Raw genomic sequence first — 115,343 nt, 5'->3', positions numbered from 1 at the left:
CTAAAAAATGTTAAAAGATTAGCAGGGAAAGACAGATATCAAACTTCAGTAGAAGTGTACAAATACTTAAATCCCAACGGAAAAGTTGCACTCGCAAGTGGATTAACATTTGCAGATGCATTGTGTGCAACACCACTTTCCACAAAAGAAAACTTGCCAATTATTTTGACAGATGGACACAATTTACCGAAAGGAATCACAAAGGACAAGGTCTCCTTAATTTTCGGCGGAGAAAAATCTGTTAATATAAAAGGATTAGAAAACACAAGAAGATTAGCAGGAGCTGACCGTTATGAAACAGCTTTGATAATCGCAAAAGAATTCGGAAATTTAGAAAAGTTTGTGTTGGCAGACGGAAGAAACTATCCTGATGCATTGTCAGTAGCCCCATTGGCCCATAAAAATAATCAACCAATACTACTTACAGACCCTAGTCACACAGAATTTATCAAACAAATTGTTAAAGATAACAAAACAAAAGAAATCACAGTAGTAGGTGGAAAGTTATCAGTATCTTCAAAACAAATTGAAGAAATTGCTAGTGTGGAAATAACTGAAGACAATAAACCAGATACACCTTCAGTAACACCAACACCAGACAATCCTTCAACACCAGATAAACCGGAAGAAAAGCCAGAAGAAAAACCGGAAGAAAAGCCAGATGATAGTGCAAAAGAAAAAGCCTTAAAAGAAGCCAAAGAAAAAGCGATTGAAGAATTAAAAGAAAATGGAATAACATCACCAGTGTACATTGACCAAATTAACAAAGCTAAAACAGTAGAAGGCGTTAATGCATTAAAAGAAGAAATCATCAAAGCACACAAGAAGAGTGAAGAAGAAAAACCGGAAGAAAAACCAGATGATAGTGCAAAAGAAAAAGCCTTAAAAGAAGCCAAAGAAAAAGCGATTGAAGAATTAAAAGAAAATGGAATAACATCACCAGTGTACATTGACCAAATTAACAAAGCTAAAACAGTAGAAGGCGTTAATGCATTAAAAGAAGAAATCATCAAAGCACACAAAAAGAGTGAAGAAGAAAAACCATATGAAAAACCAGAAGACAAAGTTGTAGAATTTGGTGATGCAAAATTAAAAGAAAAACTTCTAAATTTCTTCAAGAACTACGATGGAAAAGATGTAGTTGAAGAAGATATAAATGAATATAACTTTAAATTGCTTGACAAAAACTACAGAATCGACCCAAATGCAACAGATTTGACAGTAAAAGATATGGAACAACTTCAATCTTTTGGTCATAGATCATTTGATGAAAACTATAATGTATTAGAATTTAATAGCATCAAAGGTATGGAAGCTGCGAAAAACTTGGAAACACTTACTATTAGTGGAAATCCAGATGATTCTTCTAAGTCATTTGATGATTTAGCACCATTGAAAGATTTGAAGAAGCTAAAATTATTGAGATTATCACACAATGCAATCAAAGATTTAACGCCATTAAAAGATTTAACTGGACTTGAAAAACTATACATTTCTCACAATCAAATTGAAGATGTATCCATTCTTAATAATTTGAAAAATCTTAAAAGTTTAGATATTTCAGTAAACAAAGTTAACAACATATCAGTATTAAAAGAATTAATAAATGTTGAAAATCTTGATATTAGAAATAATGAAATTTCCGATATTTCCGTTACTAAAAATTACAAGAACTTGAATTGGTTAATGGCCAATAATAACAAAGTAAAAGATATATCTTCATTACAAAACAATACAAAATTGAATTACTTGAACTTAGAAAATAACCAAATAGAAGATGTGTCACCAATTGCAGATTTATCAAAACTACAAACGTTGAATCTAAATAATAATAAAATTACAAAAATAGACGCATCTAAGCTTACTGATTTAACAGAATTATACATTGCTCAAAACGGATTAGAATCTATAGATTCTATTTCTACGTTAACGAAATTAAATGATGTAAACTTGTCTGGTAATAAACTTACATCAGTAGAAGCGTTGAAAGATTTAACGGGATTAGGAATGTTAGATTTATCCAAAAATCAAATAAAAGATATAGCATCGCTTAAAAATTTAGCAAAATTGTACAATTTAGATGTACATTCCAATCCTATTAAAGACATTTCAGTAGCAAAAGATTTGAAGCAATTGGGAGATATCAATGTAAGCGAAACACAAATTACTGACTTGACACCACTTAAAGCAGAAAGTATTTACTCATTAGAAGCTGACAAATTATCTACAACAGTATCAGATGTCAAATTAAACGGAAATATTGTAGAATTCGATAATCCATTTAAGTTAATAGACAAAATATTCACTAAATTCAAAGAAATCAAATCAGATAATCCTAAAGTTAAAGCAGAAGTAACTGAAAACAACAAAATCAAACTTACATTGGAAGATGGTATGACGCTAAAAGATATCGAAGGCTTGAAATTGGAATATTCATTCGATAGTAAATCATACTCCGATCCAGTGTACAGTTATAGTATTGAACTTGTAAACTTGAAAGATTCAGAAGCAGAAAAGCCAGAATATGTAGACATTGAAGATGCGAAGTTATTAAAGGTTTTGAATAAAAACTTGGATGTGAATAGAAAAGATAATCAACGCATTACAAAACAAGAAATGGAATCTTTGAAGGAAGTATCCATATTTTTAGACAAGAAGACTAATAAGCCAATATTTACAGAAGAATCCAAAAACACATTTTCAATCCTAGGAAAAGCCCAAGATTTATCCAATACAAAAGATTTCAAATTCATGGTAACAAGAGGCATGAAGAGCTTAAAAGGAATTGAATACGCTACTAATTTGGAAAAATTAAAAGTAAATGAAAATGAGATTTCAGATATTAGTCCATTGAAAGACTTGAAAAACTTGAAATATTTGGAACTTCAAAGAAACAGAATTGTAGATGTATCACCTTTAGCGAACCTTAAAAATTTAGAGTTCTTAAAATTGTACAACAATATAATTGAAAATGTTGAACCACTTAAAGATTTGACAAACTTAACTGGATTGGATCTTCACAATAATGTTAAGGTTAAAAAAGAAGGAGAAAAGAGGATAAACTACGATGGAATTACAGATATTTCTTCTCTAAAGAACTTAACTAAGTTGACATTTTTTGACGTGTCTGCAAACAGAATCGAAAATGTAGATATAATTCTTGGAATGGAAAAAATAAATCATCTAGATTTTTCGGATAATAAAATCAAGGATTATTCGAAATTAGCTGATTATATTTTACCAAGATATATGGAACAAGAAGAAGGAGCAGGAAGCATTGGATTCCATGGTCAAAATGTAACTCAAACTCAATCAGTTACAGTTGATAACAACAAAGTTTCATTTGAAACAGAATATAAGGGACTAGGAAATTTATTTAATGAATTTGCCAAAGCTTTTGAAATGGAAGATGCATCTGAACTTGTAAATGTAACAACTAATGTAGAAGGAGTAAAAGCTACTTTTGATGTAAAAAATGACAAAATAAATTTAGAAGTTACAGATGAATTCTTAAAAGCAAATGACGAAAAAACTGTGAATGTTAATTTGGAAGTTGAATTTGCAGAAGTTTACAAATGGAACTTGAATGACGTAAAATTACAAGTGAAAAAACCAGAAGAAAAGCCAGAAACACCTGCATCAGAAGGTGTACAAATGATTAGGCTAATTTCTGAAAAAAACATAACAGAAAAAGCAACAGATGTTGATGTAAGAATAATGGGAGATTTAAAAGGAGTAGAACCTGGTAAATTTATTGTAAAATTAGTAGATTCAAACAACAACGAAATATATCCTGAAATAGTTGTAGATGATACTAGAGATAGCACAAGTAGAAAAGTAACAATAAAAGTTCCGGAAAACAAAGAACCAGAAGAAAGACAACTAAAAGTATATGCAACATCAACAGGTAAAAAAGACAAGTTCGTTGAATCTAATGTAGTAATCATTCAACAAGCTGGAAAAGAAGAAACTCCAACACCAGAAACACCTGAAGAAGAAAAAATAGCGATTATTCAAGAAGTCACAACTTCGAATCTTCCAGTAAAAGATGCTATTGCTAAGATTAGGGTTGGTGGTCAAATCAACAATATTCCAAGTGACAAATTCATAGTGAAATTAGTTGATGAAGATGGAAAAGAAACTTATCCTGAAATTGAAGTTACTGGTAAGGTATCAAGTGCTGTTAGAGTTATAGATATCAAAGTTCCAGAAAATACTACTGACAAGGAAAAAACATACGAGATTTACGTGTCATCAACTGGAAAGAAGGAAAACTTCAAAAAAGCAGAATTTACTTTAGCTCAAGAAAAAGCTTCGAGAACACAAGAAGTTGAAAAAACATTCAAGATTAATTCGAGCAATCAGGATGTTGTGATAACTGTAAATGGAGAAGAAAAATCACAAGCTAAAAAGGGAGACACTGTTGTAGTAAAAGCAAAGTCTGGAAAAGAAATATCACAGTTTTCTATAAGTGGATTGAATGAAGGTGGAGATCCGATGATTGTCAACTTCAAACAAGTAGGAGATTCTTACCAATTTACAATGCCTGAAAGCGACTGTACGTTGTATGTCAAAACAAAAGACAAAAAAGTTGCAGAGGAAAATATTCAAGCACTTATATTACAAACTTCAAGCAAAGTATCAAAGGATTCTTCTACTGCGACAGTTAAAGTAATGGGTATATTGAAAGGAATTACGAATGACAAATTTGTTGTAAAACTTATCGACAACGATGGCAACGAAACATTCCCTAAGGTAGATGTTTCAGGTGATGTAAATAAGAATATGAGAACTGTTTCATTCGAAATTCCTAAAAATACAACAACAAAGGAAAAAGAATACACAGTTTACGTATCATCCACAGGATCTAAAACTGATTATGCAAAAGCAACTGTAAAAATAACACAAGAAAAATCAGATACAGAAGAACAAATTCCTGAAGGAATAATGGATTTATCACTAGAAAATATAGAAAATTTGGATGCAGAAGGTGGAAAAGTTACATTAACAGCAATGGGTAGTTTTAAAAATGTTTCCGATGACAAATTCGTAGTCAAAATGGTTGATGATAAAGGAAACGAAACTTTCCCACAAATTACAGTTAGTGGAAATGGTGCAAGGAGAACTTTGGAATTTGAAGCACCTAAGAATGAAGAAGCAACAGAAAAAACTTACAAAATTTATGCCACTTCAACTGGATCTAAGAATAACTTCTATGAAAAATCGGTTGAAATAAAACAAAATGCATCTGAAAACACAAAATCAACTATTGAAAAAATCAATGTTCTCACACCAATTCTAAAAAATGAACAAGAAAAGTTAAAAGCTAATATAATTGGTGAGAATGTAAATCCAGATAATTTGAGGGTTTCATTCTATAGACTTGAAAACGGAAAATTTGTAAAAGACGATAGTATAAGACCAACGTTTGAAAATTCAGGAAAATTCGTGCAAATTGTTGCAGATAATCCGATTTTAACAAAAGGCAATGAAGAAGATGTATACAAAATCTTGGTAAGAGATAATACAGACATTTCCAAATCCTACGAAGCATATTTCAGAGTAAAATACACTGAAGATGAAGCGTCGTATGAAGAAATAATGCCAAGTTATGTTCACGCATCAAAAGACGGCAAGATAATTGAAGTTGGTTTTGATGAAGAAATTGAAGAAGTATTTGATGGAAGCTTAAAAGCTGGAAGTAGCATTGATAAAAACGCTGATGGAAATTATGAAAAATTAAAAGACAAAGATACTATTGAGTTGTCAGATAAGAAATTCGTAGTTACACTTGAAAAGCCACTAGAGGTAAAAAGTCTTGGCACTAAAAAAGCCAAAATTAAAATAGATCAAGGAGTATTTAGAAAAAAAGGAACTGAAAGCTTGAACAAAGATGTTGATTATTTTATCAATATTGGAAAGCCAATCGTTCGTCAAGCTACAATCGAAGGTGACAAGGTCATCACTAACAATAACAAAAAAGTCACTGTCAAAGTTAATGGAATGAATTTGTCACAAGATGCAAAAGTAAAAGCTGTAATGCAAACAAAACTTTCAAAAGAAGGAAAACAACCAGAAGTTGAAGGAACAATTTCTGGAACTGGTGATGAACAAACTATAACATTCGACCTTCCAGAAAATAAAACAGATAGAACTGTTTCGTACGAAATTTTGTACAAACCAGAAATAAATGGAAAATTCGAAAAATTACCTGGAAATAATCCAAGATCCAGAGCGAATTCAATCGTAATTTCATTGGTTGCAGACGGCGAGGATGTAAATGCCTCTACACTTGCATTTATGAAAATTCAAACTTATGGAGCAACTTCTACAGATAAAGGAGAAATTCCAGATATAACTTACGGTGAAACACCAACAAATCAAGAATCTAAGAAGACATTTACTCACGTTTATGGAACAAACTTAGAAGCAAAGAAAACTAGAGTTAGAATTTTCGATGAAAAAGGGGTTGAATGGTACATCGTAAACCAACCTTCACTAGGAGCTGCAGCATTTAAGATGGTAGTTCCAGCATTGATTGGAATTGATGGCGATGGAAATTATCAAACAATGGAAATAATTGGACCGGGAAGTTTGATTGGAGATCACACATTCACATACAAAGTTGCAGTTGATGGCAAAAACTACGATGAAAATGTAGTAGTTCGTGCAAATATATTGGCTTCTGGAAAAACTAATGATGGAAAATTCGATTTGGAAAACCAAGAGACAAAGTTGAAAATAAACTACGTCGATGTGAATGGTAGCACAATCAAAAATTCTGTAGAAAAGAAATCGTACAGCTTCTTTGGAGAATGCGCAGCGGGAATTTATCCAGATGCGATTGAAAACTACAGACCTGTTAAAATAGTTCGTAATTCAGATAAAACAGAAATAAAATTAACTGACGGCGTGGACTATACAGATTACAGAAATCTTCAAACATTACTAGGAGTAAATAAAATTGGTGAAAATCCTGAATACACTATAGTTTACGAAAAAACTAAATAAAATTTCACAAAAGCTTCCTTACCGAAGGGGGCTTTTGTTTTGTAAAAAGATTTGTAAAACCCTCAAAAATTAGTCAACGATAAATGGATATGATATAATACTTTATATATAAATAAGAAAAACGAATGACTGATGGAGGTTATTTTGGAAGTTATACAAGTAAAAAAAAGTTTAAATTTGAAAGGCGAGGTCAAGATTGACGGAGCCAAAAACTCAGCGCTTCCTATTATAGCAGCATCTCTTTTAGGAACTGAACCGATAATTTTAGAAGATGTTCCAAAGTTAAAGGATGTTTCAATTATATTAAAAGTTTTAGAAGAATTGGGATCAAAAGTAACTTATTTGGATAAGAATAAGGTTGAGATAGATAGTAGCAATGTCAATAATTCTGTGACTCCACACGAATTAATGAACAAGATGAGGGCATCATTTTTGGTGATGGGACCTTTGTTGACTAGACTTGGTGAAACTAAGACGTATTTGCCAGGAGGATGTGCGATTGGTTCGAGACCTGTGGATTTGCATTTAAAAGGATTTAAGGCATTGGGTGCTGAGATTGAATCGACAGATGAAAAGATAGAAGCTGTCGCAAAGGATGGTTTGATTGGTGGGGAAATTTATTTGGATTTTCCTAGTGTTGGTGCGACTCAAAATATTATGATGGCAGCGACGATGGCAAAGGGAGAAACAGTTATCGAAAATGCTGCGAAGGAACCAGAAATCGTAGATTTGGCAAGTTTCTTGAATAAATTGGGAGCGAAGGTTCGTGGCGCTGGTACTTCTACAATTAGAATTGTCGGCGTTGACAAATTAGGTGGAGCAAAACACACTATCATTCCAGATAGAATCGAAGCTGCGACTTTTATGGTGGCAAGTGCGATTACACGTGGAGATGTTACTGTGAAAAATTGTATTTCATCTCATATTATGCCGATTATTGCAAAGCTTCGTGAAGTTGGTTGCGAGGTTATCGAAAACGAGGACGAAGATTCTATCAGAGTTATTTCCACTGGCAGATTAAAAGGAACGAAGATTAAAACTTTGCCATATCCTGGTTTTCCTACAGATGTGCAAGCGCAATTTATGGCGTTGATGACTGTATGCAAGGGTCAAAGTAGTGTAGAAGAAACTGTTTTTGAAAATAGATTTATGCATGTGGAACAACTTCAAAAAATGGGCGCTGCTATTGCAACTGAAGGAAATGAAGCGAGCATTGCTGGAGTCGATTCTCTTCAAGGTGCTACTGTTAAATCTACAGATTTGAGAGCTGGAGCGGCTTTGATTTTGGCTGGACTTGTGGCAGATGGCACTACAAATGTAACAGACATTTATCATATTGACAGAGGATATGACGATATTGTTTCGAAATTCAAGAAATTAGGAGCAAATATCGAAAGAATTGAAATCGAAGATTAATAAATTATATAAACAGAGGGATTGTTATTTGAATGAACAACCCTCTTTTTTGTAGGTGAGTGTATGAAATTTTCAGCAACTGTCAAAAATATAATATTTGAAAACGAGTCCAATGGTTTCAGGATTTTTTCTGTAGACAAAGACGGTGAAGAGAGAATTATCAAGGGAAATAGTTTCAAGGTTATGCCGGGAGATTTCTTGGATATTGAGGCAAATAAAGTTCAAGATCCGAAATATGGCGAACAATACAACATAATTTTCGTCGAAAGATCCAGTAAGCCTAGCATGTACAATATTATAAATTATCTTCAAAGTGGTTTGATTAAAGGAATTGGAGAAACAACTGCAAGAAGAATCGTAGAAGAATTTGGCGAAGATACAATGGAAATTTTGAAAAATTCTCCATCCAAATTATTACAAGTCAAAGGAATTGGGAAGAAAAACTACAAAAAAATAAAAGAATCGCTCGACGAGAAAAAAGAATACGCAGAGATTTTTTTGTATTTGCAATCATTGGGACTAAGTCTTCATCAAGCAAATATTATTTCTGATTTTTACAAGGAAGATACTAAAAAGATTATCATGCAAAATCCATACACTTTGATTGACGATATTAGGGGAATTGGATTTAGAACGGCGGACATCATTGCGCAGAGGATTGACATTGAACCAGATTCTCCATTTAGGATTAAGGCTGCGTTCAAATATTTTATGGAGAAGGAAGCAAATTCCAATGGGAATTGCTACGTTTTGGAAGACGATTTGATAGATGGAGTAGAAAAACTTCTTGACATTGAAATTAAAAACAGACAAGAAACGTTGGAATCTTTGATTGTAAATGGAATTATTGCAATCGATGATACTGGTGATGATAACAGAGTCTACCTTCCACAAATCGAAAAATCAGAGATGAGATGTGCGAGGAATATTGCGAATATTTTGAACAGCGAAATAGAAGACGAGTTCGATGTGGAATACGAGCTTTCAAAACTAGAAAAAGAACACTTGGATGAATTACAAATCGAAGCCATCAAGAAATCTATGACCGAAAAAATGCTGATAATTACGGGTGGACCTGGTACAGGAAAGACTACGATTATCAACAATATTACGAAAATTTTCAAGAATAATGACAAGGAAATAATTCTTGCAGCGCCTACTGGTCGTGCAGCTAAGAGGCTTTCTGAAAGCTGCAACGAAGAAGCGAAGACTATTCACAGAATTTTGGGATACATTCCAGTTGAAAACGGAACGATTTTTGACCACGACGAAGATAATCCTATAGATTGTGATTTGATAATCATAGATGAAGCTAGTATGATGGATATTTTCATAGCGGATAGTTTATTGAGAGCGTTGGATTCCAATACGAGAGTAGTTTTTGTGGGAGACTGTGACCAGCTTCCAAGTGTACAAGCTGGAAACGTGCTTAACGATTTGATAGAATGTGGAGAAATCACTACGATAAAACTTACTAAAATTTTCCGTCAAGCTCAAAACTCCAATATTATTGTGAATGCGCACAGGATTAACAACGGAGAGTTTCCTATTTTGAATGAAAAGGGCAAGGATTTTTTCTTTATAGAAGAAAATGATCCAGAAAAAGCCAAGCAGACGATTCTCGATTTGTGCGCACAGAGACTACCAAATTTCTACAAAAAAGATGAGTTTGACGATATAATTGTTCTAACTCCGATGAAAAAATCTAGCTGTGGAACGAAGGAATTAAATGCTTCTTTGCAAGAAGTTTTGAATCCCAAAACTCAGATGACAGAAGAAATCGAACAAAGAGACAGGATTTTCAGGCTCAACGACAAAGTTATGCAAATCAAAAATGAGTACACTAAGGAATTTATTGACGATGATTCGATGGGCGTTTTCAATGGAGATATCGGAAGAGTAACATACGTCGATCCGATTGATGAGACGATTGATGTGTTGTTTGACGATAAAACTGCAAGTTTCACGAAAAAAGAATGCGACGGTTTGACGTTGTCTTATGCGATTACTATTCACAAATCACAAGGAAGTGAGTTTCCGATTGTTGTAATTCCAGTCACACAAGCTCCTTTTATGTTGTTGACGAGAAATTTGCTCTATACAGCAATCACAAGAGCGAGAGAAATAGTCGTTTTGGTTGGAAGCCTTAAAATTTTGAGACAAATGATATCCAATAATAAAATAATGAAAAGAAATTCTGGATTGGACAGGAGAATCAAACAATACATGGACTTTGACATAGACGATGACGAACAAGAAATGATGAGAGAGATGTTCGAAGATGAGGGATTTTAGTTTATTATTTCAAAAGCGTTGTATAATTTGTCACGAGAAAAAACAGTACAAATATTTGTTGTGCGAAGATTGCTTTGACAAATTGGTTTTTGTGGATGGCTACAGGGATATCGACGGTACGGATTGCTATTTCCCATTACTTCATCAGGGTTTGACGAAGAAACTCATCTACGATTACAAGCTCAGCCGCAAACAAGTTGTGAAATATTTCTTGGCAGATGCAGTGGCTGATAAAATAAAGCAAAAAAATTTACAAGACTATACTTTGCTTAAAGTTCCTTCGACAAAATCTACGATAAATAGACGTGGGTTTGATCACATTCACGAGATTGCAAAGGAAGTGGCAAAGATTCTGGACATGGAGTATTTGCCAGATGCGATTGTAAAAGTGAAGGAAACCAAAATTCAGCATAATTTATCGCAGCTTCAAAGAATTGAAAACCTACGAGGAGCGTTTGAAGTGAACGCTGATTTATCAAATAAGAAAATTCTGGTTTTGGACGATATTGTGACTACGAAGAACACTTTAAGAGAAATCAAGAAAACTTTGAATGAGAATTATGTGGATTTAAAATTTGTCGCAGTGTCTAGCAGGTCTAATGAAAAATATTAAAAATGGGTATAAATAAATTAACGAAAAATTAATATATTGGGGGCAAAATATGAAATGGCAAGGTAGAGAAGGAAGTTCAAATGTTGGCAGAGGTTCATCCGGAGGTGGACCGGTTAAAATCGGTGGTGTCGGACTGCTTTTGCTTGTGATTGTATATTCTTTGTTTGGAGGAAATCCACGAGATATTATCAATGAACAAAACAGAACACAGCAGGAACAACAAGTTAACAATTCTGAAAAAGCTAGCAGCAAGGAAGTTGCAGAAGCCGAAAAGATGCTAAGCGTTGTGTTGAAAGACACAGAAGATGTGTGGCACGAAAAATTTTCTGAAATAAACAAAAATTACGAAGAACCAAAGCTTCATTTCTTTGAAGGAGCAGTGTCAACAGGTTGCGGAAATGCTGATAAAAACGTAGGACCGTTTTATTGTTCACTGGATCAAACAATCTACATGGATGTAACTTTTTATAATATGTTGACTCAAAAGCTTGGAGCTGACGGTGGAGATTATGCGATGGCTTATGTACTGGCGCATGAAGTTGGCCACCACGTCCAAAAAGAACTAGGAATTTTGGATAGAGTTCACAATATTCAACGTAGACTGAACGAAAAAGATGCCAATAAATATTCAGTAGCTTTGGAAACACAAGCAGATTATTTTGCAGGAGTGTTCAGTTATTATATTAAAGAGAAAGGCTACTTGGAAGAAGGAGATATTGAAGAAGCGATAAGTGCAGTTCAAAGTGTCGGTGACGATCACATTCAAAAAATGGGACAAGGATATGTCCAACCAGAAAAATTCACTCACGGATCATCTGAACTTAGAAACGAATGGTTCCAACGAGGATTTAAATACCACGATTTTGACCACGCAGATACATTCGGTGAAATGGGACTTAGAATACAATAACAAAAGACGCCAGAATTAATTTTCTGGCGTCTTTTTGGTTTCGTTGTATTCTTTTTCGTGTTTGTCGATATCATTCAAAAGCATTTTGAAAATCTGATTAAATGATTGGTTGTATTTTTGAAATGTGGATTTTTGTAATACTTCTCGTGCTTTTTGGAATTGATGATCTTCCACATAGGCAATCGCCAAGTTAAAATAATACAAGCTTTTTGCATAATCTGTTTTTGGTTTGTCTTTTATTTTTTTGAAATTTTGAAATAATTTGTCCAAATTTCCATTTTGTTCGTAATCAAGCATGTATTTTCTGATTTCACCGGCGATTTTTCTGTCCATTATCATATTGTGAAGCACTTGAATCAAGATATAACTTAGAAAAAGTGCGAACGTTGTGATTAAAGTAAATGAAATTATAATGAAAATTCTATTAATTCCTGTGAGATTTTGCGTCGCAACAACGGCGATGGTTTCTATCACAAATGTTAGAATTGCAAGAATTATTAGTTTACTGTTAGATATTTTTATTCTCATAAAACCCTCCGTATTTAAAATATATCCTATTTTTTACTTATTTACAAGCAATATTGAAATATTGTAAGATTTCTATGATAAAAATTATCACGGAGTGATTATAATCACAGTATTTAAAATTGCCTTAACATATACTTAATATAACGTTAAGAATAAGAAAAGGAGATATGTATGAGCAATTTATTCGATAATGAACAATTCAAAAAAGCTTGGGAAGGTTTCAATGATGGAGACTGGGCAGATGAAATCAATGTGAGAGATTTTATTCAACAAAACTACACTCCATACGAAGGAGACGATTCTTTCCTAGTAGGTCCAACACAAAAAACTAAAACTTTGTGGAACGAAGTAAACGATATGATCGCTGAAGAAGTAAAATCTAAGAAAATCAAGGTTGACCTTGAAAGATTCAGCGGAATTAATAATTTCAATGCAGGATATATCGACAAGGACAATGAAGTTGTTTTTGGATTACAAACAGATGAACCTATGAAAAGAATTATGAATCCATATGGTGGTTTCAGAATGGTTGAAAATTCTTTGAAGGCTTATGATTTGGAAATGGATCCAGTTATAAAAGAGAAATTCAACGAATACAGAAAAACACACAACCAAGGAACATTTGACGCTTACACGAAAGAAATGAGAACTTTCAGATCAGTTGGTTTGTTGACAGGACTTCCTGATGCGTACGGAAGAGGAAGAATTATCGGCGATTACAGAAGAATTGCTTTGTACGGTATCGATTATTTGAAAGCTATGAGAATTAGAGACAAGGAAAATTTGACAGGAGATGCTACTGAAGAAATCATTCGTAGACGTGAAGAATTTTCTGAACAAATCAGAGCTTTCGATGAAATAAAAGACATGGCGATGAGTTATGGATTTGATATATCAAGACCAGCGATGAATGCAACTGAAGCTGTTCAATGGTTGTATTTTGGATATTTGGCAGCTGTAAAAGAAAACAACGGAGCTGCGATGTCAATCGGAAGAAACACAGCATTCTTAGATATTTATATCAAAAGAGATATGGACAAGGGGATTTTGGATGAAGACCACGCACAAGAATTGGTGGATCAATTAGTTATCAAACTTAGAATGGTTAGACATCTTCGTACTCCTGAATACGATGAATTATTCGCTGGAGATCCTACTTGGGTTACAGAATCAATCGGTGGAATGGGCGTTGACGGAAGAACTTTGGTTACGAAAACTTCATTCAGATTTTTGCACACTTTAATCAACATCGACACATCACCAGAACCAAACATGACAGTTTTGTGGTCAGATAATTTGCCACGCGCTTTCAAGGATTTCTGTTCAATGATGAGTATCAAAACAGCATCCATTCAATACGAAAACGACGATGTAATGCGTGATGTCTACGGCGACGACTACGCAATAGCATGTTGTGTATCTGCAATGCAAGTTGGAAAACAAATGCAATATTTCGGAGCTAGAGCAAACCTTGCAAAAGCACTTTTGTATTCAATCAACGGTGGTGTAGACGAAGTTTACAGAGACAAGAAAACAGGCGATATCGTAACTGTTATCGATGGAATTGAAAAAGACGATTCAGAAATTTTGGATTACGATAAAGTTCTTGAAAATTACAAAAAAGTAATCGATAAACTTGCGAAAGTTTATGTGAATACAATGAACACAATTCACTTCATGCACGATAAATACGCTTATGAAAAAGGACAAATGGCTCTTCACGATCCAGAAGTTCACAGATTCATAGCATTTGGTATCGCAGGAATTGCTATTGCAGCAGATTCATTGTCAGCCATAAAATATGCTAAAGTAAAACCAATCAGAGACGAAAACGGATTGGCTGTTGATTTTGAAGTTGAAGGAGATTTCCCAAGATACGGAAATGACGATGACAGAGCAGATGATTTGGCAATAGCTATAAGCAAATACTTCATAGAATCTTTGAGAAAAACAAAAGCTTACAGAAATGCAGAACACACTTTGAGTTTGTTGACAATCACATCAAATGTAACTTACGGTAAGAAAACTGGAAGCACACCAGACGGACGTAAAAAAGGCGAACCATTTGCACCAGGAGCAAACCCAATGAATGGCGCAGACAAATCAGGAGCACTTGCTTCATTGAACTCCGTAGCAAAAATGCCTTACAAAAACGTAAATCAAGACGGTATTTCAAATACTTTCTCAATCATTCCAAATGCGCTTGGCAAAAACGAAGAAGAAAGAATAACAAACTTGACAAACATCATGAATGGATATTTCAACCAAGACGCTTTCCATTTGAACGTTAACGTAATGGATCGTGAATTGTTGGAAGACGCGATGGAAAACCCAGAAAAATATCCAAACTTAACTATAAGAGTTTCGGGATATGCTGTAAGATTTAACCAATTGGACCACGAACATCAACTAGATGTAATTAACAGAACATTCCATGAGTTTGTATAAATACATTTTATTAAGGGCATATTCGTATGCCCTTTTTGACGATGGGAGAAAATTATGGACAATGAAATAAAAGGTTACGTGCATTCTATAGAAACTATGGGACTTGTCGATGGACCGGGAAACAGAACTATATTTTTCTTGCAAGGTTGTCCATTGAAATGCGTTTACTGTCACAATCCAGATTCTCAAAGCATACATGGTGGAAAAGAATACACTGTAGATGAAATCATAAAAATAGCGAAAAGATACAAGCCGTATCACGGACAAGAAGGTGGAGTCACGATTTCTGGAGGAGAACCTCTGTTGCAGGGAGAATTCTTAAAAGAATTGGTGAAAAGACTCAAACAAGAAGGCTTTAACACTTGCTTGGATACATCAGGTGTTGGCGATAAAAAATACTACTCAGAAATTCTTCCTTATATCGACACAATGCTACTTGATTTCAAAGCTTTCGACTCCAAATTGTACAAACAAATTACATTTATGGAAGACAAAAATTTCCTAGAATTTGTAAATGATTTAGAATCTAATGGATTTTGCGGAAATATTTGGGCTAGACATGTCATGGTTCCTGGATTTACTGATAACTACGAAGAAATGGATAAGTTTGTAGAATCTTTAGATAAAATAAAAAATATGGTTGAAAGAATTGAAATTTTACCATATCATTTAGGTGGAGTATACAAATACGAAAATTTGGGTAGAAAATACTTCCTTGAAAATGTCGAAGCAATGGATAAAAAAACAGCCGAAAAATTTGAAAAATACGTTAATGCACAATTTGCGAAGACCGTAAGCGACAGCAGACGTGATGAGGCTTTGAATTTTCAAGCTAAGAAAATAACAGAGGAGCAATTTAATATGGAAGATGATAAAAAATACTTGTTGGAAGCTATAAAAGATGTGGAGCTTTTCAAGGGAATTGACGATGTGGATTACGATGAGGTAATCGACAAGTTGAAGTTTTTGAAATTAAAAGCAGAAGACTACATCTTTAAGCCTGGAGATTCTGCCGAAAACATGTATGTAATCCACAAAGGTACGATAAAAGTTTTTCACAATACGATTGATGGAAGAGAACAAATTTTGTATTTGTATCACGAAAATGATTTTGTGGGTGGTCATAATATTTTGGAAGATGTGGAATACATCTACATGGGTCAAGCATTGACAGACTGTGAAGTTATAATGATTCCTAGGGATATTTTCAATAAATATTTGATAAATTCACCACTTGCTCTTACTAAAATTTTGAAGAAAAGTTTCGAAAGAATTAGACTTGCAGAAGATTTGGTGCAAAGATTATCCACTAGCAATGCTACTATGAAAACAGCGGCGCTTTTATTACGATTAAAAGATACAATGGGCGTGGAAACTAAGGATGGAATAAAGCTAGAACTTGCGATGAACAGGGAAGAACTTGGAAATTATTCTGGGCTAACAAGAGAAACTATTACTAGAAAACTAGGTGAGTTCAAAAAGCTTGGATATATCAATTTGATAGGAAGCAAGGTCATTGTGATTAAAAATGTCAAAATATTAGAAGAATTGGTGTTGTAGTTTATTGTAAAAAACTTGCTGTTGTGGTATATTATTATCAGAAATTTTGAAATATATGGAGGATTTTTTATTATGGATTTACCCGGTGAGCCGAGCTCATTAATTATTTTTTCGGTAATTGCAATTGTTGCAGTGGTATACTTTATGTATATGAATGGAGTTGGATATTTTAGGAGCATGTCTGCCTTGTGGTTTTATCAGACACATGGGATTTTGGAGGACAATATTCACGCAAGTTTGAAAAAAACTAGCGGGAAAGCTACAAAAGTGTTCAAAGTCAAAAAAAGCGGATTTTACGATTTTAAATTGGACAATGAATTGGAAAGCGGCAACGTTACAGTTAGCCTCATAGATTCATTGGGCAACAAAGTGTTCGAATTAAACAAGATGAATGGATATTCTTCTGATTATTTGAACGAATCCGAGAAATACCGCTTGGTTTTTAACTACAACAAAGCATGTGGTAAGTTTGAACTTTCATGGAAATAGATGTGGGGAATGAAGTGCTCCCTTGTTATTAACTAAAACGCAAAAATTTTGCTGATGACTTCTGTTTTTTACAGATCTCATCAGCTTTTTTATTATATAAATGGAGGAATTATGTTAAAAAGTATAGCAATTATAATTATTTTGTCGTTGATATTGGGGAAATTTTTCAAAAAAATAAAATTGCCACCTATATTGGCATTCTTAATCGTGGGAATAACTCTCGGACCGTTCGCCATGAATCTGATTGACAAGAAAATTTTGGATATTTCATCTGAAATTAGAACTATTGCACTTGTGATTATATTGACTCGTGCGGGGTTGTCACTGGACATTGACGATTTGAAAAAAATCGGACGACCTGCGGTGTTAATGTGTTTCGTGCCGGCAGTTTTTGAAATGTGCGCTGTGGGAATATTAGCACCGATATTTTTGAAGGTGGATGTGTTGGATGCATTTATAATCGGATCGATTATCGCTGCGGTGTCTCCTGCAGTTGTCGTTCCACGAATGATAAAATTAATTGAACAAGGCTACGGAGATGAACACAAAATTCCACAACTTATCTTGGCAGGAAGTAGCTGCGACGATGTTTTCTGCATTGTTGTGTTCACATCTCTGACATCTCTCGCACAAACAGGAGACATCAATATGTTCAAATTCATCGCCATTCCTTTTTCTATTTTGATAGGAAGTGTCGTAGGAGCTGGAATAGGATTTTTATTGGTGAAATTTTTCAAAACATTTCATATGCGTGACACTGTGAAAGTGTTGATTGTGTTGAGCATTTCGTTCTTGCTTTTAGAATTGGAAAAAATTACTCCGATTCCATTTTCTGGACTTATCGCAATAATGGCGATGTCCATGGTTGTAAAGAAGATTTACGAAGATTTGGCAGAAAGATTATCAGAAAAGTACAATAAATTGTGGGTTGGTGCAGAAATATTCTTGTTCGTTTTAGTAGGGGCGACTGTGAATGTAAAATACGCGATAAATTCTGGAATCATGGTGGTCGTTTTGGTAATTTGCGCATTGATTTTTAGAATGATTGGAGTGTACGCATCTGTTTTGAAAACAAAATTAACACCAAAAGAAAGATTATTCTGCATGATAGCCTACACTCCAAAGGCGACAGTACAAGCAGCAATCGGTGCAATTCCTCTATCGATGGGATTGAAAGTGGGGGATATGGCATTGACTGTAGCGGTTATTTCTATTTTGATTACTGCACCATTTGGAGCGATAATGGTGGATAATTTGTATAAGAAATTGTTAACAAGATAAAAAATTAAAAAAACTAGAATAACTGGCAGTTGTAGCCAATTTATTCTAGTTTTTGTTTAACAATTCGATTTGTTTTACTTTCAAAAATTTATTATTGTTTTGTAGTTCTTTTTCATCTACATTTATTTTAATCCTGTCAGATTGTTTTAAATCATCAAATTTTATAATCTTTGGTTGGTTTGAGGAATTAAATTCCACTATTTTACCATCTTTTTCTAAATCTTTGCAGTCAATTTTTGACTCTTGTTGAATAATTTCCCTGCCACCTTCAGCGCCTATAATTGTAAGTATTTTGTCAGAGGTATTAATATCTGTTATGTCACATTCTACTCCCAATAGTACTACGTTTTCTTCTTTTTTAGTTGTATGAAAGAAATATATTAATAGGAAAATTATCAATACGAATATCATTACGAATATCATTATTTTTTTCATTAAAACACCTCCTATATATAATTAATTAACTAAATCATTTATTTACCTAAATCATATCAAAATAAAAAATAATGTCAAGATAAAAATGTTAAGATATGTCAAATGAGATTTATAAGCAACGATTAGTGGTATAATTGAAATGAACAAACGGGGTGAATTATGAAAAAGAAACTTGAGATAGCAGGGATTACTCTGTTGATTGTCGTTGGAGTGTTCTTCATTTTTGAATTTGCAAACGAGAATAAATTTGACAAGCTTAGCTTTAATGCAGATTGCATTTACGTTTACTCAATTGATGATGATAAGGAAATTTTCTCCAAAAATCCAGACAAGAAAGAGTATCCTGCGTCTTTGACCAAGATGATGACGGTGTATACAGCTATAGGAAAAATTGAAGATTTTGATAAAAAAGCTCCGATAGATAAGAAAAGCTACCAAAAACTTGTTGCACAAAACGCTTCAATGGCAGGTTTTTATGGAAATGAACCCACTACTTTTGAGGATTTGCTATATGGAACAATGCTTGCCTCTGCCGGAGAATGTGCAGACAGTTTGGCTATTAATGCAAGTGGTTCCAAGGAAAAATTTGTGGATTTGATGAACGAAAACGCAAAGAATATGGAATTAACTAATACGAATTTCAAAAATCCTGAGGGAATGGATGAGGATGATCACTATTCAAGTGCAAAAGACATGGCTTTTTTGTTGAAAAATTCATTGAAAAATGAAAAATTCTACAAGATTTTCACGACTGATAAGTACACTTCTACTAAAACTTTGGATCATCCAAAAGGAATTGAAATCGAAAGTACAGTTCTTGGGAGATTGAAAGATTACGATCAAGATGGCTTCAAAATTATTGGTGGCAAAAGTGGTACTACGGAAAAAGCAGGGCTTTGTTGGGCAACTTTGTCCGAAAAAAATGGCAAGAAATACATCATTATTGTGATGGGTGTTGATTTTGACGATATTAAAAATCCTGGAGATGGACAAATCCAAGATACGATTAAGATTTTGAAGAATTTATAAAATTTAAAAGGAGATTACAATGGCTATTTTAGAATTAACATTAGTTCCAATAGGAACACAAACTACAAGTTTATCACAATACGTTGCGAAAGCTTACGATAATGTGAGAAATAAAGAAAATATAAAAGTTGAATTAAATCCAATGGGAACTGTGATGCAAGGAGACATCGACGAATTGTTGAAGGCTGTTCGCGATATGCAAGAAGCGGTGTTTACAGAAGGTGTGGACAGAGTGTATTCTGTGATTAAAATTGACGACAGAAGAGATAAGGATGCATCATTTGAGCAAAAATTAGACTCTGTAAATAAGAAGTTAAAATAATGAACAATAAATCTGTAAAACTGTATAATTTGATATTTCCAGTCTGGATTGTGTGGCTTTATCCAGTAACTTGGATTGCGATTGTACCGTTGAATATTTTGGTGGATTTCTTGGTAACTTTGTTGGCTTTAAAATTAATTAAAATAGAAAAACCAATGGAGGTTATAAAAAAATCGATCGCAAAGACTGTAGCACTAGGATTTGTCGCAGATATAATCGCTACGGCTGTTTTGATGATTTTATCATTCGGGATTAATGGAACAAGAAATAATATTGCAAAATGGTTCTACGATAATATTGCAGTTCCAATAATGAACGATTACTACTCAACGCCTTGGGGAATTTTGGTCATGGTTTTAGCAGTAGTGTTCGCTGGATATTTGGTGTATATATTCAACCGCAAATTTTCGTTCAGAAATACTGATTTGTCAGAATCTCAAATCAAAAAAGTTTCTTTGACATTGGCAATAATAACAGCACCGTATCTGTTTTTGATACCGACGAATGTGTTTTATAATTTGTTCAGCTGATGAAATTTATTGCAAGAATAGGTGTAAATAAAAAAATGCATCATTGTAGCTTCTACTACTAATGATGCATTTTTTAGTTGTGACTTGTTGTGTCAGATGATTTAAAACCCATGACAATAAATACAAGTCCAAGTAATGCCAATACGATTGTTGCGATATTGTTACCTCTTCTGTAAGAAAAAACAGCGACTAATATCCATATTAAACCAACGATAATTCTCAAAATTTTCTTATTCATTTTCATCCTTTCGTAAGTCAAAAAATTTAACAAAAACATTTTTTTAAAGACAATTTTTATGTTTAGATTATCCTAATATGATTATATCAATTGATTATTTTTTATATGTAAAATATTATTTAATTTTAGGTTAAATTGAATCAAAAAAACTGTGTGAATTTGACTTCACACAGTTTTGCTTTTATAGATTATTTTTGTGTTCCAGTTTCAACAGGAGTTGTTGCGTTTGGCTTGTCAGTAGAATTGTTTTTAACTTTTTCTACGATGATTGTACCACCGTCGATAACTTTTTCTCCGTTTTCACCTACAGTATAATAAGAGTTTTCCAAATCTTTTAATACTTTTGATCCAATAGCGTTAACTCCACCAAATACTTTGATGTTTGCTAATTCTTTGTTGTCTCTTAAGTAAGAAACGATAGAACTTTCTACTGAATTTTTGGATGCAAGTAAGATTGGAGCGTCCAATTTTTGACTTACTGGTGCAGCTACTAATGCGTCTGCGAAGTTTTCTCCACTAGCTACTAATGCAGTTTGAAGCTTATCTCCGTAAACTTCCTTAGCTACCTTCAATGAACCTTCGTATCTGTTTGATCCAGCGATTCTGTCTACTACAGCTATTTCTGATAATTCTTTTTCTAATTTAGGAGTGATAGTTTTTTCTCCACCGATGATTGTAATTCTAGTTACATTCATAGATTTTAAAACTTTCAAAGTTTCTGCTGGGATGTTGTTCTTTTGAACTAACATTACTGGTGCGTTAACTTTGTTTGCATAGCTTACTCCGTATAATGCGTCAACGTAGATTTCGCCACTTGCGATTACAACTTCTGAAGTTTGTTTTACGTTGTCTTTGATTGTTTGAGCGTTTGTTTTGTATCTGTCAGCTCCGTTAATTCTAACAACTTTAGCGTTAGTAGCTGATTTTACAGAATTCACAACTGCGTTTGATACTGATTTTTCTCCACCTAAAACATAAACATTTTCAACGCCCATTGATTTTAATTGGTTCAATGTATCAGCGCTGATGTTATTTGCTTCAGAGAATAATACTGGCATAGTTCCTTTGCTTAGAACTGTTGCACTTAAAGCATCAGGGAATGCTAATTGGTTAACTAAAATAGCTGATTTTGCTGATGAGAATTGGTCCTTACTAACGTTAACTGCAGTTTCAACACGGCTACTTCCTGAGTATCTTTGAACGTTTAATTTTGAAGCCATAGATACTGTTGGGAAAACCATAGCTGTAGCAAGAGCTGCTACTAATAATTTCTTTTTTAAATTCATAACAAATCTCCTTTATTTATTCTATATCTTAATTATATCATACTTTTATTTTGAAAGAACGCAAGTTTTAAAATTGTAGAGATTCAAATTTCATACTATAAATATTTGTTGTGAATAATATTTGTGATATAATTTAGACAAATACAAAAGGAGGGAAGTATGAGAAATAACTCAACTAAGAAAATGGTTTTTGCTGCAGTTGGAATTGCAATTAATATCATTTTAGGAATTTTCGTAGGCGGATTGAAAATACCGCTATTATTTATGGACACTGTCGGCACAGTATTTACAGCAGTGGTTTTGGGACCTTTCTGGGGAGCTTGTACAGGAGCGTTGACTAATGTTATCCTGGGAGTTTTGAAAGATCCAAGAGAAATTCCGTTTCTGTTAGTAAATTTGGCAGTAGGTTTGATAGTAGGATTCATAGCTAAAAAGAGAAAATTCGATCTTAAAACAGCAGTCGTGACAGGAATAATTTTATCTATCGTTGCTCCGTTAATCGGTACACCAATCGCAGTATTTGTGTACGGTGGAATAACTGGTGATTTCAACGATGTATTCTTCACTGCACTCAAAAACTCTGGCCAAACTATTTTCTCAGCAGCTTTTTTACCAAGAGTTGCCAGTAATTTAGTGGACAAAATAATAACTTGCTCGATAGTTTCGCTGCTTTACAAAAGAGTCAAAGCTATGTTGTAAATGAGCACAAAAATAACGCATCTAGTATGCGTTATTTTTTTATAGATTGTTCGATTTTTTCTGTTATTTCATCTACGTTTCTGTCATTATAGCCGTAAAATTTTGACTCGATATTTTTGCTTTGGAATAATTTTTCTAATTCTTCCATGAAGACTCCCTTGTCATCTGTCATTTCTACGGAATTTACACAATGGGCAATGTCTTTTATAGCGGAGATTTCTCCTTTGAATTCTTCTGATTTGCAAGTAAGCCCGATTCCGCAACTTGGAGAACCGTCTATTCCTATAACTCCCAAAAAATTTACTCCGTCCTTGATATAATCGGAGATTTCGTTGACAATTGGGCTTAATAAATCACGGCTTGTTTGTCTGTAAAAATTATTGTCGAATTGTTCGTACACGCTTCCCCAGCGATTGGGCCCGTACATTCTGTTTTCTGGGCAAGGTAATTGGAATATTCCAACGTTCATTTTCATTAAATTTTTGATCAAACTCAAATTATCTTTTCTGCCAGCATCGTTTTTTACAACAGCAAGTTCGTTCAATAAACAATGTGACACTAAAATTATATTCTTATATTCTTGCATACGCACCTCTGTAAGATAATTATAGCATATTTTTCAAACACTACAATGTATGGTATAATTAATACATTAGTAAACAGGAGGAGAAAATGAAATTAGTAATCAAAAATTTGACTAAAAAATACGACGACAAATTGGTACTAGACGAAGTAAATTACGAATTCAAAGAAGGAGTTATCACTTCTGTTTTGGGTAGAAATGGAGCCGGAAAAACAACTTTGTTCAACGTCTTATACGATGAGATAGATTTTGATTCTGGAGAATTCTACTTGGAAAATGAAGGTTCAACTGAAAAACTTGATAAAGAAGACATAGGAATGCTTTTTTCTGAAAATTTTCTTCCTGAATTTCTAACAGGTTACGAATACATCAAATTTTATCGTGACATCAATTCTCCTAACGATATAAAAACGGTTGAAGATTACATGGAAATGATGGAATTTTCCAAGAAAGATCAAAATAGACTCATCAAAGATTATTCGCACGGAATGAAAAGTAAAATATCTTTGATAACACTGTTCATCTCAAGACCGAAAGTCTTGCTTTTAGATGAGCCATTGACAAGCTTGGATGTTGTAATCAGTACGCAAATCAAAAAATTGTTGATGGAATTGAAATCACAAGGAAGAATTATTGTTTTGTCTACGCACATGTTGGATTTGGCAAAACAAATGAGTGAAGAAATTGTACTGCTTCATCACAAAAAGTTACAAAAATTGGATTTGGACAAAAACGATGAGAAATTCGATGCAGATCTTTACGACATTTTAAAGGATGAGTCTGATGAGTAATTATCTTAACACTTATTTGAGATTAGTTATGAAGATGAAGCTCAATCAGACAGTGTATCAACTTCGTAAACTTTCAATTTTCAAGAAGATTATTCCTTCGGATATTTATGGAAATGACGTGTTGAGCTTTGGATATTCTGCAATTTTCTATATTTCATACGTAATCAAAACATTGTTTTTAAAAATCTTGTACTGTGCAGCAGTTTATGGAATAGCAGTTATAGGAGCTGCGAAGATTTTCAAAGGAACGATCCAAGAAAATATACTTATATCTCTGTTTTATTTGTCTGTTGTAATCGGAAGTATGATTTCTCAATTTATGTACGTAAGCTTTGATAATAGCGATTCGATTTGTGTCAAAGCACTCAAGCTTGACGCTAAAAAATACACGGTATTGCAGGATTATTTATCGGACATTAGTTTTGCAATCTCTGGAATAATATTTGCGATATTTTTCGCTATCTTTGACATCAACCCAATGAATGCAATGAATATCACTGTATTCTGCCTTGGATTTAGAAAACTAATCAAATACATCAACATTTGTGCGTATTCGACTAAAAGTCACAAACATTTAACTAAAAATTACATTTGCATGTGGATAATTTTATTATCTGGAATGGGACTTTTGGTGTTGTACAGTATGAAATCCAAAATCTTCGTACAAATATTTTATTCAACTTACGCGCTTATTTTCGGGATTATTGCATACATTGTTGGTGCGATTTTCATTCATAAAACAGAAAAAATCAGACACATCGCTAGAATTGAAATCACAAACAAATCTATAATCGATCGTGATAACACATTTAAAGACATCAACACAGTCGCATACCAAATCGACGACGAAAAAATAGCACAAGAAAACGTGAGAATTTACGATAATTACAACGGGATTGAATACATCAACAAATTATTCCGTTACAGATTCAAACACAAATACAAAAAAATGATTCTAATTCGTTCGGGAATAATTTTGGCTGTTGGTGTAATTGGATTTATCGTACTAAGAGGACTCACAATCAATCCGAAACCAAGTGAGTTGAAAATATTAGTGTCAGTATTTCCGATAATCTTGTTGTATTTCGGAATACAAATAGCAGTTCCAGAATCATTTAACAGATTTATGTTCTTGAATATGGATAGATATTTGATGAAACAAATGATTTACGCCAATAAACAAACCATAAAAGACACGTTAAATTTTAGAATAAAACAAAATTTAAAAGACAATGCACCTACATTTGGATTAGTGTTATTATTGATAATAAGTTGGATATTCGCCGCAAAATTAAATACAACAGATTTGATAATAAAAGCCGCAGTCGCAGTCATCATAATCTACTTGTATCAATCGGTAAAACAACTCTACATGTACATGTTACTTCAACCATTCACAGTTGGACTAAAAAGCAAAAACGTAGTCTACTCAATACTCAACACATTTGAATCATTACTTTTCTGGGGAATAATAATCCTTCAAATAAAATTGAATTTCAATATAGGAATAGTAGCCTTGGCAATTTGCGTGATTTATACAGTTATAGGATATTTCTTGGTGTTGGCTAAGGGAGATAGAACATTTAATTTGAAGAAAAGTTAGAAATGAAAAAAAGACTGTGAGTTTTGATGCTCACAGCCTTTATTTTTCGTGTTGTTTGATTATATTTTCCAATCTATTGTATTCTTTTTTGAATCTCGGGTTTGTGGATTTGCTTTTCAAATCGTTTAAGTTTTTTCTTGCCAATACGAAATCATCATCAAATATGTTTTTCATTATATACAATTGTTTGATGTTCTCGCTGTAATTTGGACTATTTTCAAATTGTTTTAAAAGCTTTCCATGCGTTGTGAATAGCTCATTAAACTTATTTTGCTCGTTCAATTTGAATTGGGCGATCATTGTGTTGAGCCAATATATCAATTGAAGGTCTTGATTTTTCAATTGGTCTTTTGCAATTGTTTCATAAGTAGCCAATGTTTTATTTGGTTCATTAAGTTCCAAATATCCTGCTCCCAAATTCATTTTCATTACTGTTTGTATGTGTTTGTTTTTAATTTTGGGAATTTTAGGTTCTAATTCGTTGACGAAATCTTTGTATTTCATTTCTTCGAATAATTTCATTGAATGTTTCAATTCGTTTGTTTTGTAGGAGTAATAAATTGTGTTGACTATTAAAATGACTGCCAAGACTATGCCACCGATTATCCAATAATATTTAAGCATTACTTTGTCGTCGATTTTGAAGACAAGGCTAATGATTAGCATGGCTATTCCGATTGCAAATGCTATGCCAAATAATTTTAGAAATTTTTTCATGTGTACCTCTGTTTTATGTTTATTTATTTGAAAATATCAAATATACTTCTTGTTGTTTTGTTATAAATCTTGTTATAAAGCGCTTTTTTGGGGTTTTTAAACCAGCCAATGCCCTTTTTCCCGTAAGTTGGGTCGATTGCAGACTTTAGTTGTCTTTTGTACTTTGAAGTTGTTCTTGCTTTGAATGATTTCTTCAAGCTTGGTGTTCTGAATCCTATTTTCATAAGTTCCTTCCTTAATATATTATTATATATTAATTATAAATCATTTATGAGGATTTTCAATTGGGTTTTGTATTTGAAAATTTTGTGAGATAATAAAAATGGTGATATTATGTTGGAGTTTATGAATTTGAATGATAAAAACATGATAGCTGTTCAGGGTGCTGGCGGGAAAACTTCAAGCGTTTTTTTGCTTGCAAATGAGTCCAAATCAATGAATGAAGCATCTCTTATAAGTACGACTACGAAGATGGGGATTGTGAATGAGGATAGATTTGATTATTTGTACAAATTCGATGATAAAACGAAAATTGTAGATGGGAAAATATATTTCGCATCTAAATCACGTACAGGCACAAAAGAAATCGGATTTGAACCTGAATTTTTCGACAAAATTTTAGGTGAAGGTTTGTTTTCCAATATAATTTTGGAAACGGATGGAGCAAAGACAAGATCTATCAAAGCTCCTCGTGAAGATGAACCTGTAAATCCTAAAAACATCACGCACTGCGTTGGTGTGATGGGGCTTGATAGTGTGAACAAGCCTTTTGATGAGAGATTTTGCCACAGAAAAGAATATATGGAGAAAATTATTGGAAAACCCAAGACTTTGACAACAAAAAGTTACGCTGAAATCATCAATTCTAATTGTGGTCTGTTCAAAAATTCATATGATGCGAAAAAGTTTTTGATTTTGAACAAGGCAGATACAAAACAAGATATTGAAAATGCGATGGATATTATTGATAAAATTGATGTGGACGTGAAGATTTTTGTGATGAGTTTTGGGAAGATTATAAAAATATACTAGGAGAATTTTATGAATTTACTTGAAGATTTGAATTTTGATGAGAATCATATTATTAAGGATACAATAGTTAGAAATGAAAAGTTTGACATTCACAGAATCCAATCGAAAAACGAAACATCAGGACCATATAATCAGGACTTTGACGAATTTGTTGTCGTGATAAAGGGTGAGGCAATGTTAAATGTCGAAGGAAAAGATGTAAGACTCAAAGAGATGGATACGTATTTTATTCCTAAAAATGTAGTTCACGAAGTAAAAAGCACAAGTGATGAATGCGTGTGGTTGTGTTTTACGATAAAATAGTTGACAATTGTATCAAGAGAGTATATAATATTTTGGTATGTAAAAGGAGTCATTTCCTTTTATACAATACAGAAAGTCGCCGATGGCCGGGTGTGCGACGTGTCTAAATTCCCGGTGAGAAAACAATCGCTTTTTGGCAGCGATGTCCAAGTAGCCAAATATTGTAAATAAAGGAAAGGATGAATTGAATGAAAACTTATATACCTAAGAAAGATGACATCCAAAGAAAATGGTATGTAGTAGACGCAACAGATGTTGTTTTAGGTAGATTATCTACTGAAGTTGCTTCTATTTTAAGAGGAAAAAACAAACCAATGTTTACTCCTAATGCGGATGTTGGAGATTACGTAATTGTAATTAACGCAGAAAAAGTTAAATTAACAGGTAAGAAATTAGAACAAAAAGAATTAAGACATTACACAGGATACGCTGGTGGTCTTAAATCAATTACCTACAAAGACTTAATGCAAAAAGACCCAGAAAGAGCTGTAACTCATGCTATCGTTGGCATGCTTCCTCACAACTCTTTAGGACGTCAAATGGCTAAAAAATTAAGAGTTTACAGAGGCGCTGATCACGATCACATCGCTCAAAACCCTGAAGTTTTGGAAATTAAGTAGGAGGTAATTAAATGGCTAATAATAGATATCAAGGAACTGGTAGAAGAAAAACTTCTGTTGCTAGAGTTACTTTAGTACCAGGAAGTGGAAAATTCACAATTAACAAAAAAGATATAAGTGAATACTTTAACTTCGATACATTAAGAGTTATAGCTAAGGAAGCTTTGGAATTAACAAATAACGCTGAAAGCTATGATGTTACTGTTAATGTAAAAGGTGGCGGATACACTGGTCAAGCAGGTGCTATTAGACATGGTGTTGCTCGTGCTTTATTAGAAGTTGACCCAGACTACAGAGCTGAATTAAAAAGAGCAGGTTTCTTAACTAGAGACCCTCGTAAAAAGGAAAGAAAGAAATACGGTCTTAAAAAAGCTCGTAAATCTCCACAATTCAGTAAGAGATAGAAAACAATTATATATCAATGGAAAAGCACTTTTTGGTTCACACCATCAAGTGCTTTTTTATGCTTATTTATCAAAATTCACACCAAAGTTCACACCATCGTCAAGAATAAGCTTATAATATGATAGTTCTTTAATGAAAATATTTACAAAACTATACGCATAGATTTTTGTCTGTGGGTAGTTATATTATGAAAGTAAAAAGTGTAATAACATTTTGTTTTTTATTTAGGATGTTACCTGTTATTTTGGATTTTTAATTTATCATCGCAACATCTAAGTCCATCTATGTGTTCAAATAGATCATCTTTTATTTTTCTTCCAAGAGAGTCAAGTACAAAATCAATACCTTCTCTTCTAGCTAATTTAGCAGCTGGTACAAAATCTGAATCACCAGCAAGTAAAACAATCTTATCAACTTGTTTTTTATATGCTAAAGAAGCGATGTCAACCCCTATTTTCATATCCACTCCTTTTTGAGTTGATGTAATCTGAAAATCTTGTTTGCTTAGCTCCTCTAGAGTTAAAGTTTTATTTAATAATTTTTTTACTGATTCATATTTTAAAGTATATCTTGTTTCATTTTCTGACAGTCGTCCTAATCGCAGTGCTACTTTTCTGGTTTTCTTTAATTCTTTTAGAAACGTATTCATCCAAGTATACTGATACTCTTTTTTCATATTAATTACCGTATTAGATAATGGATGAAATACACTTGTATCTAAAGGAGGACAATCGTAATAAAAGATTCTATATAAATCATAAAATGTTTCATTTTCGCCTCTTCGTTCTTTTAAGTGTCTCATGCAATATTTTATTAAAGTTTTGGCATCATCTTCAGGAGAGTTGTTTTTTCTTAAAGTTTTTAATGCTACTTTTCTATAGTAACCGCCATCAATTAAAATTGCTGCTTTCATGTTTCCTCCAACTAAAAAATCCCTGGTTTCGAAAGTTCCCATATGGTGGGACATCTACTACCAAGGATGTATTTGATAAATATAACATTAGTTATACTATAATAATAAATCACAAGGATAGTTCTGTCAATACCAAATTAATAATTAAATTTTTATCATTTTCACATAAAAAATAAAAGAAATAATTTTGAGTTTGGACTTCTTATAAAAATAATACTATTCTTGTGTAAGAAAATCAACTATTAATAACATTACTATAAAAGCAACAATATCTTTTAATTTCTATGAATTTACAAATAACATTTGGGGTTTTGGGGAATTATTACAAAAATTTTGATTAAATATATGATATACTTATTAAAGTAAAAAGGTTGTGATTATTTTGAATATCGATATTATTTCGGTGGGTAAGGTTAAGGAAAAATACATAAAACTAGGCATTGCTGAATTTTCGAAAAGATTATCTGCGCACTGCAAGCTAAACATAATTGAGGTTGATGATTTGAGTGCTGCAGAGAACTTGTCGGATAGCGAAAAGGAGATTGTGAAGGACAAGGAAGCGGAGAAAATTATGTCGAAAATCAAGGACAATCACTACGTGATTACTTTGGAAATTTTGGGAAATCAGCTTACTAGCGAGAAATTAGCAGATAAGATTGAAAACTTAACCATTCAAGGTCATTCTAATATTTGTTTTGTTATCGGCGGATCTTTGGGACTGGGAAAAAGTGTACTTGACAGGAGCGATTATGCGCTTTCTTTTTCCAAGTTTACATTTCCACATCAACTGATGAGGTTGATTTTGTTGGAACAAATTTACCGAAGTTTCAGAATAATTAACAATTTACCATATCATAAGTGAGGATAAAATGAAGGGAAAAAAGACAACTGTTGCATTGGCTTTTCTTATAGTGATTTTAGTTGGTGTGATTGGCTTTAGATATTCAGAAATTTCTGGGAAATCTCCAATTCACACAGCATCACAAAAAAGTTCTCAAGTGAAAAATGTGACAAAATCAGAAGAAAAATCAAATAAAAAATCAGATAACGAAAAAGAAAATAAAAATCTGGAAAAGAAAGAGATAACCATAACTTGTTGGGGCGATTATATGAATCACATAACTCAAATTCGCCAAGCAAAAGCTACAAATTATGATTTTACGGATTCTTTTGCGGTTATTAAAGATATTGTGGGTAAGAGTGATTTATCCATAGTCAATTTGGAGACGACTATTGCGAAAAATGAATCAGACATGAGTGGTTATCCAGAATTTGCAACGCACGAAAATGTTGTAAAAGCTCTAAAAGATACAGGCTTTGATGTGGTGAGCACTGCCAATAATCATTCTTACGATAGGAGACTGAAAGGAATTGACCACACAATCAATACAATTGAAAAATACGGTTTGAAAAGAACTGGAACTTTCAAGGAGAACGAATCGACCAATCCACTTATCATCGATGTCAAAGGAATAAAGGTTGGATTTTTCTCTTATTCACAAATGCTCAATGGATTTGAAAATTCTATGCTTAATTCCGGAAGAGACACCGCGGTAAATTTAATAAATATGGAACAAATCAAAAAAGATGTGGATTATTTAAAGCAAAATCACGCCGATGTGATAATGTGCTACATGCATTGGGGAGAGGAATATTCTGATTATCCCAACTCTTATCAGAAAAACACGTTCAAGAAACTTTCAGATATGGGAGTTGACTTGGTGATAGGATCGCACCCGCACACAATACAAAAGGCTGATGTTATTGAAAACGACGGCAAAAAATCATATTGTGTTTATTCAATGGGAAATCTAGTTTCAGATCAAAGAGAATCCTACGGACAATATTACGGCGTAGAAATTGGAGTGTATTCGGACATTAAAATTGAGAAAATTGGGGATAAGACAACGATAAAAAGTTTTGAAAACAAGCCATACTATGTGGACAAATACACAGATAGTGTGACTACAAGATATGTCGTAGTTCCAGTTAAACAAGTCCTCAATTCAGAAATAAATTATCCAAGAAAAGACAAAATAATATCCAAATTGAACAGAGCAAATCAACATTACAAAAAAATATTTAACAAGGAGTAAAAATGGGAAATATAATACTTACAGGTGACAGACCAACAGGAAAATTACATTTGGGTCATTACGTAGGCTCATTAAAAAACAGAGTTATCATGCAAAACAAAGGGGATTTCGACAAGATGTATGTCATGATTGCCGATGCACAAGCTTTGACTGACAATTTTAACAATCCAGACAAAGTTCGTGACAATATCATTGAAGTTGCGCTTGATTATCTAAGTTGTGGGATTGATCCTAATAAAGTTACGATTTTTGTGCAATCACACGTTGAACAACTAACAGAATTGATGTTTTATTATATGAACTTGGTTACACTTTCAAGACTCGAAAGAAATCCTACAGTTAAAGCAGAAATCAAACAAAAAGAATTTGGAGCGAGCATTCCTGTTGGATTTTTGACTTATCCAATCAGCCAAGCAGCTGATATCACGCTTTTCAATGCAAACATAGTTCCTGTTGGAGAAGACCAGCTTCCAATGTTGGAACAAACACGTGAAATAGTCAGAACATTCAACAATTATTACTCAGAAGTTTTGGTTGAACCAAAAGCTGTAATTCCTGACAATAAAATCTGTTCCAGACTTCCAGGATTAGACGGCAAAGCTAAGATGAGTAAATCATTGGGTAACTGTATTTATTTGTCGGATTCTGAAAAAGATGTCAAATCAAAAGTAATGAGTATGTTCACAGATCCTAACCACATTCAAATCTCAGACCCTGGAAAAGTTGAAGGAAATACAGTGTTCACTTATTTGGACGCTTTCTGTACAGACGATGATTTCTCAGAATTTCTTCCAGATTACAAAAATTTGGACGAATTAAAAGATCATTACAGACGTGGTGGACTTGGCGATGTCAAAATCAAAAAATTCTTGAACAATATTTTGCAAAAAGAATTATCGCCAATCAGAGAAAAAAGAAAACACTACGAACAAAATATTCCAGAAATCTTCGATATGTTGTTAAAAGGTTCAGAAGATGCCAGAGAAGTTGGAGCAGAAACTTTGAAGAAAGTAAAAGCTGCAATGGGGATCAACTACTTTGAAGATGTGGAATTGATTAATAAACAACAACAAAAATACAAATAGATGAGAAATCAATCACGTCAGTGGTTGATTATGGATAGCAAACCATCATACACGAATATCTAGACTTCAAAAATTGTTGATTTCTAAATCTCAAAATCCTAAAATCGCAAGCACGCTGAAGCTTACGCAGTCCGATTTTGACGGATTTATTCGATTTGAAATCATGACAATTTTTTCCGTATGATATTCTTAGCATGAAAGGTTTGCTATATTTTTTATATATGTCAATCACGTCGGTGGTTGATTTTTTATTGATTAATAAAATATAAATTTTATTTGATTTTTCATTTGCTTAAAATTATTATTTAAGGGTATAAATAATAAAGGAAAGGAAGATTATTATGTTAAGAGCAAAAGTAGGATCTAGATTATATAATATAAACGAAGCTATTAAGCTTGGAGAAATTGCTATAGCTAGCTTGAATGAGGTGCAATCTTATTTGGTTACAGCATCAGGATGGGGAATTTTCGATATTTTCAAGGGTAAGACTATTACTACTATGATTAAAAGATCGAATTTAAAAAAGGCGAAGAATCAAGCGAAAAAGGCTGACTTGGCGATTAGAAAGTTCAATAATATTATGATTGATTTGGACAAGAAACCAAGTGTTGGTTTCAGATATAAAAAACCATTTTTCTTGGCAGATTATTTTGATAACAAAGTTTTTGATTCTGTAATTCAAATGCAAATTCTCAATAACAAGAGAAATTGCGAAAACGCAATTAAACAATTGAAAAAAGAAGTGTATAATTTACAAAAGGAAAAAATGAATTTAATGAATGAATAAATTTTATAGGGGGTATTATGTTAAAAGAATTTAAGAAATTCATTACTGAAGGTAATGTAATGGATTTGGCAGTTGCCGTTATCATGGGTGCTGCTGTTAAGGAAATGGTCGACGGACTTATTAACGGTCTTATCGCACCTTTGATTGGGGCTGCAACTGCAGGAATTGACATGAAAGAAATGGCAGTAACTGTTGCAGGAGTGAAGTTACAATACGGATTGTTCTTGGATGCTTTGGTTAAATTTATCATTATAGCATTTATTGTTTTCTTGATGGTTAAGGCTATCAACAAAGGTCGTGATGCTTTGCATAAAGAACCGGCAGCTGATCCAACAACAAAAACTTGCCCATATTGCAAGAGTGAAATCGACATTACTGCTACTAGATGTCCACATTGTACATCTGAATTAACAGAATAATTTGACATAAAAGGGGATTGTATCCTCTTTTTTTGTTGTCTTGTGTTATACTGAAAAAGGAATGATTAATTTATAATAAGGAGATTATAATGAAATACGATTTTGAAACGATTAGTGACAGAAACGAAATGGGATCTAGAAAATGGGCTGTAAGAAGCGAACAATTTCCGAATATGAAAAAAGATGTAGTTCCATTTAGCGTTGCGGATATGGAATTCAAAAACGCACCAGAAATTATCGACGGTTTGAAAAAACGCTTAGATAATTTGGTTTTGGGATATTGCTCTCCTACAGACAGATTTTACAACAGTATAATCAATTGGGACAAGAAACGCCACAATGCAGATATCAAAAAAGAATGGATTGTCGAAGTTCCAACTGTTGTAGATGGATTTTTTGCTGCGGTAAGTGCCTTTACACAAAAAGGCGATTCTGTAATGATTATGAGACCAGTGTATGGTCCATTCAGATTTGCCATCGAATTTAATGAAAGAGTTATGGCGGATGTTCCTTTGATTTCTGACGAACGCAATAATTATTCAATTGATTTTGAAAAATTCGAATCAGAATGTAAAAAAGATGAAAATAAGATGGTTATTCTTTGCAACCCTCATAATCCGGGTGGAATTTTGTGGAGCAAGGATGATTTGGAAAAAGTAATCAAGATTGCGAATGATAATGATGTGATTGTCGTGGTTGATGAGATTTGGCAAGATATTGTTATGCCGGGAAACACTCACACATCTGTGCTTTCATTGGATAGAAAATTAATCGAAAAAGCTGTTGTGTGTCAATCTTCAACAAAAGCTTTTAACTTGGCTGGACTTTGCTGTGGATATACAATTATTTCCGATTCTGAAATGATGGCTCAATACAAGAAAACATTGGATATAATGAGAAGCAACACTGTCAATGTTATGGGACTTGAAGCTACACAATTGGCTTTTGATGAAGCTGAAGACTGGCTTGAAGAATTAATCGAAGTAATAGATACTAACCAAAAAATTGTGTACGATTTCTTCAAAGAAAAATATCCTAAAATCATCGTAAATCATCTTCAAGCAACTTATGTTATGTGGATGGATTTCAGATGTTTGGGATTGAACAGTGACGATTTGCTTAAAACATTGGGTGAAAAAGCTGATTTGGTATTCACTGACGGAAGATTCTTTGGCGAATGTGATGGATTCGTAAGGTTCAACGTGGCAGCCCCTACACAAGTAGTAAAGGACGCATTAGTTAGATTGGATAATTTACTACAAGAAATATACAAATAAACACAACAAATCCCGAAACTCTGTTGAATTTCGGGATTTTTTTAAAGTTCTATTTTACATTCAAAAATTGTTGCATAAATTCGAAAGGACCATTATCCACTTGTACTTTTGGGTTATTAATTGATGTGTCTTCTTTTGAAGTTATTGAGATGTTAATGCTTTCTGTATCTTTTGATTTTGGAGTTGATTTTAAGCTAACATCGTATGATTTGTCTTTGAATTCAAATGTTAAATTGAACTTATCGTCTTTGTTAGTTGTCTTTAATGTGTTCATTTTGTCTTCGAATTCTTTTTGAGATTGTTCTGATTTTAGATTGTTTTCAATTTCTTGGATTTTTTGTTGTTCTTGGTCTGTAAGATCACTTCCCTTGGCAAGTTTGGCGTATTCTTTGAAGTTTTTCAATAAAGTTTTTCTTGAATATTCCATAACTTTTGCCCATTGTTCACCAGTCAAATTCACAGAGTATTTGTGGTTGCCATCATCTGTAACCTTCAATTCCTTGTTGTCGACAACGAAATCTTTTGCGATTTTAACTTGGAATTTCGTATTAGATGATAAAAGTGGCATGAACACTGTGAAATCTCTTACAGTTGTAGCTTGGAAGTTTTGCTCAGTTAATTTTTGCAAAATTTGTGTAACATTGAAGTACAAGTTTTTTTGAATCAAAGCTTCCTTCATTTTTGGTGGAAGATTGTTAGCAAATGCATCGTAATTCAAATACGCTTTTCCATCTTGGATTGCGAAGTGAAGTTCTCCCAAATTGTTGCCTTGACCTGCTAATTGAGCTACATCACTTGTAACAGTCGCCATTGCAACTCCTGTTGATTTGTCTTGTGTTGCTTTGACTTTGATTTCTTTTAGCTTGGAAGTTTCGTTCTTAAACTCATAAGATTGGTTCTTCCATTCAGTTGTTTTTCTAAAATCGTTTAATAGGCTCACTTTTTCTTTTGCTTGAGAGCAAGCGCTTAAAGTTATTACCATAAGTAGTGATAATAACACTAATGTAAATTTCTTTTTCATAAATTCCCCCTGACTATATTATTATAACAGATTTGGGCAAATGATTTTGAACAAATCACAATTGTAGACTTATTGTAATAAAATGTTGAATTTTGAAAGATAAAATGATAAATAAATAGTTGACAAGTAGAAATGTTGGATTATAATTAAATTGAGATAATAAATTTGAAAAATATTAGGGGTTCATATGGCTATAGGTAAATTAAGAAAAACAATCACTCTTGTTATTATGATGTTGTTACTTTTATCATCTTGTCAAAAACAAGAAATTAGAAACGACGAGCATGTAGCAAATCAAAACGAAACAGCAAAAGTTGCTAATGATGAAAAGGATAAAGCTGATATTAATGAGACCGTAAAAATGTTTTTTACGCAAAAATACTACAAGCTGGAAAAAGATACAAACAAAATTAGATTGAGTGAAAGTCTTGAAAAATTTTTAGCTAAAAAACCAGATTATAAGTATTATGAATTATCCGAGTTGAAAATATTGGATAAGTATGAAAGTAAAGACAAAATTTTAGTTTTAGTGAAGACATGGATTTCTACTAAGGATAAGAAATCTGGAGAAGGCGTGATAATGAGAATTTTAATATCTAAGGATAAGAATACGTATGTCGTAGAAAAAGAAGTTGCTGAAGATATGATAGAATCAGAAAATTATCAAACTAAACTATCCAAAAAAGATATAAAAAATTATATAAAAAAATCATTGGTAATGAATGGAGAAAATTTATCGGATTCAGAGGTAGATAAGAATATAAAAGATTTTGATGTGTACGATTTTTACTCATGTATTGGAATGTTTGAAGTTCAAAAAAGTAAAGAAACCAATGAAGATTTAATCCATGTTTTAGAAAATCATGAATATAAATAATTTAAAAAGGAAAGTTCATCAAAAAGAACTTTCCTTAATTTTTTGTTATTTTAATTTTTCTAATAATTTTAATGTGTAATCGTACATTCTTTGAGTAGATTCAATTCCCAAATGTTCTAATGGAGTGTGAGCACCAATGATATCTGGACCGAAACTAATCATATCGCAATCAGGAAGTACGCCTTTTAACAAACCACATTCCAAACCAGCGTGGATTGCAGTTACATTAGCTTTGTTGCCAGTCATTTCTTCGTACAATGCTGGAGCAACCTTTGCCAATTCTCCATCAGTGTTGAATTCCCAAGCCGGGTATTCTTTTTCGATAACAGTAGTTCCATGAGTCAAATAAGCTAATGATTTGATTTTGTCGAACATATTGTGAAGTTCGCTTTCTACAGAACTTCTTACACAACAGGTAACCTTGATTTTTTCGTCGTCTGCTTCAACAATACCAACGTTAGAACTTGTTTGAACTAAACCTTCGATGTCTTGTGAAGTTGAGATAACATCGTTGATTAACAAATACAAGAATTTAACGATTGATTGTGAAGTTTCTTTTGAATAAGAAAATTCTGTTTTTTCTGTTTCTTTAATATCCAAAACCAAGTTAGGGTCAGTTTTTCTACCTTCGTGACGAACGTATTCTCCAACTTCGTTTAAAATATCCATCGCTTTATCCAAATCATCTACAGTGATGATAGCGTGAGCATTCTTAGCAATGGCGTTGTGTTTTGAACCACCGGAGATTTCTTGCAATCTAAAATCCATTTCCAAAGCAACTTTGTTCAAAAGTCTTGCCATAACTTTGATGGCGTTTTTGTTTTGTTTTTGGATTTCAAGTCCAGAGTGACCACCATTCAAACCAGAAAGAGAAATTTCGATAGCTTTTGACAAACCTTCTGATTTTTCACTTTTGAAAGTAGTGATAGCATTTGCTCCACCAGAACAGCTTACAATGAAGTCTCCTTCAGTTTCAGTGTCGATATTTAACAAACGAGTTCCGCTCAAATGTTCAGCAGTCACACCGTTTGCTCCATCCATTCCACGTTCTTCGTCAATTGTTACAAGAACTTCTAATTTTGGATGAGAAACATCGTCAGAATCCAAAATAGCTAAGCAAAAAGCAACAGCGATTCCGTCATCTGCTCCTAAAGTTGTGTTATCTGCATAAACATATCCGTCTTTAACGTGCATTGAGATAGGATCTTTCAAGAAATCGTGATCTGAATCATCAGTCTTTTCACAAACCATATCCATGTGTCCTTGCAAAATAACAGGTTCTGAATTTTCGTAACCTTCTGTAGCATCTTTTTTGATAATAACATTGTTAAGAGAATCTTGGTACACTTCCAATTCTCTTTCCTTTGCAAAGCTAACCAAAAAATCTGAAACAGCCTTTTCGTTTCCTGAACCACGAGGAATATCGTTTAATTGTTTGAACCAATAAAACACTTTTTTTGGTTCTAAATCTTCATATTTTTGCATGAGTAACCTCCTATATATATTCTTACTTTATTATAACTCTTTTACATTATTTTGTAATCTAATTGACAAGATTATTTACAACATTTACGATAATATCCATACCATTAGAGATATCATCGTAGCTCATCTTCGCAAACCCAATCAAAAACACATTAGTGTTCATGTTTTTATCCAAATAAAAATCATCGATAGGAATCACATACACTGATTTTTCCCTCAAAGTTTTCAAAAAAACATCACTATCAATCCTCTTATCTACCTTGATTACGACAGAAGTTCCACAATCAGTTTTCTCAAAATCAATGAATTTGCAGCCGTTAATTTTTGAAAAAATAATCTCGTATTTTTTTGCGTACACCTTCTTCATTTGATTGACCTGCTTTTCGAAATCTCCACTGTCGATAAACTTGGACAACGCAGATTGAACGAAAATCGACACAGGACACCTTTCAGATTGAAGCACAGAATAAAATTTCTTCATAAGATTTTTAGGCAAAACCATAAAACTCACACGCATCGCTGGAGTCACCGTACGTGAAAAATTACCAATGTAAATCACCTTATCATTCACATCCAAAGTCTTCAGTGGAGCGATAGGACGAAGCTTGTATTTGAATTCTGCATCGTAGTCATCTTCGATTATGTAGCGATTATTTTTTTCGTAAGCCCAATTCAACAGATCAATCCTCTTGTTAATTGGCATAATTGCAGAAGTCGGAAACTGATGAGAAGGAGTCACACTTACCACACTAGCATCTGTTTGTTTAAGAAAATCTATATCAATCCCATCCTCATTCACATTAATCGGCGTACTGTTGAAATTATTGTAAAAACCAATTCCGTGATAAGCATATCCAGGATTTTCGAAACCAAAAACGGGATTGTTAAGTAGATTTTTAATCAAAATCAACAACTCGTTGCTTCCGGAACTCACGACAATTTGGTTGGGATTCACGATAATTTCTCTGAAATCCTTCAAATAATTTGAAATAGAACACCTCAACGAAAAAAGTCCAAGTCCATCGACCTTACCCAAAATAGCATCATCATCTTCACTAATTGAATCCCTGAAAGCCTTTCTTATCTGCTTGTATTTAAAACAAGATTTATCCACACCTGAAAATGAAAAATCATACAGGTAAGAATTTTTTTCTTCAACAATCATATCCTCATCATCAAAGCTTGTATCGTTTTGCAAAATATGACCAGATTTTTCCACAAAAAAACCACTTCTCTCACTGGAACGAATGTATCCTTCCTTTTCCAATTGATAATAGGCATTGGACACAGTATTTATCGAAATATTCAGCTCATTCGATAATTTTCTAATAGAAGGAAGCTTGTCATTAGTCTTCAATTGTTTCGTGTTAATCTTTTCTTTTATAGAATCGTAAATTTGATTATACAAATAATCTTTGTCGTTTAAATTTATGAACATAAAATCCTCCGTTGGATTAAGTATAACACAAGAAAAAGAAATAATTACTCAAATTGCAATGTTCAAAATGATAATACAACAATATTTATTATAATAAGAATTGAAATTTGAAAACATTTATCTTTTTTTTTTTTTGAGTGGTATAATAATTTTAGAGCAAATATTACAAGAATATTTGAAATTTAATAATGAAGGGAGATTTATTTAAATGTATGTGTTTAAGCTTGTAAAATCGTACCAAAAAGAATTTGTACTTGTTGTCTTAGCTTCTATTGTAAGTTTGATTTGTAACTTAGGTTTTGCTTATATATCAAAGGAGCTAATAAATGCAGCAGTTGGGAAAACGAATTTTAATATATGGGTTATAGTTGTGGCAATTATTATTATTTCCGTGACCAAACCTTTTGGAACGTACCTTGTCAACAAATCGTCATATAACTTTGCAAAAAGTTTTATGATAGATTACAGAAAATCTATAATTGATAGTTTTGTTTTGAATGAAGGAGAAATGTTATCGTCTGATTTTTTGAATACTGTTAATCAGACAACTACCAAGTTAAAAGATATGTTTGTAATGCCTTTTTTGAAAAACATTAGGTACGCAATTTTATTTATAGGGGCAAGTATCTATTTATTTTACATAAACAAAATAATTTTCTTGATTATTGTTGTTTGTTCTGTGTTGCCACTTATAATTCCACAGATTTTTAATAAGAAAAATCAAAAATTAAGGATGGATTCCATAGGAGAAAATGAACAATTCATAGCTAAATCAAAAGAAATTACAGATGGTTTTGAAACAATAAAATCGTTTGGAATTGAGGATAAAATTATAAATCTATTTGAAAAGTTAAATAAAACAAATCAAAAAAAATTATTTCTTGCCAATAAATTCAATGTTTTTCACATGGCATTTTCAATTTTTATATCAATGTTGGGGATTGTATCTGCACTTGTAACAGCTACGTATTTGTCAAGCAAAGGTCTGGTAACAGCAGGGGAAATAGGAGCAATTATTCAATTATCTAATTATATCGTTGATCCGGTTACAACAATTCCTGCTAATATAATTAGCATAAAGTCTGTTGAATTGGAAATGAAGAGAATAGATAAAATGATTGCTAAAAAGAATACTAATTCAAAAGAGCATGAAAAATTCAAATTAGACAATCAAATATCTATTAAAAATTTATCGTTTAAATATGGAGATAATGAGGTTTTAAAAGGTATTTCACTTGATCTTGAAAAGGGTAAAAAATATGCTATTGTAGGAGAAAGCGGAAGCGGTAAAAGTACATTAGCTAATATTTTATTGAGAAGACTTGATTATGAAAATGGATCTGTGAAGTTTGATGATACAGAATTAAAACGTATAGATGAGGATGATTTTTATAGCAATATTTCATTGGTGAGTCAAAATGTGTTTTTATTTAATGATACTTTAAAAAATAATGTTTGTTTATACAATGATTACAGTCAGTCGGATTTTGAAAGATCTATCGAAAAATCAAAATTAAATAGTGTTATAGAGGATCTAGAAGAAAAAGAGAATACAGTTCTAGGAGAATATGGCACATCACTTTCGGGTGGAGAAAAGCAAAGAGTTAGTATATCCAGGGCACTTATTAAAAATTCATCATTTGTTATTATGGATGAAGCAACTTCATCATTGGATATCAAAACAGCGAGAGCTATTGAGAATACTTTATTATCTTTAAATCAAACGGTTTTAGTGATAACACATAGAATTGACGAGAGCATTCTGAAAAAATACGACAAAATATTTTTGTTAGAAGATGGAAGAATTACACAAAGTGGAGATTATTCAGACATAAGTTATTTTAATGAGGTGTTATCATAATGAAAAACATTAGAGATTTATTAATTAAACAAAATTTAGGACAATTTATAGTATTCATTATAACAGCTATCATAGAAATTCTAGCAGAATTGTCATTTGCATTTGCATTTAAGGTTATATTTGATTTGGCTACTGGAAGTACAGCTTATAGTGTGAAGGAAGTAGCGGCTATAATCATTCTTTCATTGTTGTTCAAGATATTATCAACATATTTAATTGAAGTTCAAACAGAGAGATTGAGCATTAAAGCTATGGAAGATTTTAAGTTAAATATGATGAGTTCATACTTAACTAAAGATAACGAAATGAACACTTCAAATATTTTAAATGTAGTAACTGATTTATCTGAACAAATTTCTCAGATGTACGTTAAACCTTTTTTGACTATTGTTAGAATGATTATAATGTTCATTGGAGCTGCATTTGCGATATTTATGAATCAAAAAGCTGTTTTACTGATAGTGTTCTTGGTAGGGTGGATTCCATTGATATATTCTAAGCTTTCATCTACTAAAACACAAAAATCTAGAGGAGAATATATTCAAACTAATGAACAATTCATTTCGAAATCAAAGGAAATAGTAGATGGATATGATTTAATAAAATCTTTTAAGATTGAAAATAGAATTTTGAATATTTTTAAGAATCTGAATATAAAAAATGAAAATGCACGATATGCTGCTGACAAAGATAGATCATTTTATTCAAGTATTTCAGTTTCTATAAGTTCGATTGTGTATGTAGCAAGTAAATTAGCTGCATTTTCATTTGTAATATTTAAAGTTATAAGTGTTGGACAATTCATGATGGTGGTACAACTGTCTAATTTTGTTCAGCAACCACTATCTGTGATTCCTGAAATGTATAGTGTTATGAAAAGTATGGAAGATCAAGTGTCTTCTAAATTAAAAATGATTAATGAAACGAATAAAGATACGAGAAATGCTAAGTTTAACTATAGTGACAAAATTTCAGTAAATAACTTAGAATACTCATATGGAGATAACTTAGTATTAAGTGATATAAGTTTCGACTTAGAAAAAGGTAAGAAATATGCAATAATTGGAGAAAGCGGAAGTGGAAAGTCTACATTAGCTAAGATTTTACTTGGAAGATTAGAAGATTACAAAGGAAGTATAAAAATAGGACAAGACGAACTTAAAGATATCAATAGAAAATCTCTATACTCAAGTATAGTTCCAGTTAATCAAGAAGTCTTTATGTTCAATGATACGATAAAAGAAAATATTTGTTTATATAATGAATTTTCTGATGATAGAGTTGAATATGCAATACAAAAGTCAGAATTATCAAAACTAATTGATTCGCTGCCTAATAAACTTAATACTATTTACGGAGAAAATATGAGGGATTTTTCAGGTGGTGAAAAGCAAAGAATCAGCATTGCTAGATGTTTGATAAGAGATTGCGATATGATAATTCTAGATGAAGCCACTTCAGCACTAGATTTTAAAAACTCAAGATTAATAGAAAATACTATTCTTTCGTTGAAGCAAACAGCACTTGTTATAACTCATAAATTGGACGAAAAGATTTTAAAAAAATATGATGAAGTATTTGTCCTTGTTGGAGGGGAAATTATTGAACGTGGAAAATATGAAGATTTAACTTATTTTAAGTAACACATCTGTACCCATAAAATTATTTTATTTTGCTACTATGATTAGATGCAATTTGCATGTATTATAAAGGCGAGGTGATTTTAATGGATATAAATGAAAAATTAAAGGGCGGAGTAATAATGGATGTAATCAATGCTGAACAAGCGAGGATTGCAGAAGCAGCAGGAGCAGTAAGCGTAATGGCACTTGAAAGAGTTCCTGCAGATATTAGAGCTGCTGGTGGAGTTAGCAGAATGAGTGATCCTAAAATGATTGAGGAAATCATGAAAGCTGTCAAAATTCCTGTGATGGCAAAAGTTAGAATTGGTCATTTTGTTGAAGCGCAAATTTTGGAATCGTTGGGAATTGATTACATTGACGAATCAGAAGTTTTGTCTCCGGCAGATGACAAATATCATATCGACAAATCAAAATTTAACACTCCTTTTGTTTGTGGAGCGAGAAATTTATCGGAAGCTTTACGAAGAATCAAAGAGGGCGCCAAGATGATTAGAACAAAAGGTGAAGCTGGAACGGGAGATGTTGTTCAAGCTGTTACACATATGAGACAAATCATGGGCGAAATTTCATTGGTGAAGTCTTTGAAGGAAGATGAATTGTACGACAAAGCAAAAGAAATGGGAGTTTGCTTTGAATTATTGAAATACGTTCATGAAAATGGAAAATTACCTGTACTTAATTTTTCTGCAGGTGGAGTTGCAACTCCTGCTGATGCGGCGTTGATGAGACAATTGGGAGCTGAAGGTGTGTTTGTTGGTAGTGGAATTTTCAAAAGTGGAAATCCTGAAAAACGTGCCAAAGCTATCGTAAAAGCTGTGGAAAATTACAACAATCCAGATGTTTTGCTTGAAGTGAGCAAAGATTTGGGAGAAGCAATGGTTGGGATTAATCCAGATGAGATAAAAGTCATCATGGCTAATAGATAAAACGAATAAATTACAGTGGCTACCTGAAAATCGGTAGCCATTTTTAGGTTTATTACAAGTCTAAATCTTTCCATAATTCAGAAATTGGTTTGCTATTTTTTTCATCTTTTAGATAATCTTCATATGCTTTTTCAGCTGTGATTGCGTCGTATTCATCCTCAATTTTTTCGAATAAAGCATTTTTAAAAGCGTCCTTCAAAGTTATAGAATGATTTTTCGCATAATTTTTCGCGAGAATCATTTATTCTTGAGTTAATTGAATATTAATTTTCATAATGCTACACTCCTTTATACATATTTTACTCCATTATCTAATTTTGTGATATCATTTTCTTAAAATTCATTGTAATAGCTAGAAGTATTTACTATAATTATTAATGAAAGGGGTAGAACATGAAAAAACTAACTACATCAAAATTTTTATTAGATAATAAATCTAAATTACAAGAAATTATAAAAAATTTGGAAACTGATTTCAAATACGTTTCTATTTTGGGTTGCGATGTTGATGGTGCAAGTTATTCTGTGACTACATCAGCAATTTCATTAAATCCATCTCCTGATTATCAAAGAGGATTTGTAATCAGAGTGTACACTGATTTGGGATTTAGTGAGTATTCATTTAACGAAGTGAATGTAGATGAAGTATGCGAAAATGTCCGTAAAATCGCACTTGAAGATCGTAAAAAAATCGTCGAAGGCTTGGATAGAGTAACTTACGACAGACTTCCAAATGATGACGAAATTACAAAAGAAAGAATCACTGAAGTTGAAAACTTACCAGAACAAGATAATCCAGAAAAAATTATCACTACTTTGCAAAAAATTCACGACGAAGTTAAAGCAAAGTACGAAAAAATCGTTCAACTTTCTTTGAGATTGAATATTACGCAAGTTAACAAAATTTTCTTATCCAAGAATAAAGATTTGTACCAATCTTACGCTTATTCAACAGGATTTGCAATGGCAGCAGCAACTGATGGAAAGAATACTAAATTAGATTTTATTTCTAGTTCTGGATTGTGTGGAAGTGAATTGATTTCTGAATTCAAAAAAGCAGCGGATGATGCTTGCAGAAGGACTGAAGAATTACTTACAGCAGACAGAGTTGTTCCTGGAGAATACGACATAATTTGCGATCCTGATTTTACAGGACTTATAGCTCACGAAGCTTTCGGCCACGGAGCTGAAATGGATATGTATGTAAAAGAACGTGCAAAAGGAAAAGAATACCAAGACAAGAGAGTTGCAAGTGACAAGATAATAATGCACGACGGTGCGACTGCTTTCGATGAAGTGTCAAGCTATTTATTCGATGACGAAGGTAACTTGGGAAGAGATACTGTGATTATCGACAAGGGAATTTTGCGTCATGGAATGTGCGACGAATTGTCTGCGATTTTGTTGGGACAAGAATCCACAGGAAACGGCAAGAGAGAATCTTTCAAGAGAAAAGCTTACACTCGTATGACTAACACTTTCTTTGAAGAAGGCGAAGATTCCGTTGAAGATATGATTAAATCCGTTGACAAAGGATATTTGTTGGAAGGTTTCTCATCTGGAATGGAAGATCCAAAAAACTGGGGAATTCAATGCGTTGCAATGAAAGGCCGTGAAATCATAGACGGCAAATTAACTGGCAAAATCGTAAGCCCAGTTTATTTGACAGGATATGTACCTGATTTGTTGCAATCAATCACGCAAGTTTCCAACGGACTTGTACTTTCTGGTGGAGGATATTGCGGAAAAGGCTGGAAAGAATGGGTTAAGACATCGACTGGTGGATCATATATTAAGGCAAAGGGGATTTTAAGTTAATGGAAAGATTAATAAATATATTAAAACAAAACGAAAAAATTACCGACTGGATAGTTGTCAACACTGTGTCCAAATCCAACGAAATATTTTTGATAAAAGACAAAGTAGACATGAACAGAAGTTGTGTGACTAATGAAACATCTGTAAGAGTATTCGTGGATTTTGAAGAAAATGGCGACAAATTCAAAGGTGACAGCACAGTTGTATTGAACTTAAGTGACAGTGACGATGAAATCAAAGAAAAAATCGACAGAACTGCTTTTGCAGCGAAATTTGTCAAGAACAAATACTACGAACTTCCGGAAAAAGAAGACGGTTATGCCACACTTAAAGACATCAAAGTGTGTGAAGATTTGACAGATAATTTCAAAAAAGTTCACGATGTTATCTACAAAGATTACGGCTACAAATCAAAAGTAAATTCCTGCGAAATTTTCGCCTACGAAAATCACAAGCATGTCGTTACATCAAAGGGTGTGGATGTAGAATATCCATCCAACAAATTTACGTTTGAAATCGTAACTGATTGCAACGTTGGTGATGAACCTGTTGAAATATTCAACGGATATGATTTGACAAGTATCGATTACTTAAAAATCGAAGAAATCGTCGACAAACAACTTTTGGAAACTGAAAAAAGATCCAGCGCAGTTAGAAATGAAAAAATGGAAAATATGAGAGTTATTTTATCAAACGAAGCTGTTGAAGAATTCTTGTATTACTATTACGACCAAGCAAGAGATGCCATGATTTATCAACAAATCAGCTCTGCTAAATTAGGCGAGAGATTTTTCGGAGATAATCCAAAAGTAAACTTCAACATGAAAATCAATCCAACATTGGAGACATCAATCAACAAAAGACCTGTCGATTCAGAAGGTAAAAAACTTGTAGAATATGATTTGTACAAAAATGGTGTCGTAGAAAACTTGGTTACTAACGCAAAGTATAGTTATTATTTGAACGTAAAAAATATGGGACAATCACCAGTTTTCGAAGTAAATGGTGGAGATATTTCTGCCGAAGAATTAAAATCACAAGATTACATTGAAGTGTTGGCGTTCTCATCATTCTTGATGGACAGTGCTACGGGAGATTTCGGTGGAGAATTCAGACTTGCAAGACTTGTAAAAGATGGCGAGGAATCATTCATAACAGGTGGTTCAATTTCATTAAATGTAAAAGAAGTTCAAGATTCTATGATTTTCTCAAAAGAATTGAAATCTCGCAAAAACAGCTTAGCACCAGCTGTTATTGCGTTTGATAATGTGACTATTGCAGGAAAATAAGGAGGTAAAATTGAAACAAAAAGATAGATTTGGAGTGTTGGAATTATATGCGTATTGTATTGGATATATTTTGTTGATAACAATCTACAGATTTTTCAGGACAAATGAGTTTGATGCTGTAGGATTTTTGAAAATAGCAGCTACAATTTTTGTAGTAGCTTCGGCTGTGTTTGCAATTTTCAATAAAGGATCATTCAAGAAAACATCTTCTGATTACAAACTACCTATGATAATGATAACGGCTGTAGTGTCTATTCTAGTTTCGGTATTTATATTCTAAAAAAATAAAGGTTTGAACATTGGAAATCCAATATTCAAACCTTTTTTAAATTCCAAGAACAAATTCGTCGTCGTTGTGAATTGTTTTAACCAAAAATCCTGATTTAACCAAGAAATAAGTTGTAGTTAATGTGGATAAAACGTCAGACACTGGCATCGCTGACCACACGCCTGTAAGTCCGAAAAGTTTTGGGAAAATCAACATCAACGGCAACAAATAAATAAGTTGTCTTGTCATTGTCAATATGAAACCAATTTTTGGTTTGCCGATTGCTTGGAATAATGACGATCCAATTATGGAATATCCAAGCATGAAAATCATCGAATTGTATATTCTAAGTCCAGGAATTGCAATGTCCTTGATGACTGCATAATCTTCTGGTCTTGAAATAAAAATCTTCACCAACAAATCTGGTCTAAGCATAGTGAATGCCCAGTTCAAAACCATATACACAGTTCCTGCAACAACTGCAATTCTTAGAGTGTGCTGAACACGTCTGTATTTGTGCGCTCCAAAATTAAATCCTAAAATTGGTTGAATACCTTGGTTAATACCGAAAATCGGCATGAATGCAATTTGTGAGACACTGTAGATAACGCTCATAGATGATGTCGCCAAATCGCCACCGTAAATTTTAAGGGAATTGTTGAAAATAATATTAATACCACTAGCTACAAGTTGCATTGCGAATGGAGCAGAACCCAGTGCAAAAATTTGCTTGCAGTAGTGCAAATCAAGCTTGAATGTTTCCTTTTTAAGTCTCAACAGTGCACGGTCTGAAAGAAAATATCTCACAACCCAAATACAAGACAAAATTTGACCGATAATAGTCGCCCAAGCAGCGCCTTGTACTCCCATTTTCATAGGAAAAATGAACACATAATCCAAAATAATATTGCTGATTGCACCGATGAACATCGTCACCATCGCAGCCCTAGGATTTCCTTCGCCACGGATGAAGTTGTTCATTGCAAAACCAACCATTTGAAAAGGTGCACCATACAAAATAATTTTTCCATATTCATAAGCGTAAGGCATCAAAGTGTCACTCGCGCCGAAAATTTTCAAAAACCATTTTAAATTTAAAAGAAAAATCGCTGATATCAAAACCCCGAAAATAATAGATAAAAACATAGATGTGCCAAGAATGATTTCTGATTCTTTTTTCTTACCTTCACCGAATTTGATTGAAGAAAGGGAATTGCCACCCACACCAATCAACATTCCGAATGCCATCAAAAATAAAAAAATCGGGAAAATCAAATAAACGCCACCAATTGACATTTGATTTACACCGGCACCTAGGAAAATTCTATCTACAACATTATACAAAGCCTGAACCAACATTCCTATAGTCGCTGGAACTGAAAACTTCCAGATTAATTTCGGAATGGATTCATTGCCAAGAAGATTTGATCGTTGTTCGTTTAAATTTTCTATAATAATCGCCTCCTAATCAAAATAATACAAGTTATTATACATTAAAAAACAAACATAATCAATGATTTATAAAAAAAATTCAATAAATAACTAAAGCAATTAAAATCTTATTATGATAATATAGAAGTAAGAATAATAATAAAAAGGATGATAACATGAAAATATTACACGTAATCGCACAACTTCCGAAACAAACAGGAAGCGGCGTTTATTTTACAAACGTAATTCAATTTATGCAACAAAATCATGAAAATGCTGCTATATTTGGAATACAAGATGATATCCAATTAAATTTGGATGAAACAATCAAAAAATATCCAGTGGAATTTAAAAGCGAAAAGTTGAACTTCCCAATAGTCGGAATGAGCGATGAAATGCCCTACGATTCAACAAAATACAGCGATATGACACACGATATGATTGAAGATTGGACAAATGAATTCACAAAACAATTGAAAAAAGCAAAACAAGAATTCCAACCAGACGTCATCGTATCCCATCATTGTTGGATGCTAAGCAGTCTCGTGTTAGATATTTTCGATGAAACTCCTGTATTATTACTAAATCATGGAACCGACATCAGACAAACAAACCTCAACCCAGAATTGTTTATGACTTGTGTGGATAATCTAAACCGCGCACAAAAAGTTCTAGCGCTAAGCAAAAAAGACGTAGAACCAATCTCCGATATATTTGGAATCGACAAAGAAAAAAACGTAGTAATGGGTGGAGGTTACAACAGCGACATATTCTACAGAAGAAAAGAAGATCCACAAAACGACAGAATCAAATTATTGTTTGCAGGGAAATTATCACATGCAAAAGGAGTGTACGAACTTTGCAAAGCTTTCAAAAAACTAGAAGAAAAATACGATAATTTGGAACTCACATTAGTTGGAGATGTCGACATAGAAACAAAAGTTGAGTTGTGGGATAACACAGGAAATTCACTTCACTTCGATTTGCACAACACATCTTGTCAGAAAAAACTCTCTAACAAAATGAGAGAATCTGACATCTACATTTTGCCAAGCTATTATGAAGGATTGGGACTCATTGCAATCGAAGCATTGGGTTGTGGAATGAGAGTCGTAGTCACAGAAATAGAAGGACTAATCGAAACATTAGGCGACGAAATAAATAAAAGTAGCGCAATCGAATTTGTCGAAATGCCACGACTCAAATCAATCGATGAACCTTATGATTCAGAAATCAAACCATTTGTTGATAGATTAGCAAAAGGAATTGAAAAACAAATAATCAGAGTACAAAACAAAGAACCAATACCAGAAAAAATTCACGAATTAGTATTAAAACATTCTTGGGATCATATAATGCTTGAAATCGAGAATGAGTTAATGGAGATTGCAAATTTACAATAGAATATAAAATTTACTGAATGCAGCTTTTAATTTATTAAGAGCTGTTTTTGTGTATATAAGATTGCTAAAAGTAACGTATAAAATTTTAGCTAGCTCAATATTATGTATTTGAAGATATTGATAAGCACGAAACTTTTTTTAAAATTAATTTGATAACAAATATCATTGAAAAGAAATTGAGATTATAGTAAAATAAAAAAGTTCTTTAGATGATAAAGAATATCATTATTAATTTAATAGGAGGTTCGTATGAACAAAAAGAAGATTATTTTTTCTTTAGTTTTTGTATTTGCTTTGCTTTTTGGATTAAATATTAATTCTAAAGCCGTTGATGACAAATATACAGCGGATGATTTTGAAATTGTGGGAGATACTGTATACGGTTTTTCGAAAAGCGGAGTGCAAAAGCTAAAAAGAAATCGAAATGTTGTGCTACCAACAAAAAGCAAAGAAAATGTGGATTTGAAAAAAATAGCAAGTTTTGCTTTTGTCTACAACAAGAGTAGTGCGATAGATGAGTATACTCAAAGAGAAGGCGAAAATGGAGAGGTTAACAACTTAGATGTTGATGGAAACGAAATTAAAAAGCTAGGAGAGGATTTCCATCAATTAGACATAGAATCTGTAGAGATTCCTGAAGGATATACTTATATTGGACAAGATGCTTTTGAAGAAAATAGTAATATTAAAAGCGTTAATTTGCCGAAAACCATCACTAAAATTAGTGATTATGCATTTGCACATCTAAGTTTAAAGACTATAAAATTACCAGATAATTTGAAATTTTTGGGAGATCAAGTATTTTTTGATAATCAAATAGAAGGCAAACTTATTTTACCTAAAAATTTAACAAATTTAGGAGAAAGAGCATTTAAATCTAATCAAATTACAGATATAGAATTTAATTGTGAAAAATTAGAAACTATAAAAGAACAAGCTTTTCAAGATAATAAAATTAAGCAAGTGAAGCTTCCAAATAGTGTGAAAACAATTGAGATTGGTGCGTTTAATGGAAATCTTGGTGATGAAAATTATGCATTGAAAGTTGTGCTTTTGTCAAAAGGTAATGTTGACAACAAAGATTCTTCTTCTATTGTTAATCCGACAGAAGAAGATAAGACGACTTCAGTAGATGTGGATAGTTCAAAATGGGATGAAAAAGATTTTGTATTTGATAAGGGTAAAGTTCTAGGATTTTCTAGTATAGGAAAATTAAAAGTTCGTGAAAACAAAAATCTTGTAATTCCTGAAAAGAATGGGAAATATGTTGTTGATGAAATTGGAGATGATGCTTTTCGAAATGTGGATTTTGAAAATAGTATTTTGAATAAGTACGATTTAAAAAGCGTAGAACTTCCAAAAACTGTGAAAAAAATCGGGAAATTTGCATTCCAGTCTAATTATTTGACAGAATTTGAAGCACCTGAGGCTCTGAAAATCATTGGAGACGGAGCATTTATGAATAACAGGATAGAAATGCTTGAATTAGGTGAAAATACTGAGATAATTGGAAGTAGTGCGTTCCATATTAATAAATTATTTGCAATTGTGATTTATCCAAATGTTAGGGAAATTGGGATTTCAGCTTTTAGAAATAACGATGCACAAAATGTAATGTTTATGGGCGATAAAGTTGAAAAAATAGGAGAAATGGCCTTTTGTAATAACAAAATATCTGAGTTGGATTTGAGCTTATTAACAAAATTAAAAGAAATATCTGTTCAAACTTTTTACAAAAATAGCATTACAAAGGTTACATTGCCCGAAAATTTGGAAAGTGTAAAAGAAGAAGCATTTAGATACAATAATTTAAAAGAGATTGATTTTTCAAATAATATTAAAGAAATAAGATTTAATGCATTTGATGATAACAAAGTTGAGGATAATTACAAAAAAGTTTTAGTTAGAATTAAAGGAAAAACGATAGCTGATGGAAATAATTTTGTTGTTAATCCTGAAGAAACTACGAAAAACAAAGATGATTTGAAAAAAGTTTTGGATGAATTAAATAAGTTAAATTTAATAGAACTCAGAGATGATACTCAAAAGCAATTTGAAGATATGAAGGCTGAAGGTGAGAAGCTTTTAAGAAAAGACAAATTATCTGAGGGTGTGAAGTTAAAATACATCCATGATACTCAATTTTTTGTAAGTCGATATAAGTTAGACTCATTAATTAAAAAAGGAGAATTAACGATTAAAAATCATCCACAAAATTCTGAGATTTTGAAAGATAAACTTGAATACGCAAAAAAATCTTATAATAATTCTGCTGTTGTGGATAATAAATTAACTCGTTTAACAAAAGAATTACAAAATCTTATTAATATTGTTGAAAACAAAGGAAACATGGAAAATTCAATTATGAAACAAGGTCATTTTGAACTTAAAACGCCACTTCCGATTCCATCTTATCATATTGGAATGAATGTGTATTTTGACAAAAACGGCAAAATCTTGTATGTGTTAGACATGTCTTACACTATTGGAAAAGGACAAAAAGACGAATACGGAAATGAGATTTTGAATGTTGATGAAGATAATGAAGGTTATCATATGTTGGCTTTGGAGACTTTGGATGATTATGAAGGGCTAAATTATTCAGATATTTTGAAATCAAATGTAGATAGTCTTGGAAAAATCAGAAAAGTTGATGATAGAGCAAAATACCATAGGGAAGGAATTTTCAATGCAATAAAAGATGCTTGCAAAGATTTTGAAAAGGAAAATCCTACAAAACCAGGTGATAACCCAGGTACAACACCAGATCAACCTGGTACAGTAACACCAACACCAAACACACCAGCTGAACGACAAAAAACTACAACAAGAGTAGCAGGAGCTGACAGAATTCAAACATCAATAGAAGTATCCAAGAAATACTACAAATCTGCTGAAACAGTAATCATAGCAAACTCCGAAAAATTTGCAGACAGCTTATCAGCATCAGCATTATCAAAAGCATTAAAAGCACCAATCTTGCTAGTACAAAAAGATCAATTAGATTCAGTAGTAGCACAAGAAATCAAGAGATTAGAAGCTAAAAATGTAATCGTAATAGGTGGAGAAAAATCAGTAGATAAAACAAAGATGAGCCTATCACAATACAACCTTAGAACAATAGCAGGAGCAAACCGCTACGAAACAAGTGCAAAAATCGCACAAGAAGTAATCAAACTAACAGGAACAAAGAAAGCTGTAATATCAAGTGGAGAAGTATTCGCAGACGCATTAACAGTAGCTCCATTAGCAAACAAAAACAACATGGCAATACTACTTGTACAACAAAACAACATACCACAAGAAGCAAAAGAAGTATTGAAACAAATCGAAGAAGTAATAGTTGTAGGAGGAGAAAAGACAATCTCTAAAGAAGTAGAAAACAAACTTCCAAACCCTACAAGAATAGCAGGAGCAAACCGTTACGAAACAGCAAAGAAAATCTACGAATACGGCTTCAAAGACAGAAAAGAAGTTAACATAGCAAACGGAATAGTTCCAGCAGACAGCTTAGTAATAGGCTCAATAGACTGCCCAATATTATTAGCAGAAGCAAATGAAATTCCAAAAGCAACAAAACAAGCTTTTGAAGAAGCAAAATTTGAAAAAGTTAATGTATTTGGCGGAGAAAACTCAATAAGTGAATCAGTTGTAAAAGAATTGATCAAATAAACTAAACGCAGCACATAAAAATAATGTGCTGCGTTTTCACTAAAAAAACAAAAAACATAATCTCTACTAATTTGAACATAATTAGTACACATTCATAGTCTATTATATAAGTATAAACAAAGTAAGTTTAATCTCAAGAAACAATCTCCTCCCTTAATATTGTTTTAACCTTAGATTAAACTGGAGACCACTCAGATGGTCTCTTTTTTATATTAAAATTTTAACCTAAAAAAAGCTAACTCATTTTTGAGTTAGCTTTTCTTCTATAATTTATTGTTCTAATGGTTTTGATAAGAATTTGAATCTTTTTTCTACGACTTTGATGTTTGATGGTGTTTTTTGGTACAATTCGCCATCTGTATCTGCGACTAATCCTTCAGGTGAGATGAACTTTATTTCTTTTGCTTTGAATGTTTGAACGCCTTCGTTTTCTTCGTTAAAATCAAAGCTGTTTGATTGTCCGAACATTGCTTTGAATGCTCCGATGTTTGATTGCTCAACAACAAACACATTCAACACTCCATCGCTTGGGCTAATGTCAGAGATTGGAACTTCAACTCCTCCTGAGTATAATCCATTAGCGACAAATACCATAACGGCATTTCCTTTTATCGTTTCGCCGTCGATTTCCATTTCATAATCAAATGAATTGTCTTGTGTTAATGTTTCAAAAATTTTTGGAATGTATGTCAATACACCGAATGTTGATTTGTCAGCGTCTTGCATTTTTTGTGCGTTTTCTGATGCCATTCCCACTGTCCAGAAATTCAGAGCGATTTTGTCGTCATTTAATATACAGTCGTATTCTTTGACTTCTGCATCTAACAAATTCTCACTTGCTTCTACTGGATTTGCTCCTATGTTAACAGTTTTTGAGAAATCGTTGAACGATCCTCCTGGAATAATTCCTATAACAGGATCCATATCGTAATCGTATAAGCCGTTGATGACTTCGTTTATTGTTCCGTCACCTCCAACTACAATTACTAAATCAAAATCTTTTAATTCTTCACATTTTTTGTAGAAATCACCTTGTTCTTCGCTTTGGAAAAACACTGTTTCATTTGATAATTTTAATATATTAGGACTACATTTGCCTAATACTTCAAATATATCTTGTTGTCCTGAATTATCGTGATACATAACGATTGATTTTTTGAATTTATTCATTAAATTCCTCCTAAAAATTTTACGATTTGTACAATTATCATTATGATAGGCTGGTGAATTAAATAAATCATCAAACTTTTTTTGCTCATTTTTGATAATACATTCTCTCTTACATTTAATTTTATATCTAAAAAGTCTCCTGCGCAATATCCAACTAGATACATAAAATACCAGGGTAGTAATGGGAAATAGTCGCCACTGTAGAACTTGTCGTTGTAGAATCCCACGAAACTAAATAAATTGGTACTTATATCCATTGGATGAGCGCTTATTCTGTAAGTTAGAATGAAAATTACAAAAGATAGGGCACACAATATTTTTTTGTTAAGGGTTAATTTGTCGACAAAAATCGTTATGAATGACGCCAAGCATAACAGGTGAATTATTCCAAAAACTATGAAAAACTCATTTGCGAAGAAATACGTCACCACACTCAAAACCATAGCCACGATAAAAAGCGTGATGGTGTGTTTCTTGTGATTGCGAGATAAATTGAAGCAATAGCCCGATATCAAAATAAAGCTTATGCAGATGAATCTCTCCCAAATCATTCCCGGAGTATTTTCAAACCATTCTATTTTGAAATTTTCCATGTAAACCAAATCAAATAATAAATGGTAGATTACCATGTTGACAATTGCAAATCCCCTTAACGTATCGATCAAATTATTTCTTTCCATTATATCATTGGCGAAAATACTTTCAGAATTACGGATAGTATTTTTCTAAATAAGCTTTGGTTTTCCAATTGACGTGAAAATATTTCTTGTGATTGTGATTGCATTTCCAAGAAATCTTCCTTTAAGTCATCGACTATGTGTGAATCGTAGTACATCGCTCCGTTTTCAAAATGCAGATACAAGGATCTAAAATCCAAATTAATTGAGCCGATTACACAGTGATTGTCATCTGAGACACAACTTTTTGCGTGCAAAAATCCTGGAGTATATTCGAAAATCCTAACACCTGCTTCTAAAAGAGTTTTGTAGTATGTTCTTGTAACCATATACACCAATTTTTTGTCTGGAATTCCTGGAGTTATGATTCTAACATCGACACCACTTAAAGCCGCATCTCTTAGGGAATCGATCATGTCATCTGATGGAATCAAATACGGAGTTGTAATGTAGAAATATTTTCTGGAACGAGACACCAATTGCATGTACGCACCCTTTCCAACAGGAACATCGTCTAATGGAGAATCCGTATAAGGTTGGCAATAGCCTTCGTTTTCAGAAACATCAGGCACAGTTTTTTCGAAATAATATTTGTAGTCAAGCTCGTTATCGTCGTACAATTCCCAAATTGACAAGAACATTATTGTAAATGACCACACGCTATCACCAGTAACTCTGATTCCCGTGTCTTTCCAATATCCAAATCTTTGGATTTTATTCATGTATTCATCCGCCAAATTAAAACCGCCAGTGTATGCTATTTTTCCGTCGATAACGACGATTTTTCTATGGTCTCTATTGTTGTGACGGGGCATAGGTAGAACTTTGATTTTATTGAAAACTTGAACCTTGATGCCTTTTTCTTCTAGTTTTTTGTAATATCTACGTGAAAGTTTAGTGATGCATCCAAAATCGTCGTACAAAATCCTGACGTCGACTCCTTCTTTTACTTTTTGTTCCAAAACGTCCAAAATATTATTGAACATGTAACCTTCTTCGATAATGAAAAACTCCAAGAAAATATAATCCTTTGCGTTTTTCAAATCTTCCATCAAATATTCAAAGAAAACCTCACCGTTTTTTAAATATTTCGAACTTGTTTTAGAAAATACAGGAGCGTGAGCTGTCGTGTTTATGTAAGTTGCAATGGACTTGGAGTCTCCTTCAAGTTCGTCAATTACATTACCATTCGACAAAATATGGTTGTTAAACGAAGAACTTATCGTATCCATTCGTCTTTGTTGTGCACGAACGAATCTGTTTCTTCTGAAAAACAAATAGAACACCGCTCCGAACAACGGGAATATCCATATAGGAATTAGCCATCCTAGTTTGAAACTCGGGTTTACATCGGTGTTGACCACCATTATAGTAAAAGCGAAGGATATTATAATATTTAATGTGTAGACATACACAAAATTTCTTTGGAAACTTAAAATCAAATAAACTAATAGTGAAATTTGAATGATAAATACAATTGCCAAAAGCATTATTCTACTAGTTAAAAATTTGAATAATTTTTTCATTTTAACCTCCACAAATATTTTTAAATTTACTTAATTATAACACAAAACCCCGGCAAACTTTGAAAATCAATTCAAAATCGCCGAGGTTTATTTTTAAAAATATTATACTAATTTTACTCTGTGATATACTTTTTTACCTTTTTTTATAATAAGTTCATCGTCGTTAAAATCGTGAATTGTTACAATTCTTTTTGGATCAGCTTCCTTCTTGTCATTAACAGAAATTCCGTTTTGAGTTACAAGTCTACGCGCTTCACTGTTTGATTGAGTAAGTCCTGTCATTGTCAACAAATTCAACAAACCAATTCCATTTTCAAAATCCAAAGCTTTCATTTCAGTTGTTGGCATATTTTCGTCAACAGCGTTTGAATTGAACAATGCATTTGCTGTTTGACGAGCTTCTTCTGCTTTTTCTTCTCCGTGAACTAATTTGCACACTTCAAATGCCAAAACTTCCTTAGCTTTGTTGATGTCACTTCCCTCTAAGCTACCAAGTCTCTTACATTCTTCAGTTGGCAAGAATGTCAACATCAACAAGAATTTTTCCACATCTCTGTCGTCTACATTTCTCATGTATTGGAATAAATCGTAAGGAGTTGTTTTGTTTTCGTCCAACCACACAGCGCCTTTTTGTGATTTGCCCATTTTAACTCCGTCAGCAGTAGTTAAAAGTTTGAAAGTCATAGCGTAAACTTTGTCGTTTTCTAATTTTCTAACCAAATCGTATCCGCCCAAAATATTAGACCATTGATCAGAACCGCCCATTTGTAATTTACAACCGTATTTTCTGTACAATACCAAATAATCGTATGATTGCATCAACATATAACTAAATTCAAAAAATGTTAGACCTTTTTTCATTCTGTTTTTGTAACTTTCCAAAGTCAACATTTGATTTACAGAAAAATGAACTCCAATTTCTCTCATGAAATCCAAGAAATTCAAATTCAACAACCAATCCTTGTTGTTTTCAATGTAAGCCTTGTCTTCACCAAAATCGATGAATCTTGTCATTTGAGAATAAAATCTTCTCGCGTTTTCGTCGATAACTTCCTTAGTCATAATACTTCTCATATCGTTACGACCAGAAGGATCTCCAATCATTGTAGTTCCGCCACCTAAAAGGCAAATAGGAATGTGACCATGAGCTTGCATTCTCATCATAACCATCAATTGAATGAAATGGCCAATAGTCAAACTATCTGCAGTCGCATCAAATCCAATGTAAAATGGAACTCTTTCTTTTCCGAGTAAATCTCTCAATTCATCTTCGTATGTAGCTTGTTCAAAATATCCACGCGCTACCAATTCGTCATACACATTTTCATGTTCAAATTCGTAATTAATCATAAACTCCTCCTATAAAATAAAAAAACTCTTGACACGAAAGGGCGAATCTACGCGGTACCACCTTTCTTATCAAAAGCTTATGTTCCATGCAAAGTATGAAACTACCTTGAAAACTCATGTGTTGTAATTCCCGAATAATCGGTACTGGTCACAATCATAATTTTCTATTGAGTTATTAAAATTTTATACTAGAAACTAATTCTAGTCAATAGCAAAATGGTTTTTTTATAATTTCGTAGCCAAATGATTGATAAGAACATCGATAGCAACCTTGTTCTTGCCACCTTTTGGCACAATCAAATCGGCAAATTTCTTACTAGGTTCCACAAAAAGCTCATGCATTGGTTTAACAGTTTCCATATATTGAGTCAAAATCGATTCAATAGTTCTGTCACGTTCCACGACATCTCTTGTAATTCTTCTTTTGAGTCTGACATCTCCGTCGCAGTCCACGAAAACTTTCATATCCATTAAATTGCGAAGTTCTTCATTCTCCAAAACCAAAATTCCTTCTACAATCACAATTGGCTTTGGACTTTTCTTCAAAGTATCAGAGCTTCTAGTGTGAATTGTAAAATCGTAAGTTGGAATGTCGATTTCTTCATTATTAATAATTTTTTTAACATGCTCAATCAACAAATCTGTTTCAAAAGCTTGGGGATGATCGTAATTTAAACTAGCACGTTCATCCATAGTCAAATTGTCATGAGCAAAGTAATAATTATCGTGTTCAATAATTTCTATTTTATCTTCAAAATGTTTTTTCAAAGTCTTCACGATTTCAGTCTTACCTGAAGCACTTCCACCTGCGACTCCCACAATATACGGTTTCATATTAGCCTCCTAGTTATTAGTTAATTTTAATATAAATTTTACAATTTTTCAAGGTTGAAAATTAGGATAACCTTTTAATTATTTGTAGAATAAAATTATAAATTGTGCTAAAATAATATTGAAATGTTTTATTTTGTAAATTTTATTACAAACTTTACAAACAATTCAAGCAAATCACAATTACGGAAAATGTTTTAACAAAAGGAGATTTGAAATGTCAAAAAACACAAAACTTATTATTTACTCGTTGATTTACATATTGTTCATGATAATCATCAGATACACATTGTCTCATGCGCATGGATTTTTGATTGACCATTGCTTGATGATATTCTTGGCTATCGCAGTAGTCCTTGGATATTTCCATGGATTTATTTTCAAATTCAATTTTACGATTGTTTTCGTAGCGATATTTATGATGCTTTTCATCGGACAAATGACACCTCCATCAAGAGGCTTCATCGAATACTCATTTATCGACTTTTATTACGTGTCGGCGGCGACAATCTTTATGTTAGTAGCAGACATAGCAGGATCCATCAGAAAAACTCACTTGATTCAAAAAGAGATTTTCTTGGAACAATTAGAAAAAGAAAAAAACGCCAAATTATTTAAATCGTAATCAATTAAACCATCAAGTGTTTTGCTTGATGGTTTTTGAAATTTTGGTGCAAATTGCTTTAATGTGGAAAAATAAATAAAATAATGTTAAAATATAGATTATAGTTTATTAAAAGAGAAGGAAGAGAATGAATATACTACAAAAATTATCAGAAGAATTAGACATAAAATATGATAACGTTGTTAAGACAGTTGAATTATTAGATGAGGGAAATACAATTCCATTTATCGCCAGATACAGAAAAGAAATCACTGGAAATTTGACTGACGAAACGTTGAGACAATTAAACGATAGGCTTACATATTTGAGAAACTTGCAAGAAAGAAAAGATGACATCACACGTCTTATCGATGAGCAAGGAAAACTCACTGAAGATTTGAAAAAACAAATCGATGATGCGACTATTTTGACAGAATTAGAAGATATTTATCTTCCATTTAAGCCTAAGAAGAGAACTCGCGGTTCAATCGCTGTAGAATTGGGACTACAACCAGTAGCAGATATGATAATGGAGAAAACTCACTCTTTATCTGAGATTGAGAAAAAAGCCTCAGAATTTGTCAACGGAGAAGAAATCAAAACAGTTGATGATGCTATTAGTAAAAGTTTGGACATCATAGCAGAATTCGTATCTGAACAAAAAGTATTCAGAGATATAGTTCGTAATTCATTCATAACTGATGGGGTTATGAAAACCGAAGAGAAAAACGAAGACGAATCTGGAACATACAAGATGTACTACGATTATTCAGAAAAAGTAAAAGATGTCAAAGCACACAGAGTTCTTGCGGTATTTAGAGGAGAAAAAGAAGGGTTTTTGAAAGTTTCGTTCATTTTAAATGACGATTACAATATTTTCAAAATTATGAGAAAAATCGCAAGAAATAATGATTTTGAAACTTATGATTTGATTGAAAAAGCTGTCAAAGACAGTTACAAGAGATTGATCGTTCCATCAATCGAAACAGAAGTGCGTCAAAGCATGAAAGAAATGGCAGACGATGAATCAATCGGCGTATTCAAAAGCAATTTGAAACCATATTTGATGCAGCCTCCTATCAAAGAAACTGCAATTATTGGACTTGACCCGGGATTTAGAACTGGTTGCAAAGTTGCTGTAATTTCTGAATACGGAGATTTCTTGGACAGTGCTGTAATTTATGTAACTGATGCTAGAAAACAAATCCAAAGGGCAGATGAAACTTTGAAGGAATTTATCGACAAATACAACGTAAAGCTAATCGCAATCGGTAACGGAACAGCTTCTCGTGAAACAGAAAAGTACGTATCTGATTTGTTAGCGCAAATCGACGATGAAATCTTTTATGCAATCGTAAACGAAGCGGGAGCAAGTATTTACTCTGCATCAAAACTTGCAATCGAAGAATTCCCTGATTTAGATGTAACAATAAGAGGTGCTATTTCGATTGCACGTCGTATTCAAGACCCACTTGCAGAATTGGTCAAAATCTCTCCACAATCAATCGGAGTTGGACAATATCAACACGACGTCAACCAAAAGAAATTGAAATCATCACTTGAAGAGGTAGTGGAGGATTGCGTTAACACAGTTGGTGTCAACATAAACACAGCAAGCTCTGCGCTTTTGAATTACGTATCTGGAATTACGAAAACAACTGCGAAAAACATCGTGGATTACAAAATAGAAAACGGACCATTCACTAATCGTCAAGAAATCTTGAAAGTAAAAGGAATTGGACCAAAAGCATTCGTACAATGTGCAGGATTTTTGAGAATTCCTGAAAGCGAAGAAATATTAGATAACACAGAAGTTCACCCAGAAAGTTACGAAATCGCAAAACAAATTATGAAATACGATTTGAACGATATAGATGTGAAAAAACTATCCGAAGAATTAGAAGTAGGAGAACCTACTTTGCGTGATATAATCGAAGAACTTAAAAAACCAGGGAGAGATCCACGTGACGAAATGCCAAAACCAGTTCTAAGACAAGATGTATTGTCAATCGATGATTTGGAAGAAGGAATGATAGTCACAGGAACGGTTAGAAATGTCGTGGACTTCGGAGCATTCATAGACATCGGAATAAAAGAAGACGGACTTTGCCATATTTCTAAGATGAGCAATTCTTACATCAAAAACCCAAGAGAAGTGTGCGAAGTAAGTGACACCGTAAAAGTAAAAATAATTGGAATAGATAAAGAAAGAGGATTGGTTTCCTTGTCGATGAAATTATAAAATGGGCGCTATTATAGCGCTTATTTTTATGAGGTGAGTTATGAATACAAAATACGTTATAAAAAATGCAGCAGTTAGTCCAGATGATTACAACGAATTGCGTGAAAAATCTGGTATTGGAAATAGAAAATCGAAGGAAAATGCGGAAACTGCAATAGAAAATTCTCTTTTCATTACATCGATTTACGATGGGGATAAGTTGATTGCGATGGCAAGGGTTGTCGGAGATGGGGCGATTAGTCTTGTGGTTACTGATGTGATGGTGAATTCAGAATATCAAAAAAATGGTTTGGGAAGAGTTTTAATGAATGAGATTAACAAATACTTGGACGAAAATTATGATGAAGATGCGTATATTATTTTGCTTGCGAACACTCCTTACGATGCATTTTACGAAAAATTTCATTTCAAACAATTTCCTAACAAGAAGGGGATGCTAAGAGTTTTGTGAACTTTGAATTAAATATTTTAGTATCACAAAATTTTTGTTCGTAGTTTTAACGAAAAGTGTTTTATTAATTGGCCGTATTATGATAAAATTTATTCAACGCGAAAATTTTTTCGTAAAATTTATAGGAGGAATTTATGAAATCTAAATCTAAGATGAGCTATAACTTGTCGGTAATTTTACTAATTCCACTTGGTATAGCTATCAATTTTGTTGGTGCAAATTTGAATGCAGCATTAAAATTGCCAGTTTATTTGGATGTTATAGGAACTGTGTTCACAGGCGTGTTGTGTGGTCCTTGGATCGGTTTTCTTACAGGTGTTGTCACAAATATCGTGACATCTGTTACAAATCCAACGCAACTTCCATACATGGTTGTAAGTGGTGCAATTGGCTTGATTGCAGGGATTTGTGGAAAGAAGGCAATGTTCAAGACTCCAGCGAGAACATTTGTAGTAGGAATTATTATTTGGCTTGTGGCGATGATTACGTCTGCGCCAATTACTGTTTTGGTTTTCGGTGGCGTTACTGGAGCGAGTGGCTCTAGTGCAATCACTACATTTTTGGTTGCAACAGGAAAAGGATTATGGGAATCTGTTATTGGTTCAACTGTTCTTACAGAAACTTTGGATAAGTTTTTGACTTCGTTTGCAGTCTATTTCCTTATAAAATCCATCCCTAACAGAAATTTGTTGAGATATCCTAATGGAATTCAATACATAAAAGAAAAGAAGAACAAATACGTGAGAGGTGCAAAATGATATCTAAAATTTTCCCAACAACAAAACTTTTTATGGTTATAGTTACAGTTATTATTTCGTTGGTTTTGCCATGGCAATTCGCATACCTTTTTGTACTTCCAGTAAGCTTGATATTATCTTTGTTGGATAATAAATTCAAACAATACGTGAAAAAATTGTGGATAGTTTTGTTATTAGTATTATTAATAATGTTTTTGTTCCAATTATTCTTGGACAAATCAACAGAAAACGTGTATTTGAATCTAGGATTTATGAGAGTGACACTTAACGGAATATTAAATGGTTTGGAACAAACAAAATTCATTCTAACGCTTATAACTTTGTTTTTATTATTCTTTGAAACGACTGACATTGAAGATTTGATGATAGCTCTTCAACAAAAAAGAGTAAGTCACGTTACAAGTTACGTAATAATGGCGACAATGACTATGATTCCAGAAATGATTAAGAAAAGTTCCAAAATCATAAAAGCCCAAGAAGCACGTGGAATTGAAACAACAGGCTCCATCAAAAACAGAGCGAAGGCGTTCTTCCCGTCACTTGGACCTTTGATTATATCCTCACTTTCAGAAATTGATGAAAAGACAATTACACTTGAAGCGCGTGGATTTGCATCTGAAAACGAAAAAACATGCCTCAAAGAAATCAAGAAAACAACTACAGACAGAATTATTTTCTACGTGTTTATCGCATTAGTTGTGTTAGTGTTGCTGTGGAGGTTTAAATAATGATAGAACTTAAAAATGTTTCATTCAAATATGAACTTCAAGAAGAAAAAACGATAAAAAACATGGATTTGTACGTTAAACAAGGCGAATTTGTAGGAATTATCGGCAAAAATGGTTCCGGCAAGACGACTTTGTGCAATATCATTAGAGGGATAATTCCAGACTTCGTTCAAGGTACAATCACAGGAAGTATATCTATCGACAATAAAAACATTAACGATATCGAACGAGGAGAAATGGCGGAATTAGTTGGATTTGTGTTCCAAAATCCATTCAGCCAAATCTCTGGAATAAAGAAAACGGTGTTTGAAGAAATAGCCTACGGACTTGAAAACTTGGGAGTTGAAAGAGAAGAAATCAGACAAAGAGTAACTGATGTTATAAAACTTCTGAAGATTGAAGATTTGCAAGACAAAAATCCAAATGAATTATCTGGTGGACAATCTCAAAGAGTTGCAATAGCATCAATCATCGTAATGAATCCAAAAGTATTGATATTTGATGAGCCTACAAGTCAGCTTGACCCACTAGGAACTGAAGAGATCTTCGATATTTTAAAACTTTTGAAATCACAAAACAAAACCATAATATTAGTCGAACACAAAATTGATTTGATAGCAGAATACGCCGATAGAGTTGTGGTAATGGACAATGGAGAAATCATCTTCAACGGTGAAACTCACGAAGTTTTATCAAACGACAAAATCGAACAGCACAATGTATCTATGCCTATAGTTTCAAAACTTGCATGCAAATTAAATGAAGAAAAGCCAGGATTTTTCAAAAACATCCCTATAACTTTAGATGAATGCAAGAAAGAATTGGAGGAAAACTAATGAGCAAATTAGAATTTAAAAATGTAAGCTTTACTTATCCTAACGGATTCAAAGCGATTAACGATTTGAATTTGGTCGTGAATTCTTCAGAAAAAGTTGCAATTGTGGGACAAAATGGAGCCGGAAAATCGACTTGTGCAAAACTGATGAACGGGTTATTGAGACCAAGCTCTGGGGAGATTTTGTTAGATGGAAGTAACACAAAAAATATGACCACAGCACAAATATCCAGAAAAGTAGGCTACGTATTCCAAAATCCAAACGATCAAATCTTCAACTCCACAGTTTACGATGAAGTCGCTTTTTCGTTGAGAGCGTTGAAAGTCGACGAAGATGAAATGGACAAACGTGTCAGACAAGCTTGTGAAATCTGTGAACTTTCAGAATATTTGGACGACCATCCTTATGATTTGCCATTTAGTACGAGAAAATTCATAACGATAGCAATTACAATCGCAAATGACTGCGACATTTTCATATTTGACGAACCGACAGCAGGGCAAGATGCATATTCTATGAGTTGCTTGAAAAGAGTAATCGATCATTTGCACGATTTGAACAAAACAATCATAACGATAACTCACGATATGGAATTTGTCGTTGAAAATTTCGACAGAGTTGTCGTAATGTCCAACAAAGAAATCATTAAAGATGCTGATAAGAAGGAAGTTTTTGATGAAGATGAAATCCTACAAAAAGCGTACATCCAACCACCTGTTGTCAAAAGACTTTGCAACTCAATTAATTTGAACGAAAAATTATTGTCGGTGGATGATTTTGTAGATTACATCAAAAATTTTGGAGATGCTAATGATTAATTGTATATTGGATTTTGATCCGGGAGTTGATGATGCAGCAGCTTTATTTGCAATTAAAAATTCGAAAAATTTAAAGCTGTTGGCACTTTCTTCAGTAAATGGAAACGTATCAATCGAACACACAACAAGAAACATGCAATGCTTGGCAAAACTTTTGGACATAAATGTTCCGATGGGAAAAGGACAAGAAGTACCACTTGTAAGAGAGCCTTATTTTGCATCAGCTCATGGAAATGATGGAATTGCAGGATTAAGAGATATGATAGAATCAGAAGATGTAGGAGAACTTTCAAGCGAAAATTCCGTTACAATGATGCACGAAATCATTCAAAAATCGACTGAAAAAATCACAATCATTGCAGTAGGACCACTTACAAACATCGCGCTATTGCTTCGAACTTTTCCAGAAGACAAGGAAAAAATCGAACAAATTAGCATAATGGGGGGATCCATTACAAGAGGTAACGTCACAAGTCTAAGCGAATTTAATTTCTTTGTCGATCCAGAAGCAGCGAAAATTGTATTTGAAAGCGGCGTTAAAATCATAATGGCAGGACTAAATGTAACACAAAAAGCTAGTATACCTGATGAACAAATTCAATTTTTGGATAAAATTGAAACAAAAACAGCCAAATTTGCACACAAAATATTGAAATACTACACGTCAAACGATGCAGGAATTCACGACCCTTGCTCAGTAATCGTATTGGATAACCCAGAAGTTTTCGAAACGGAAGACATGTATATTAAAATTGACACCCAAAACGATGAAACAAGAGGAATGAGCTACAGAGATTTGATTAAAGAAGAAAATGGTGAATTCAACTGCAAAGTGATTACAGAAATTGACATCGATAAATTCAGAGAAATATTGATGCAAGCTCTAACAGAATAAAACTTACTCCGGGGTAATTTCTCGGAGTTTTTTGTTTATGAAAGAAAATTTCCCAAGAAATTATTGCATTTAAAACTCAATATGCTACTATAGAAATAGTAGTGTGTGTTATAAACAATTTAAATATAAAAAAATACAAAACGCTACTTTAAAAAACAAATTTTGTTATAATTCAAGCTAAAATTCAAAAGGAGATGAATAACGATGAATAACAAGATTTTTAAAAAAGCGCTCGCCGAAAGAAGAGATAAATCTTCTAGCAGAAGACCTAGATATGCTCTTAGAAAACTTAGCATTGGGGTAGTGTCTTGTATAATTGGATACGCATTTTTGATTGGTGGGAACGTTTCATTTGCAGAAACTGACACACATCCTAGTGATCAAATCGAAGAAATTTTTGAAAAATCAGAAATTTCAGAAGAAAAAATCGCAGATAACACTTCAAATATTTCTGATGAAAAAACTGAAATAAAAGAAATTGATATTACTTCTTATAGTTCCGAAGAAAAATCAAATTCTACTGAAAACTTTGAAGAAAAACAAGAAATTCCCGGACATAATGCACAATTTACAATTGTTTTCGATGCTAATGGTGGAAAATTTGACACAGAAAATAATACATTGACTGTAAATTCTGGAGATAATGCGATATTTTCTGAAATTCCATCTTTTTATGGAAAAATATTTGTAGGTTGGGCAAGTAGTCCCGATGCTACTGAAGCACAAAAAGATATTTTGCAAAACATATCTTCGAACAAAACTGTGTATGCTGTGTGGAAAGTTGATAAAACAACAACTGCTAAAACTGAACAAAAACCAATTGTGACTTCAGAAAAACCAGAAGATGTTTCTGATTATGTGAGTCTCAATTTTAATGCGACATCTTTCACTGAAGATGATGGAACTTTGCATTATGGAAAATTATTAAATGAAAAAAATGAAGAAGTTGAAACTAACAATGAAATAGAAGGCGTGAAAACAAGGACTTATTGGGTGCTTAAATCTGCCACTTGGAAAGACATAAAAGATTTTACTGATAAAGAAGGGAAAAATGTTTATCAAAATCTGACAGCTAGTAGTGGAGATGAAAAGCACCAATTTTTAGGTTGGGCGGATAGTTCTAGCTTGGATACTGTAGTAAATCTTGCAAATAAATTTGAAGATACATCTGTGATTGGAGAAAATCCTAATGACAGATTGAATTTCTACGCGAAGTATAAGACGAATGATGTGATTTATTACGGAAAAACTGATACTTCAAATCCAACCTACGATTCTGACGGATACAAGATTAATCTGAATAGTGACTACAACAAGGTAACTTTTAAATTGAAAGATGAAAAAATAGGAAAAGTCTATTTGAAAGAAGAGCAAAAAGATTTACTGGGAAAAGATGTCGTAGCAAATGATGATGGATCCATTGAACTTACAGATGCTAAAATTAACGATAAGGAAATCACTGTCTTCGTTCACAAATCAAAAGCACAATCTACAGGATTTAGAGATATTAAAATTGAAACTGATTCCATCGACAAAAACTATCAATACTGGTATTGGTATAGAGGAGAACTTGATGGTGTAAAAAGAGAGGATGACTGGGAACTTGTTTTTCCGCCTAGCTTAAATGGGATAAAAAATCCTGAGGAAGTTTGTTTTGTGCCACTTTTTGTTACAAACGGTCAGGATGTTACAGAATTTAAAAGTAAGCCAGCCCCTCCTAAAATGCCTTTAGTTGGTAAAAATAGCACAAGAACTAGATTTGAACTTGTAACTTTGAAAAAAGAAGAGCAAATAGATGATATTTTGAGAAAAGATGGAAAGTCATATTTCGATAGAACTTACGTGGTTTTCAGAGAATATAAAGCAGATTTTATTTTCGAAAAACATCCACCAGAAAATTCAGGACCTGTCTTACCAAAGCTAAAAGAAGAATTCAAGAACAATTACACAAATCCACATTGGTATGACAATCAAAAACGTAAATATAGTTATTACGATAATGTTGATTTGTCAAATGAAATAATTTACAAATCCAAAATCTATACAGCTAAAGCCACAAGAATCCCAGTTATTCACGAAATTAATGAAGCTTCTGAAATTATTCAAGGAACAGCTGAAACAGGGGGAGTAGTTAATTTGTACGTGGATGGAAAATACAGTGGGGAAGCTGTAGTCGATAGTAAAGGGCGATGGAAGTTCAATCAAACAGACAGATTCAGCCTAAAAGAAGGTAGCGAGATTGAAATAAAATACTCATCCTACAAAAGGACACTTCCAGCTAGTGCTAAAATCATTGTAAAAAAAGCAGCTGACAATATCAAATTTAATCCGATTTATACAGGCAGCGTTGCAAATCCAGGAGAAAAAGCAACAGTTAGCGCACCGAAATTTATTAATGAATTAAACAAATCTGAACTTGTAGATAATTCTGTTGTGAAAAAGTTCGAACTTATAGAAAAAACAATTGAAGGTGTTTCTATTGACAAAAAAACAGGAGAAATAACTTACAATACGAAAGAATCAGATGCAGATAAGACGATAGATTTGAATGTAAAAGTTACTTATTTGGATGATACAACAGAAAATGTAAACACAACTATAAAAATCAATCCACTTTCTGACATTATTAATCGTGAAGAAAATCCTAGCGCACAAATTCCTGACGGTTATGTAAGAGTTAGAATTATTGCAGGAGAGGGTGTCAGATTAAAGGAAATAGAAAAAATCTACGATATCAAAAAAGGATTGAGTTTGAGTGAAACTTTGTATCCAGAAGTGGAAATAAATCCTGAAAACATAAACGACTACAAAGAGCCAATAAGTTGGACAATAAGTCCAGGAGAAGCAATAGAAAATTCTGTTGAAATAGTTGCAAATGCAACAAAAACACAAGCATTTGCAAATAATCCTGCTGGAAAAGAAATCAAAATCTTCGAAGGAGAAACGATAGAAGCTGAAAAACTAATAGATAATCTACAAAATTTGCCAGCAAACACAACCTTTGAATTTAAAGAAAAACCTGACACAACAACAGCGGGAACAATAGATGCGACAATAATCGTAAAATATTCTGACGGATCTGTATACGAAGTAAAATCTACCATTATCGTTCAAAAACAAGCAGCCATCATCACACCGATACCAGAAGTAGAAGCGATCGATGAAATAGTGGAATTCGGCAAAATATACGACTTGACTGATAATATCAAAAACTTGCCAGAAAAAGCAACAGTCGAAGACATCACAGAAAAAGGTGCGATTGATACAAAAACTTCTGGAAATTACATCGGTAAAGTCAAAGTAACATTCGAAAATGGCGAGGCAAGAATTGTGAGAGTAAAAGTCGTTGTAAACAAATCACTTGCAGAAGTTAATGAGCCTGCTGGAAAAGAAATCAAAATCTTCGAAGGAGAAACGATAGAAGCTGAAAAACTAATAGATAATCTACAAAATTTGCCAGCAAACACAACCTTTGAATTTAAAGAAAAACCTGACACAACAACAGCGGGAACAATAGATGCGACAATAATCGTAAAATATTCTGACGGATCTGTATACGAAGTAAAATCTACCATTATCGTTCAAAAACAAGCAGCCATCATCACACCAATACCAGAAGTAGAAGCGATCGATGAAATAGTGGAATTCGGCAAAATATACGACTTGACTGATAATATCAAAAACTTGCCAGAAAAAGCAACAGTCGAAGACATCACAGAAAAAGGTGCGATTGATACAAAAACTTCTGGAAATTATATCGGTAAAGTCAAAGTAACATTCGAAAATGGCGAGGCAAGAATTGTGAGAGTAAAAGTCGTTGTAAACAAATCACTTGCAGAAAAATTTGTGCCTGAAGTAAAAGTAATTGAAGTTGAATCGGAAGAATTATCGACAGAAGTTCTAGGATCTGCGATTGTAAATTTTCCACGAGATTCTAAAATTGAAATCAAATCTAAATCTGAAGGAAAAGTATTGGTAACCATAAAATTTTCAGATGGATCAGAAAGAGATATCGAAATTTCTTATAAGATAAAAGAAATTAAGACAGATGTTGAAAATCCTGAAACAAATGATGATGAGGGGAAAAATACAGAAAAAAATATAGATACGATAAAACCTACTGAAGAAAAATTTGAAAAAAAACCTCAAACGAGTCATCAAACCTCAAAAACGTCTGAAAAATCATCAAAAAGACCAGAAAAATTGATGCCAGATAAAAAATTCGAATCTAATTCAAAAACAACAAAGGATAAAAAATTAGTAGAAATAAAAGATGGCTTGGATAACGGAGATATATCGCACAATAAAGAAAAAGTAAAAAAATCCAACCCTAAATCACAATTGCCGAAAGCAGGAACAAGCGTAGAAATTACTAACCTAACACTTGCATCTCTTTTCTATACAATAGGTGCGTATTTTACAAAAAAGAAAAGATAATTACACAATCAAAAAACACCTCATATGAGGTGTTTTGTTTTACTATTTAGCGTCTGGAACTTCTGTAGCAGGATCAGAATTTGTTCCAAATCTTGTGATAATTGTTAAAATCATCATTGCCAATAATACGTATTGGTTAACTAAGAATGGAATGATATCTGTTGGTGCAACTTTTCCTGCAGTAAGTCCAGAAGCGATTAAGATTTGTGCTCCGTAAGGGATAATTCCTTGTACAACACAGCTTGTTGTATCCAAAAGTGATGCAACACGTGATGGTTTTACGTCGTATTCTTTTGTCATTTCAGCTGCTACTTGACCAGTAATCAAAATAGAAACTGTATTGTTTGCTACAGCAGCGTTTGTAAGTCCAACTAATGTTGCAATTGCAGCTTCAGCACTTTTTTGTCCTTTAACTTTCTTTTTAACTTTCATTATGATCCAATCAATACCGCCGTGTTTTCTAACCATGTAGGCAAGACCACCAGTGAACATTGATAATAAGAAGATTTCTAATACTCCTGTGAAACCTTCGAAAATTGTTTTGGACAACATAATTGTGTCGAATTTTCCGTAAATCATACCAATTATCCCAGCTAGTAATGTACCAGAGAATAATACTAATAATACGTTCATTCCCATTAATGCAGTTACAATTACTAATAAATAAGGAATTACATAAACCAAGTTGTAACTTTCTTTAACCATTGTTATTGTTGTTTCTGGTCTTCCTATGATTGCGAAAATAATTGTAGAAATTATTATTGCTGGGAATGCAAATCTTGAGTTCATTACGAATTTTTGTTTCATTCCGATATTTTGTGTTCTAGTAGCTGCGATTGTTGTATCTGAAATCAATGACAAGTTATCTCCAGCCATTGCTCCACAAATCAAAGCTGCAAGCATAAGTGCTGGATTGATTCCTATTTTTTCTGCAACACCGAAAACTATAGGTCCCAATGCTACTACTGATCCTACAGATGAACCAGTCGCAATTGACAAGAATGTAGAAATCAAGAAAATTCCTGGTACCAAGAAGTTTACAGGTACGATTGATAAACTGAAGTTTACAACAGAATCTACAGCGCCACTTGCCTTAGTAACTTGAGCAAATGCTCCAGCTAATAAGTAAATAATACACATGATAATTATGTTTTCATCGCCGCAACCTTTTACGAAATCGTCGGCTTTTTCGTTGATAGTTCCTTCAAAAATAATGAATGCTACAGCAACACCAATCATTATAGAAATAGGTGAAGGAATTTGATAGAATGGCATTTCTACTCCACGAAGTGACAATACTACACCTGATAATACATAGAATAGCACGAACACTACAAGTGGAAGAAGTGCTTTTTTATTTGGTTTCATTTTTTAGCTCCTTTAATCTTTTATAATTTCCAAATTCACGTCCATATTCCATGAACGCGTCGATATTTTCCATTTTTGTTCCTTTTGGAATTTGACAACCTGTAGACAACACATATCCACATGGAGAATCGTAACCGATGTCGATACATTCTTTTACAGATTTTTTAACATCTTCAGTATTTCCTAAATACATAACATCTACTGGAGGAACATTTCCTGTAATTACAACGTCGTTACCAAGAATTTCCTTAGCTTCCAATAAACTTTCGCAGTTATCCAATGAGAAGTTACCAATTCCAGAATCTTTTAATAGTGGCCACAAATCTTTAGAATCACCACAAATATGCAAACCTGCAGAAGAACCGCAGTATTTTTTAACATCTGCAATATTTCTCTTCAAATATGGAAGTGAAAATTCTTCGAATTGTTTCTTACGAATCAAAGTAGTACTTGAAACTGGATCGGCAAATCCCATTCCAAAACCTCTACTACCAACTTCCTTAATGTATTCTCCGTTGTTAATAGTGATTATATCCATAATTTTATGAACGGCATCCTTTTTCTTAACCATCCAACGAAGCAAAGTTTCAGTTCCCAAAACACTTGCGGCTACAGAGAATGGTCCAGTCATTGCAGCACCGATTGATGCAACATCTCCGACTTGATCTCTGATTTTTTCCAATGCTTCTATCAACACTGGTAGCTTTCCATCTTTTAATGGATTGATGATTTTTAATTTTTCGATATCTTCGACCTTTTTCACAACTGGATCTTTTAATTGTGAAATACTATCTTCTGGATACCAAATTTCAGTTCCCATGGCTTCTGCCATTCCTCTTAAAGTAGTGGAAACACTGATGGAATCGTGGTAGAACCTTTTGAACAAAGCTACTTCCGTATCGGCGATTACATCAGAATTTGAATAATAATCCCAAGTTTTATATCCCAAATAGTCACTCATAGTAACGCCCATATCAGGAACAACTGGAATTCTGTCCATTTCTTCACCTTTTGAGAAGGCCTCCATTCTCTCCTTTGGAGTCATCTCGTCTTTGAACATATAAATCCTCCTTTTTAAATTTTAAAAATAACTTAATGAATTTGTTGCTATAAATTGCATTATCATTCTATCATAGAAAAATTCAGCCATTTATTGAAATATTTTATAAGTGGTAGTTTTTATTCATTCAAATTAAATAAAAACTTATCAAAATTGATTTATAGATTAAAAATTTTTAATTTAACACAAAAATATTTTTGTGATAATGATTTCTTAATTGACAAAAAGAAATATAAGATAAAAATAATCATAAAAATTTATCATAACAAAGTATTTACTTTATCGAAAATGAAAACTTAATTTATTTGATTATCCAATAAGTCATTATTATTTGGGCAATATCCAATATCAAATATGTTAAAATAACAATGGGTGATAATATGAAAACAATAATAGTGTCGGGATTTTTAGGTTCAGGCAAGACAACTTTTATCAATCACATTTTGGGTTTTTCCAAAAATACTTTGGTATTGGAGAATGAATTTGGAGATGTGAGTATTGATTCAATGTTGATTAAAAACGACGATATAATTGAAATCAATTCGGGATGTATTTGTTGTGGATTGAAGAGCGATTTTAAGGAAATTATTCACAAAATCGACAAAGACCAATTTGAATACATCATAATTGAGCCGACAGGAGTTGCGAAGCTAACGGATATATTGGAAGTTTTGAAAGACGAAGAAAATTTGCAAATACAAAAATGCGTGACAATTGTCGATTGCGACAGTTACATTTGCTTTCATGATGATTTTGGAGAATTTTTCAATGATCAAATCAAAAACGCTGATATAATATACATAACGAACATTGAAAACTTGGAAGAAGAAAAAATCGATGAAGCGAAAAAGTCAATCGAACAATTTAACAAGCATGCAATTATTCATAAGGAAGATTTCAGAAAGATAAATCCAAATGATATTGTAAGTGAATTTGATGATAATAAAAAGCAAGAGAAACACAAATGTTGTTGTCACGGACATGGTCATAAATGCTGTGGCAAACACCATCATCACGACCACGGTGAACATTCTCACGAGGATTCTAAGTTTAAGACCAATGTTCAAAAGAAATTGAAATTCAATTCAAAAGAAGATTTGGAAAAGTTTTTGGATTCAAAAAGTATCGTGAGAGCGAAGGGGAATGTAGAGATTGCAGATAAGAAAGTTTTCGTTAGCAAAACTTTGAGTGGATTAGAAGTATCAGATTCGTTATCTGATAGCGATGATTTTGTAATAATCGAGGTGAATAATGAGTAAAGTTGGAACTTATGATTGTATTGTAATGGAAACTACACCCATCACTGATCCGGGATTATTTGAAGATGCGGACTGTTTGGTAGAACATTTCAAGGATAAGGACTATGCGAGTATTCCGATGTCTTCTACATTAGAATCAGAAGCTATGGGTGCTGTCGCAGAACTTGGAAAAGTCAGCAAGTACAAGTACGATAATGTGGATGATATTGTGATTGATTTTGATTACAATCAAAAACATGTCAAAGCTTTGTTTGAAACAATTGACAAGATGAAGGACGATAAAAGAGTAATTGTTGAGGTTGCTGGTCCATTGGTTATATTAGATAACTTGGCAAGTTCAGAAGTGGTTTTCAGATCTTTCAGGAAAAAACACGATAAAATCGTTGAACTTTACGATGAAATAAGAAAAGCTTTGGTGGAATATATCGAAAAATTGGTTGACAGTGGAATACAATTGATTAGTTTTTCCGATAGTTTGGCGGGTGCTGATATTATTGGTCCTAAGCAAATGCAGTTATATGTGGACGAGTTTCTAATGAAATTTTTGGAAGATATTCAAAACATCGACAAGCCATTTAATTTTCACTTGTGCCCTAAGTCCACAATGGCGTTGATAAGCTTGGATAAAGCAGAGTTTAAACCTATTGAAAAAAATGAAGAACAAAGATATGTAGACTTTTTGTTTGAAGGAGAACACAAGATTTTCGGAGACAGATGTATGAATTTGTCAGATAAGAAATTTAAGAAGATAAATGAGATTTTAATTAGGGGGTAGTATGAATACACAACAAGAATATTTAGATAAAATGGCAGAAATGGTAGTAGAAATGGAAGATGAAGACATCGCTGAGGTGTGCCAAGAATATATAGACAAGGGATTTGATGCTAAACAAGGTATCTTCGACGGACTTATTAAAGGTATGCAACAAGCAAGTAAGCTTTTTGATGAAGAAGAATATTTTATCACAGATATTTTGCTTTGCAGTGATGCAATGTATGCTGGTTTGGACGTTTTACAAAAACATGTAGAAATGAATGACGACGACATACTAGGCGTTGGAGTTATCGGAGTTGTTGAAGGAGATACTCACGATATCGGAAAAAACTTGGTAAAATTGATGATGCAAACTGCAGGATTTAAGATGATTGATTTGGGTCGTGATGTTAAATTACAAAACTTCATCGATGCAGCAGTCGAAAACGATGCTGATTTGATTTGTATGTCAACTTTAATGACAACTACTATGGACAACATGGGTAAAGTTATCGAAATGTTAAAAGAACAAGGTCTTAGAGACAGATTCAAGGTTATGATTGGTGGAGGACCTATATCTCAAACTTTTGCTGATAAAATCGGTGCGGATTCTTACACTGAAAATGCTGTAGAAGCTGTGGAAGCTGCTAAGAAATTAGTTGGAAAAGATAAGTAGGATAGAAATGATTAACGAAAAAGATAGATTGAAGAATGCTTTAAATCATATTTTCATCGACAGAATTCCTGTGATTTGTCCGGGTGGAATGATGAATATGATATCCAAAGAGCTAATGGAATTGAAAGATATTTATCTTCCAGAAGCTCACTTGGATGCTAGGAAAATGGCTGATTTGGCAAAAGCTATCTACGACGAGAAAATTTTTGAGAATATCGGAGTTCCATTCTGCATGACGATTGAAGCTGAAGATATGGGTTCTGTTGTCGATTTTGGAAATGAAATTTATGAACCACACGTTATTGAATACGCATTCGATAACATCAAAGATTGGGAAAAGATAAAAGATTTCAAGAAGGAAGATTCCAGAAGTGATATCGTGATTGAGGCTATTAAAATCTTGAAGGACGAAGAAAAAAACGCCCCAATTATTGGAAATATCACAGGACCTGTTAGCACTGCATCATCAATAATGGATTCTGTAAAATACTACAAGGCTCTTAGAAAAGACCCACAAAGAGTTCACGAATTTATGGATTATGTGACAGATCATTTAATAGAATTTGCGAATAGACAAATAGACGCAGGAGTAGATGTTATCGCAGTTTCAGATCCTTCTGGTACTGGTGAAATTATGGGACCTAAATTCTTCAAAGAATTCACTGTACAATATTTGAATAAGTTTTTGGATGGAATAAAAGACGTTCCAAAAATTGTTCACATATGTGGAAGGATGACTCCTGTACTTGATTTGTGCAACGACATTCACTCTGATTGCTTGAGCTTTGACTCAATCGTATCTTTGAAAGATGCGAAGAAAGTTTTGAAGCATCACGTGTTGATGGGTAATGTGTCGACTTATGCGCTTGAATATTCAGACAGTGAAAAAATCCAAAAACTAGCAAAAATATCAGTAAACAACGGATCAAATATCCTGTCTCCAGCTTGTGGAATAGGTATGAGATCGCCACTTGAAAATTTGAAATCAATAATAACAGCATCTAAGAATTACGATTATGAAGATAAGAATTAATAATTTAAATAGAACAATTGAATTAGAAGACAACAAAAGCTACAATTTGATGAATGCTTTGCTTGAAAACGACATCTACATCGATAACTCATGCAATGGTAAGTTAACTTGTGGTAAGTGTAAGATAAAAGTTGTAGAAGGAAATGTCAACGAAATAACTGATGCCGAAAAAAGACTTTTGAAAAAAGAAGAAATCGAAAACGGCGTTAGGCTTTCGTGTGCAGTTACAATGAGTGGAGATGTTATCGTGGAAACTTTGAGCGAAAACAGCTCCATTGATGTGCTCGATTCAGGAGATATGCCAGAATTTGAAAAACAATACAGAGACGGCTACGGGATTTGCGTGGACATTGGTACTACAACTGTGTGCATGAATTTAGTAGATTTGAAAACTGGAGACATCATCGCGAAAAACTCCGCACTTAATGCCCAAACAAAGTACGGCTTGGATGTGCTTACGAGAATTACGTTTGAGTTTGAAAATGAAAATGCAGCGAAAATTCTTCAACACAGCATTGTAAGTTCCATGAACAAACTTATTGACAAAATGATTGTCGAATCGAAAATAGACAGAAAAGACATCAAAGAAGTTGACATTGCGGCGAATACTACGATGGTTCATATGCTTTTGGGAGTGGATGCAAGAAGCTTGGGGAAATTCCCGTACAAACCAGTGTTCACTGAAGCAAAGAGTGTGATGTGCGAAGATATTGGATTGAATTTGGGCGCAAAATTGTACACTTTACCAAATGTTTCTGCATATATAGGAGCAGATATTGTAGCAGGTGCTTATGTTACAGATATGAGAAACAGAGAAAATACACTGTTTATAGATATCGGTACAAACGGCGAAATAGTTTTGAAGACTAATGACAAATTGTATTGTTGTTCTTGTGCAGCTGGTCCTGCGCTTGAAGGTATGAATATAAAATGTGGAATGAGAGCAGAACAAGGAGCCATCGAAGATGTTGTAATTGACGGTTCAAACGTCAAATTACAAACAATCGGCGACAAGCCTGCGAAAGGAATTTGTGGAAGTGGTATTCTTGCTGTAATCAGTGAAATTGTTAGAAATAAAATCGTCAATAAGAGAGGTAGGATTATAGATCCAAACTCTGTCGATGATTTTAGAAAAGATTTGGTTAGAATTGTGGATAACAAAAGAGAGTTCATGATGACTGATGAACTTGTTATCACGCAATCAGATATCAGACAAGTACAGCTAGCAAAAGGAGCGATACTTTCTGGTTTTATAAAACTTTTGGATGAAGAGGGACTGGATATTTCCGATTTGAACGAATGTATTGTCGCAGGACAATTCGGAAGTCATTTGAAACCATCTTCAATCGTAGGTGTGGGAATTCTGCCTTACGAAATCGAATCCAAAATAAGTTATGTAGGTAATTCATCTTTAATAGGGGCGTACATGTGTTTAATGAACGATAAAATAAAAGAAGAAATGTCCACTCTTGCTGAAGATATGAATTATATAGAATTATCAATGACAAAGGACTATGAAAAAATATTCGCTAAGGCGATGGAATTTCCAAAGGAGAGATGATTATGAAGAAAAAATTATTGGTATTGATGATGCTTGTGTTCTCATTGACAGCTTGTAACGCTGACAAAGATAAGGCCCAAGAGCCACAAAAAACAGAACAAACACAAGAACAAGCAAAAACAGACGAAAACAAAACAGAAGAAAAAGCTTCTGAGAGTGAAGCTACTAAGGTTTCAATCGTTGTAATGGATGAAGTTAACAACAAAGAAATCTTAAAAGAAGATGCAGAAATCAAAAAAGATGAAAACTTGCAATCTTACCTTGAAAAAAATCACAAAGCAGTTTTTGAAAAAGGTATGATGACTGAATTAGAAGGCGTAAAACAAGATCCAGCTAAGAAACAATACTGGATGTATTATGTTAACGATAAAATGGCAGAAGTTGGAATCGGCGATTACAAAGTTAACGAAAACGACAAGATAGAATTCAAATTTCAAGAAATGAAATAATGAAAACTAGTGATTTGACTAGAATTGCAATATTATCAGCAGTATGCATCCTGACAAGAATTTATTTGAATATAATTCCGAATGTAAAAATCTTGTCGGATGTCATACTGATACTTGCAATTGAAAAAAACCTAAAAGAGTCACTATTTGTAAATGCAGTCACGATGGTAGTCACAAGTTTTGTGCTTGGATTTGGAATATGGGTTTTGTTCCAAGTGGTAGACTTTTTCATCTTGGCTGTATTTAACTATGCAATTTTCAATGTTTTTAATTTAAGAAAAACATTAGTAACCAAAACTATATTTTTGTCCCTTTCGGGATTTTTGTATGGACTTATAATCACGTTGATGGAATGCATGACTGTTATGGGAATGAATGTATTCATTGCAAGATACATGACATCAATTCCATTTGATATCAACCATATGATTGGAAATGCTGTGATATATATTTTTCTTATATACAAGTTAGAAGATTATATTACCGGCAAGAAAAAAATCATGAATTAAAATTTAAAAAAATATTTCATAGAGTTTAATTTGCAAACAGTATTAAATTTAGGTGATATAACAACATTAAATTGATAATGGAGGGATTATTATGAATTTAAGAAAAAAATTAGTAGCTGGATTTTTATGTCTAGCAATCGTAGGACTAGCAGGATGCTCTCAAAAAGCAGACGATAAGAAAACAGAATTAAACAACACTCAAACAACTGAACAAGCTAAGGATGATTCTAAGAAAGAAGAAAAGAAAGCAGATGACGAAGTAAACGGCGTTTCTTTGAAAAACCCAATCAAAGTTGACAAAGAAGCTAAGAAAATCACTGTTTTATCCTCTGTAAATGGAAAATATTTTACTGAAAATACTAGACACGCATCAGTAAACACAGATGGTAGTAACGGAGCAAAATCAGTTCTTACAGCTTATGCTACGCCAGAAGATTTCTACAATGCTTTAATAGAAATCGGTGCAAAACCTGGTGAAAACATGACTCCGGACAATGCAGCTGAAACTCACGTTGAAGGATCTAAAATTGGCGCTACTGTAACATGGGAAGGCGCTGGAAAAGATTACGATATTAACGAAGTAATCAAAGACAGCAACGGAAAGAAAATTGATTTTAGATTCGGTGGAAACTTAGAAAGAGCAAAAAATAAGAAAACAGGTTGCTTAACTTGCTTAGATTCATGTCCAGTAGGAATTATTTCTAACACAACTTACACTAATGGTGCTGTAGAAAAGAGAAATGAAGTTAAATTCACAGGTAACCCAGATGTACTTCCAGAAGATGGAACTTATGTAGCTGTAACTTATACTTTAGAAGATTAATAGAGGTATCAAGTGAAAAAATTAAGGGCGATATTTTATTATTTAACTACGGGCATAGTCATCGGGATTTTATGTTGTCTACTTTTGTTATTCAACGTAAATTTCGAAATGATGGTTAGTCAGCAGCTAGTAATGTATATCTTTACAGCTTTTGGATTGATACTTGGAATTTCGTATACTAATATCAACAGATATGTATTTTTCGCATTGGAATTGGCGATAGCTTTGATTGCTCTTATAGGGGGGAAAACACAAAGTCTTATCTACATCGTAAAAGAATTTGTGATGTATCATGGACCAGTTAAAAACATTTTAATTCCTACAATCGCAGTTATCGTAATTGTTAACTTAATCAACATTTATATAGTTCTTACTCAAAAGAAATATCAAAAATATTACACTAGAGAAGAACGAAAAGCTATGAGAGAAGAAGAAGTTAAACTTAGCGATTTGAGAGAAGAAAAAACACCTGAAGAAATAGCAGAACTTAAACATAAAAGAAAAATCCAAAGAATAATTGCTTTGATTATTATTGGAATTATGTTGGGGTTGTATTTCTTCGTGCCATCTATCAAAGCTAAAACCAATGAAGCCTTCTCAACTATTTCAAAATTAGATACAAATGTCGTAGTTGCATACTTGAGATCATACGGAAAACTAGCTGCAGTAGTATCATTCATTTTAATGGTACTACAATCAATTGCAGCACCTATCCCAGCATTTTTGATTACATTGTCAAATGCTGCAATATTTGGATGGGTAAAAGGGGCTATACTTTCTTGGTCGTCAGCTATGGCGGGAGCTGCACTTTGTTTCTTCTTGGCGAGAGCTTTGGGAAGAGATGCTGTTGAAAAACTTACAAGCAGAGGTGCTATGGAAAGTGTTGACGTATTTTTTGAAAGATATGGTAAGTACGCAATATTGATTTGTAGACTTCTACCTTTCGTTTCATTCGACTTTGTAAGTTATGGAGCAGGTCTAACTAATATGGGATTCTGGCCATTCTTCATAGCTACAGGAATTGGACAATTGCCAGCTACAATTGTTTATTCATACGTTGGAGGAACGTTGACAGGTGGAGCACAAAAACTTTTCCTAGGACTTTTGACATTATTCGCATTATCAATAATGATTGGTATTGCTAAGAAAGTTTACAATGATAAACAAAAGAAAAAGGGCGAAAAAGTAGTAGAATAAAATCACAATCATAGGTCAGAAAATTGGTCTATGATTTTTTTGTGCAAAATTTAGTTTTTAGAGTAAAATTTATCACTTTATTTTGATAACGAAATAAATAAATTTGACAATAAAACTTTTTAGAATTAAAATTTAGATATGAAATCATTTTCTATGAAAACATAGAAATACATAGGAGGATATTTTGAATAAAAAGTTTAAAGACGTGATTATCGTAGGATTTGCATTGTTTGCAATATTCTTCGGCGCGGGTAATCTTATTTTTCCGCCATATCTTGGAGTGCTTTCTGGGACTGAATACAAAAAGGCGATGCTAGGATTTTTGTTGACAGACCCTGTTCTACCTATACTTGGCGTAATCATCACCGCTAAGCTAGGTGGAGGAGCAGAAGATCTTGGAAAAAGAGTTGGGAATAAATTTGCTAAGATTCTTGGAACCGTTACCATATTGACTATTGGGCCTCTTTTTGCAATTCCAAGAACAGCAGCTACTACTCATGAAGTTTTCGTAGCCAAAGTTTTTCCGGGAACTCCAGAATGGGTAACAGCGTTGATATTTTTCACGTTAACGGCGATTTTCGTATTCAACGAAACAGGTGTTATCGATAAAATCGGTAAATATTTGACGCCGGGATTGGTAATTATTTTATTAGTTATTATAGGAAAATGCATAGTGGATCCTATAGGCGTTATGAACATCGCAACGGAAAATCAAATATTCTTGAAGGGATTTGCGGAAGGATATCAAACTATGGATGCTCTTGGAGCAGCACTAATGACGGGGATTGTAGTTTCGGATTTGAAGAGAAAAGGATATGTCAACGACGAAGAAAGACTAAAGCTTGTCAAATGGGTTGGACTTGTGGCATTTGTTTTATTGGCGATAATTTACGGTGGATTGATTTATTCTGGAGCGACTGCATCCAAGATTTACACAGTTCAAAACACAAGAGTGGATATACTACTTGGAACTGTGCAAAATATTTTAGGTTCGGCCGGTAAAATTGCGATAGGAATTGCAGTGTCATTGGCATGCTTGACTACATCAGTTGGTCTAAGTGCGATTGCTGGAGATTTCTTCTCGAATATCTCAAAAGACAAATTGGGATACAAACCAATTGTTTTGGCAACAGTTGTGATTTCTGGTGCTCTTTCTATTGTTGGGGTTGAAGCGCTTATTAAAGCAGCAGTTCCAATACTATCGACAGTTTATCCAATTATTATTGTACTTATATTTTTAGGAATTTTCGAAGAGCATATCAAATACGATTTGATATACACAGGGGCGGTGCTTGCGACATTTGTTGTGAGTTTCGTAGAAGTTTTGAATCAAAATTTCAAAATTTTACAAGGTTTTACGGATGCAATCAAAACTCTTCCTCTAAGTTCTGTTGGATTTGAGTGGCTGTTGCCAGCGATTGTTATGGGGGCAGTGTTTGGAGTAATTGCTTATATCCAAGATAAAAAGAAATTAGCATAGACGAAAAATTTCAGCATAAAGTTGTTCTTTGTGCTGATTTTTTTGGCAAATTTAAGGAGATTAGTGATTTTATAATTAATTTTGCACTTTGTTTACAAACTTTTTACACAATAATGATTGATTAATTATATAATAAAGATAGAAATAAAATTTATGGAGGATTTTATGGGAAACCTTATAGAGGTAAGAGGTCTTGTAAAAAAATACAAGGAACTCACTGCGGTGGATAATTTGGATTTGGATGTAAACAAAGGAGAGATACTAGGGCTGCTTGGTCCAAACGGTAGTGGGAAATCCACAACTATCAATTGCATATTGTCACTTTTGAAAAAAGATTCTGGAAGTGTGAAAATTTTCGGAAAAGAAATGTCTGCTGATGCTTATGATATCAAAAAAAGGATTGGCGTGGTGTTTCAAGATGTGGCAGTGTATGATGAGTTGACAGTCTACGAAAACATCGACTATTTCTGTGGATTATACATACAAGACAAATCTGAAAGAAGTAAGCTTGTGAAAAGGGCGTTGGATTTGGTAAGTCTGAATGATTTTGTTAAGTTTAAACCTAAAAAATTATCCGGAGGTTTACTAAGAAGACTTAACATAGCTTGTGGAATTGCACATAAACCTGAGCTAATTATCCTAGATGAGCCGACAGTTGCTGTTGATCCGCAATCTAGAAATAGTATTTTGGAAGGCATAAAAAAACTAAACGAAGATGGCTCAACGATAATTTATACATCGCATTATATGGATGAAGTTGATTTCTTGTGTGATAATATCGTGATAATTGACAAGGGCAAAGTCATCGCTAAGGGCTCATCGGAACAACTCAAAGATATGATAGAAATGAACGAGAAGATAAGCTTCACAGCGAAAGAATTAAATGAAGATGTGATATCTCAAATCAAATCTCTTCCACATTTGATGAATTTTGAAAATAAGGACGGCAATGTAAAGCTGAATTTTTCTCATGGAGATGGGTATTTAATGAAGTTGATTAAACTTTTGGATGAAAACAACATTAACTACAGTTCTTTGAATGTCGAAAAGCCAAGTCTTAACGATGTTTTCTTGGAATTAACGGGCAAAGATTTGAGGGATTGATATGTTTCTACATTCATTTAAAAATACTTTTAAGCTGCTTTTGAGACAAAAAGCTATGCTTTTTTGGGCGTTGATGTTTCCGATTGTTCTGGGGATTTTCTTCAAATTAGCATTTGGAAACATCAATGAAAATAGTAAATTCAAAACCATTGATGTAGCTGTTAATGAAACTCTTATGCAAGATGAAAATTTCAAAAACTTCATGAATGAGATGGAAGATGAGAAATATTTCAAGGTTGTAGAATCAAAAAACGAAGATATATTGAATACTAACGAAGATGTAGAAGCGTACATTGATTCGATGGATAAAATCTACACGAAAAAATCTGGTATTTCTGAGACAATCGTCGAAACTATTATGAATTCATATTCTCAAAAAATATCCATGATAACTAAGATTATGCAGAAAAATCCGACGGCTGATATCGGAAAAATTTTAAATGTAGACGATCACATCAAAGACGTTACAAGAAAAAACATGAATCCTGTGAATGTGTTCTTCTACACGCTTTTAGGGATGACGACGATTTACGGATACATGTGGGGACTTTTTGTTAGTTTCCAATACGAAGCGAACTTGTCTACAAACGCAAAGCGTAACGCAGTTTCTCCAACTAAAAAAAGCATTATGCTTTCTGCATCGGTTCTTGTCAGTTGGATTATCAATTTTGCAATCACAGTACTATTTATCGCATATTTGAAATACGCACTTGGAGTTGAATTCGGAGATAGGATTGGGGCGATAATAGGACTTGCAAGTATTTCATCTTTTTGTGGAGTTGCATTTGGCATCTTAATTGGAGTATCCAACAAAAAAAGTCTAGATACAAAAATCGGAATGGGAATCGCTATTACGATGCTGATGTCTTTTTTAGCGGGAATGATGGTTCCAGAAATAAAAGTAATCATCGCAGAGAAGCTTCCCATTATCAACAAAATCAATCCTGTTGCTGTTGTTACAGATGCGGTGTATTCGTTGTATTATTACGATTCGATGGCACGATTTAACAAAGATATCATTAATCTTTTGATGATTACAGTTGTATTTGTCGTAGCGTCACTATTTTTCATGAGAGGTAAAGAGTATGAGAGTCTTTAAAAATTATTTTAAAATCACATGGGCACACAAAACTCCTATACTTTTGTACACGATAATATTTTTCGTATTGATGAGCTTTGCTACAAAAAACACGACACAAACTTCCTACAAACCCGTTGATGTAAATATTTATGTGCAAGACAAAGCGAACACCAAACTTTCCAAGTCTCTGTATGATTATTTGGACAAGAACGCCAAGATAAAAACAATGGACGAAAAAATCGTAGATGACAAACTTTTCTACGATATTATCAACGCAGCTGTGATAATTCCGGAAGATTTCGATAAAACGAGGGAAGTTTTGTACAAAGTTGCTCCGAATAATGCTTATGCGATGGATATCAAAGAGAAAATCAATATTTATCTAAGCCAAGTTAGTTCCTATGAAAAAAGTGGATTTACTGAAAATGAAGCTATAAAAAATGCGAATGATGATTTGGATAAAAAAATTGATGTCAGCATTAAAGAGGGAAGTGTAAATTCCAAAAAAGATAAATCCAAATTCTACTTTAACTTTTTAAATTACCTGCTACTTGCGCAAGTGATATTAGTAGTTTCGAATATTGCTTTGGTTTACAAAAAACAGCCAATTCTTATGAGAAACAACGTGTCACCATGTCCAAGAACTAGAATTAATATGGAGTTGATGCTTGGTCACATCGTCACAGGACTTGTATTTTGGTTAATTTACATGATACTATTCTGCATTTTGTACAAATACGATTTTACGAAGAATCACATCAATCTTATGATGCTTAATTCGTTTGTATTTACGATATCTGTGGTGTCGATGGCTGTGATGATATCAAATGTAATCAAAAATTCTAACACAGTTCAAGGAGTAATGAACATCGTTTCACTAGGATCGTCGTTTTTATGTGGGGCATTTGTTCCGCAAGAATTACTAGGGAAAACTGCTCTTACAATAGGTAGAATTTTCCCAGGATTTTACTATATTAAAAACAATGAAATTTTAGAAGAATTTCCTGAAATTTCAAAAATATTGCCGAATCTTTTGATAATATTAGGATTTAGCATAGTATTTATAGTGATTTCTGTTTTAGCAAAACCAAAAGGTAACGATAATATCAACAAATAAAAATAAGGCTATGAGTTGTGTGCTCATAGCCTTTACTTTTGGGAAAAATTATTTTGTAATTAAATATACTAATACCGATGCGATTGTAGTCGTCAAACCTACGGCTGCTTCGTAAGGAATGATTTTTAATCTGTCAGCGATAGACATTTTGACAGATCCACCTGTTGCATGGAAGAATGATCCGTGAGGAAGTGAGTCGATAACTGTAGCACCTGCATGAACCATAGCACCAGCATTTAGTGCAGTTACATTTGCATCGATTAATGATTTGGCGAATGTTTGAGATGCTATTGTACTTCCAGCAGTTGTACTTGCTGTGGCACCTCCCATTAAAATACCCGCTACTGGAGCAAGGATGAATGCAGGAAGATTAAATGCAGTAATCAAATTAATCATATCTGTTTGTAGCGTTGAATTTTTGATAATTCCTGCGATTGTTCCCGTACCGATTAAAAGCGCACAAACTCCGATTATTTTTGAGAAACCGTAGTTGACATATTCTTTGGTATTCTTAGTTTCTTTTGTAGCCAATAAACATACGAATCCTCCCAATGGAAGTGCAATCAACGGGTCGATTGTGATTTTCGCGATTGGTCTAAGTGCCAATAAAACAATTACAGTAACTGGACCAATAATTGATGCGAAGAAACTTGGTAAGTTTGTTCTTTCAGAAGATTCTAAATCACTTGAATCTATGACATCTGTTTTCTTTTTTGCTAATGCCATTGCGATAATAATCGTTACGATTAATGCACAAATTGCAGGAATTATATTCACATACATCAAAGATGTAAGATTTAGTTTGAAACCTTCAGCAGTTGCAATAGTGTTTGGGTTAGGGCTGATTACGTTACCCGCTTTTCCTCCACCAATCATAGCCAATAAAATGCTTGATTTGGAAAGATTTGATTTCTTACCAACAGCAAGTGCGATTGGCGCACAAGTGATAACTGAAATGTCTATGAAAACTCCGACAGCACAGATAATCATCGTAGAAATCGCGATAGCAATCAAAGCTTTTTGTTCGCCTAATTTTTTGATAATAGTGTCGGCGATTTTTTCTGCGGCGCCCGTTTTAACCAAACAGCCTGCCAAAATACCACTTGTCATAATTCTTAGAACTGAACTCATCATTGATTCAGAACCTTTTACCATGGCAGACACTGTTCCCACAAGTCCTCCTCCACCGATAAGTCCACCAACCAAAGCGCCTATGATAAGTGCGTAAGTTGCGTGGAAGTTTTTGATGATTAGAAAAATTGATAACGCTAAGCCGATCAATGCTCCAATCGTTGAAAATGTTACGTTGTCCATACTACCTCCATAAATTTATTAATTTCATTACTTGGTCAACACTTCTGTACAAATTTTCTTCTGAAACTTTTTTATCCATAGCTTCGTTTGTGCTCATACATTTATTTAAAATAGGGAAGAATGCATCGATTCCTCTATCGTTAACTGAAACTGCATCGTTATCGCAAACGCCACAAAAAGCGATGACTTTTTTATTGTATTTTTTCGCTGCATTTGCAATTCCTACTGGAGTTTTTCCCATAGATGTTTGGAAATCCATCTTGCCTTCACCGGTGATAATCAAATCAGAATTTTTGATTAATTCATCTGCGCCAAGCATTTCCATTATAATTTCAATCCCTGGTTTCAATTCTGCATTCAAATAATTTTTGAAAGCGTAACCTAAACCACCAGCAGCACCTGCTCCTTCAATCGTATCATTTGCATCTGGAATAACTTTTTTTGTAACTTCGTGATATTTGCCCAAAAGTTTATCCAATTCTTCAACTTGTTTTGGGGTTGCACCTTTTTGTGGGGAAAATACTCTTGCCGAACCGCGTTCTCCACACAATGGATTGTCCACATCACAAGCTATTTGGAATGTACATTCTTTAAGTCTTGCATCGAAATTATCCAAATCAATTGTTTCCAAATCGATAATTCCTATTGGACCGTTTGAGATTTCAATTCCGTCTTCGTCAAAAAATCGTGCCCCCAAACTTCGAAGCATTCCCATGCCACCATCTGTAGTTGCAGAGCCGCCGATTCCAATGATAAATTCTCGGATATTTTTATCCAAAGCGTCCTTGATCATATCTCCAACTCCGAAAGTCGTAGCATTCATTGGATCCAAGTTATCTTTTATAAGCGTAAGTCCGCTGGATTCACTCATTTCCATAATTGCAAGTTTATCATCTACTATCAAATATCTAGCTGTGTGATGTTCCATCAAAGGATTATGTACATCGACTTCAACTATTTTAGCGTTTTTAATATCCTTTAATGAATCAATAGTTCCTTCTCCACCGTCAGCAACAGGTTTTACTATTACTTTGTTTGAAGAATTTTTTTCACAAGCTTTTTTTATGATTTCTCCTGCTTCCAAAGAACTCAAACTGCCTTTAAAAGAGTCTATCAATACTAATATATTCATAACAACCTCCTATCTCAATTTTATAACAAACGATTGCACAAATGTATGTTTTATGTAATAATAATGTTAAATGAACAAACAAAATTATTATTATGGAGAACAAATGAGAATTTCTGATCACACTGCAAAAATGATAGTCGAAAAATTAAAAGATGTTATTGACTACGATTTGAACTTTTTTGACCAAGAAGGATATATTATTTATTCAACAAATTCAAATAGAATTGGCACTTATCACGAAGCTGCCAAGGAATGCGTAAAGCTAAACGAAACAATTTTTGTTGATAATGAAAAAGAATACGTTGGAGCAAAGAAGGGAATTAATATCCCAGTTACAATCGACGGAGAAATCATCGCCGTTATCGGCATCACTGGAAACAAAGACGAAGTAATGAAATACGGAAACATCATCAAAAAAATGACCGAAATACTCGTCAAAGAACAACTCGTTGAGAAGAACAAACTCAAGAAAAAGGACATGAACAAGTATTTGTTTGAGAGCTTGATAAATGAGTTGGACGATTACGGATTGTACAGATATCTGGAAAGTGAAGACGAAAAATACGTTATAGTCGGGAAAAATTCTGAAAGCAGATTTTTGTTGAAAGATTCCGATCAAATTTACAAAATCTTGGAGAATAATCTATCCAATAATTTCGTATACAGCGTTTTTTATGGAGAAATTGTAATTCTTTCAAACAACGTAGACAAGATTATCATCAAGAAAAAACTGGAGAAAATTAGAAACCAAATTCACGATGCAATAGACAGTAGGGTGTATTTTGGCATCAGCGGTTCATTCAAAATGATTAGCCAATTTAAGAAAAACTATGACAATTGCATGGTTGCGTTGGATTGGTTGGATAATTTGCAAAGAAAAGACTGCGTTGTGGATTATTCCACATTGGATTTGGGGATTTTGCTTGGAAGTATCAAAAAAGATAGAATCAAAAAATTCAAGCAAGTTGTATTGAAAGATATTTCCGACGAAGATTACAATATTTACAAAGATTTGATAAAAATTTATGCGACAAATAATCAAAGCATAACAAAATGTGCTGAGGATTTGTTCGTACACAAAAACACCGTTCAGTACAGACTGAATAAACTTAGAGATATCACAGGACTTGACCCTAGAAATGTAGAAGATTTTATCAGGTTGTATTTGGCTTTTATATTGAATTAGAAAGTGTAGTAAAAAGTAGCAAAACCATCACGCACAAATATCTAGACTACAAAAATATGTATAGGTAGTTTCAAGACAATAAAACACAAAAACACGTAAACCACTCATCTGTCTACCAATATTGTTAAAGGTAGTTTCAAGATATATGAAAATAGACACCGATACGAACGAATATCTAGACTACGCAAATAAATAAATTCTAAGCTTGTGAATCTAAAATTGTGAACTCGCCTTCGGCTCAGACAGCACAATTTTTTTACGATTCACTTCGCTTGAATTTATACTTATTTTCTCCGTATGATATTCTAACCGTATCGGTTTGTCTATTTTTATTTCATATATTTACATAATCGCTTGAAATTAAGATTTTAAAGGTACAGTCTAAAGTAGAAAACCAGCTTGCACGAATATCTAGACTACGTAAATTTGTGATTTCTAAATCTCAAAATCCTAAAATCGCCAGCACGCTAGCGCTTACGCAAATGCGATTTTGGACAGATTTTTTCGATTTGAAATCAGATAAATTTCCTCTGTATGATATTCTTAGCAAAACTGGTAATCTACTTTATTTCAGTTAATTCTAAGTTGAATATATAACTCCTTTTTTAACTTGGTCGTAGTTGGCTGTGATTTCTGCCGAAATCAAGATTATTTGCGAAGATAAATTAATCCACACAAAAAGTGCGAACACGCCTACCAATGGACCGTAGGTTAAGGACATATTAGAAATGTTGGAAACGTAGAACGAATACAACAATGTAATTAAAAGCCATCCGATGGTTGCGATTGTTCCTCCTAGCATTGCCGATTTCCATTTGATACTTCTTGTAGAATCGAAATCAGGTGCGAATTTGTATAGTAATGTGAATCCAAAAATCATGGATACGATAGGGATTAAATATCTGAATAATTGTGCGAAGTAAGGTATTCGTATTTTCATATATTGCTCAATTAGATTTAAAATCAAACCACCAAATGCGATAAATACCAATGTCACAATCAACAATAAAAGCAATACTACTGTAAATAGAATGCTTTTAAGTTGTGTTTTCAAAAATCCGTTTTCGCTTCTCACATCAAATGCTTTGTTCATAGCTTTGATTAAAGATTTCAAAGCTTTAGAACTAGACCACAACGCCACCAACAAAGAGATGGAAAGTACAGATGAGGATCTGTTACTTATAATCGTGTTGATTAATGTCATTAGTATATTTCTCGTTTCAGAGGGAATTACTTCCATCCATTTGAAAATCAAATCAAGTTTGCTTGCAGCAACCATCAACACAATATTTAATAAAACTATTAGAAATGGCACTAAGCTCATTATAAAATGATAAGTTGTCTGTGCGCTTAATAATGGGATTTGGTCTTCTTTTATCGATTGCAATAATTTTTTGAAGAACAAATTCTTTTTTTCTTTTTTCTGTTTTTTCATCATTTACCTCAAGTATTCATCGAACCAATCGCAGATTTCTTTTAATCTTCTGATTCTGTTTTTAGGTTTTCCAGAACGTGAAAGTTCGTGGTTTTCTCCGTAAAACATCACAAACCTTGTTTGTGTGTTGTTAAGTTTCAAAGCTTGAAACATTTGCATTCCTTCAGACACCGGACATCTGTAATCTTTTGTGGAATGAATAAAAAGAGTCGGAGTGTGTGCATTTTTTGCGTATTTTAGCGGAGATTTGTCCCACAATTTATCATAATCATTTAACACTGTTTCAGTGTGGTTTTGATCCGTTCCAAAATAATATCCAATATCCGAAATCAAACTGAAAGAAATCCAATTTGAAATCGAACGTTGACTGACAAAACAATCGAATCTGTTAGTGTGAGTCATCATCCAATTTGCCATGAATCCTCCGTAAGATCCTCCGGTGTAGCCAAGTTTGTCGATAGGGTATTTGTCCATAACAATATCTGTGAATTTCATCAAATCTGAATAATCTACATCTCCGTATTTTCCTCTTATATCCATAAATTCATTTCCATATCCGTCACTTCCACGTGGATTTGTATAGAAAACAAAATATCCTTTTGCAGACAATAACTCCATTTCGTGAAACAAAACTTCACCGAAAACAGTTTTTGGACCGCCGTGTACGGACAAAACGCCTGGATATTTTTTATTTTTATCGTAGTCTTTTGGATAAATCACCCAGCCTGTGAATGAATTACCATCATTTTCGAAAGTAAATTTGTCTTTTTTGCTTATATGATATTCGTCATTATTTAAATGAGTTAATTGTTCTCCATTTAATTTGTAAACTTCTTGTCCGTGATTTTCGGTTATCAAAACGTAGTAAACATCATCGTTTTTTACAGAAATCATATTGATAGAATTATTTGTGGAGACAATCTTTTCGAATTTGTAATTCTTATCCATTCTCAAAATCGCACTGCCATATCCTTCCAAAATTACAAAATACATGAAGTCGTCAGTTTTTTCAATTTGACTACCAGAAGAATATTTCAAATCACAGCCTATGGAATTGTACAAGCAGTAGTGTTCTTCGTTTAGCTTTATAGCTTTGTTATTCACAACTTTGTAGATTTCACAGTCTTGGTTTAGTCCGTGTTCTTTTCCATCTGTGGCGAGAATCACAATATCGTCATTAAAATATTTCGCAGACATTATCATAAAACCTTGTAAAATCACAGACTCTTTTCCAGATTTCAAATCGTATTCAACTAATTCATCTTCGATTTTCATTATGTTTTCGTAGGAATTTCTCACGAAAATAAGTTTTGATTTGTCATCATTGATGTCTACAGATGAAATATTTGCGAATTCATCTGTTAGTATATCCGTTTTGTCGATGCTTGGAAAATATCTTGCAAGTCTAGTTCTTTTCTTGTCAGTAAACCCAACAGCATTTTCAAAATAAGGTAGTTCTGTGAGAACTTCGACATCTTCGTTTTTTTCTTCTTCTGTGATTTTATTCATTTCGTGATGTCTATCGAATTCGTATTTTACAATAAAAGAATCTTCCAATTCAAAAAGAACCTCCACACTTTTCAAATCAATATCGAATTCTTTTGCAGCTTCTCCACCGTTAACAGGAAGTCTGTAAAAAGATGATGTGTCAGAATCTTCTTCTTTTTCTGGATTTCTCATAATCAATAAATCTCCATCATTCAATTCAAAAAATGAAGAGTCCTTGTTGGAACTTGTGAAGTTTTTATTGTCTCCTACTTTGTGTATGTTAGAATCGTATTTGTTTTCTTCTATATTAGCTGTGGTTGTAACACAGAAAATATTGTCTGAGTTTTTTAAAGCTTTTAACTTTGAAATAAATGTAAAGTCTTTAAATGAATCGTAATCGAAATATTTCATATAACTCTCCTTTATTTATATATTAAGATAATTATAACATAATCGACTGCTACGATATACTTTAGGAAAAGTAATACATTGAAAATGAATTGAATTTTAATGTAAGTATTTTGAAAGTTCGATTATATTTATTAACTGAGTGTTAAATAAATTTATCGAACATACATTTCAAATAAGTTATACAATTCTTTTCCACAAAAATTGACGATAATTTGTGTAAAAAATTTGGCTTATTTCAAGATATCCACAAAGTTATCCACATTATCCACATTTATCCACAAAAACTTACCAACAATTTGGGATAAAATAGCGTGAATAATTTTTGAATATCAATTGAATAATTTATAGTTTTTTTATGGTATTATATATGAGAGGTGAAAACGAATGAAATTGGATGAAGATTTTTCAGATATAAAACAAAGAATTATGATGAATTTGAAGACAAGAAACCTGTATTTTAAGATGTTAAGTGAATGTGAGAAACTTTTGGATATTGATTTGATGCAGTTACAAAAAAAGGGAGCAATTCCTACAGAAGAATTGTATAAATCAGAACTTCGAAAGGTCAATAACTACATCGAAGATTTTTCGAATGTGAATATAGTGAATAAATTAATAGAATTTGTGTATTACTTTTTGTTGATAACTTCTGTTGGACTTGCTACCAATCTAATCAGAAATTTCTTAGGATTGGAATTTAAACAAATTTCAGTGTCTGCAGTTATACTTTATTTGACGATGTTTGCAGCTGTAATTGCAACTCCGATTATAATTTCCAGAAAAGAAAAGAGATTTCATGACAGTAAATTCAGATACATTTTGATTGCTATATCAGCGATTGGAATTGTTTTGTTTTCATATTTTTCGATTTTTTCAGGACCAGTGAAGCAAAACTTGTTCACGCTGAATATTATTATTTACATTTTAATATTGGTAGGATTTTTCGCGATTACAATATTAATGAAGAAATTATCCACAAAATAAATTGGCCGCCGAGTTTGAAATCAGATTGATTTTGAATTTGGCGGTTTTTGTATTATGTAAAATAATTTAATGTGCTATAATTGTTGTATTGATTAATTTTAAAGAAAGGAAAGAAGCATGAAAAGAAATCTTAATCTGATAAAAAGGGTTATGCCTTATTTTAAAAAATACAAATTCATCTTGATGTTTGATTTGTTCTGTGCTGCTCTTACGACACTTACAGATATGGTGTTGCCGATGATTTTGAGAAGACTGACAAATGCAGGACTTGGAACATACACTTTGACACGAGAAATGATTTTCAGAATGGCTGGTCTTCTTTTGATTATGAAGATAATTGATTTGTTGGCAGGATACTACATGACAAAGACTGGTCATATAATGGGAGCAAAGATTGAAACGGACATGAGATACGATGTGTTCCAACATTTGCAAAAACTTTCTGATTCGTATTTTAACGAAACAAAAGTCGGACAAATTATGGCAAGAATTACATCTGATTTGTTCGATATAACAGAATTTTCACATCACTGTCCAGAAGAGTACTTCATTGGATTTATCAAAATAATAGTTTCATTTGTAATTTTAGTTAGATTGAACGCATTGTTAACGGTGATTTTGTTCTTATCAATTCCTTTAATGATTGTGTTTGCATCCAAATACAACAGAAGAATGAGAAAAGGATTCAAAGAACAAAAACATCACATCGGAGTATTGAATGCGGACATAGAAGACAGTTTGCTTGGGGTTAAAGTTGTAAAATCATTCGCAAATGAAGATGTCGAAATCGAAAAATTCCAAAAAGGTAACAAGAAATTCTTGGATATAAAATCAGAAACGTACGCATCAATGGCTGGATTTAACACGATAACAAAAGCGTTTGATGGAATAATGTACATTATCGTGGTTTTATTCGGTGGACTTTTCCTAGTCGAAGGGAAGATGAGTAGTGGGGACATCGTAGCATTCATCCTTTATGTTCAAACGTTACTTACAACTGTGAGAAGAATTGTAGAATTTACGGAACAATTCCAACGTGGAATGACTGGTATCGAAAGATTTACGGAAATTATGGATCAAGATATCGAAATTTTCGACGACGAAGACGCTGTGGATTTGGAAAATGTCAAAGGTAAAATCGAAATAAAAGATGTAAGTTTCAAATACAATAATAATAGCGAAAATGTGTTGAACAATATTTCGTTCACTATAAATCCTGGACAGAAAGTTGCGTTGGTTGGACCTTCAGGTGGAGGAAAAACGACGTTGTGCAATTTGATACCTAGATTTTACGATGTAGAAGACGGAAAAATTTTGGTGGAAGGAATTGATGTTCGAAAAATCAAACTTCAATCACTTCGTTCAAACATCGGAATGGTGCAACAAGATGTGTATTTGTTCAGTGGAACTGTCAGAGAAAATATTTTGTACGGAAAACCAGATGCGACAGAACAAGAAGTAATCGATGCAGCAAAAGCAGCAGGAGCGTACGATTTTATAATGAACTTGGAAAAAGGATTTGACACTTATGTTGGAGAGCGTGGAGTAATGCTATCCGGTGGTCAAAAACAAAGAATTTCAATCGCGAGAGTTTTCTTGAAAAATCCACCGATTTTGATATTAGACGAAGCTACATCAGCGCTTGACAACAAGAGCGAATTTATCGTGCAAGAATCATTGGAAAACTTGGCAAAAGGAAGAAGCTCACTTACAATCGCCCACAGACTTACAACGGTTCAAAACGCAGATTTGATTTTGGTGTTAACCGAAGAAGGAATAATCGAACGTGGAACGCACCAACAATTAATGCAACAAAAAGGATATTATTATAATTTGTACACACAGGGTGGCAGATTATTGGTGTAAATAAGAAGATATCAACTGCAATGCAGTTGGTATTTTTTTATTTGTAGATTGATTTAATTATTTTAATGATATAATTAAATTAGATATATACAAGGAGATAACAATGGAAATCAACGATAATATTTTATTTGTAAATTCTATAATTGATGATGCAATCAGAAAAAATTCTAGCGACATTCACATTGAACCATTTGAAGAAAATGTCAGGATTAGATTCAGAATCAATGGAAGTTTGATGGAATACAAAACTGTGGACAAGAGTATGCATTCAAAAATAATTACTAGAATTAAAATAATGAGTGAGCTTGATATTGCAGAGAAGAGACTTCCACAAGACGGAAGGATTACATATACTTACGAAAATTCGAAGATTGATCTTAGAATTAGCATTATCAACACAATTCACGGCCAAAAATGCGTTATTAGAATTTTGAATCCAGAATCTTTTAAAATCGGGATGCAAAATCTTGGGATTTCTGAAAGTGAACAACAAATGATAGAAGGATTTACGAAATTTGAAAATGGAATGGTGCTGATTTGTGGGCCAACTGGAAGTGGGAAAACAACAACGCTTTACACAATGCTAGAAAGTGAAAATACAATCGATAAAAATATTATCACGATTGAAAATCCAGTTGAGTACAATATTTTTGGAATCAATCAAATTCAAATCAACGAAAAAATTGGTTTGAGATTTGATAATACGTTGAAGTTTGTACTTAGACAAGACCCTTCTGTAATAATGGTCGGAGAAATTAGAGACTTGGAAACTGCGAAGCTTGCGATTAGAGCTTCAATAACTGGCCACAAAGTTTATTCAACAATTCACACAGACGATTGCTATCAGTCCATAATCAGACTTATGGATATGGGGATTGAAGATTACATGATAAGAGCATCTCTTAAAGTTGTTATCGCACAAAGATTGGTGAGAAAATTGTGTCCTCATTGTAAGAAAAAAGTCACGCCAACACCTTCACAAATGGAAGTTTTCAGATCGAACGGATTAAATCCAACTGAAATTTACGAGCCAGGAAATTGCGATGAATGTAGTTCTGGTTACGAGGGAAGAATGGCTGTCATGCAAATACTAAAAATCGACGATGATTTGAGAAGTTTAATCAAAAAAGATATGAACTTGAAATCTTTGAAAAACTACGGCGAAGAAAATAAAATAGACAGTTTGTTCAAAAAAGCTTTGATACAAGTAGCACTTGGCAATACTTCATTTGACGAAGCAATGAGGTTGTACAATGAAGATTGACAGTTTATTAAAAGAAGATAGCATCTTAAAGAAGGAAATAAATCTCAAAGTATCGAAGAAAAAACTGTTTTTGTTTTTGAGACAGTTTTCAATTCTTCTGAACGCTAAGATTCCAATCATCGAAATCGTAAATCTACTTAAAGAACAAAAAGAATTCAAACAACTTAAACCGAGTTTGGACAAAGTTTCCGAGAATTTGAATAACGGAATGAGCGTGTCGGAAAGTTTTGCAAATGACAAAAACTTCGATATGTTTTTTACATCAATGATGAAACTCGGAGAAGAAAGTGGGAGGCTCGACAAAGTAGTCTACGATTTGAGCAAATACTATGAGAGAACTTACGATATCAACAAAAAAGTTCAAAACGCGATGATTTATCCGATAATTTTGACAGTCACAGGAATTGTAATGCTGATATTTATGCTAAAAAACGTCATCCCGACATTTGTGGATTTGTTCGAAAGCTCTGACATGGTGCTGCCATTGTCTACAAGAATTTTAATTTCATTATCAAATGCAATTAACGAAAAAGGATTATTGATTTTAATTATTTTACTTTTAATAACAGCAGGAGGTATCATAGCATATCGAAGAACAAAATTTGGATATTATTTGGATAAATTCAAAACGACCAAATCAATTTTTGGTAAACAAAGAAAAATTATAATCTCCTCAGAAATTGCGAGGAGTTTGAGCATAACTCACAAAAACTCCATGACGATTTTGGATGGACTCATCATAATTCAAAAATCCATGAAAAACAAATACTACAAACAACAACTTTCCGATATTTTCAAAGAAATAGAATCTGGAGAGTTTACACTAGAAGAAGCATTTAATAAAAGAAAAATCACTCCGCAAGTGTTCAACTCCATGCTAAAAGTTGCAGAAAACACAGGCGAATTGGGAGATATATTCGAAAAACTTTCAGAATTCTACGACGGAGAAGTGGAATATGCAATCAAATCATTTATAAGCATATTAGAGCCAATGCTTATAATCTTCATGGCAATAATCGTAGGATTTATCGTAATATCTATTACCATTCCTATGTTTGATGTTATAAATTCGTTTAATTAAAAAACTGTGGTATAACATATTAACGCTCATGCACTAATATCTAGACTACAAAAATTGTTGATTTCTAAATCTTAAAATTCTAAAGTCGTAAGCACGCTTCGCTTACGCGGTACGATTTTAGCCGGATTTTTTCGATTTGAAATCAAGTCAATTTTTTCCGTATGATATTCTTAGCATGAGCGTTGAATATTTTATTAAAAAAGCACTGAATATTATCATCAAAAAAAGAGGGCTACACAGCCCTCAAATTTATTCTACATTGATTATTTTGTCGAAAAGATTTGCATCTTCATCTATCTTTGTATCATTTCCTACAACTACTAAGTGATTTTCTTTCATTGCTTTTTTGATTATTTCAGCAAATTGTTTCAAATCATCTACTGTTGTGTGTAGCATGTTTTCAAGATAATTTTCATAATCTTCTATCGTTCTTCCAGACAAATACATGTTAATCGAACGACTTCCTTTTGTGAATGTAGTCATTGGTGGGTTGAATTGGTTTACAGTTCCTATTATGAATTGTTTCATTTCTTTTTCATCAAAGCTCATGTTTTCAACAAATTTATCAATTTGATCGTAAATGTCGATTGTGTTTTTGATGTTAGGATCTCTGTAGGAATACACATATAATATTCCATTTAAGCTTACGCTCATTCCAACTCCATAGGCTCCGCCTTTTGCTCTGACTTCGTTGTACAAGAATGAAGTGTTCAATATATTTGTCAACACAGTTATTTTGGAATTGTATTCAAATCCGTATTTTTTCAAATCAGCTGATTTTACAACGTAATTCACATTTGAAGATGTCTTGTAGGCTTCTTTTAATTTGAAGAATTTTGTTGGAGAAGATTTTGAGTCGATTTTTTCTGTGTGCATTTTAGAAATCAATGATTTTTGTAATTTGGCGAAGAATTTGTTTGCGGATTCTTGTTCGTTGATTATGCTTACAATCATGTTGTTTGAATTTACGATTTTTTCGTAGTAATCTTTTAATTTATTCAAAGTGATGTCTGCTTTTTCATCGAAATCATTCAACACGTCGCACAATTTTTCGTAGTAGCTAATTCCAGAACATTCATCTTCCAACACGCTTTTTTCTGAGAATGATGCCATCGATCTTGTCAATGCGAATTGGTTTCCAGCTTCAAGTATTCTTGTTTTATATTCTTGTTTTAGATTTTGAATGATATTTTTGAATCTATTTTTGTCTTCAAATTTCACATTAAACAAGTATTCTTGCAATATTTTAATACATTCGTCTTCTGTTTTTTCTATTGTTTTGAAACTAAACACAAACTTGGATTTCAAATCTTGACCGTTTTTTGTATTGTTCAAATGAATTGCCGTGAATATTCCACCTGATGCAAGATATGTTTGAGTGTATAATTTTTTGTAGTCGTAATTTGTAGTGTCGCTTAGTCCGATATAATCAGATAGAAGTGACAAATAGAAGTAATCTTTTTGCGAGAACTTCGACAAATCAAACATAAATGAAGAGTAGTGAATGTTTGATGTGAATAGATTTGGATTTAAGAATGTGTAATTGTCGATTTTCTTTTCGATTCTTTCTACATCTTCAAGTTTTGCGTCAATATCGGAAAGTTCCAATGTTGGAATAGTGTCTTTTTGTTCTTTTGTGTCTTCTTCTGATTGGAATTGTTCCAAGTTTTTGTTCAAATCTACTAATTCATTCAATTCTTCATCAGACAAGCTTTCCTTGTATTGTTTTAATTTTTCCTTGACTTCGTTGTCTTTTTTCAAATTAAGACCTGGCGTTGCTTTCAATGATAGAATCAATTTGAAGTTGTTGTTCAATAATTTTTCTTCGATGAATTTTTCGTAGTAATCTGTATCGATTAATTTTCTGCATTCTGCAAGAGTTTCTGAGAATTGTAATTGGTCGTAGTAGCTATCTGAGTACATGAAACTTAGAGCAGATTTTAAGAAATAGATAACTCCTTTTGTGTGGAAACTTCCAGCCTCTTTCAAATCATATTCTAATTTATTGAGGGTAGAAGTAAGTTCATCCTTGTCAATTCCGTTTTTCACGATGTTATCTAATTCTCTTTTAACCAATGCTTCAAATTTTTCAGTGTTTTTTACATCTGAGTTCTCAGCGATAACACCCATTGTGATTTCTTGGCCGTAAGATGATACGCTCTCTACAGATTCACAGATGTTTTCTTGCAATAATTTTTCTTTGATTATCGCAGATTCGTTGGAGAACAATACGTCACTTAAAATAGTTGAAACAAATGCATCTTTTACATTTGTGATGTGTCCGACATTTGCAGCGTAAACCAATACATCTTTTCCGTCAGGCTTTTCGTCTTTTGATATATTGTATTCGACTTGGATTTTTTTAGTTTTCTCAAATGGTTTTTGGTAAGGAATTTCTGAGTCGATTTTTTTGTAATCATATTCTTCCAAATATTCTGACAAATGATCCAATTCTTCTTCGATATTTCCATTTCCGTAGAAATAAATGAACGAATTTGATGGGTGGTAGTATTTGTCGTGGAATTCCAAGAATTTTTCGTAAGTTAAATCTGGAATATTGTAAGGATTTCCGCCCGATGAATGTGCATAAGTTGTGTCTGGGTACAAATATTTGAACAATTCATCGAAAATAATCGTGTAGATAGAACTGTAAGAACCCTTCATTTCGTTGTATACTACACCATTGTATTTGATATCATCATCGACATTTTTTATTTCGTAATGCCATCCTTCTTGATAGAAAATATTTTTCTTTTCGTAAACAATTGGATTGAAAACTGCATCCAAATAAACGTCCATAAGATTTTTGAAATCCTTGGCGTTACGACTTGCTACAGGATAGCAAGTTTTATCTGGATAAGTTATCGCGTTCAAAAATGTTTGTAGTGAAGACTTTACCAAGTCCATAAATGGTTCACGAGTTGTGTATTTTTTTGATCCATTAAGAACTGAATGCTCCATTATGTGAGCGACACCTGTACTATCTTGTGGAATTGTCTTAAATGCAATTGAAAAAACTTTGTTTTCGTCGTCGTTAGCTAGTTTCAAAACTTTTGCTTTGGTTTTTTCGTGTTCGAAAAGATAGGCTATTGAATTGATATCAGATAATTCTCTCGTATCTATTAATTTAAAATTTTTATAATCTTGCATAAAAATCTCCTTTTTTCTTTTTAATATATTATATCAAATTGCGAAAACATAACAAAATTACAAATTTATTAAATATTTGTTTATTTGGGTATAAATAATTGTTATCTACATTCACAAATATCAGTTTTTAAAACTGTATATGATATAATAAATAACAAATAAGAGGTGAGAATATGAAATTAATATCATGGAATGTTAACGGATACAGAGCCGTTATGAAAAAAGGCTTTAAGGAAGCATTTGATAATTTGAATGCGGATATTTTTTGTTTACAAGAAATAAAAATGAAAGAAAATCAAATGACTGATGAAATGGAAATCGAAGGTTATCATAGATATTCTTATTCAGCTAACAAGGCTGGTTATTCTGGAACTTTGGTTTACACAAGAGTTGAACCAATTGGAGTAAGTTTCGGGATTGGAATTGATGAACACGACACTGAAGGTCGTGTGATTACTTGCGAATATGAGGACTTTTTCTTGGTGAATGTATACACGCCAAACTCTAAACAAAAACTAGAACGCTTGGATTATAGAATGGTGTGGGAAGATGAATTCCACAATTATTTGAATATTTTAAGAGATAAAAAACCTGTAATTGTGTGCGGGGATTTGAATGTGGCCCACAATGAAATTGATTTGAAAAATCCACAATCAAATCGACGTTCAGCAGGATTTACTGACGAAGAAAGAAACAAAATGTCGCTTTTATTAAATGATGGATATATCGACACTTTCAGATATTTTTATCCCGACAAAACAGATGAATATTCTTATTGGTCTTATTTCGCAAAGGCGAGAGAAAGAAATGCTGGATGGAGAATTGATTATTTCATAGTAAGTGATGATTTGAAGGATAATCTTGTAGATGCAAAAATTCACCAAAGCATAATGGGTTCAGACCATTGTCCAGTTGAATTGGAGATTAATTTTTAAGGAGATATTATGACTAGAAATAGAATTTGGATAAGTGGAGCAGATGGAAAAATCGGGAAAGTATTACAGAAATATTTGGATCCTTTGGAAGACGAAGTCTTAGCAACGGATAAATACATTGTAGACATTGTGAATTCCGATGAAACTTCTATATTTGCCAGAAGAAACAGACCGAATATAATCATAAATTGTTCCGCACTTACAGACCCTGTAGCTTGCCAAGAAAATCCAGACGAAGCTTTCAGGGTAAATGCGTTGGGCGCAAGAAACATGGCTGTTGCAGCGAACACTGTGGATGCAAAAATAATTCACATGTCAGCAGACGATGTGTTCAGTGGACAATCCAGAAGTGCATACAGAGAATACGACACTCCACATCCTACGACAATGTATGGAAAAAGCAAATTGATGGGAGAAAATTTCGTAAGGGAATTCAGCGTGAAACATTTTATTTTGAGAACAAGTTGGTTATTTTCTCCGGTAAATCACAGGGTAGAAGACATTATAAAAGAAGCAATTCAAACGGGAAAAGTTTACGTTCCTAAAGCACAATATTCTTCTCCGACAAGCGCATATCAATTAGCAGAATTTATCGTGAAATTAATGGATACGTACGATTACGGAATTTATCATGCATCATGTGAAGGCGTCGCTAGTAGAAAAGATTTTGCAGAAGAAATTTTGAGGATAAAAGGAATTGATGCAGAAGTTATCGAAGATGAAAATTTGAGAATTGAAGGTCACAGACCAGATTTTACAGCTTTGGAAAACTTCTTATTGAACACTTCTCAAATTTACAAATTCACAGATTGGCAAACTTCTCTTGAAAAATATATCGAAAAAAATAATTTGTAAATTTAAAACTGAATTTTAAGAAAAGGAAAGATGTTTATGAAACAAAAGAAAAAAATGGGACTGACAACTCAAATTTTTATTGGATTATTCCTGGGATTGTTGGTAGGAATAGTTTTTAATCTATTTGTCCCTTCATCATATATAAAAGATACCATTTTAGTTAATGGGATATTCGACGTATTGGGGCAAGGATTTATCAGATTAATGCAAATGCTCGTTGTTCCATTGGTGTTTTTCTCATTAGTAACTGGTGCGATGAGCATGGGGGATACTAAAAAATTAGGAAAAATCGGAGTCAAAACACTTGTGTTTTATTTGTTCACTACGGCTTTGGCGATAACTTTGGCGCTATTATTGGCATCATTTATAAAGCCTGGAGTTGGAATCGATCTTAGCAAAGTGAGCCAGGCTGCCCAAGCAGACCCCGCGAAGGCAGTTTCAATAAAAGATACTGTGCTGAATTTGATTCCTACAAATCCAATTCAAGCTATGGCTGAAGGAAATATGTTGCAAATAATTTTCTTCGCATTGTTAGTTGGAATTATTTTGGCGAATTTGGGAGAAAAAGCACACAACGTTGCAAATATTTGCGAAGAATTCAACGACATAATGATGGATATGACTATGATTGTCATGAAGTTTGCGCCAATAGGTGTATTTGCCCTTATCACAAAGACGTTTGCAACTTTAGGATTATCTGCAATATTCTCTATGTTAAAATACATGCTCACAGTAGTTTTAGGATTGGGATTGCAACTTTTCTTAGTTTATATGGTTTTATTGACTATTTTTGCAAAAGCAAATCCATTCAAATTCTTGAAGAAATTCTTCCCAGTTTTGGGATTTGCGTTCTCCACATCATCTTCAAATGCAACAGTGCCAATGAACATCAACAAATTGGAAGAACTTGGAGTTAGCAGGAAAATTTCTTCGTTTACTATTCCACTTGGAGCGACTATCAACATGGACGGAACAGCAATTATGCAAGGAGTTGCAGTAGTATTTGCAGCGAACGCTTACGGAATGCAATTGACACCACAAAATTTCTTGACAGTAATTGCTGCAGCGACACTTGCATCAGTGGGTACTGCGGGAATTCCATCTGTTGGATTGATAACTTTATCTATGGTATTTAATTCAATCGGACTTCCAATATCTGCGATTGCAATGATAATGGGAATAGACAGAATTTTGGATATGATTAGAACAGCGATAAATATCACAGGAGATGCCGTGTGTACAGTTATCGTCGCGAATAGTTCAGGTGAAGAATATTTTGATAGAGAAAAATTTAATTCGTAAATTATAATAAACGATAAACACTTATAGAATATTTCAATAAGTGTTTATTTTTTTATCTGATATAATGAATATAAGGAGGGATAATTGTGAAATTAGAAAATAAACATATCAAAAAAATCGTCGTTGTTCTGGTAGTGGTTCTTGCATTTGTATTTATCAAACCACTAAGAGAAGGAATAACGAACATGTCAAAATCATTTCAAGACCTTGAAAGTGTAAAAGCGTACATCAGATCTTTCGGGAAAACTGCGGTTATAATTTCATTCTTGATGATGATTCTTCAATCAGTTGCAGCACCAATCCCAGCCTTTTTCATTACATTTTCAAACGCCGCTATTTGGGGATGGGTTAGAGGAAGTATATTGTCTTGGACATCTGCAATGGCTGGAGCAGCGCTTTGTTTCGGTATTGCTAGATTTTTGGGAAGAGATATTGCGGAAAAATTTGCAACAAAAGGAGCATTAAAAGAAGTAGAAGGATTTTTCGACAAATACGGTAAGAACGCAATTTTGGTTGCAAGATTATTGCCATTTGTTCCATTTGATCCGATAAGTTATGCAGCGGGATTGACTCCGATGGGATTTTGGGAATTTTTCTTAGCGACAGGAATTGGACAACTTCCAGCTACTTTGATTTATTCTTATGCAGCAAGTAAATCGACAAATCCATCTACATGGGTAAAAGGACTTATTATTCTATTCGGAGTGTTCGCACTTGGAATGTTGATGAAGAGAATTTATAACGATAAACAAGCAAAGAAAAACATATAAGAAAGCCTCAAACTTTCCTAGAAATAAACAAGCCCTTATGCACGTTTGGACATAAGGACTTGTTATTTTTTCTATCATTAAAAATTACTGAAAATTAAAATTCTTTTATTTGTTCGACTAATTTATCGAATTGCATTGCATGAGACGCTTTTACTAAAATCAATGTGTTATCTACGATTAATTCTTGCAATTTTTCTAACAATTCTTCTTTTGTTTCAAAGTAGAAGACTTTATCTTCTGCAAAGTTTGTACGTGCTCCTTTGATTATGTTTTCTGCTAATGGTCCAGTTGCCAATACGTAGTCGATTTTTTCTGGATTGATTGATTTACCGATATTTTTGTGAAGAGTTATTTCGTTGTCTCCAAGTTCTAGCATATCACCTAATACGGCGATTTTTCTAGAATAGCCGTGCAATCCGTAAGCTGTTTCTAGGCAGCTTGTAAGTGATTGTGGATTTGATTTGTAGCTGTCGTTTAAAATATGGAATTTATCTAGTAGTATAAGTTCGTTTCTCATTCCAGTTAATTCGATATTTTTAAGTCCTTTTGCAACATCTGAATAATCCAATCCCATAAGTTCAGCTACTATGATTGACATTGTAGCGTTGTACATTTGATGATGTCCCAACAATTCTATATTGAATACATGATCGTTGATTGAAAAAGTCGATCCTGTTTCATCAGCTTTAATCATTTCCATTCTATAATCGCTGTCTGGTTTTATTCCAAAACTTATAGTCTTTTCTGGTAATTTGTATTCTTGTTTTACTTCTCTGAGAACTGGATCGTCATTATTTAAAATAAATATCCCGTCTTCTTTTAATCCTTCAAGAATTTCGAATTTAGCTCTGGCAATATTTTCTTTTGTTTTCAAATTTAAAAGATGACTGTCGCCGATGTTTGTAATCATTGCGATATCAGGATGAGCGATATTAGTAAGTTGACTGATTTCTCCAAAGTTTTCAGTTCCCATTTCAAGAACGGCAACTTCAGTGTCATCATCTATGTCAAATATTGTCTTGGATAATCCAATTTCGTTGTTGTAATTTTTTTGTGTCTTAACGACTTTGTACTTTTCTTTTAATAAAGAACTCATTATATCTTTTGTAGTTGTTTTGCCATTGGATCCTGTGATGGCGATTACTTTGCAGTTTAAACTGTTGATGTATCCTCTAGCTAAATCCATCATAAATTCTTTTGTATCATCTACTTCGATTACTGGATAATCGTTGATGTTTCTGTAATCCCTGTTAACTACACAACAAGATGCGCCCTTTTCAAAAGCCATCTCTATGTAATTTTGTCCATCGAAATTATCTCCTCTAAGAGCGATGAACATGTTGTCTTTTTGAATAGTTCTTGTATCTGTGGAGATACCTTTTACCATTACATCATGGTATTTTTCATTTATAATCGTGTTAGTAAGTTCTGTTATTGTTTTTAAATTTCTTGTTAACATATTTACCTCTCTAACTTATATGCTTTATTTTTTTCGTATTCTTCAACAGCCAAATCAATCAAGTTGTCGAATACTTCTGAAACACTCATATCGTTAGTGCATTTCCACAAAACTGGAAACATTGAATGTGGAGTTAGTCCTGGAACAGTGTTGATTTCATTCACCCAAAGTTCGTTGTCTTTTACGAACATATCAACTCTTGAAAATCCTGACAAACTCATTAATTTGTACACTTTTTCTGCCAAATGTCTTGCTTTTAATTCTAACTTTTCATCCATTGGAAATGGTGTAAGCATTTCTGTTTTTGAATCGTTGTATTTTGCATCGTAATCGAAAAACTCTACATCGTGTATTTGGTATACACCCGGACGTGATGCAACAGGATTGTCATTGCCCATAACTGCTATCTGAAGTTCAGGGCCTATGATTTCTTCTTCAACTAAAATTCTTCTGTCGTATTGGAATGCGTTTTGGATTGCTTGTTCCAATTCTTCTTCTGTTTCTGCTCTCATAACACCAACAGATGAACCAGCGTTACATGGTTTTACATAAACTGCCTTGGATGTTTTGTCGAAAATTTCCTTCAAATTGTATTCATCGTTTTTGCAAAGCACGACGTATTTTGCTTGAGGAATTTTGTTCAATTCGAAAATATCGTTAGTGTATCCCTTGTCCATGCAAAGTGCAGAACCCAACACATTACATCCTACAAATGGCAAATCCAAAACTTTTATGAAACCTTGGATTGTTCCATCTTCACCGTAACTTCCGTGAATTGCAGGAAATATTACAGTGTTTTCTGGATTGATTTTACTGATGCACTCGCTGACAGATTCTATTACAGAAAGCTCAGTGTCAAGCACCAATTCGTCGTCGGATTTTATTTCTTCAGTTATGTTTTCTTTCATTATGAATTTTTTATCGCGGCGAACGAAAATCGCACTTACGTTGTATTTTTCTTTTGATAAATTATTTATTAATGTTCTAGCACTTGTGATACTTACTTCGTGTTCAGTACTAGGACCACCATATAATACATATATATTTTTTTGCATAATTTTTGTCCTTTCTTGTGACTCATTAATATATTACTATAACTAAATCATTATATCAATAAAATAGAAAAATGTATCATTTTTGTTGATTTTAAGAAAAAACAATACAAATTTAATAGGACTATTTTACAAATGTGGTAAAATATAGTTGAGCTAAGAATAGGAGGATTTTATGAAAAAGGAAGAATTTTTGTTGCAATTTGAAAAAAACTTATTTAATTTGTTTGGGAAAGATTTACAAACTTCTACTAAAAAAGAAAAATATATAGCTTTTTCTAAAATAATAATGAACGAATTGGCAGAAGATTGGAAGAAAACTTCTGACAAACACAAAAATTCACGCAATGCCTACTATTTTAGCGCAGAATTTTTGATAGGAAGATCTTTGGGAAATAATTTGTTGAATATGGGTTTGGACGAAGAATATTCACAGATTTTAAAAGAATTGGATATCGACATCAATGATTTGGAAATTCAAGAAGAAGATGCAGCTTTGGGTAACGGTGGTCTAGGAAGACTTGCAGCATGTTTTATGGAGAGTGCAGCGAGTTTGGATTATCCGTTGACAGGTTATGGTGTTAGATATCGCCAAGGACTTTTCAAACAATATTTTCACAACGGATTTCAAATGGAAGTCGGAGACAATTGGACATTGGACAAAGATCCTTGGTCAAGACGTGTAGAATCGGAATCCAAAATCATTAGATACAAAAACCAAGTCGTAAAAGCAGTTCCTTATGATATGCCTGTTGTAGGCTACAAAAATCACGTTGTAAACACTTTGAGATTGTGGCAGGCAGAATGTGATGACGGATTTGATTTTCAAAAATTCAACAATTTTCAATACGATGATTCTGTAAAAGAAAAAAACAGAGCAGAAGATATCACGAGAGTTTTGTATCCGAATGATATACAAAGACCGGGAAAAGTTTTAAGGCTTAAACAACAGTATTTTTTCAGTAGCGCATCTATTCAAGATATAATCGAAAAATACGAGAAGAATTTCCCAAATGATAAGGATTTTGAAGATTTTTCAAAATACAATACTATCCAATTAAACGATACTCATCCTGTTATGGCTATCCCAGAAATGATGAGAGTTTTGATGGATGATAAAAAACTTTCTTGGAAACAAGCTTGGAATGTTACAAGCAATGTGTTCAACTACACTAACCACACTATTTTACAAGAAGCAATGGAAAAATGGAGTGTCGATGTTGTAGAGGAAGTGAGTCCTAGAATTATGGATATTATCGCTGAAATCGACAGGAGATTTGTCAGCGATTTGGTGGGATTGTATTATTCTGTCGATAGAATAGATAATCTCAGAATTGTGAAGGACAATACTGTTAATATGGCTCATTTGGCAATATTAACAGCCGTAAAGATTAATGGCGTTGCTAAAATCCACACAGAAATTCTGAAAAACGAGACATTAAAATCATGGCACGATTTGTATCCGGATAAATTCGTCAACAAAACAAATGGAATTACTCCGAGACGTTGGTTATTTTATTCAAATCCAGAATTGACACAATACATCACAGAACTTTTGGGAGAAGATTGGAAAACTGATCTAACAAAATTAAAGGAGCTTGAAAAATTCCAAGATGATGAGAGTGTTTTGGAAAAACTAATGGAAATCAAACTTCACAACAAAATTAGACTCAAAAAATACATCAAAGAGCATGAAAATATCGATGTAGATGAGAACTCTATTTTTGACATACAAGTTAAAAGACTTCACGAATATAAGAGACAATTGCTGAATGCTTTTCACATTTTGAATTTGTATTATAAAATCAAAAACAACGAAGTATCCGACATTCCAAAACAAACATATATATTTGGGGCGAAGGCAGCGCCGGGGTATTTCAGAGCAAAGGCTATTATAAAATTTATCAATGAAGTTAAAAATCTCGTGAACAATGATGATGTTGTTAACAAATACATCAAGGTTGTGTTCTTAGAAAACTTCAACGTATCCATCGGAGAAATGGTGTATCCTGCAGCAGATGTGAGTGAGCAGATTTCGACTGCGGGAAAAGAAGCTTCTGGAACTGGTAATATGAAATTTATGTTAAATGGAGCGTTAACTGTGGGAACTTACGATGGTGCTAATATTGAGATTTTCAATCATGCAGGTGAGGACAACAACTTCCCATTTGGAGCAACTGTTGATGTATTAAATTCCATCAGAGACACTTACAATCCTGTTGAGTATTATTATAAGGATGAAAACATCAAACAAGTTGTGGATACTTTGCTAAGCGATTTGATCAATGATAGTGGATCGTTTATGTTCTTAGACATTTACAATTCACTTGTAAACAGAGATTCATCCTTTAAGTTGGACGAATATTTTGTGTTAAAAGATTTCAACGATTATGAACAAATTCACGAAAAGATTTTACAGACTTACTCAGACAAGAAAAAATGGGCTAAGATGAGTTTGATGAACATCGCAAATTTCGGAGAATTTTCATCGGATAGAACTATAAAAGAATATGCAGAAGAAATTTGGAGGATAGTACCAAATGAAAAAATTTAAAAAGAGTGATATTAACTCTAAGATATTTAACAAAGGAAACAAGATTTTATTTTTCCACGCCGACGGGATTTGCCCATGTATTCCGGCGAAAAATGATTTGGAAGATATCGAAAAATCATTTCAAGGAGAAATAGAATTTTACGAATATTTAGCTAAAAAAGTTAGAGAAATTGACAAGGACGAGATAATTACACATTACGAAGCGTTGCCTCTACCTACGACTTTATTTATAAAAGATGGTGAAATCATCGACAGACTTGTAGGAGATAATTCAAAATCAACATACAGAAATTACGCGAACAAATTATTGGACGAATAAGAGGAGATAGTATTGGCTAATTTATTATTTGAGGATAGAATCAACGAAATATTAGATACTCTTAGGCTTGAGAACGATCTTGAAAACACCAAAATTACTTTTTGTACTTTTGATGAACATCATTTCGACAAACATCAAACCACAGACATCGATGATATCGAATTGAGAGATGACAGGATAAATTGGATATATATCACAGGATTATCAGATACAGATAATTTCATAAAAATGAAAGAAAAATTCAAAATCCATCCTCTTATAATAGAAGACATGTTGGATGTGGAACAAAGGACGAAACTGGAAGCCTATGATGATTATTTGTTCGTGGTAACAGATACTGTGGATTATGATATGTTCAACAGTGTAAAAGAATTGTCGTTTAACCAAGTTTCTTTTGTTTTGAAAGAAAATTTGTTAGTAACTGTAGAGCAAAACAAAACCACATCATTTGACAGAGTTTTGGACAAGTTAGAAAAAATTCCTGTTTTTAGGCCGAAAACTACAGATGGACTATTGCTTTTGTTAATGGATGCATTCATCGACAACTACTATCAAATTTTTGATATTTTGGGAGAATACATAGATGATTTGGAAGACGCTATGATGACTAATCATGATGACGATATTCTCAGAGAACTTTACACCATGAAGAAAAACCTAATATTTTTGAGGAAGACTTTGTGGCCTTTGCGTTCAGTTATCAATGAAATTTCGAAGTTCAGAGTAAATTTGGTAAGTCACAACACATCTATTTACATGAGAGATTTGTACGATCACATAATCCAAATGCTTGAATTCATAGAAGTATATCGCGATATGATTAACTCTATGATAGATGCATTTGACACTAATATCTCTAACAGAACTAACGAAGTAATGATGGTATTGACTGTGTGGTCGACGATATTTTTGCCGTTGACATTCTTAACAGGTGTCTACGGAATGAACTTTAAATATATGCCGGAACTTCAAGGGAAATACGGATATATTTTGTTCTGGGTTACGGCTGTTGTGATTACTAGTGTTATGATTTATTATTTTAAAAAGAAAAAATGGATGTAATATAAAGGAGATTTTATGGAAAACAGTACTTTTTTGGCATCTGATTATGAAAAAGAACAAATTGATGCTATTAAAAAAATACTGCGAGTGTATTTTAGTGGAGATATTGAATTTAGCAAGAATTTTTCTGAATTGAAACCAAACATAGACAACCAAAATTTGAAAAAAGTTTTGAATGAACTAGATGAGAATATAAACAGAGATGATTTGATAAGATATGTCAATGATATCAACATAATGGCTTATAATGAGGAAAATAAGCTTTGTTTTATGTATGATGCTAACAGGAAATTCACAAAAGAAAGAAAGATTGCACTTGAGAATTATCCACGAGATAAAAACTATGGTTTTTGTATTGAAAAATGGATAAACAAATGCAATAGCATACTTTCTAATTCATCATCTGATTTGCAAAATGCAATCTATAGCACTATGCTTGATATTTGCTGTGAGGAAATGGGTATACTTGTCGTAAGGATATGTGAAGGTGATTTTGATTGGACTGACAATCACGCAATGGAAAAATTGAACGAAATTGTAAGTAATATATTGTAAGTAATATAAGGAAGGGAGATTTTTGTTAATGAAAATTATACTAGCAGTAGATAGAAATTTTGCAATAGGAAAAGACGGAGATATGCTTTTTTCAATTCCTGAAGATATGCAAAGATTTAAGGAATTAACAACTGGAAATATCGTTATAATGGGAAGAAAAACATTGGAATCTTTGCCGGATTCAAAACCTCTACCAAATAGAACCAACATAATAATTACAAGCAAAGATTTAGACGGTATGCTTTGCGTAAAAAACGAAGAAGAATTGCTACGCACTCTCAAAGAAATCAACCCAGACCACAAAATGACAGAGTATTTGATAGGTGGAGCAAACACGATAGAATCATTGATACATTTAGTTGATGAATTCGTAATCACTTATGTTGACGCAGAATTTGAATATGATGCAAAAATCAGAAACTTATTTGAAGACCAAGATTATTATGTAGCGGAGGAATCAGACATCAAAACTTACGAAGGTATGGATTATAGATATATGGTTTTCAAAAGAAAATAGAGAAAAAGAGTATTACACATTCATGCTAAGAATATCATACGGAAAAAATTGCTTTGATTTCAAATCTAAAAATCCGTCCAAAATCGTACCGCGTAAGCGAAGCGTGCTTACGATTTTAGGATTTTGAGATTCAGAAATCAACAATTTTTGTAGTCTAGATATTCGTACATGATGTGTATGTACTCTTTGAAAAATAGGGGATATAAAATATCTCTTATTTTATTGCCCAAATATTAAGATTTGGCAAAGTTATAATTGAGTATAATGTATTGTGATATAATACGGTTACGGAGGTGAGTAAATGCGTTGTCCTAATTGCAATGAAAAAGTGTTAGATACGGTGAATTTTTGTCACAATTGTGGGTTTAATTTGAAAGAATACCGTGAAAGTTTGGATGAACAAAAGGATATAAAAGAACAACCAGAAGATAATCACGCATCTACAGATAGGGATTATTCATATTCAGATGATGTTATGAATATTTTTAATATAAAAAATCGTGAAAAATCAGCTGAAGAACAAAAGGCTGAAGAAATCATAAACAAAAATAAAACGGAACACAAACCTAAAAGGATTGAAGATATTTTTCAAGTGATTAACAAAAATAAATCTCAATATGGAAAGTTCAATCCCGACAAAGAAGTTGAGAAGAAAATAAACCACGAGGAAGAAAAAGAACCTGAAGAAAATTATGAAAACACGATTTTTATTACCAAAGGTTATGACGAAAAACAAGAAAAAATTAAAAGAGATGAGTCGATAAGGTTCACTTCGGCAAATGAGTTTACTATTCATAAGTTTGAAGACGAAGATGAAGATGAAGATGATGACCAATTTATGGATACTTTTGAGGTTAAAAGTAAACAAGTTTTTGACAAAATCAATTTGTTCTTTACTAAAATATTGAAGAAAATGATGGGTGGTACACAACCTTACAGGTTCTCAATGAGACTTGCGGTTGTAGTGTTATCTGCGTTGCCGCTTTTATTCTTTTACATGAATT

General features: G+C 33.1%; 98 protein-coding genes and 1 riboswitch (2 of these 99 cut by a window edge). Of the genes, 71 read left to right on the top strand and 27 right to left on the bottom strand.

All coding sequences use genetic code 11. From position 1 onward, the window contains the following. The 5 genes from GKF99_RS08665 to GKF99_RS01825 all read left to right on the top strand — a co-directional run. A protein-coding gene (locus tag GKF99_RS08665; protein WP_241673552.1) for a cell wall-binding repeat-containing protein crosses the window boundary here: on the top strand, window positions 1-7,011 show its 3' portion. Its footprint begins 360 nt before the window's first position; the window shows 7,011 of its 7,371 coding nt (coding positions 361-7,371); its start codon lies beyond the left edge, outside the window; it ends in the stop codon at window positions 7,009-7,011. 144 nt (window positions 7,012-7,155) lie between these two features. Further along, on the top strand, window positions 7,156-8,427 hold the full coding sequence (gene murA / locus GKF99_RS01840) for a UDP-N-acetylglucosamine 1-carboxyvinyltransferase (RefSeq protein ID WP_154272527.1): 1,272 nt from the start codon (window positions 7,156-7,158) through the stop codon (window positions 8,425-8,427). A gap of 63 nt (window positions 8,428-8,490) precedes the next feature. After that, a complete protein-coding gene (locus tag GKF99_RS01835; RefSeq protein ID WP_154272526.1) occupies window positions 8,491-10,722 on the top strand; it encodes an ATP-dependent RecD-like DNA helicase in 2,232 nt (743 codons plus the stop codon). Continuing rightward, window positions 10,709-11,335 (top strand): ComF family protein, encoded by a 627-nt coding sequence (locus GKF99_RS01830; protein ID WP_154272525.1) that lies wholly within the window; start codon window positions 10,709-10,711, stop codon window positions 11,333-11,335. Before GKF99_RS01835 ends, GKF99_RS01830 begins: the two co-directional genes overlap by 14 nt. A 49-nt stretch (window positions 11,336-11,384) precedes the next feature. Beyond that, a complete protein-coding gene (locus tag GKF99_RS01825) occupies window positions 11,385-12,245 on the top strand; it encodes a neutral zinc metallopeptidase (protein WP_154272524.1) in 861 nt (286 codons plus the stop codon). 15 nt (window positions 12,246-12,260) lie between these two features. Here the strand turns inward: GKF99_RS01825 and GKF99_RS01820 are convergent, their stop codons facing one another. Continuing rightward, window positions 12,261-12,773, bottom strand: a complete 513-nt coding sequence (locus tag GKF99_RS01820) for a hypothetical protein (RefSeq protein WP_154272523.1) — start codon at window positions 12,771-12,773, stop codon at window positions 12,261-12,263. A 171-nt stretch (window positions 12,774-12,944) separates the two neighbouring features. Between GKF99_RS01820 and pflB the strand changes: the two genes are divergently transcribed. The 4 genes from pflB (at window position 12,945) to GKF99_RS01800 (ending at window position 18,551) form a co-directional block, all read left to right on the top strand. Further along, window positions 12,945-15,221 (top strand): formate C-acetyltransferase, encoded by a 2,277-nt coding sequence (gene pflB, locus GKF99_RS01815; RefSeq protein WP_154272522.1) that lies wholly within the window; start codon window positions 12,945-12,947, stop codon window positions 15,219-15,221. A 54-nt stretch (window positions 15,222-15,275) separates the two neighbouring features. Next, window positions 15,276-16,781 carry a pyruvate formate-lyase-activating protein gene (pflA, locus tag GKF99_RS01810; RefSeq protein WP_154272521.1) on the top strand — a complete coding sequence of 502 codons (1,506 nt, stop codon included), beginning with the start codon at window positions 15,276-15,278 and terminating at the stop codon, window positions 16,779-16,781. 72 nt (window positions 16,782-16,853) lie between these two features. Then, entirely contained in the window at window positions 16,854-17,270 is a 417-nt protein-coding gene (locus GKF99_RS01805; RefSeq protein WP_094225161.1) for a hypothetical protein, read from the top strand. Then, a riboswitch (Fluoride riboswitch) is annotated at window positions 17,267-17,341 on the top strand. Its footprint overlaps the gene before it by 4 nt. Before the next feature lie 40 nt (window positions 17,342-17,381). After that, window positions 17,382-18,551 carry a cation:proton antiporter gene (locus GKF99_RS01800; protein ID WP_154272520.1) on the top strand — a complete coding sequence of 390 codons (1,170 nt, stop codon included), beginning with the start codon at window positions 17,382-17,384 and terminating at the stop codon, window positions 18,549-18,551. A gap of 45 nt (window positions 18,552-18,596) precedes the next feature. On the opposite strand, the gene GKF99_RS01795 is transcribed toward GKF99_RS01800, so the two are convergent. Further along, entirely contained in the window at window positions 18,597-18,986 is a 390-nt protein-coding gene (locus GKF99_RS01795; protein ID WP_154272519.1) for a hypothetical protein, read from the bottom strand. 159 nt (window positions 18,987-19,145) lie between these two features. On the opposite strand from GKF99_RS01795, the gene GKF99_RS01790 reads away from it, so the two are divergent. Genes GKF99_RS01790 through GKF99_RS01780 form a run of 3 tightly spaced genes read left to right on the top strand, consistent with a single transcriptional unit; the run spans window position 19,146 to window position 20,867 of the window. Beyond that, window positions 19,146-20,015: a D-alanyl-D-alanine carboxypeptidase gene (locus GKF99_RS01790; RefSeq protein WP_154272518.1), complete on the top strand. Its 870-nt coding sequence runs from the start codon at window positions 19,146-19,148 to the stop codon at window positions 20,013-20,015. Between the two features lie 19 nt (window positions 20,016-20,034). Beyond that, window positions 20,035-20,337, top strand: a complete 303-nt coding sequence (locus tag GKF99_RS01785) for an MTH1187 family thiamine-binding protein (protein ID WP_094207702.1) — start codon at window positions 20,035-20,037, stop codon at window positions 20,335-20,337. Next, complete coding sequence (locus tag GKF99_RS01780; protein WP_154272517.1) at window positions 20,337-20,867, top strand: hypothetical protein; 531 nt, start codon at window positions 20,337-20,339, stop codon at window positions 20,865-20,867. The genes GKF99_RS01785 and GKF99_RS01780 overlap by 1 nt, the downstream gene beginning before the upstream one ends. Before the next feature lie 73 nt (window positions 20,868-20,940). Here GKF99_RS01780 and GKF99_RS01775 read toward each other — a convergent pair whose 3' ends face one another. Both GKF99_RS01775 and GKF99_RS01770 read right to left on the bottom strand, forming a co-directional pair. Then, window positions 20,941-21,105 carry a hypothetical protein gene (locus GKF99_RS01775; protein ID WP_154272516.1) on the bottom strand — a complete coding sequence of 55 codons (165 nt, stop codon included), beginning with the start codon at window positions 21,103-21,105 and terminating at the stop codon, window positions 20,941-20,943. Between the two features lie 188 nt (window positions 21,106-21,293). Then, complete coding sequence (locus tag GKF99_RS01770; RefSeq protein ID WP_154272515.1) at window positions 21,294-22,391, bottom strand: cell wall-binding repeat-containing protein; 1,098 nt, start codon at window positions 22,389-22,391, stop codon at window positions 21,294-21,296. 159 nt (window positions 22,392-22,550) lie between these two features. On the opposite strand from GKF99_RS01770, the gene GKF99_RS01765 reads away from it, so the two are divergent. Then, entirely contained in the window at window positions 22,551-23,090 is a 540-nt protein-coding gene (locus GKF99_RS01765) for a CD3073 family putative ECF transporter S component (RefSeq protein WP_002835749.1), read from the top strand. A gap of 31 nt (window positions 23,091-23,121) precedes the next feature. Here the strand turns inward: GKF99_RS01765 and GKF99_RS01760 are convergent, their stop codons facing one another. Further along, window positions 23,122-23,676: a CD3072 family TudS-related putative desulfidase gene (locus tag GKF99_RS01760; protein WP_154272514.1), complete on the bottom strand. Its 555-nt coding sequence runs from the start codon at window positions 23,674-23,676 to the stop codon at window positions 23,122-23,124. A gap of 86 nt (window positions 23,677-23,762) precedes the next feature. Between GKF99_RS01760 and GKF99_RS01755 the strand changes: the two genes are divergently transcribed. Together GKF99_RS01755 and GKF99_RS01750 are read left to right on the top strand one after the other, a co-directional pair. After that, a complete protein-coding gene (locus GKF99_RS01755) occupies window positions 23,763-24,464 on the top strand; it encodes an ABC transporter ATP-binding protein (RefSeq protein ID WP_154272513.1) in 702 nt (233 codons plus the stop codon). Beyond that, window positions 24,457-26,067 carry a hypothetical protein gene (locus tag GKF99_RS01750; protein WP_154272512.1) on the top strand — a complete coding sequence of 537 codons (1,611 nt, stop codon included), beginning with the start codon at window positions 24,457-24,459 and terminating at the stop codon, window positions 26,065-26,067. Before GKF99_RS01755 ends, GKF99_RS01750 begins: the two co-directional genes overlap by 8 nt. A gap of 39 nt (window positions 26,068-26,106) precedes the next feature. Here GKF99_RS01750 and GKF99_RS01745 read toward each other — a convergent pair whose 3' ends face one another. Further along, window positions 26,107-26,784 (bottom strand): hypothetical protein, encoded by a 678-nt coding sequence (locus tag GKF99_RS01745; RefSeq protein WP_154272511.1) that lies wholly within the window; start codon window positions 26,782-26,784, stop codon window positions 26,107-26,109. A 23-nt stretch (window positions 26,785-26,807) separates the two neighbouring features. Then, window positions 26,808-27,008 carry a hypothetical protein gene (locus GKF99_RS01740; RefSeq protein WP_094223895.1) on the bottom strand — a complete coding sequence of 67 codons (201 nt, stop codon included), beginning with the start codon at window positions 27,006-27,008 and terminating at the stop codon, window positions 26,808-26,810. Between the two features lie 109 nt (window positions 27,009-27,117). On the opposite strand from GKF99_RS01740, the gene yqeC reads away from it, so the two are divergent. The 4 genes from yqeC (at window position 27,118) to rpsI (ending at window position 29,143) form a co-directional block, all read left to right on the top strand. Next, on the top strand, window positions 27,118-27,816 hold the full coding sequence (gene yqeC, locus GKF99_RS01735) for a selenium cofactor biosynthesis protein YqeC (RefSeq protein ID WP_154272510.1): 699 nt from the start codon (window positions 27,118-27,120) through the stop codon (window positions 27,814-27,816). Between the two features lie 9 nt (window positions 27,817-27,825). Next, window positions 27,826-28,119, top strand: a complete 294-nt coding sequence (locus GKF99_RS01730; protein WP_154272509.1) for a cupin domain-containing protein — start codon at window positions 27,826-27,828, stop codon at window positions 28,117-28,119. Window positions 28,120-28,307: 188 nt separating this feature from the next. Continuing rightward, window positions 28,308-28,739, top strand: a complete 432-nt coding sequence (gene rplM, locus GKF99_RS01725) for a 50S ribosomal protein L13 (protein ID WP_002838046.1) — start codon at window positions 28,308-28,310, stop codon at window positions 28,737-28,739. An 11-nt stretch (window positions 28,740-28,750) separates the two neighbouring features. Beyond that, window positions 28,751-29,143 (top strand): 30S ribosomal protein S9, encoded by a 393-nt coding sequence (rpsI, locus tag GKF99_RS01720; protein ID WP_002838975.1) that lies wholly within the window; start codon window positions 28,751-28,753, stop codon window positions 29,141-29,143. A gap of 233 nt (window positions 29,144-29,376) precedes the next feature. Here rpsI and GKF99_RS01715 read toward each other — a convergent pair whose 3' ends face one another. Further along, window positions 29,377-30,057, bottom strand: a complete 681-nt coding sequence (locus tag GKF99_RS01715) for an NYN domain-containing protein (RefSeq protein WP_154272508.1) — start codon at window positions 30,055-30,057, stop codon at window positions 29,377-29,379. A 382-nt stretch (window positions 30,058-30,439) separates the two neighbouring features. On the opposite strand from GKF99_RS01715, the gene rlmH reads away from it, so the two are divergent. From rlmH to GKF99_RS01685, 6 genes are all read left to right on the top strand, one after another. Further along, window positions 30,440-30,919 (top strand): 23S rRNA (pseudouridine(1915)-N(3))-methyltransferase RlmH, encoded by a 480-nt coding sequence (gene rlmH, locus GKF99_RS01710; RefSeq protein WP_154272507.1) that lies wholly within the window; start codon window positions 30,440-30,442, stop codon window positions 30,917-30,919. Window positions 30,920-30,926: 7 nt separating this feature from the next. After that, window positions 30,927-32,153, top strand: coding sequence for a CapA family protein (locus tag GKF99_RS01705; RefSeq protein ID WP_154272506.1), 1,227 nt, complete (start codon window positions 30,927-30,929; stop codon window positions 32,151-32,153). A gap of 2 nt (window positions 32,154-32,155) precedes the next feature. After that, on the top strand, window positions 32,156-33,238 hold the full coding sequence (trpS, locus tag GKF99_RS01700) for a tryptophan--tRNA ligase (protein ID WP_102164135.1): 1,083 nt from the start codon (window positions 32,156-32,158) through the stop codon (window positions 33,236-33,238). Between the two features lie 341 nt (window positions 33,239-33,579). Beyond that, window positions 33,580-34,026, top strand: a complete 447-nt coding sequence (locus GKF99_RS01695; RefSeq protein ID WP_154272505.1) for a hypothetical protein — start codon at window positions 33,580-33,582, stop codon at window positions 34,024-34,026. Window positions 34,027-34,043: 17 nt separating this feature from the next. Further along, window positions 34,044-34,445 (top strand): large conductance mechanosensitive channel protein MscL, encoded by a 402-nt coding sequence (gene mscL / locus GKF99_RS01690; RefSeq protein WP_102164137.1) that lies wholly within the window; start codon window positions 34,044-34,046, stop codon window positions 34,443-34,445. Window positions 34,446-34,534: 89 nt separating this feature from the next. Continuing rightward, entirely contained in the window at window positions 34,535-35,722 is a 1,188-nt protein-coding gene (locus GKF99_RS01685; protein WP_154272504.1) for a PatB family C-S lyase, read from the top strand. Between the two features lie 49 nt (window positions 35,723-35,771). Here GKF99_RS01685 and GKF99_RS01680 read toward each other — a convergent pair whose 3' ends face one another. After that, the gene (locus GKF99_RS01680; protein WP_154272503.1) at window positions 35,772-36,743 is read right to left on the bottom strand and encodes a hypothetical protein; all 972 of its coding nucleotides are present in this window, start codon (window positions 36,741-36,743) and stop codon (window positions 35,772-35,774) included. A gap of 187 nt (window positions 36,744-36,930) precedes the next feature. Here GKF99_RS01680 and GKF99_RS01675 point away from each other — a divergent pair, with 187 nt between their 5' ends. Further along, window positions 36,931-37,620 (top strand): hypothetical protein, encoded by a 690-nt coding sequence (locus tag GKF99_RS01675; protein ID WP_154272502.1) that lies wholly within the window; start codon window positions 36,931-36,933, stop codon window positions 37,618-37,620. A 45-nt stretch (window positions 37,621-37,665) separates the two neighbouring features. Here the strand turns inward: GKF99_RS01675 and GKF99_RS01670 are convergent, their stop codons facing one another. Then, window positions 37,666-39,105: an aminoacyl-histidine dipeptidase gene (locus GKF99_RS01670; RefSeq protein WP_154272501.1), complete on the bottom strand. Its 1,440-nt coding sequence runs from the start codon at window positions 39,103-39,105 to the stop codon at window positions 37,666-37,668. A 58-nt stretch (window positions 39,106-39,163) separates the two neighbouring features. Beyond that, a complete protein-coding gene (locus tag GKF99_RS01665) occupies window positions 39,164-40,543 on the bottom strand; it encodes a PLP-dependent aminotransferase family protein (RefSeq protein ID WP_154272500.1) in 1,380 nt (459 codons plus the stop codon). A gap of 208 nt (window positions 40,544-40,751) precedes the next feature. On the opposite strand from GKF99_RS01665, the gene GKF99_RS01660 reads away from it, so the two are divergent. The 3 genes from GKF99_RS01660 to pdxS all read left to right on the top strand — a co-directional run bounded on the left by GKF99_RS01660 (window position 40,752) and on the right by pdxS (window position 44,973). Further along, window positions 40,752-42,404, top strand: a complete 1,653-nt coding sequence (locus tag GKF99_RS01660) for an ABC transporter ATP-binding protein (protein ID WP_154272499.1) — start codon at window positions 40,752-40,754, stop codon at window positions 42,402-42,404. Then, entirely contained in the window at window positions 42,404-44,047 is a 1,644-nt protein-coding gene (locus GKF99_RS01655) for an ABC transporter ATP-binding protein (protein WP_154272498.1), read from the top strand. Before GKF99_RS01660 ends, GKF99_RS01655 begins: the two co-directional genes overlap by 1 nt. Before the next feature lie 83 nt (window positions 44,048-44,130). After that, complete coding sequence (gene pdxS / locus GKF99_RS01650; protein WP_002840912.1) at window positions 44,131-44,973, top strand: pyridoxal 5'-phosphate synthase lyase subunit PdxS; 843 nt, start codon at window positions 44,131-44,133, stop codon at window positions 44,971-44,973. 52 nt (window positions 44,974-45,025) lie between these two features. Here pdxS and GKF99_RS01645 read toward each other — a convergent pair whose 3' ends face one another. Further along, on the bottom strand, window positions 45,026-45,214 hold the full coding sequence (locus GKF99_RS01645) for a DUF6290 family protein (protein ID WP_241673551.1): 189 nt from the start codon (window positions 45,212-45,214) through the stop codon (window positions 45,026-45,028). Window positions 45,215-45,366: 152 nt separating this feature from the next. Between GKF99_RS01645 and GKF99_RS01640 the strand changes: the two genes are divergently transcribed. Genes GKF99_RS01640 through GKF99_RS01630 form a run of 3 tightly spaced genes read left to right on the top strand, consistent with a single transcriptional unit; the run spans window position 45,367 to window position 48,360 of the window. Next, window positions 45,367-46,791 carry a TldD/PmbA family protein gene (locus tag GKF99_RS01640; RefSeq protein WP_154272497.1) on the top strand — a complete coding sequence of 475 codons (1,425 nt, stop codon included), beginning with the start codon at window positions 45,367-45,369 and terminating at the stop codon, window positions 46,789-46,791. Beyond that, entirely contained in the window at window positions 46,791-48,080 is a 1,290-nt protein-coding gene (locus GKF99_RS01635) for a metallopeptidase TldD-related protein (protein ID WP_154272496.1), read from the top strand. The genes GKF99_RS01640 and GKF99_RS01635 overlap by 1 nt, the downstream gene beginning before the upstream one ends. Before the next feature lie 10 nt (window positions 48,081-48,090). Continuing rightward, entirely contained in the window at window positions 48,091-48,360 is a 270-nt protein-coding gene (locus tag GKF99_RS01630; RefSeq protein WP_110058420.1) for a hypothetical protein, read from the top strand. Between the two features lie 45 nt (window positions 48,361-48,405). On the opposite strand, the gene GKF99_RS01625 is transcribed toward GKF99_RS01630, so the two are convergent. Further along, a complete protein-coding gene (locus GKF99_RS01625; RefSeq protein WP_347233076.1) occupies window positions 48,406-49,740 on the bottom strand; it encodes an MATE family efflux transporter in 1,335 nt (444 codons plus the stop codon). A 215-nt stretch (window positions 49,741-49,955) separates the two neighbouring features. Between GKF99_RS01625 and GKF99_RS01620 the strand changes: the two genes are divergently transcribed. Together GKF99_RS01620 and GKF99_RS01615 are read left to right on the top strand one after the other, a co-directional pair. Beyond that, window positions 49,956-51,182 carry a glycosyltransferase family 4 protein gene (locus tag GKF99_RS01620; RefSeq protein WP_154272494.1) on the top strand — a complete coding sequence of 409 codons (1,227 nt, stop codon included), beginning with the start codon at window positions 49,956-49,958 and terminating at the stop codon, window positions 51,180-51,182. Between the two features lie 249 nt (window positions 51,183-51,431). Further along, window positions 51,432-54,854 carry a leucine-rich repeat protein gene (locus tag GKF99_RS01615; protein WP_154272493.1) on the top strand — a complete coding sequence of 1,141 codons (3,423 nt, stop codon included), beginning with the start codon at window positions 51,432-51,434 and terminating at the stop codon, window positions 54,852-54,854. A 270-nt stretch (window positions 54,855-55,124) separates the two neighbouring features. Here the strand turns inward: GKF99_RS01615 and GKF99_RS01610 are convergent, their stop codons facing one another. From GKF99_RS01610 to udk, 5 genes are all read right to left on the bottom strand, one after another. After that, window positions 55,125-56,024 carry a diacylglycerol kinase family protein gene (locus GKF99_RS01610; RefSeq protein WP_154272492.1) on the bottom strand — a complete coding sequence of 300 codons (900 nt, stop codon included), beginning with the start codon at window positions 56,022-56,024 and terminating at the stop codon, window positions 55,125-55,127. Further along, a complete protein-coding gene (locus GKF99_RS01605) occupies window positions 56,024-56,689 on the bottom strand; it encodes a heparan-alpha-glucosaminide N-acetyltransferase (RefSeq protein ID WP_241673549.1) in 666 nt (221 codons plus the stop codon). Before GKF99_RS01605 ends, GKF99_RS01610 begins: the two co-directional genes overlap by 1 nt. Before the next feature lie 14 nt (window positions 56,690-56,703). Further along, the gene (gene cls / locus GKF99_RS01600; RefSeq protein ID WP_094224275.1) at window positions 56,704-58,227 is read right to left on the bottom strand and encodes a cardiolipin synthase; all 1,524 of its coding nucleotides are present in this window, start codon (window positions 58,225-58,227) and stop codon (window positions 56,704-56,706) included. Between the two features lie 102 nt (window positions 58,228-58,329). Further along, window positions 58,330-59,577 carry a tyrosine--tRNA ligase gene (gene tyrS / locus GKF99_RS01595; protein WP_154272490.1) on the bottom strand — a complete coding sequence of 416 codons (1,248 nt, stop codon included), beginning with the start codon at window positions 59,575-59,577 and terminating at the stop codon, window positions 58,330-58,332. A 225-nt stretch (window positions 59,578-59,802) separates the two neighbouring features. Further along, complete coding sequence (udk, locus tag GKF99_RS01590) at window positions 59,803-60,411, bottom strand: uridine kinase (RefSeq protein WP_154253956.1); 609 nt, start codon at window positions 60,409-60,411, stop codon at window positions 59,803-59,805. A 214-nt stretch (window positions 60,412-60,625) separates the two neighbouring features. Between udk and GKF99_RS01585 the strand changes: the two genes are divergently transcribed. From GKF99_RS01585 to GKF99_RS01545, 9 genes are all read left to right on the top strand, one after another. Then, the gene (locus GKF99_RS01585) at window positions 60,626-61,033 is read left to right on the top strand and encodes a hypothetical protein (RefSeq protein ID WP_154253954.1); all 408 of its coding nucleotides are present in this window, start codon (window positions 60,626-60,628) and stop codon (window positions 61,031-61,033) included. A gap of 127 nt (window positions 61,034-61,160) precedes the next feature. Then, entirely contained in the window at window positions 61,161-63,254 is a 2,094-nt protein-coding gene (locus tag GKF99_RS01580; RefSeq protein WP_154253952.1) for a Tex family protein, read from the top strand. 40 nt (window positions 63,255-63,294) lie between these two features. Further along, window positions 63,295-63,705: a GNAT family N-acetyltransferase gene (locus GKF99_RS01575; protein ID WP_154272489.1), complete on the top strand. Its 411-nt coding sequence runs from the start codon at window positions 63,295-63,297 to the stop codon at window positions 63,703-63,705. 134 nt (window positions 63,706-63,839) lie between these two features. Next, window positions 63,840-64,463, top strand: coding sequence for an ECF transporter S component (locus GKF99_RS01570; protein ID WP_154272488.1), 624 nt, complete (start codon window positions 63,840-63,842; stop codon window positions 64,461-64,463). Beyond that, on the top strand, window positions 64,460-65,191 hold the full coding sequence (locus GKF99_RS01565; protein WP_154272487.1) for an energy-coupling factor transporter transmembrane component T: 732 nt from the start codon (window positions 64,460-64,462) through the stop codon (window positions 65,189-65,191). The genes GKF99_RS01570 and GKF99_RS01565 overlap by 4 nt, the downstream gene beginning before the upstream one ends. After that, window positions 65,191-66,027, top strand: coding sequence for an ABC transporter ATP-binding protein (locus tag GKF99_RS01560; protein WP_154272486.1), 837 nt, complete (start codon window positions 65,191-65,193; stop codon window positions 66,025-66,027). The genes GKF99_RS01565 and GKF99_RS01560 overlap by 1 nt, the downstream gene beginning before the upstream one ends. Beyond that, window positions 66,027-66,845: an ABC transporter ATP-binding protein gene (locus GKF99_RS01555; protein WP_154272485.1), complete on the top strand. Its 819-nt coding sequence runs from the start codon at window positions 66,027-66,029 to the stop codon at window positions 66,843-66,845. The genes GKF99_RS01560 and GKF99_RS01555 overlap by 1 nt, the downstream gene beginning before the upstream one ends. Beyond that, window positions 66,838-67,740, top strand: coding sequence for a nucleoside hydrolase (locus tag GKF99_RS01550; RefSeq protein ID WP_154272484.1), 903 nt, complete (start codon window positions 66,838-66,840; stop codon window positions 67,738-67,740). The genes GKF99_RS01555 and GKF99_RS01550 overlap by 8 nt, the downstream gene beginning before the upstream one ends. 204 nt (window positions 67,741-67,944) lie before the next feature. Next, on the top strand, window positions 67,945-72,177 hold the full coding sequence (locus GKF99_RS01545; protein WP_154272483.1) for a Rib/alpha-like domain-containing protein: 4,233 nt from the start codon (window positions 67,945-67,947) through the stop codon (window positions 72,175-72,177). 42 nt (window positions 72,178-72,219) lie between these two features. Here GKF99_RS01545 and GKF99_RS01540 read toward each other — a convergent pair whose 3' ends face one another. Both GKF99_RS01540 and GKF99_RS01535 read right to left on the bottom strand, forming a co-directional pair. After that, on the bottom strand, window positions 72,220-73,545 hold the full coding sequence (locus GKF99_RS01540) for a Na+/H+ antiporter NhaC family protein (RefSeq protein WP_154272482.1): 1,326 nt from the start codon (window positions 73,543-73,545) through the stop codon (window positions 72,220-72,222). Next, on the bottom strand, window positions 73,532-74,605 hold the full coding sequence (locus tag GKF99_RS01535) for a uroporphyrinogen decarboxylase family protein (protein ID WP_154272481.1): 1,074 nt from the start codon (window positions 74,603-74,605) through the stop codon (window positions 73,532-73,534). The genes GKF99_RS01540 and GKF99_RS01535 overlap by 14 nt, the downstream gene beginning before the upstream one ends. 380 nt (window positions 74,606-74,985) lie before the next feature. Between GKF99_RS01535 and GKF99_RS01530 the strand changes: the two genes are divergently transcribed. The 13 genes from GKF99_RS01530 to GKF99_RS01470 all read left to right on the top strand — a co-directional run bounded on the left by GKF99_RS01530 (window position 74,986) and on the right by GKF99_RS01470 (window position 87,648). Next, complete coding sequence (locus tag GKF99_RS01530) at window positions 74,986-75,864, top strand: GTP-binding protein (protein WP_241673548.1); 879 nt, start codon at window positions 74,986-74,988, stop codon at window positions 75,862-75,864. Next, on the top strand, window positions 75,857-76,639 hold the full coding sequence (locus GKF99_RS01525; protein WP_154272479.1) for a uroporphyrinogen decarboxylase family protein: 783 nt from the start codon (window positions 75,857-75,859) through the stop codon (window positions 76,637-76,639). The genes GKF99_RS01530 and GKF99_RS01525 overlap by 8 nt, the downstream gene beginning before the upstream one ends. Window position 76,640: 1 nt before the next feature. After that, the gene (locus GKF99_RS01520; protein ID WP_154272478.1) at window positions 76,641-77,294 is read left to right on the top strand and encodes a corrinoid protein; all 654 of its coding nucleotides are present in this window, start codon (window positions 76,641-76,643) and stop codon (window positions 77,292-77,294) included. Window positions 77,295-77,301: 7 nt separating this feature from the next. Beyond that, the gene (locus GKF99_RS01515) at window positions 77,302-78,327 is read left to right on the top strand and encodes an MtaA/CmuA family methyltransferase (protein WP_154272477.1); all 1,026 of its coding nucleotides are present in this window, start codon (window positions 77,302-77,304) and stop codon (window positions 78,325-78,327) included. Continuing rightward, on the top strand, window positions 78,311-79,888 hold the full coding sequence (locus GKF99_RS01510) for an ASKHA domain-containing protein (protein ID WP_154272476.1): 1,578 nt from the start codon (window positions 78,311-78,313) through the stop codon (window positions 79,886-79,888). The genes GKF99_RS01515 and GKF99_RS01510 overlap by 17 nt, the downstream gene beginning before the upstream one ends. Window positions 79,889-79,890: 2 nt before the next feature. Further along, window positions 79,891-80,337, top strand: coding sequence for a DUF4430 domain-containing protein (locus tag GKF99_RS01505; RefSeq protein ID WP_225559912.1), 447 nt, complete (start codon window positions 79,891-79,893; stop codon window positions 80,335-80,337). Next, on the top strand, window positions 80,337-80,846 hold the full coding sequence (locus GKF99_RS01500; RefSeq protein WP_154272475.1) for a hypothetical protein: 510 nt from the start codon (window positions 80,337-80,339) through the stop codon (window positions 80,844-80,846). Before GKF99_RS01505 ends, GKF99_RS01500 begins: the two co-directional genes overlap by 1 nt. Window positions 80,847-80,937: 91 nt before the next feature. Further along, window positions 80,938-81,669 (top strand): YdjY domain-containing protein, encoded by a 732-nt coding sequence (locus GKF99_RS01495; protein ID WP_154272474.1) that lies wholly within the window; start codon window positions 80,938-80,940, stop codon window positions 81,667-81,669. Window positions 81,670-81,681: 12 nt separating this feature from the next. Beyond that, a complete protein-coding gene (locus GKF99_RS08840; RefSeq protein WP_347233074.1) occupies window positions 81,682-82,866 on the top strand; it encodes a TVP38/TMEM64 family protein in 1,185 nt (394 codons plus the stop codon). 184 nt (window positions 82,867-83,050) lie between these two features. Next, complete coding sequence (gene brnQ / locus GKF99_RS01485; protein ID WP_154272473.1) at window positions 83,051-84,346, top strand: branched-chain amino acid transport system II carrier protein; 1,296 nt, start codon at window positions 83,051-83,053, stop codon at window positions 84,344-84,346. Window positions 84,347-84,511: 165 nt separating this feature from the next. Then, a complete protein-coding gene (locus GKF99_RS01480) occupies window positions 84,512-85,450 on the top strand; it encodes an ABC transporter ATP-binding protein (protein ID WP_154272472.1) in 939 nt (312 codons plus the stop codon). Window position 85,451: 1 nt separating this feature from the next. Continuing rightward, entirely contained in the window at window positions 85,452-86,549 is a 1,098-nt protein-coding gene (locus tag GKF99_RS01475) for an ABC transporter permease (protein ID WP_154272471.1), read from the top strand. Beyond that, on the top strand, window positions 86,536-87,648 hold the full coding sequence (locus GKF99_RS01470; RefSeq protein WP_154272470.1) for an ABC transporter permease: 1,113 nt from the start codon (window positions 86,536-86,538) through the stop codon (window positions 87,646-87,648). The genes GKF99_RS01475 and GKF99_RS01470 overlap by 14 nt, the downstream gene beginning before the upstream one ends. A gap of 48 nt (window positions 87,649-87,696) precedes the next feature. On the opposite strand, the gene GKF99_RS01465 is transcribed toward GKF99_RS01470, so the two are convergent. Together GKF99_RS01465 and GKF99_RS01460 are read right to left on the bottom strand one after the other, a co-directional pair. Further along, window positions 87,697-88,962, bottom strand: coding sequence for a GntP family permease (locus GKF99_RS01465; RefSeq protein WP_154272469.1), 1,266 nt, complete (start codon window positions 88,960-88,962; stop codon window positions 87,697-87,699). A gap of 1 nt (window position 88,963) precedes the next feature. After that, entirely contained in the window at window positions 88,964-90,094 is a 1,131-nt protein-coding gene (locus GKF99_RS01460; protein ID WP_154272468.1) for a glycerate kinase, read from the bottom strand. Between the two features lie 103 nt (window positions 90,095-90,197). Between GKF99_RS01460 and GKF99_RS01455 the strand changes: the two genes are divergently transcribed. Next, the gene (locus tag GKF99_RS01455) at window positions 90,198-91,280 is read left to right on the top strand and encodes a sugar diacid recognition domain-containing protein (RefSeq protein WP_154272561.1); all 1,083 of its coding nucleotides are present in this window, start codon (window positions 90,198-90,200) and stop codon (window positions 91,278-91,280) included. Between the two features lie 580 nt (window positions 91,281-91,860). Here the strand turns inward: GKF99_RS01455 and GKF99_RS01450 are convergent. Both GKF99_RS01450 and GKF99_RS01445 read right to left on the bottom strand, forming a co-directional pair. After that, entirely contained in the window at window positions 91,861-92,715 is an 855-nt protein-coding gene (locus tag GKF99_RS01450) for a YihY/virulence factor BrkB family protein (RefSeq protein ID WP_094208269.1), read from the bottom strand. Between the two features lie 3 nt (window positions 92,716-92,718). After that, on the bottom strand, window positions 92,719-94,614 hold the full coding sequence (locus tag GKF99_RS01445; protein WP_154272467.1) for a S9 family peptidase: 1,896 nt from the start codon (window positions 94,612-94,614) through the stop codon (window positions 92,719-92,721). Window positions 94,615-94,998: 384 nt separating this feature from the next. On the opposite strand from GKF99_RS01445, the gene GKF99_RS01440 reads away from it, so the two are divergent. From GKF99_RS01440 to GKF99_RS01425, 4 genes are all read left to right on the top strand, one after another. Then, window positions 94,999-95,598, top strand: a complete 600-nt coding sequence (locus tag GKF99_RS01440; protein ID WP_154272466.1) for a hypothetical protein — start codon at window positions 94,999-95,001, stop codon at window positions 95,596-95,598. 117 nt (window positions 95,599-95,715) lie between these two features. Next, window positions 95,716-97,464, top strand: a complete 1,749-nt coding sequence (locus GKF99_RS01435) for an ABC transporter ATP-binding protein (protein WP_154272465.1) — start codon at window positions 95,716-95,718, stop codon at window positions 97,462-97,464. A gap of 103 nt (window positions 97,465-97,567) precedes the next feature. Further along, a complete protein-coding gene (locus GKF99_RS01430) occupies window positions 97,568-98,728 on the top strand; it encodes a GspE/PulE family protein (protein WP_154272464.1) in 1,161 nt (386 codons plus the stop codon). Continuing rightward, window positions 98,718-99,809 (top strand): type II secretion system F family protein, encoded by a 1,092-nt coding sequence (locus tag GKF99_RS01425; RefSeq protein WP_154272463.1) that lies wholly within the window; start codon window positions 98,718-98,720, stop codon window positions 99,807-99,809. The genes GKF99_RS01430 and GKF99_RS01425 overlap by 11 nt, the downstream gene beginning before the upstream one ends. 249 nt (window positions 99,810-100,058) lie before the next feature. Here GKF99_RS01425 and GKF99_RS01420 read toward each other — a convergent pair whose 3' ends face one another. Further along, complete coding sequence (locus tag GKF99_RS01420) at window positions 100,059-102,959, bottom strand: insulinase family protein (protein WP_154272462.1); 2,901 nt, start codon at window positions 102,957-102,959, stop codon at window positions 100,059-100,061. A gap of 173 nt (window positions 102,960-103,132) precedes the next feature. On the opposite strand from GKF99_RS01420, the gene GKF99_RS01415 reads away from it, so the two are divergent. From GKF99_RS01415 to GKF99_RS01400, 4 genes are all read left to right on the top strand, one after another. Continuing rightward, window positions 103,133-103,894 (top strand): exodeoxyribonuclease III, encoded by a 762-nt coding sequence (locus GKF99_RS01415; RefSeq protein ID WP_154272461.1) that lies wholly within the window; start codon window positions 103,133-103,135, stop codon window positions 103,892-103,894. A gap of 9 nt (window positions 103,895-103,903) precedes the next feature. Next, window positions 103,904-104,749, top strand: a complete 846-nt coding sequence (locus GKF99_RS01410) for an NAD(P)-dependent oxidoreductase (protein ID WP_154272460.1) — start codon at window positions 103,904-103,906, stop codon at window positions 104,747-104,749. 36 nt (window positions 104,750-104,785) lie between these two features. Beyond that, the gene (locus GKF99_RS01405; RefSeq protein WP_154272459.1) at window positions 104,786-106,051 is read left to right on the top strand and encodes a dicarboxylate/amino acid:cation symporter; all 1,266 of its coding nucleotides are present in this window, start codon (window positions 104,786-104,788) and stop codon (window positions 106,049-106,051) included. Between the two features lie 86 nt (window positions 106,052-106,137). Beyond that, a complete protein-coding gene (locus GKF99_RS01400) occupies window positions 106,138-106,821 on the top strand; it encodes a TVP38/TMEM64 family protein (RefSeq protein WP_172975087.1) in 684 nt (227 codons plus the stop codon). Between the two features lie 94 nt (window positions 106,822-106,915). Here the strand turns inward: GKF99_RS01400 and murF are convergent, their stop codons facing one another. Together murF and GKF99_RS01390 are read right to left on the bottom strand one after the other, a co-directional pair. Further along, window positions 106,916-108,280 carry a UDP-N-acetylmuramoyl-tripeptide--D-alanyl-D-alanine ligase gene (gene murF / locus GKF99_RS01395; RefSeq protein WP_154271410.1) on the bottom strand — a complete coding sequence of 455 codons (1,365 nt, stop codon included), beginning with the start codon at window positions 108,278-108,280 and terminating at the stop codon, window positions 106,916-106,918. A 2-nt stretch (window positions 108,281-108,282) separates the two neighbouring features. Then, on the bottom strand, window positions 108,283-109,335 hold the full coding sequence (locus GKF99_RS01390; protein ID WP_154272458.1) for a D-alanine--D-alanine ligase family protein: 1,053 nt from the start codon (window positions 109,333-109,335) through the stop codon (window positions 108,283-108,285). A gap of 172 nt (window positions 109,336-109,507) precedes the next feature. Here GKF99_RS01390 and GKF99_RS01385 point away from each other — a divergent pair, with 172 nt between their 5' ends. The 6 genes from GKF99_RS01385 to GKF99_RS01360 form a co-directional block, all read left to right on the top strand. Next, window positions 109,508-111,886, top strand: coding sequence for a glycogen/starch/alpha-glucan phosphorylase (locus GKF99_RS01385; protein WP_154272457.1), 2,379 nt, complete (start codon window positions 109,508-109,510; stop codon window positions 111,884-111,886). After that, entirely contained in the window at window positions 111,873-112,205 is a 333-nt protein-coding gene (locus tag GKF99_RS01380; protein ID WP_154272456.1) for a thioredoxin family protein, read from the top strand. The genes GKF99_RS01385 and GKF99_RS01380 overlap by 14 nt, the downstream gene beginning before the upstream one ends. A gap of 12 nt (window positions 112,206-112,217) precedes the next feature. Next, on the top strand, window positions 112,218-113,267 hold the full coding sequence (gene corA / locus GKF99_RS01375) for a magnesium/cobalt transporter CorA (RefSeq protein ID WP_154272455.1): 1,050 nt from the start codon (window positions 112,218-112,220) through the stop codon (window positions 113,265-113,267). A 15-nt stretch (window positions 113,268-113,282) separates the two neighbouring features. After that, window positions 113,283-113,822 (top strand): hypothetical protein, encoded by a 540-nt coding sequence (locus GKF99_RS01370; protein ID WP_241673547.1) that lies wholly within the window; start codon window positions 113,283-113,285, stop codon window positions 113,820-113,822. 28 nt (window positions 113,823-113,850) lie between these two features. Further along, window positions 113,851-114,339, top strand: a complete 489-nt coding sequence (locus tag GKF99_RS01365; protein WP_241673546.1) for a dihydrofolate reductase — start codon at window positions 113,851-113,853, stop codon at window positions 114,337-114,339. Between the two features lie 301 nt (window positions 114,340-114,640). After that, a protein-coding gene (locus GKF99_RS01360) for a zinc ribbon domain-containing protein (protein WP_154272453.1) crosses the window boundary here: on the top strand, window positions 114,641-115,343 show its 5' portion. Its footprint extends 482 nt past the window's final position; the window shows 703 of its 1,185 coding nt (coding positions 1-703); its start codon is at window positions 114,641-114,643; its stop codon lies beyond the right edge, outside the window.

It is taken from the genome of Finegoldia sp. BIOML-A2 (assembly GCF_009678315.1).
Classification (GTDB): domain Bacteria; phylum Bacillota; class Clostridia; order Tissierellales; family Peptoniphilaceae; genus Finegoldia; species Finegoldia magna.
The sequence above is the reverse complement of the archived record's forward strand: the minus strand, read 5'-3'. Positions and strand labels throughout refer to the sequence as shown.

Bases quoted from the DNA above. Each gene is read 5' to 3' on its own strand.
- GKF99_RS01835 (WP_154272526.1), top strand. From the start codon at position 8,491: ATGAAATTTTCAGCAACTGTCAAAAATATAATATTTGAAAACGAGTCC.
- GKF99_RS01830 (WP_154272525.1), top strand. From the start codon at position 10,709: ATGAGGGATTTTAGTTTATTATTTCAAAAGCGTTGTATAATTTGTCAC.
- GKF99_RS01825 (WP_154272524.1), top strand. From the start codon at position 11,385: ATGAAATGGCAAGGTAGAGAAGGAAGTTCAAATGTTGGCAGAGGTTCA.
- GKF99_RS01820 (WP_154272523.1), bottom strand. From the start codon at position 12,773: ATGAGAATAAAAATATCTAACAGTAAACTAATAATTCTTGCAATTCTA.
- pflB (WP_154272522.1), top strand. From the start codon at position 12,945: ATGAGCAATTTATTCGATAATGAACAATTCAAAAAAGCTTGGGAAGGT.
- pflA (WP_154272521.1), top strand. From the start codon at position 15,276: ATGGACAATGAAATAAAAGGTTACGTGCATTCTATAGAAACTATGGGA.
- GKF99_RS01805 (WP_094225161.1), top strand. From the start codon at position 16,854: ATGGATTTACCCGGTGAGCCGAGCTCATTAATTATTTTTTCGGTAATT.
- GKF99_RS01800 (WP_154272520.1), top strand. From the start codon at position 17,382: ATGTTAAAAAGTATAGCAATTATAATTATTTTGTCGTTGATATTGGGG.
- GKF99_RS01795 (WP_154272519.1), bottom strand. From the start codon at position 18,986: ATGAAAAAAATAATGATATTCGTAATGATATTCGTATTGATAATTTTC.
- GKF99_RS01790 (WP_154272518.1), top strand. From the start codon at position 19,146: ATGAAAAAGAAACTTGAGATAGCAGGGATTACTCTGTTGATTGTCGTT.
- GKF99_RS01785 (WP_094207702.1), top strand. From the start codon at position 20,035: ATGGCTATTTTAGAATTAACATTAGTTCCAATAGGAACACAAACTACA.
- GKF99_RS01780 (WP_154272517.1), top strand. From the start codon at position 20,337: ATGAACAATAAATCTGTAAAACTGTATAATTTGATATTTCCAGTCTGG.
- GKF99_RS01775 (WP_154272516.1), bottom strand. From the start codon at position 21,105: ATGAATAAGAAAATTTTGAGAATTATCGTTGGTTTAATATGGATATTA.
- GKF99_RS01770 (WP_154272515.1), bottom strand. From the start codon at position 22,391: ATGAATTTAAAAAAGAAATTATTAGTAGCAGCTCTTGCTACAGCTATG.
- GKF99_RS01765 (WP_002835749.1), top strand. From the start codon at position 22,551: ATGAGAAATAACTCAACTAAGAAAATGGTTTTTGCTGCAGTTGGAATT.
- GKF99_RS01760 (WP_154272514.1), bottom strand. From the start codon at position 23,676: ATGCAAGAATATAAGAATATAATTTTAGTGTCACATTGTTTATTGAAC.
- GKF99_RS01755 (WP_154272513.1), top strand. From the start codon at position 23,763: ATGAAATTAGTAATCAAAAATTTGACTAAAAAATACGACGACAAATTG.
- GKF99_RS01750 (WP_154272512.1), top strand. From the start codon at position 24,457: ATGAGTAATTATCTTAACACTTATTTGAGATTAGTTATGAAGATGAAG.
- GKF99_RS01745 (WP_154272511.1), bottom strand. From the start codon at position 26,784: ATGAAAAAATTTCTAAAATTATTTGGCATAGCATTTGCAATCGGAATA.
- GKF99_RS01740 (WP_094223895.1), bottom strand. From the start codon at position 27,008: ATGAAAATAGGATTCAGAACACCAAGCTTGAAGAAATCATTCAAAGCA.
- yqeC (WP_154272510.1), top strand. From the start codon at position 27,118: ATGTTGGAGTTTATGAATTTGAATGATAAAAACATGATAGCTGTTCAG.
- GKF99_RS01730 (WP_154272509.1), top strand. From the start codon at position 27,826: ATGAATTTACTTGAAGATTTGAATTTTGATGAGAATCATATTATTAAG.
- rplM (WP_002838046.1), top strand. From the start codon at position 28,308: ATGAAAACTTATATACCTAAGAAAGATGACATCCAAAGAAAATGGTAT.
- rpsI (WP_002838975.1), top strand. From the start codon at position 28,751: ATGGCTAATAATAGATATCAAGGAACTGGTAGAAGAAAAACTTCTGTT.
- GKF99_RS01715 (WP_154272508.1), bottom strand. From the start codon at position 30,057: ATGAAAGCAGCAATTTTAATTGATGGCGGTTACTATAGAAAAGTAGCA.
- GKF99_RS01705 (WP_154272506.1), top strand. From the start codon at position 30,927: ATGAAGGGAAAAAAGACAACTGTTGCATTGGCTTTTCTTATAGTGATT.
- trpS (WP_102164135.1), top strand. From the start codon at position 32,156: ATGGGAAATATAATACTTACAGGTGACAGACCAACAGGAAAATTACAT.
- GKF99_RS01695 (WP_154272505.1), top strand. From the start codon at position 33,580: ATGTTAAGAGCAAAAGTAGGATCTAGATTATATAATATAAACGAAGCT.
- mscL (WP_102164137.1), top strand. From the start codon at position 34,044: ATGTTAAAAGAATTTAAGAAATTCATTACTGAAGGTAATGTAATGGAT.
- GKF99_RS01685 (WP_154272504.1), top strand. From the start codon at position 34,535: ATGAAATACGATTTTGAAACGATTAGTGACAGAAACGAAATGGGATCT.
- GKF99_RS01680 (WP_154272503.1), bottom strand. From the start codon at position 36,743: ATGAAAAAGAAATTTACATTAGTGTTATTATCACTACTTATGGTAATA.
- GKF99_RS01675 (WP_154272502.1), top strand. From the start codon at position 36,931: ATGGCTATAGGTAAATTAAGAAAAACAATCACTCTTGTTATTATGATG.
- GKF99_RS01670 (WP_154272501.1), bottom strand. From the start codon at position 39,105: ATGCAAAAATATGAAGATTTAGAACCAAAAAAAGTGTTTTATTGGTTC.
- GKF99_RS01665 (WP_154272500.1), bottom strand. From the start codon at position 40,543: ATGTTCATAAATTTAAACGACAAAGATTATTTGTATAATCAAATTTAC.
- GKF99_RS01660 (WP_154272499.1), top strand. From the start codon at position 40,752: ATGTATGTGTTTAAGCTTGTAAAATCGTACCAAAAAGAATTTGTACTT.
- GKF99_RS01655 (WP_154272498.1), top strand. From the start codon at position 42,404: ATGAAAAACATTAGAGATTTATTAATTAAACAAAATTTAGGACAATTT.
- pdxS (WP_002840912.1), top strand. From the start codon at position 44,131: ATGGATATAAATGAAAAATTAAAGGGCGGAGTAATAATGGATGTAATC.
- GKF99_RS01645 (WP_241673551.1), bottom strand. From the start codon at position 45,214: ATGATTCTCGCGAAAAATTATGCGAAAAATCATTCTATAACTTTGAAG.
- GKF99_RS01640 (WP_154272497.1), top strand. From the start codon at position 45,367: ATGAAAAAACTAACTACATCAAAATTTTTATTAGATAATAAATCTAAA.
- GKF99_RS01635 (WP_154272496.1), top strand. From the start codon at position 46,791: ATGGAAAGATTAATAAATATATTAAAACAAAACGAAAAAATTACCGAC.
- GKF99_RS01620 (WP_154272494.1), top strand. From the start codon at position 49,956: ATGAAAATATTACACGTAATCGCACAACTTCCGAAACAAACAGGAAGC.
- GKF99_RS01615 (WP_154272493.1), top strand. From the start codon at position 51,432: ATGAACAAAAAGAAGATTATTTTTTCTTTAGTTTTTGTATTTGCTTTG.
- GKF99_RS01610 (WP_154272492.1), bottom strand. From the start codon at position 56,024: ATGAATAAATTCAAAAAATCAATCGTTATGTATCACGATAATTCAGGA.
- cls (WP_094224275.1), bottom strand. From the start codon at position 58,227: ATGAAAAAATTATTCAAATTTTTAACTAGTAGAATAATGCTTTTGGCA.
- tyrS (WP_154272490.1), bottom strand. From the start codon at position 59,577: ATGATTAATTACGAATTTGAACATGAAAATGTGTATGACGAATTGGTA.
- udk (WP_154253956.1), bottom strand. From the start codon at position 60,411: ATGAAACCGTATATTGTGGGAGTCGCAGGTGGAAGTGCTTCAGGTAAG.
- GKF99_RS01585 (WP_154253954.1), top strand. From the start codon at position 60,626: ATGTCAAAAAACACAAAACTTATTATTTACTCGTTGATTTACATATTG.
- GKF99_RS01580 (WP_154253952.1), top strand. From the start codon at position 61,161: ATGAATATACTACAAAAATTATCAGAAGAATTAGACATAAAATATGAT.
- GKF99_RS01575 (WP_154272489.1), top strand. From the start codon at position 63,295: ATGAATACAAAATACGTTATAAAAAATGCAGCAGTTAGTCCAGATGAT.
- GKF99_RS01570 (WP_154272488.1), top strand. From the start codon at position 63,840: ATGAAATCTAAATCTAAGATGAGCTATAACTTGTCGGTAATTTTACTA.
- GKF99_RS01565 (WP_154272487.1), top strand. From the start codon at position 64,460: ATGATATCTAAAATTTTCCCAACAACAAAACTTTTTATGGTTATAGTT.
- GKF99_RS01560 (WP_154272486.1), top strand. From the start codon at position 65,191: ATGATAGAACTTAAAAATGTTTCATTCAAATATGAACTTCAAGAAGAA.
- GKF99_RS01555 (WP_154272485.1), top strand. From the start codon at position 66,027: ATGAGCAAATTAGAATTTAAAAATGTAAGCTTTACTTATCCTAACGGA.
- GKF99_RS01550 (WP_154272484.1), top strand. From the start codon at position 66,838: ATGATTAATTGTATATTGGATTTTGATCCGGGAGTTGATGATGCAGCA.
- GKF99_RS01545 (WP_154272483.1), top strand. From the start codon at position 67,945: ATGAATAACAAGATTTTTAAAAAAGCGCTCGCCGAAAGAAGAGATAAA.
- GKF99_RS01540 (WP_154272482.1), bottom strand. From the start codon at position 73,545: ATGAAACCAAATAAAAAAGCACTTCTTCCACTTGTAGTGTTCGTGCTA.
- GKF99_RS01535 (WP_154272481.1), bottom strand. From the start codon at position 74,605: ATGTTCAAAGACGAGATGACTCCAAAGGAGAGAATGGAGGCCTTCTCA.
- GKF99_RS01530 (WP_241673548.1), top strand. From the start codon at position 74,986: ATGAAAACAATAATAGTGTCGGGATTTTTAGGTTCAGGCAAGACAACT.
- GKF99_RS01525 (WP_154272479.1), top strand. From the start codon at position 75,857: ATGAGTAAAGTTGGAACTTATGATTGTATTGTAATGGAAACTACACCC.
- GKF99_RS01520 (WP_154272478.1), top strand. From the start codon at position 76,641: ATGAATACACAACAAGAATATTTAGATAAAATGGCAGAAATGGTAGTA.
- GKF99_RS01515 (WP_154272477.1), top strand. From the start codon at position 77,302: ATGATTAACGAAAAAGATAGATTGAAGAATGCTTTAAATCATATTTTC.
- GKF99_RS01510 (WP_154272476.1), top strand. From the start codon at position 78,311: ATGAAGATAAGAATTAATAATTTAAATAGAACAATTGAATTAGAAGAC.
- GKF99_RS01505 (WP_225559912.1), top strand. From the start codon at position 79,891: ATGAAGAAAAAATTATTGGTATTGATGATGCTTGTGTTCTCATTGACA.
- GKF99_RS01500 (WP_154272475.1), top strand. From the start codon at position 80,337: ATGAAAACTAGTGATTTGACTAGAATTGCAATATTATCAGCAGTATGC.
- GKF99_RS01495 (WP_154272474.1), top strand. From the start codon at position 80,938: ATGAATTTAAGAAAAAAATTAGTAGCTGGATTTTTATGTCTAGCAATC.
- GKF99_RS01480 (WP_154272472.1), top strand. From the start codon at position 84,512: ATGGGAAACCTTATAGAGGTAAGAGGTCTTGTAAAAAAATACAAGGAA.
- GKF99_RS01475 (WP_154272471.1), top strand. From the start codon at position 85,452: ATGTTTCTACATTCATTTAAAAATACTTTTAAGCTGCTTTTGAGACAA.
- GKF99_RS01470 (WP_154272470.1), top strand. From the start codon at position 86,536: ATGAGAGTCTTTAAAAATTATTTTAAAATCACATGGGCACACAAAACT.
- GKF99_RS01465 (WP_154272469.1), bottom strand. From the start codon at position 88,962: ATGGACAACGTAACATTTTCAACGATTGGAGCATTGATCGGCTTAGCG.
- GKF99_RS01460 (WP_154272468.1), bottom strand. From the start codon at position 90,094: ATGAATATATTAGTATTGATAGACTCTTTTAAAGGCAGTTTGAGTTCT.
- GKF99_RS01455 (WP_154272561.1), top strand. From the start codon at position 90,198: ATGAGAATTTCTGATCACACTGCAAAAATGATAGTCGAAAAATTAAAA.
- GKF99_RS01450 (WP_094208269.1), bottom strand. From the start codon at position 92,715: ATGAAAAAACAGAAAAAAGAAAAAAAGAATTTGTTCTTCAAAAAATTA.
- GKF99_RS01445 (WP_154272467.1), bottom strand. From the start codon at position 94,614: ATGAAATATTTCGATTACGATTCATTTAAAGACTTTACATTTATTTCA.
- GKF99_RS01440 (WP_154272466.1), top strand. From the start codon at position 94,999: ATGAAATTGGATGAAGATTTTTCAGATATAAAACAAAGAATTATGATG.
- GKF99_RS01435 (WP_154272465.1), top strand. From the start codon at position 95,716: ATGAAAAGAAATCTTAATCTGATAAAAAGGGTTATGCCTTATTTTAAA.
- GKF99_RS01430 (WP_154272464.1), top strand. From the start codon at position 97,568: ATGGAAATCAACGATAATATTTTATTTGTAAATTCTATAATTGATGAT.
- GKF99_RS01425 (WP_154272463.1), top strand. From the start codon at position 98,718: ATGAAGATTGACAGTTTATTAAAAGAAGATAGCATCTTAAAGAAGGAA.
- GKF99_RS01420 (WP_154272462.1), bottom strand. From the start codon at position 102,959: ATGCAAGATTATAAAAATTTTAAATTAATAGATACGAGAGAATTATCT.
- GKF99_RS01415 (WP_154272461.1), top strand. From the start codon at position 103,133: ATGAAATTAATATCATGGAATGTTAACGGATACAGAGCCGTTATGAAA.
- GKF99_RS01410 (WP_154272460.1), top strand. From the start codon at position 103,904: ATGACTAGAAATAGAATTTGGATAAGTGGAGCAGATGGAAAAATCGGG.
- GKF99_RS01405 (WP_154272459.1), top strand. From the start codon at position 104,786: ATGAAACAAAAGAAAAAAATGGGACTGACAACTCAAATTTTTATTGGA.
- murF (WP_154271410.1), bottom strand. From the start codon at position 108,280: ATGTTAACAAGAAATTTAAAAACAATAACAGAACTTACTAACACGATT.
- GKF99_RS01390 (WP_154272458.1), bottom strand. From the start codon at position 109,335: ATGCAAAAAAATATATATGTATTATATGGTGGTCCTAGTACTGAACAC.
- GKF99_RS01385 (WP_154272457.1), top strand. From the start codon at position 109,508: ATGAAAAAGGAAGAATTTTTGTTGCAATTTGAAAAAAACTTATTTAAT.
- GKF99_RS01380 (WP_154272456.1), top strand. From the start codon at position 111,873: ATGAAAAAATTTAAAAAGAGTGATATTAACTCTAAGATATTTAACAAA.
- GKF99_RS01370 (WP_241673547.1), top strand. From the start codon at position 113,283: ATGGAAAACAGTACTTTTTTGGCATCTGATTATGAAAAAGAACAAATT.
- GKF99_RS01365 (WP_241673546.1), top strand. From the start codon at position 113,851: ATGAAAATTATACTAGCAGTAGATAGAAATTTTGCAATAGGAAAAGAC.